Below are 111909 nucleotides of genomic sequence, written 5' to 3' on the forward strand. Positions count from 1 at the left end.
CCGTTGACCTGCACGACGCCGATGCCATCTATGACATCTTCCTGGCGCAGCTGCGCGCCCAGGGTTACGCCACCGTTGACCTGCCCAATGGCAGCGTGAAGATCGTCCCCGACCAGGCGGCGCGCCTGGAGCCGGTGCCGGTGGAGCCTGCCGGGCAGCAGGGCGCGGGCAGCGACAGCGTGGCCACGCGGGTATTCGATCTACGCAACGCGGCCACCGAGCAAGTGGTTGGTATCCTCAAACCCCTGGTCGACCCACGGGTAGGGGTGATCACCCCGTACCCGGCCGCGCACCAGTTGGTGGTTACCGATTGGCGCAGCAACCTCGAACGCATCGCCAGCCTGCTGCGCCAGCTCGACCGCCCCAGCGAAGCAGTGGGCAGCGCCAGCACCCAAGTCATGTACCTGCGCCACGCCAATGCCAGTGAAGTGGTGAAGGTATTGCGCGGGCTCAGCCAGGAAGGCATGGCACCGGCGCAAAGCACAGGCGAAGGGGAGAGCAAAGAGCCGCCGGTGACGGCCGCTGCCAGTAGCTCGGGCATCCGCCTGGAGTACGAAGAGGGCACCAATGCCGTGGTCATGGTCGGCCCCGACAGCGAACTGGCCGCCTACCGCGCCATCGTCGAGCAACTGGATATCCGCCGCGCCCAGGTGGTGGTCGAGGCCATCATCGCCGAGGTGTCCGACAGCAGTGCGCAAGAGCTGGGCGTGCAGTGGTTGTTCGCTGACGAGAAGTTCGGTGCCGGTATCGTCAACTTCGGCAGCAACGGGGTGAACATCGCCAACATTGCGGGGGCTGCGGCCAGCGAAGACAGTGAGGCACTGGGCAAACTGCTGTCGGCCACCACCGGTGCCACGGCGGGCATCGGCCATTTTGGGGGCGGTTTCAACTTCGCCATGCTGGTCAATGCGCTCAAGGGCAAGAGCGGTTTCAACCTGCTCTCCACCCCGACCCTGCTGACCCTGGACAATGCCGAGGCGTCGATCCTGGTCGGTCAGGAAGTGCCCTTCGTCACCGGCTCTGTGACACAGAACAACGCCAACCCTTACCAGACCATCGAGCGCAAGGAAGTCGGGGTCAAGCTGCGGATCAAGCCGCAGATCAACGTCGACAACAGCGTGCGCCTGGACATCGTCCAGGAGGTCTCGTCGATTGCCGATTCCAGCGCCGCCAGCGACGTGATCACCAACAAGCGCGAGATCAAGACCAAGGTCATGGTCGAAGACAACGGCCTGGTGATTCTGGGCGGGCTGATCAGCGACGAGTTGAGCACCAGCAACCAGCGGGTGCCGCTGCTCGGGGACATTCCTTACCTGGGCCGGCTGTTCCGCTCCGACGCCAGCAAGAACACCAAGCAGAACCTGATGGTCTTCATCCGCCCGCGCATCCTGCGCGACGGGCCGAGCCTGGCCGGGCTCAGCGAGAACAAGTACCGCACCTTGCAGCAGACCACCCCGCTTCAGCTGCCAAACCTTGCGGGCGCAGAAGGTGGTACGCCACTGCTGCAGGTGTTCCCCGCCAGCCGAGCGCGCCTGGAAGGGGGTGACTGGTGATGCTGCCCTATCGCCTGGCACGCCAGGCCGGCCTGGCCATGACCCCGACCGACAGCGGCTGGCAATTGTGGCTGCGCCGCGACGCCGACAGTGACCAGTTGCAGGAGCTGCTGCGCGTGCATGGCCAGCCCAGCGCGCTGGCCTACCTGGAGCCTGCGGCGTTCGACGAGCAATTGGGCCAGCTTTATCAGGGCGGCGATGCGGCCACCGAAGCGCTGATCGAAGGGATTGGCGACCAAGTAGACCTGGACAGCCTGATGAGCGAGATGCCGCGCATTGAAGACTTGCTCGAAAGCGATGACGAGGCGCCGGTCATCCGCCTGATCAATGGCCTGTTCGGCCAGGCCTTACGTCTGCGTGCCTCGGACATTCATATCGAGACCTTCGAGCAGAGCCTGGTGGTGCGCCTGCGGGTCGACGGCCACCTGCGCGAGGTGCTGCGCCCGCCGCGGGCGCTGTCGGCGATGCTGGTGTCGCGGATCAAAGTCATGGCGCGGCTGGACATCGCGGAGAAACGCCAGCCCCAGGACGGCCGCATCACCTTGCGTGCGGCGGGGCGTGAGGTCGATGTGCGGGTGTCGACCTTGCCCGGCATCCATGGCGAGCGCGTGGTGATGCGTGTGCTCGACAAGCAGGCCAGCCTGCTGGCGCTGGACAACCTGGGCATGCCGGCAGCGGTGCTCGATGGCCTGCGCAGCTGCCTGGCGCGGCCCAATGGCATCGTGCTGTCCACCGGCCCGACCGGCTCGGGCAAGACCACCACGCTGTACGCCAGCCTCAACAGCCTCAACGATGGCAGCCGCAACATCCTCACCGTCGAAGACCCGGTGGAGTACGCCATCGCTGGCATCGGCCAGACCGCGATCAACCCCCGCGCCGGGCTGACATTCGCCACGGGCCTGCGGGCCATCCTGCGCCAGGACCCGGATGTGATCATGCTGGGTGAGATCCGCGACCAGGAAACCGCGCAGATAGCCGTGCAGGCCAGCCTCACCGGCCACTTGGTGCTGTCGACCCTGCACACCAACAGTGCGGTGGGCGCGGTGACCCGTTTGCGTGACATGGGCATCGAACCGTTCCTGATCGCCTCGTGCCTGCGCGGTGTGTTGGCACAGCGCCTGGTGCGGCGGCTGTGCCAGTGCGCGGTGGCGCAGCCGCTGCAAGCGGCCGAGCGTGACCTGTGGCCTGAACTGTGTGCATTGGGCAGCAGTTACCACGCAGTGGGGTGTGAGCTGTGCCAGGGCAGCGGTTATGTCGGGCGCCTGGGCCTGTACGAATTCATCGAACTGGACGCCGGCCTGATCGCGCTGCTGTACGACGGCGCCAGTGAGCAAGCCATGCAGGACTACTTGGCCGATCGTCGACGCAGCCTGGTGGCCATGGCCAGTGATTGCCTGGCGCGGGGCGAAACCAGCCTGGCCGAAGTGCTGCGCGCGGTGCAGGGCTGAGCCATGCCGACTTATCGCTATCAAGCCGTCGACCTGGCCGGCAAAGCCCACAAGGCCAGCCTGCAGGCCGACAGCGAGCGCCATGCACGGCAACTGTTGCGTGAGCAGGGCCTGTTCGCCCGCCAATTGCAACGCCATGAGGCAGGTACCCGGCAACCCCGCCGCCAGCGCTTGAGCCGTGCACAGCTGTGCGAATTGACCCGCCAGTTAGCGACGTTGACTGGCGCGGGCATACCCTTGGTCGATGCCTTGGCCACACTCGAACGGCAATTACGCCAGCCGGCCTTGCACAGCGTGTTGGTCGCCTTGCGCGGCTCGCTCGCCGAGGGCCTGGGGCTGGCGCGTAGCCTGGCCCGCCAGGGGGCGCCGTTCAGTGGCCTGTACTGTGCGCTGGTCGAGGCCGGTGAGCGCTCCGGGCGGCTGGCCCAGGTGCTCACGCGCCTGGCCGATCACCTGGAGCAGGTGCAACGGCAACAGCACAAAGCGCGTACTGCCTTGATCTACCCCTGTGTGCTGATGGGCGTGTCGCTGGCGGTGGTGGTCGGCCTGATGACGTTCGTAGTGCCCAAGCTCACCGAACAGTTCGCCCACGCCGGGCAGAGCCTGCCGTTGATTACCGCCGTGCTGATCGGCCTGAGCCAAGGGCTGGTGCACGCCGGGCCGTGGCTGCTGGGGCTGGCGCTGGCAGGGGCGCTGCTCGCCAGCTGGCTGCTGCGCAAGCCGCATTGGTGCCTGCGCCGGGACGCGTGGCTGTTGCGCCTGCCACGTATCGGCAGCCTGCTGCAGGTGCTGGAAAGCGCACGCCTGGCGCGCAGCCTGGCGATTCTCAGCGGCAGTGGCGTAGCCCTGCTCGAAGCGTTGCAGGTGGCCACCGAGACGGTCGCCAACCGGCGCATTCGCCAGGCCATGGAACAGGTGCGCCAGCAGGTGCAAGGCGGCACCAGCCTGCACCGTGCGCTGGATGCCTGCCAACAGTTTCCGCCGTTGCTGGTGAACATGGTCGGCAGCGGCGAGGCCAGCGGCACGTTGGCTGACATGCTCGAACGCGTCGCCGACGACCAGGAACGCGGCTTCGCCCGCCAAGTGGACACCGCCATGGCGCTTTTCGAACCCCTGATGATCCTGGTGATGGGCGCCGTGGTGCTGTTCATCGTGCTGGCGGTGCTGCTGCCGATCATGCAACTCAATCAGGGCCTGCAACTGTGAACACAAGGAGTACTTCCATGCAGCATCGTCGTAACCGTCAGCGTGGTTTCACCCTCATGGAGATCATGGTGGTGATCTTCATCATCGGCCTGCTGATCGCCGTGGTCGCTCCCAGCGTGCTGGGCAACCAAGACAAAGCCATGCGGCAGAAGGTGATGGCCGACCTTGCCACCCTCGAACAGGCACTGGACATGTATCGGCTGGATAACCTGCGGTTCCCGAGCAATGAACAAGGCCTGGCCGCGCTGGTGAAAAAACCGGCCCAAGAGCCGCTGCCGCGATCGTGGCGCAGCGATGGTTATGTGCGCCGTTTGCCGGAAGACCCGTGGGGTACTCCTTACCAGTACCGCATGCCCGGTGAGCATGGCCGGGTGGATGTTTATTCGCTGGGCGCCGATGGTGTGCCGGGCGGCGAAGGCCAGGATGCCGACCTGGGTAACTGGGCGCTGTAAAGCATGTTAGATAAGCCTGATGTGGCCCTTCGCGGGCAAGCCCGCTCCTACAGGATACATACAGGCCTGAAGACCTGTGCCGAACCTGTGGGAGCGGGCTTGCCCGCGAAGGGCCGCATAGCGGTCCCATTAGCCCATCAACAAGGCTTCAGCCTCATCGAACTGCTGGTGGTACTGGCCATCGCTGGCCTGATGACGGGGCTCGCCGTGGCGTCGCTCGACAGCGGCAAGGCCAGCGTCGATCAGGCCTTGCAGCGGCTGGCTGCACAGGTGCACGTGCAGGCCGCCGAGGCACGGCATGCCGGCCAGTTACGCGGGCTGCGCTGGACCGGCCAGCGCCCGGAGTTCGTGCGGCGTGAACGCGATGGCTGGGTCGTCGAACCGGTCAGCCTGGGCGAGTGGCCCAAGGGCTTGCAGCCCGACTGGCCAGCCAGCCCGCAGCCGCGCCTGCTGTTCACCCCGCAAGGTTGGGCGCAGCCGGGTTCGGTGCGCTGGCGCTGGGCCGAGGGCAGCCAACAATGGGCCTGGAGCCGAGACGGCCGCCTGCAGACGGCGGCGCTGCCATGAGGCGCCAACAGCGTGGTTTTACCCTGCTGGAAGTGACCGTGGCCCTGGCGATTGCCGCCGTGTTGGCGGTCATCACCAGCCAGGTCCTGCGCCAGCGCCTGACGGTGCAGGACAACTTGCAACAGCACCGCCTTGGCCTGCTCTGCGCCCGCGAACTGCAAGCCCGTTTCACCGTCGAGCAGTACTGGCCGACCCGCAATCAGGTGGATGGGCAGCTGAGCCAAGGCGGCCAGGTGTGCCATTGGCAGCTGAAACTGCGCCGCACTGGCGTGCGCGACCTGCGCAGGGGTGAACTGCTGCTGTTCGGCGACCGCGATCAGCGGCTGCCGCTTGGCCAATACAGTGTGTTTCTGGAGCGCCCATGAAGCGGCAGCAGGCAGGCCTGACCCTGATCGAACTGATGGTGGCCCTGGCCCTCACCGCGCTGCTCGGCGTCATGCTGGCAGCGTTGGTCAATGGCTGGCTGAAGGTGCGTGAGCGGTTGCAGGTGAGCAACCAGGAGGCGTCGGTGCTGGATTTCTGCCTGGCCCTGGAGCGGCGCTTCGACAGCCCGGCCCTGCGCCGGGTGTATGACCAGCGATTGCCCTTGCCCAGCCGTTGGTTCGACTGGCAAGCGGCGAGCGGCCAACTGCTGTGGGTGGCGGCGACAGGCCTGCCCGAAGCCGAAGGCGGGTCGCGTCTGCAGCGCCAGCGTCTGCGCTTCGAGGCGCGTGAGCAACGCCTGCTGCTGGAAACCTCGGCGGACCTGTATGCCGCCTCGGCGCCGCGCTGGGTGCTGCGTGAACAGCTAGGGCGGGTGAGCGCGATGAACATCCTTTACCACCAGGGTGGCCGCTGGCTGCCCTGGCCTTCCGACCAACCCGCGCACCCCGGCCGTGGCGTGCGCCTGGAATTGCAACGTGATGGAGCACCGTATGCCTGCACCTTCGTCCTTCCCTGGGGGCGCTCATGAACCTTGACTGGCGTCGACGCTCACCCGCTCGAGCTTGGCTGTTGGTGCGTCCTGGCAGCCCTTGGGACTGGTTACTGGTCGAGGGCGGTGTCGCGCTACGCCAGGGGCAGGGCGAACCGCCGGCGAACCTGCAGGCACGGGTGGCGTTGATCGTGCCGGCCGAGCACTGCAGCCATTTCCAGTTGCCCGCACCGCCAGGGCTCAAGCGTGAAGAATGGCCATTGCTGCTTGAAGACCGCTTGCTGCAAAGCGCGGATGAGGTGGTGTGCGGGTATATGGGGCGTGAGGCCGGGCAAGTTCGGTTACTGGTGGTGGCGCGCGAGCGCCTGGACGATTGGCGCGGGCAATGCGCCGACTGGGGGCTGACGGCCGAGCGCTGCTGGGCCGAATTCCAGTTGCTGCCGGCACCCGAGGCGGGGGTCGCCTGGTGGTGGCGCAAGCAAGACGGGGTCAGCCTGCTTAAGGGGCTGAGCGAAGACGCTGGCGAGCATTGGCTGGCCTGGCCTGAAGCCATGGGCGAGGTGCTGGTCGAACCCTGGCCGCAATTACGCAGGCTACCTCTGGAAGGCCAGTGGCCTGCAGCATTGGCAGCGCTGGACAGCTTGCCTGGCCTGTTCGAGCAGCGGCGGCGTCGCACGTTGGCGGGGCCGACGCGGCAGCAGTGCCAGCTCATGGCTGCCTGCCTGCTGTTGGCGTGCACCTGGGGCGGCGTGTGGGCGGCCCAGCAATGGCGCCAGGCCCAGCTCTGGCAAGCCCAGGTGATTGCCGTGACGGGTGAGCAGGCGGGCCCCAGGCAGGCTGCTCAGGCGCTCAAGCGCCTGCGTGAGGCCGGCTTGCAGCAGCAAGTGCGCCTGCGTCAGCTCGACGATTTACAAGGGCGCTTGCACGCCTGGCTGAGTGAGCATCCCGGCTGGCGCCTGCAAGCGGTGCGCTTTGATGGCCAGCGCTGGCATGTGCGGCTGGAGGGCGAGGGCGCCACACCTCCTTGGCGCGAGATGGCCAGTGCGGTGGGCGCTCAGGTGCAGGTGAGTGGCGGCGAGTCGTCGCCAACCGTGGTGTTCGACTTGGAGGTGGCGGCATGAGCACGGCGTGGATGCAGCGTCACCGTTTGCCGCTGGCCGTGTGCCTCATCGCGCTGCTGTCGAGCGTGCTGCTGCTACGTGAAGGCGTGGCGCAATGGCGTGCGCTGAGCCAATGGCAGGCGCTGGCGCAAATGGCAGTAGGTTTGCAGGGCGGTGTGACGCTGAACCTGGAGCGTCTGCGCCAGTCGGCTCAGGCGCGGCAGATCGAATTACTGGAGGTGGTCACGCAGGGCGAGGCTTGGCACCTGCGCGGTCAGGTGGGCGATGAGCAGGCCTTGCTGGGTTGGGTACGTGTGCTGCAGGCCGAAGGCGCGCAGCCCTTGCAGTGGGGGCTGGAGCAAGACACCCAGGGCATGCGCTTCGACCTGGTACTTCGGCCATGAGCCGGGGCGCAGTGGCGTGGTTGCTGCTGGTGTTCAGTGTGACCTTACTGGTGCAGTTGCCCGCCAGCTGGCTGGTGCGTGGCTTTGGGGTACCGGCCGGGGGTGTGAGCGGCAGCCTGTGGCAGGGGCAAGCGCAGCAGATCGGCCCGTTCGGGCCGTTGCAATGGACCTTACAGCCTTGGCGTTTGCAAGGGCAGGGCGCGCTGGGGTTTCAGGGACAGGCGTGGCACGTGCAGGTCCACGGTTGGCCCTGGCGCTGGGAGGGGGAAGTGCGCCCGTCAGCGGCACAGGTGACGGTAGCGGCGGCGTATCGTCTGGCCGGGCAGTGGCAGGGTTGGGTGCGTGTACAGGGTGCGTGGCGGCAGTGCCTGGCCAGCGATGGGCGCCTCACGGTTACGGACTTGGCGCTGAGTGAGCCCTGGTCGCTGGGGTTGGGGCAGGGCCGGGTCGAGGTGCAGTGCCGCGGGGGTTGGCACCTGTTGGGGCAGTTGCTGCAGCCAGGGCAGCATCAGCTCGACGTGGACGCCGATGTGCGGGGGCGACAGGCCCAGATCACCATCGCGCTGCAACCCGATGCTGCCCTGACCCCACTGCTGCGCGGCGCGCAGTGGCTGGGGCCGGAGGCAACGACAGGGCAGCGGCGAGTCCGTTGGTAACCACCCGGATCTGCGGTGAAACGCACCCCCCTGTAGGAGCAGCCTCGTGCTGCGAAGAAGCCGGTGACAACACACTAAATCTTCGCTGCTGCCACGGGCCTCTTCGCAGCACAAGGCTGCTCCTACCGGTGGGCGCAGTGGCTGGGGCTGGAGGCAACGACAGGGCAGCGGCGGGTCCGTTGGTAACCACCCGGACCTGCGGTGAAACGCACCCCCCTGTAGGAGCAGCCTCGTGCTGCGAAGAGGCCGGTGACAACACACTAAATCTTCGCTGCTGCCACGGGCCTCTTCGCAGCACAAGGCTGCTCCTACCAGGGTGCGGTGGGCGAGGGGTCAGTCCGCCTTGCCCTGGGTACTCGATACCCATTGCTCGCTGCGGTTATGCCCGCTGGTACGCAATACCCCAAGATCAAGCGCATTCTCGCCGTCAGCCGCGCCCTTGCCCTTGGTGAACTCAGCCACTGCTGTGCCCAGGTCCACCGGCGAGTTGGACACGTCAATCGACACATCGCGGCGGTAGTCGCTGCCACTCAGGGTCTCTTGGCTAATCGCATTGGCGCTCAGCTCGACATCACCCTTGGCCGACTGCAACCGCGCGCCGACCAAGTGAGCGTCGCCCGCAACCTTCAGCGCGATGCCTTCGCTGCCCTTGAGCGTGGTCTGCCTGGCCACGGTGTCGCGCTGTTGATGCGACAGGTCCAGGCGCAAGGTCGGTGAGAAACCAGGTTCGGCCTTGCTCAAGGCTGGGCCGGCTTTTTCGCCGACCTTGCTACCCAGCGGCCCTGCCAGCGCGGTGGCGGCGTTGGTGTAGCCTTGCGGGTTCTTTTCCTGGCTCAGGCGTGCGTCAGCTTTCACGGTCAGGCTATCGACGCTGTCCTTGCGGCTGGCAATGCGCAGATCGCCGCCAACCTCACCGGTAATACGCCCTGCCTCCAGGCTGGCACCTTCGATGCGTGTGTCGCCACGGCTGTGCAACTGGATACCCTCAGCGCGCAGCTGGCTGGCGTTCCAGGTCTGGTTGTCGCGTTTGTCCAGGGCGACCTGGGCGCGGCCATGCAGACCACGGGTATCGGTATCCCCCTTGGCCATGTTGAAACCGGCCCCCGCGGTGATGTCGAGGTTGTCGCGTTGCTCCCGGTTGCTGGATGCTTCCACCCGCATGCCGCCCCCGGCGGCGTTGAGCACGATCTGTTCGGCTGAGGCGTGCAGCCCTTGCAGGTGCAAGGCGATGTCCTCGCGGGCACGGCTGCTCAGCGTCAGCGTGCCGGCGCTGTCGAAGCGGGCATCGACAGCCTGGCTGGCATCCTCGTTCTGCTTGCCGTGGTTGAAGTGCCCGCCGATGCCGCCCCCTTTCGTTGCGCCGGTCTTGACCGCAAGCTCCAGGCCGCCGCCCAGGTTGCTGCCCTTGGCCTGCTGGGTATCGCTGCCTGCGGTGACCTGCAAGCGGCCACCACTTTCCAGCAGGGTATCCCCGACCTTGGCGTCACGGCTGCCGATACGCGTCCCCTCCAGCTTCAGGTCGCCCTCACTGCTCAGGTGAACATCGCCCTTGGCATCGATCTGCGCAACCTGGGCCTTGGTCTGCGCGCTGTCTTGCTGGCGGTGATCAAGGTAGCCGCGGGCGTCGACGCCAGTGCTGCCGGGGCGATTGCCAACCTTGGCCCAGGCGTTGCCGTCAAGCTGGCCTGCGGACTGGGTATTACGGTCATTGGCTTGGGACAACGTCAAAGAGCCCCCGCTGCGCATGGCCACGTTGCCTTCGCCACCGTCGATGCGTGTGCCTTCGTATAGGCCATCGCTGCCCAGCTGTACCTGGATGCCCTGTTGCCCATAGAGGCTTCCGGGCACGGCGGTACTGGCAGTGTCCTGTTTGCCCAGCGAGCCGCCCTTGCCGGCGGCGCGAACATTGAGGTCGTTGCCGCTGCTGGTGTCCACGCGGGCATCGCCGCCATAGGCCATGCGCTGCACGGTATCTACCTGCGTGTTCTCGGCTGCCCGCAGGGTGTGCTGCGAGGCGTCGATCAACAGTTTCCCGGCGTTGGCCTTCCACGCGGTGCCCTGGTCATCAATGACACCGGCCTTGACCTCGACCGTTGCACCGGTCAGCTCACTCACCTGGGCCAAGCTGCGGCGTTGGTTCTCCAGGCGTTTGAGATGGTCCACGGTCATGTCGGCGCCGACGCTCGGGGCCACCATCGCGTCTTCGGGCGAGGCTTGCTGAAAGCGCGCGGCCTCCTCACCGAGTACCAGGCGTTCGATGGGGCGGGTGAGGTCACGGTATTCCACGCTGGCACCGAGGCTGCCGGCCCAATTGTCTGTGACGCTTTCACGCTCATGGGTGTCCTGCACGGCACGGTTCTCGATGTGCTTGGCGGTGACCTTCAGTTGCTGGCCGGCATCGACGCGTGCGGCTTCGGTGAGCAAATGCTCGGCCTCCAGCTTCACCCCGGCGCTGGCCTTCAATTCGCTGCCTTGTACCGTGCTGTCGCGTTCGAGCTGAGTCTGGGTGTTGTGATGGCCTGCGAAGGCGCTGCCCAACCGGTCGATACCCCCCGTCACTTTAACGCTGCCTCCGCTCTGGCTGTTTTTGCTGATGGACTCGCGCTCATTGCGGGTTGCGCCCAGGGCGATGTGCTTGGCGGTCACGTTCAGGTCACCGGCGCTGGCCTGGACTTTGGAGCCATCGACCTGCAAGTGGGCGTCGCTTTGCAGGCCTACCGAGGCGCCCTTGAGTTCGCTGGAGACCTGTGATGTTTCCTGCGTCGTGCCGGTCGTGGTAGCGACCTGATAGCCCAGGCTGGCCTCGTACTGACGCGAGTCCGGCTTGCCATCCTGCGCCTCTTCAGTCTGCTTGGCGCCGACACTGAGGCCACGTTGCTGGTGCCGGGTGTCGGTTTCGTTGCGCGACTGCGCGCTGTCGATCACCAGGTCGCCTTTGGCTTCTACCTGCAAGTGTTTGCCTGCTTCGACCTTTGCCCCGTGGATACGCAGTTCGTCGGCGCTGGCCAGGCGCAGGTTGCTGCTGGACGAGACGTCGCTGACCAGTACCTGGTCCTTGCGTGTGGTGTGCTTGCGGTCGCTGCCGATCAGGCCGAACAGTTTGCTGTCGCTCTGGTGATCGGTCGAGGTGCTGCTGCCGCGGTCGGCTTCGATCGCCAGCAGGCCGTTTTCGCTGTAGAGCACCGAGTCTTCCTTGCCATGCACCTTGCTGCCTTTGATGGTGACCTGGTCGGCCGTCATGTTCAGCTTGCCGTCCGTCGTCACACTGCTGCCAGCCACGACCTGCGCTTGGGTGTCATTGCCTTTGCGGTCGCCAAAGAAGGTGCCAGAGACCAGGTCGCCGCGGTAATTGCGTTGGGTGCCGCTTTCCTGCAAGGCCGTGGTCCCGACCTCGATGTGCCGGGCTTTGAATTGCATGTCGTTGTTTGCATGCAGCGTGCTGCCTTCAACCTTGAGGGCGTCGGCTGCTGTAAGTATCAGGCGCCCGGCATTCAACGTGCTGCCCCGGGCTGTTTCACGGGTTTGCTCGGTATCGCTGTCGCCGCGCCACAGGTCCTTGCGGTGGCGCACCTGTTCGGTGATGTGTTTGCTGTCGATACCCGCCACGATGTCCAAGTTGCCTGCACTGTCGACGTTCAACACACCCCCTGTACTCACGTCGGCGGCCAACAGGCGCATATCGGCACCCGATTGCAGCCGAACGTTGTCATGGCCGCGCAACTGCGTGCCCTGCTGTTGACGGTCGCGGGTGGTGCGCTCGCGGTTGTAGGTTTCGCGGGTGATGAAGAGGAACTTCTTGTTCCAGTTTTCACGATCGTGCTGGGTGTTTTCCAGGCTGTCGGCGTCCAGGGTGAGCTTCTGGCCGGCCGTGACCACCACCTGTTGTGCCTGGCCATCGACGGCGCGCAGGGTCAGGTCGTCGGCGGCGCTGAGGGCCAGGGCGCCCCGTTCGCTGTGCAGTTCGGCGCGGGTGTCGGCCTTGCCGCTGATGTGCAGGCTACCGGCTGACTGGATGTCGATACCGTCGGTGGCATGTGCCTGAACGGGCCCCATGCGCACGCCCGCGCCTTCGGCGGTGCTCACCACGCGGATGCGCCCGGCGCGCATGGCCCCGAACAGGCTGGCATCGATACTGGCCGCTGTGCCGGGCAAGTGCTCGACCACCTGGCCGCTGGCCTGGTCGATGCGGTTGCGGCCCACCGTGACGTTCAGTTCACTGCCGGCCATGAGCAGCCCTTTGCTGTCTACCTGCGGCGCGATCAGGTCAAGCGCGCCGGTGCTGTTGCTCTGGCCACCGGGCAGTACCTGCAGGGCGCCGCTGGCATTGAGGGTGTCGAGGTACTTGAGTTGCTGGTCTTCGAATTCTGGGGTGCCGACCACGAAGCCCGCGCGCGTGGTGTTGATGAAGCTGCCCCCGTTGAGGGTAATGCCATTGGGGTTGGCCAGGATGTAATCGGCGGGGCGGCCGAAGATTTCCTGCGGCCCCTCAATCAGCGAGGCGTTGCGGCTGATCACTTCATTGAGAATGGTCGAAGCCGCCTGGCCTTGGAACTGCGGGTTGGCGGCCAGGGCACCGGCCAGTTGCGATTGGCCGGCCTGGGTGGCGTTGTTCAGCACCACGCCGGGGTTGCCGACGTTGTAGTCGAGGTACTGGTTGTGTGACAGGCCGCCGGCGTTGGGGGCGACAATGTCGATGACTGGCACACCATGGCCATTGTTGATGACCGGGGTGCCACCTGGGCCGGTAGCGGCTTCAAGGCCGCCCTGGGCCAGCACGCTGCTGGAGCCGAGCAGGGCGAGGAAGATGGCCCAACGCAAGGTATCCGGGCGGGTAGACGTGAACTGCGAGCGCGTTTGCATGGTCTCGTTCTCTTTTTTTGTGGGGTGAATCAGATGCTCAGGTTCCACTCCAGCACCCAGAAGCCCGGCTCCAGAAGCGCGCGGGGCAGGTCACTGGTGTACAAGGCGCGCTGGTAGTCGAGGCGCACGCGGCTGTCGGGCAAGCTCAATTCGATGCCGGCTGCCGCGCCTGCCAGGCGTTGAACGGGGCTGTCGCGAGCCAGCCGGGTCCAGCCCTGATCGAGGCCGGCATAGGGCCGCAGCTGCAGCGATCCGGCCCAGGCCGGCGTCAGCGGATAACTGAAGGTGTTACGCCAGACGGCACTGCTGGCGCCGGAGTAAGTGCGCAGGCGAAACCCGCGCACAGCCGAATCATCGCTGGCCAGCAGTTGTTCGACGGCGGGCAGCCGGTCGCGGCTGTACTGCAGGCCCAGTTCGCTCTGCCAGCGCCAGGGCCGCTGCGCCGGGCCTTGGCGCAGGTGCAGCAGCGTGCCGCGGTACTTGTGAAAGTCCGGTCGTGGGCCCAGCGCACTGGGCGCTGAAGCGTCCGCGCCAAACCAGTCCACCCCTTGGGCGAACCCGAGGTAGCCGTGCCACAGGCCGCCTTCGAGCCACAGCAGGTTGATGCCCGCTTCCACTGTGGTCAGGGTGGGGCTCTGCAGGCTCACGGCCTTGCCGCCGGTGCGGTTGGTGAGCTGCTTGCGGTCCAGCCGGGCGCTGGCGCTGAGCATGCCCTGCTGGTTGCGCCATAGCACCCGCTCGGCGCTGAGCCCTAGAAAGCGGCTGTTGCCACTGCTGGTCTGGCGCCCCTGGGGGATGGGCGCGCGGTAGCTCAATTGGCTGGCGCTGGCGGCGAAGGTCCACGGGCCGTACGGAATGCTGTAGTACGCCGTGACACCGTTGCTTCGCCCCGGCGCATCGATGACGGTCCTGGCCAACGACAGGCGCAGGTCGTCGTTCAGGCCAAGCGGGCTGTCCAGGCCAATGCCGAGGTTCAGGCGATGGCGGCCGGTCAGTTCGCTGCCACGGTTGTCCAGGCGGCTGTCCAGGTGCCAGCGCGAGGCGGTCTTGTGGGGCTGAACCACGACTCGGGTGCCGCCCTGCAGGGCGCCGGGCAGCAAGTCGACACTCAGTTCATAGGCACGCAGGCGGTTGAGTTGGTCGAGCCCTTGCTCCAGCGCCGGTAGGTATAGCGGCTGCCCCAGCACGTCAGGAAAAGCACCACGCAAGGAAAGCGGCAGGTCGGCACCAAGTTCGATCGACTCGACGAAGCCTTCGCTGATGAGGATGTCCAGCGGCGCGCCATCCTCGGGTGGCTGGCTCAGGTAAGGGCGGCTGGTGGGGTAGCCCGCCTGCACATAGCGCTGGGTGATGGCCTTGAGCAGCAGGTTGATGTCGACGATGCCCATGCAAGGCTGCATGAAGGGCCGCACGGTCGCTTCCAGTGCCGTGCCCGGCACCTGACGGTGGCCCGCCAGACGAGCACCGGTCACCGCCCAGCAGTGGCTGTCGCCCGCCTGTAGGGCCTGGTTTTCGTCATCGCCTGGCGAGGCGGGGGCACGCTGCCAGCGTTCGAGCCGTTGTTGCTGTTCCAGCTGGCGTAACGTTTGCTGCTGGTCGCGCAACTGCTGGCTGGCCAGGTCGTCGGCCGATGACACAGGGCTGGCCAGCCAGCAGGCAAGCAGGCTGCTGGCAATGATGCGTATTCGGTACGGCATTGAAGCACCCCGCAGATGACGTACGGATTTCGTATTCGTCTGCGTGGATGCTAAGAATTAAGTGATTCGCTTGGATGCAGTACGCCGCCTAAGCGGATGTCAGGCGGGTTCGTGGTTGAAGGTGCGAAAGCTCCTACACGATGAGGGGTTTGTAGGAAGCATGGAAGTGCAGCCATTGAGCCAGTCCCGTGCAGCGAGCGTTAGTTTTTAAGCTGCTCTTGGGGTCGCAGGCCTTGAATGATTGTCGCAGTCGATAGCAGCAGGCGGAGTGGGTTGTGTTTCGAGGGGATGAACATAGCTCCCGATAGTACTTGGCTGCCTGCTCATCTTTTGCGTCGACAACGATGAAGGCCACCCCGGAGTGTTTTGAAACCGTGTAGATACGACGGAAAAAGTCGGCCATTAGCCGCTGTCCAAGCCCCTTTCGCTGCATGCGCTGATCAACAGCCAGGCGACTCAGCATGGCTGCCGGCATGGGGTACCGAGGCATCTTCCTCGCCTGTTCTTCGCTCAGCTCATCGAGCGCTACTGAAGTATTCGCAAGGGTGTAGTAGCCAAGCAGCATCCCGTCCTCCAGGTACATGAAGGTGCGCGAGACATTGCGCTTTTCGTCCTGGCCGGCTTGCTGGGCTATGTAGGTATTCAGAGCGGGGTGGGGTAGAGCAGTCGAACGAAGTTCGATCAATCGTCTTATCAAACGCTACGGTGATGAATTCCATCGCAAGGCCTTAGCGCAAGGCAAGTAAGTTGCGAAGCGCTTCATTGGGCTCTGGAGGGTTATCGAGCAACTGATCAGCGATGTCGGCGTCCAGAACAGTCATGCCTTCCTGATCGAAGTTCAAAACCTCATCTTTGATTACTGAGCGAACAGCCAAGGCAGCAACCACCTTTTTGAGTTCGGCCAGTTCTTTTTCCATGTCGGACAAGTGTGGTGCACGGCTGGTACGCCCGCGCGAAGTGCCTGAGCTCAATACGCGGACGCTCAGGCTTTTTGTCGCATGCTCCTCAACTACTGCACCCGCATTGCGATAAGCCGTGACCATGCCACTCTTGCTGTGCAAGGCGATGACGCCTTTCTTGCCGGCAATTGGGAGGCGTGCTTTTGATTGCAATTGCTTGTTCACAGTGAGTCCCTCTGGGTATGCCGATCGTAGCACATACAGCTTGACACCGAGTTCCAAGCATTGATTACAAGTCGCTACAAGCGCCCTGTCAGGGGCGGATCTCGATCAATGTCCCGTCCTTGACCAGTTCCCAGACTTCCTGCATATCGCGGTTACGCATGGCAATGCAACCGTCCGTCCAGTCCAGGGTATGGAAGTACCACTCCGGGTATTCGTCGTTGATCGGCGTGCCATGGATCATGATCATGCTGCCGGCGCTTACGCCTTCACGGGTGGCGCGGGCGGCGTCGCTGATGTTCGGGTAGTTGATATGCATGGCCAGGTTGAAACGGTCGCTCTGCTTGCGCCAGTCCAACCAGTAGAGGCCCTCGGGGGTCTTCTTGTCGCCTTCGCGTTCCTTGGCGCCCTTGGGCTGCTTGCCCAGGGAAATCCGGTAGGTCTTCAGTGGCTCACCACGGCTGATCAGTTGCAGGCGGCGCTCGGACTTGATCACCAGCACCTTGTCGATGAGCGGCTGCATGGCGGCCTGCGATTGCGACTGCGCAGGCACCGGTGGCTGCGGCTTGCGAATGATGGTCTCGGTGAAGGCAGCCTGGGACACCGAGGTAACGCAAAGGCAGAAAAGGGCAAACAACCAGCGCATGAAGCAGCACCTGCAGGCTTAAGTAGTGGGCGAGACGTTCATCGGCGGCAGGTACTCATGGCCTATGGGGTAGTGCTGCCCGATGCGGTCGCGATAGTAGCATTCTAGTGTGCGTGTGACGGTGCGGAAAGCCAGCTCGTCCCACGGTATCTCATGTTGTTCGAACAATCGCACCTCCAGGCTCTCGATGCCCACATCAAAGCTTAGGTCGGCCAACTCGGCGCGGAAGAACACGTGTACCTGGTTGATGTGCGGCAGGTCGAACAACTGGTACAGGGCCATGGGCCCTACCTGGGCGCAGGCCTCCTCGACGGTTTCGCGACGGGCGGCCTGGTCGAGGGTTTCGCCGTTTTCCATGAACCCGGCGGGCAGGGTCCAGTAGCCGCGGCGTGGCTCGATGGCGCGCCGGCACAGCAGCACCTGGCTACCCCAGGTGGGCAGCACACCCGCGACGATGTTGGGGTTCTGGTAGTGAACGGTCTGGCAATACTCGCAGACGTACCGCAGGCGGCTGTCGCCCTCGGGGATCCGCTGAACGACCGGTTGGCCGCATGCGCTGCAGAATTTCATGCTGTTCTTCCCTTTTGACTGGGCTATCTTGGCGCGCCGACGGGGCCGCCGCAAGCGCACGGGGCTTGGGTGCTTCGCGGCTTTGGTGCATCATGCAAGACAGGCCTTGGATACGAGAGTGCGCAATGCTGGACGAGCTTCTTCGCCGAATGAGCAACCATGAACCTGCATCACTGGAAACTGACCGAAGGTTTCCCGAAGCGGCGGTACTCTTGCCCATTACCCGCAGCGAAGCGCCCGAACTGGTTTTGACCCTGCGCGCCAAGGGGCTGTCGACCCATGGTGGCGAAGTCGCCTTCCCCGGTGGCCGCCGCGACCCCGAAGACCCGGACCTGGTGTTTACCGCCCTGCGCGAGGCCGAAGAAGAAATCGGCCTGCCCCCTGGGCTGGTGGAAGTGATCGGCCCGCTGAGCCCACTGATTTCGCTGCATGGCCTGAAAGTGACGCCATTCGTCGGGCTTATCCCCGATTACGTCGAATATCGCGCCAATGATGCGGAGATCGCGGCAGTATTCACCGTGCCACTGGAATTCTTCCGCCAGGACCCGCGGGACCACACTCACCGTATCGATTACCAGGGCCGCAGTTGGTATGTGCCCAGCTACCGTTACGGCGAATACAAGATCTGGGGGTTGTCGGCGATCATGATCGTCGAGCTGGTCAACCTGCTGTATGACGCGGGTATCAGCTTGCATCAACCCCCGGAACGTTACATCGAGATCTGAGCGGGGCCCACCCTGCCGTTTGCCGCAAACCGCCGCCGTTTATCCTGAGGAGCGAGCATGAAATATCGCCTGGGCGACCTGCGGGTCGACAGCCATCCGACCAGTTGGATCGCGCCCAACGCCACCGTGATCGGCAACGTGCGCCTGCAGGCCGGTGCCAGTGTCTGGTTTGGCGCTGTATTGCGGGGTGACAATGAGCTGATCGACATCGGCGAAGACAGCAATGTCCAGGACGGCACGGTGATGCACACCGACATGGGTTCGCCGCTGACCCTGGGCAAGGGGGTGACGGTCGGCCATAACGCCATGCTGCATGGGTGCACGGTTGGCGATTACAGCCTGATCGGCATCAACGCGGTGATCCTCAATGGTGCGCGGATTGGCAAGCACTGCATCATCGGCGCCAATGCGCTTATCCCCGAGGGCAAGGAAATTCCCGACGGGTCGCTGGTGATGGGGTCGCCGGGCAAGGTGGTGCGCGAGCTCAGCGAGCAGCAGATGCGCTTGATCGAGGCCGGCGCCGCGCACTATGTGCATAACGCCCAGCGCTATGCCCGTGACTTGGTGGTGGATGATGAGTGAAGCGGTCAAGGCAGAGCGCCCGGTGGCGTCGCCGTGTGTGAGCATCTGCGCGCTGGACGAGCAGGACATCTGCACGGGGTGCCAACGTACGGTGGCCGAGATCGGGCGCTGGGGGCGCATGGATAACACTGAGCGCCGCGCCGTGCTGAAGCTTTGCCATGAGCGGGCAGTGGCTGCCGGGTTGATTTTGTAGGCGCGGCTGCCGCTGACCCCAAAATCAAGTAACCTGTGCGGCTTGTCTGACGGTTACTGCTCATGTTCTATCTCATCGCCTATATCAGCAGCGTAGTGCTGATCAACTACGCTTTTTCCAGTGCCCCGCACCTAGACATCATCTGGTCTGCCTGGGGCGGCCTGGTGTTCATCCTGCGCGACATGGTCCAGACCCGTTTCGGGCATGGCGCCTTGGTCGCCATGCTGGTGGCCCTTGTTCTGTCGTATGTCACCTCGGAACCGGCCATCGCGCTGGCCAGCGCCACCGCCTTCTTCATCTCAGAGCTGATCGACTGGCTGGTGTTCAGCATCACCCGTCGGCCGCTGCGCGACCGCCTGTGGCTGAGCTCGGCGCTGAGCATCCCGGTCGATACCTTCATTTTCTTCGGCATGATCGGCGCCCTGACGCCGGCCGTGATCGGCACGGCAATGGCCTCGAAGTTCGCCGGTGTCACTGCCGTGTGGCTGGCCATGGCATTTCGCGCCCGGCGGGCTGCCGCGGTCGGTTGATGGTGTAGAATACGGGTCCTTTTTCAGCGGGCGGCGCTCAGCCTGGCGCAGCCCCGGACGCCTTCGAGGACCTGAAATGACCCGTATCGGAACCCCATTGTCGCCCACCGCGACCCGCGTACTGCTCTGCGGCTGCGGTGAGCTGGGCAAGGAAGTGGTGATCGAGCTGCAGCGCCTGGGCGTCGAAGTGATTGCCGTAGACCGCTACGCCAATGCACCGGCCATGCAGGTGGCGCACCGCAGTCATGTGGTCAACATGCTCGATGGCGTCGCCCTACGCGCAGTGATCGAAGCCGAGAAGCCGCATTACATCGTCCCCGAAATCGAAGCCATTGCCACCGCGACCCTGGTCGAGCTGGAAAACGAAGGCTTCACCGTGGTGCCCACCGCCCGCGCCACCCAGCTGACCATGAATCGCGAAGGCATCCGTCGCCTGGCCGCCGAAGAGCTGGACCTGCCGACCTCGCCGTACCACTTCGCCGACACCTACGAAGACTATGCCAAGGCCGTGGCCGATGTCGGCTACCCGTGCGTGGTCAAGCCGGTGATGAGCTCGTCGGGCAAAGGCCAGAGCCTGCTGCGCAGCGATGCCGACCTGCAGAAGTCCTGGGACTACGCCCAGGAAGGCGGCCGCGCCGGCAAGGGCCGGGTGATCATCGAAGGCTTCATCGATTTCGATTACGAAATCACCCTGCTGACCGTGCGTCACGTCGGCGGCACCACGTTCCTGGAGCCTGTCGGCCACCGTCAGGAGAAAGGCGATTATCAGGAGTCGTGGCAGCCCCAGGCCATGAGCCCGAAAGCCCTGGCAGAATCGCAGCGTGTTGCTCAGGCAGTCACCGATGCCTTGGGCGGCCGTGGCCTGTTCGGCGTAGAGTTGTTCGTCAAAGGCGACCAGGTGTGGTTCAGCGAAGTGTCGCCGCGCCCGCATGACACGGGCCTGGTGACGTTGATCTCCCAGGACCTGTCGCAGTTCGCCCTGCATGCACGCGCCATTCTGGGCCTGCCGATTCCGGTGGTGCGTCAGTTTGGGCCATCGGCGTCGGCGGTGATCTTGCCAGAAGGCCAATCGCAACAGACCAGCTTCGCCAACCTTGGCGCTGCGCTGAGCGAGCCGGACACGGCCATTCGCCTGTTCGGCAAGCCGGAAATCAACGGTACCCGTCGCATGGGTGTATGCCTGGCACGTGATGAATCGATCGAAGCGGCGCGAGCCAAGGCGACTCGCGCTTCGCAGGCAGTCAAGGTCGAGTTCTGATTCAGGACCGTTAGGGCCGCTTTGCGGCCCATCGCCGGCAAGCCAGCTCCCACAGGTTCTGCTCAAAGCCCAAGGGCTGTGTGGGCCTTGTAGGAGCTGGCTTGCCTGCGATGGGCTGCAAAGCAGCCCCCATTAGTTAGAGCTCCGTGTTACGGGTCTCTTTCAGGCACAGCACTGCAATCAAGCTGATCACCGCCGCCACCGACACATACCCGCCCACCCAGCTCAACCCGCCCATGCTCACCAGTTTCTGAGCAAAGAACGGCGCCGCCGAAGCCCCCACGATGCCGCCCAGGTTATACGCCGCCGACGCGCCGGTGTAGCGCACATGGGTAGGGAACAGCTCAGGCAGCAACGCCCCCATCGGCGCAAAGGTCACGCCCATCAGGAACAGCTCGATGGCCAGGAACAGCGCCACGCCCGTGGTCGAGCCCGAAGTCAGCAGCGGCTCCATGGTAAAGCCCGATGCCACCGCCAGCAGGCCGCCGACAATCAGCACCGGTTTGCGCCCGTAGCGGTCGCTGAGCCAAGCCGACAGGGGCGTGGCCAGCGCCATGAACACCACCGCGAAGCACAGCAGGCCGAGGAACGTCTCACGGGTGTAGCCCAGGGTACTCACGCCGTAGCTGAGCGAGAACACCGTCGAGATATAGAACAGCGCATAGCACACCACCATCGCCGCAGCGCCCAGCAGGGTCGGTACCCAGTATTTGGAGAACAGGTCGACCACCGGCATCTTCACGCGCTCATGGCGGGCAATGGCCTTGGCAAACACCGGGCTCTCTTCGAGCTTGAGGCGCACATAAAGGCCGACCAGTACCAGTGCGGCGCTGAGCAGGAACGGAATGCGCCAGCCCCATTCACGGAACTGCTCGTCGCTGAGCATCAGGGCCAGGGTCAGGAACAGGCCGTTGGCAGCCAGGAAGCCGATCGAAGGCCCCAATTGCGGGAACATGCCGAACCAGGCGCGCTTGCCCGGTGGCGCGTTCTCGGTGGCCAGCAGCGCTGCGCCGCCCCATTCGCCACCCAGGCCCAGGCCTTGGCCGAAGCGCAGCAGGCAAAGAATGATCGGCGCCCAGACGCCAATGCTGTCGTAGCCTGGCAGCACGCCGATGGCGGTGGTGGAAACGCCCATCAGCAGCAGCGACGCCACCAGGGTCGATTTACGGCCGATGCGGTCGCCAAAATGGCCGAACAGCGCCGAGCCCAGCGGGCGAGCGAGGAAGGCGATGCCGAAAGTGAGGAAGGCCGCGAGCATCTGCGCGGTGCCCGACCCGGACGGGAAGAACACCGGGCCGATCACTAACGCGGCGGCCGTGGCGTATACATAGAAGTCGTAGAACTCGATGGCCGTGCCGATGAAGCTGGCAGTGGCCACCCGTGCGGGGGAGTTGACCGGCGCGGCAGGCGCTTCGGCATAGGTGCTGCTCGTGGTCATTAAGTAGGTCCCTAACAGTCTAGTCGTGCTCCAAGGGCTTGATCCGCCAGGGCGCGTACCTTCGAAGGGCAGGCACGCCTACGCGGACGCCGGAGCGTATTGTTCTTTTGCTCGCCCGACTGACGATAGCCCAAGGGGGATAGGGGCGGGAGCGGGCACTGTTCGGGGTGTTGAAGCAGGACCGCGGGGCGTGTCAGTGGAGCGGACTGGCCGTGTGGCGCCGGGTGCGGGTAGCAGGCGGGACGGCGGGGCTGGGTAAGCGTGACCCGAGTATAGCTATCGGGTCACGGTCCACACCAGTACCTTGCTGGCGCAATTGTCCTCTGTTTCGAGGATTTCCAGGCGATATCGGCCGATCTTCAGGCAAACGGCGCTTTCCGGGATGCTTTCCAGTGCTTCGGTGACCAGGCCGTTGAGGGTCTTCGGCCCGCCATCGCAGGGCAGGTGCCAGCCCAGGGTGCGGTTGATCTCGCGCAGCGAGGCGGTGCCTTCGATGACGAAGGTGCCATCGGGCTGAGGGTGTACGTGCGGGTTGTCCAGCCCCTGTTCGTCTTCGAACTCGCCGACGATCTCTTCGAGGATGTCTTCCAAGGTGACGATGCCCAGCACCTCGCCGTATTCGTCCACCACCACACCCAGGCGGCGTTGCTGTTTATGGAAGTTCAGCAACTGCAGCTGCAGGGGCGTGCTTTCGGGTACGAAATAGGGCTCGTAACAGGCGCCGTGGAGTTTCTCCAGGGTCAGCTCCGCCTTGGGCAGCAGGTGGCTGATCAGCTTGGTGTTGAGGATCGCCTCAACCTGGTTGATGTCGTTGTGATAGACCGGCAAGCGGGTGTGGCGGCTGACGATCAGCTGCTCGATGATGCGTTCGATCGGGTCGTCCAGGTTGATGCCATCGACTTCGTTGCGCGGCACCAGGATGTCGTTGACGGTGACTTTGTCCAAGGACTGCAAACCGTCGAGCAGGCCATGGCGTGCAGGCTCGTGCTCTTCGTCTTCGTCGAAGTCGTCGTCTTGTTCCGGGTGCAAGGCGACCGCCGTAGGCTGCACACGGAACGGGCGCAGCAGCAGCTTGGCGCAGCCATCGAGCAGGCAGGCCAAGGGTTGCAGAAGCGCCAGGGGCACTTTCAGCAGGCTTGCACCCAGGCTTGCAAACGCCTGCGGGTTACGCCGCGCCAGGCGCCGCGGCAGGAATTCGGCAAACACCAGCAAGGCCAGCGTCGCGCCCAGGCCTGCCAGCCAGAAGCCGTGTTCGCCGCTGTAGCGCTGGCCAATCAGGCACGCCAGGCCCAGCACCAGCAACTTGCCGAGGCTGGCGCACAGCACCAGCGCCTGGGCGGGCAGGGGGGCTTGACCATCGTCGCCATTGCGCAGCGAACCATTGAGCTGCAGGCGGGCGGCATCCACGGCGCTGAAAAGCGCCGACCAGAGCAGCGCCAGTGCCAGAGTGCCGAGGAGCGGTGCGTACGGCAGGGTGTCCATGGGCGGCCGTCAGATATGCAGGATGAATTCGCGAACCAGCTTGCTGCCGAAATAGGCCAGCATCAGCAGGCAGAAACCGGCCAGCGTCCAGCGGATCGCTTTGTGGCCACGCCAGCCCAGGCGGGTGCGGCCCCACAGCAGCACGCTGAACACCACCCAGGCGACGCAGGCCAGCAAGGTCTTGTGCACCAGGTGCTGGGCGAACAGGTTGTCGAGGAACAGCCAGCCAGAAATCAGCGACAGCGACAGCAGGCACCAGCCGGCCCAGAGAAAGCCGAACAGCAGGCTTTCCATGGTTTGCAGCGGCGGGAAGTTGCGGATCAGGCCTGACGGGTGCTTGTTTTTCAGCTGGTGGTCCTGCAGCAACAGCAGCAACGACTGGAACACCGCGATGGTGAACAGGCCGTAGGCGAGGATCGACAGCAGGATGTGCGCAAGGATGCCGGGTTCTTCGTTGATCAGCGGCACGGTACCGGGGGGCGCGAACTGGGCCAGCAGCGCAGTGACCGCGCCCAGCGGGAACAGCAGCACCAGCAGGTTTTCTACCGGGATGCGCAGGCACGCCAGCAAGGTCAGGGTAATGACCGCAACGGCGATCAGGCTGGCGGCGCTGAAAAAATCCAGGCTCAGGCCCAGCGGGGTGATCAGCTGGAAGAACAGGGCGCCGCCCTGGGCAATGACAGCCAGGGCGCCGAGCAGGCCCAGCAGCCGTTTGTCAGCTTTGCGGCCCTGGGCCAGGTGCGTGCCCTGGTAGAGGGTCGCAGCTATATAAAGGCCGGCGGCGATCAGGTTGGGGATGAGGCTGGGTGAGGAGAACATAAGTCCTGGTTGGCGAGCCTTAAAGAGACGGAGTTTGGCATAGAGAGCTGCAAGCTGGAAGCCGCAAGGTACAAGCAAAGGCGGATCCGCGAGGTGGCTGCATTTTCTTGCCGCTTGACGTTCGTAGCTTGCCGCTGGGAAGGCAAGGTGTGCGCCGCCGCCGCACTTCGCTATAATCGCCGCCTTGCTGTGCCCCGGGTGTGTGCATTTCCCCCCTGGGCGCCTGACAAACCTCGGCTTTTACTGGGCCTGAAAGGATCACCATGTTCGAAAACCTGACCGACCGCCTGTCACAGACGCTGCGCCATGTCACCGGCAAGGCCAAGCTGACTGAAGACAATATCAAGGACACGCTGCGCGAAGTGCGCATGGCGTTGCTCGAGGCCGACGTTGCCTTGCCGGTGGTCAAGGATTTCGTCAACAGCGTCAAGGAACGTGCGGTCGGTACCGAGGTGTCGCGCAGCCTGACCCCAGGCCAGGCCTTCGTGAAGATCGTCCAGGCCGAGCTCGAAAGCCTGATGGGCGCGGCCAACGAAGACCTCGCGCTGAACGCTGCGCCACCTGCCGTGGTGCTGATGGCTGGCTTGCAGGGTGCAGGTAAGACCACCACCGCCGGCAAGCTCGCGCGCTTCCTCAAGGAGCGCAAGAAGAAGAGCGTGATGGTGGTCTCGGCCGACGTCTACCGCCCGGCCGCGATCAAGCAGCTGGAAACCCTGGCCAACGACATCGGCGTAACCTTCTTCCCGTCAGATATCAGCCAGAAGCCGGTCGCCATCGCTGAAGCGGCGATTCGCGAAGCCAAGCTCAAATTCATCGACGTGGTCATCGTCGACACCGCCGGCCGTCTGCACATCGACGCCGACATGATGGACGAGATCAAGGCGCTGCATGCCGCGGTCAAGCCGGTCGAGACCCTGTTCGTGGTCGACGCCATGACCGGCCAGGACGCCGCCAACACCGCCAAGGCCTTTGGTGAAGCCCTGCCACTGACCGGCGTGGTGCTGACCAAGGTCGACGGTGACGCCCGTGGCGGTGCCGCGTTGTCGGTACGTGCCATCACCGGCAAGCCGATCAAGTTCATCGGTATGGGTGAGAAGACCGAGGCCCTTGAGCCGTTCCACCCGGACCGCGTCGCCTCGCGCATCCTCGGCATGGGCGACGTGCTCAGCCTGATCGAGCAGGCCGAGCAGACCATCGACAAGGCCAAGGCCGACAAGCTGGCCAAGAAGCTGAAGAAGGGCAAGGGCTTCGACCTTGAAGACTTCCGCGACCAGCTGCAGCAAATGAAGAACATGGGCGGCCTGGGCGGCTTGATGGACAAGCTGCCGAGCATCGGCGGGGTCAACCTGTCGCAGATGGGCAATGCCCAGGGCGCGGCCGAGAAGCAGTTCAAGCAGATGGAGGCGATCATCAACTCCATGACCCCGGCCGAGCGCCGCGATCCTGACCTGCTCAGCGGCTCGCGCAAGCGCCGCATCGCCATTGGCTCCGGCACCCAGGTGCAGGACGTCGGCCGGCTGATCAAGCAGCACAAGCAGATGCAGAAGATGATGAAGAAATTCTCTGCCAAGGGCGGCATGGCCAAGATGATGCGCGGCCTTGGCGGCATGATGCCAGGCGGCGGCATGCCGAAGCTGTAACCCCTATTCCGGGCGCTTGTCTTTTACCGGACGAGCGCTCAGAACCCCCGCCGTGGCGGGGCAATGGCCGCGAAAAGCGTGGCTTAACCGGCGAATCTGGACGGCATGGCGAGGCCTTGCCGAAAAAGTCATTTGCAAATGTCCGTGTATTCCCCGAGAATATGCGGCCTTTTGGGCACGCATGTGCCTATTTGGCTTTCAGATTTGCAGCACCGACTGCAGTACCAACTGCAGCACCGACTATAGGAACGATGTTCACATGGTAACCATTCGTCTGGCCCGTGGCGGCTCGAAAAAGCGCCCTTTCTACCACCTGACCGTGACCAACTCGCGTAACGCCCGTGACGGCCGTTTCGTTGAGCGCGTTGGCTTCTTCAACCCGATCGCATCGGGCGCCGAAGTCAAGCTGTCGGTCAACCAGGAACGCGTCACCTACTGGCTGAGCCAGGGCGCGCAGCCGTCTGAGCGTGTTGCTCAGCTGCTGAAGGAAGCTGCCAAGGCCGCTGCCTAAGATATATGAACGCGACGCCAGAAAAGGCTGACGACCTCATCGTCGTTGGCAAGATTTTTTCGGTTCACGGCGTTCGCGGCGAGGTGAAGGTGTATTCCTTTACCGATCCGATTGAAAACCTGTTGGATTATCCACGCTGGACGCTCAAGCACGAAGGCAAGGTAAAACAGGTAGAGCTGGTCAGCGGTCGTGGCTCCCAAAAGGGCCTGGTCGTGAAACTGAAAGGCCTCGATGATCGCGATGAAGCCCGTCTTCTGAGTGGTTACGAGATCTGCATACCGCGGAGCCTTTTGCCCAACCTGCCCGTCGACGAGTACTACTGGTACCAGTTGCAGGGCTTGAAGGTCATCAACCAGGACGAACACCTGTTCGGCAAGGTCGATCACCTGTTGGAGACCGGTGCGAACGATGTAATGGTGGTCAAGCCGTGCGCAGGCAGCCTGGATGATCGCGAGCGTTTGTTGCCCTATACGGAGCAATGCGTGCTGGCAATCGACCTCGAAGCAGGCGTGATGCGGGTTGAATGGGACGCGGACTTCTAAACGATGGGTAACCTTCGCGTAGACGTCATCACGTTGTTCCCCGAGATGTTCTCGGCCATCACGGAGTACGGTATTACCAGCCGCGCGGTAAAACAGGGGTTGCTTCAGGTAACGTGCTGGAACCCGCGGGACTACACCACAGATCGCCACCATACCGTGGATGATCGGCCGTTTGGCGGTGGTCCGGGCATGGTGATGAAAATCAAGCCTCTGGAAGACGCCCTGGTTAGCGCCAGGCAAGCGACCGGAGCATCGGCAAAGGTGATCTACCTTTCGCCGCAAGGCCGCAAGCTGACTCAGCAAGCGGTCAAAGGCCTGGCCGAACAGGAATCGTTGATCCTGATCGCCGGTCGTTATGAAGGCATCGACGAGCGCTTTATTGAGGCTCATGTCGATGAGGAGTGGTCGATTGGCGACTATGTGCTTTCCGGTGGCGAGCTGCCGGCCATGGTACTGATCGATGCGGTTACGCGGCTGCTGCCCGGAGCTTTAGGGCATGTGGACTCGGCGGAGGAAGACTCTTTCACCGACGGTCTGCTCGATTGCCCGCACTACACCCGACCTGAGGTGTATGCGGATCAGCGTGTTCCCGACGTGTTGCTAAGTGGCAACCATGCACATATCCGGCGTTGGAGGATGAAGCAGTCCCTTGGTAGGACCTTCGAACGACGCGCCGATCTTCTGGAAAGTCGCTCGCTTTCTGGAGAAGAGAAGAAGCTGCTCGAGGAATACCTCCGCGAGCGGGACGATAGTTAAACGTATCGATGGTGGATCACGTATCCATCTTAGGAGCACAGCATGACCAACAAGATCATCCAGCAGCTCGAAGCCGAGCAGATGAGCAAGGAAATCCCAACCTTCGCACCGGGCGACACCATTATCGTCCAGGTTAAAGTGAAGGAAGGTGAGCGTTCCCGTCTGCAGGCGTTCGAAGGCGTCGTTATCGCCAAGCGTAACCGCGGTCTGAACAGCGCCTTCACCGTGCGCAAAATCTCCAGCGGCGTTGGCGTAGAGCGTACCTTCCAGACCTACAGCCCGCAGATCGACAGCCTGGCCGTGAAACGTCGTGGTGACGTGCGTAAAGCCAAGCTGTACTACCTGCGCGACCTGTCCGGCAAAGCCGCTCGCATCAAGGAAAAACTGTCCTGAGTGCAGTTTGACCGGTGGCCCAGGCCGCCTTGCGAGAAAAAAAGCAGCCTTCGGGCTGCTTTTTTGCGTTTTGAACCCCAAGCGATGTGACCCGACATGACAACCCGAGACCAGGAAATCCAGCGCCGCACCGAATTGTCGGTGACCCGCGTGACCAAGGCGGTGTTCCCCAACACCACCAACCACCACAACACCCTGTTCGGCGGCACTGCGCTGGCCTGGATGGATGAAGTGTCGTTCATCGCGGCCACGCGCTTTTGCCGTTTGCCGCTGGTAACGGTGTCGACCGACCGTATCGACTTCAAGCACCCGATCCCGGCGGGCTCGATCGTCGAGCTGGTGGGCACGGTGATCAAAGTGGGCAACACCAGCCTGCAGGTGCAGGTGGATGTGTTCGTCGAGAACATGTACCTGGATGGCCGTGAGCGGGCAATCCATGGCGTGTTCAGCTTTGTCGCCATCGACGAAGACAAGCGCCCGGTGCCGGTGCTGCCAGCAGCCTGAGGTTCACCCTGGTGTGGTGGCCGTGCCCGCGACTGGCGCCGGTTCTACCAGCGCCACCAGGGTCCAGCCAGGTTGCGGGGTGAGCGGGTTGTCAGGGCTCGACACATGCACCCAGCCGTGGCTGTCACGGGCGAACAACAGGTGCGCACGCTCGCCATGCAGTGCCTGATAGTTGTCCCAGTCGAAACCCTCGGTCAGGGTGGTGCTGTACAGCTCGGCGCCGTGGTGCAAGCGATTGGCCAGTTGTTGGTAGGTCATCGGGCTTGAGCCGAGCAAATGGCCGCGGTGTTCCTCACTGGCGCGGTGCTTGTCGCTGCGCTGTTTTTCCAGGCCGCTGGCCAGCACGAACAGGCGGCCATGGCCGAAATCGTGGCGAAAACGTGCGCAGGCCAAGGCGTTGATCTCACCTGCAGGGGACAGCCCCAGCAGATGGCCGAGGCCGACCAGGTCCAGGTGTGCATCGGCATGCTGCGAGGCCGGGTTGCCAAAGTAGGTTGGCAGCCCGTCCATGCGCGCGGCGCGGATGTTTTCCCAGCTCGAGTCAGTCAGCAATACCCGGCAGCCCAGTTGCTGCAGGGCTTTGCCGAGGGTGCGCGCGGGCCCGTTGGCGCCGACGATGAGGAAGCCGCTGGGGGCAGGCTCGGCCACCTTGAGCAGGCGCGCCAAGGGCCTGGCCGTGGCGCTTTGCAGCACTACGGTGCCGATGATCACGGCAAAGGTCAGCGGCACCAGCAGCAGTGCATCCTCATGGCCGGCTTCGTGCAGGCGGATGGCGAAGATCGCCGAGACTGCCGCGGCCACGATACCGCGCGGTGCGATCCAGGCCAGCAAGGCCCGTTCGCGCCAGTTCAGCCCCGAGCCGAGGGTGGACAAAAAGACGTTCAGCGGCCGCGCCAGCAGTTGGATCACCAGCAACAGCGCCAGCACCGCTGGGCCCAGGCCGAGCAAGGCATGCAGGTCGAGGCGTGCGGCCAGCAGAATGAACAGACCGGAGATCAGCAGCACGCTGAGGTTCTCCTTGAAGTGCAGGATCTGCCGCACATCCACCCCGCGCATGTTGGCCAGCCACATGCCCATCAACGTCACGGCCAGCAGCCCAGATTCGTGAACGATCTGGTTGGCGGCGATGAAGATGCCCAGCACTGCCGCCAGTGCAGCCAGGTTGTGCAGGTACTCTGGCAGCCACTGCTCACGCATGACCTGCCCCAGTAACCAGCCGCCGGCCGCGCCCAGTGCGCTGCCACAGAAGATCACCCCGGCAAAGGTGGCCAGGCTCTGGCTCAGGCCATTGCCATCGGCACTGGCGATGATGAAGCTGTACACCACCACGGCGAGCAGGGCGCCAATCGGGTCGATGACGATGCCTTCCCAGCGCAGGATGTTGGCGATCGCCGCCTTCGGCCGCACCACGCGCAGCATGGGCACGATCACCGTCGGCCCGGTGACCAGGGTCAAGGTGCCGAACAGGATCGCCAGCGGCCAGTCGAACCCCAGCAGCCAGTGAGTCGCCAGGGCGATCACCAGCCAGGTCGACAGGGCGCCGATTGTGACCAGGCGGTGGACCACGCTGCCGATGTCGCGCCACTGCGACAAGTGCAACGTCAGGCTGCCCTCGAACAGGATCAGTGCCACGGCCAGCGACACCAAGGGCATCAGCAGTGGGCCGAACAGCGCCTGGGGGGCGAGCCAGCCGAGCAGCGGGCCGGCGGTGATGCCGGCCAGCAGCAGGAAGAGGATTGCCGGCAATTTCAGGCGCCACGCCAGCCACTGGCAGGCCAGGGCGGCGCCGCCGATGCCCGCGACGCTGAGCAGGATCTGCTGTTCGTTCATGCGGGCTCCCTATGCCGGCGTTGTTATGAAAGACTAAGCGTCATTTCGTCGTTTGCCACCGAGTTTTCATGCCCGCCCTCGACCACCCCCTGATTGACCAGTTTCTCGATGCCCTGTGGCTGGAAAAAGGCCTGTCCGACAACACCCGGGTTTCGTACCGCAGCGACCTGGCGCTGTTCAATGGCTGGCTGCAGGAGCGGAGCGTGGCCTTGCCCGACGCGGGGCGTGAGCTGATCCTCGATCACCTGGCCTGGCGCCTCGACCAAGCCTACAAGCCACGATCCACAGCACGCTTTCTGTCTGGCTTGCGTGGCTTCTTTCGTTACTTGCTGCGGGAAAAGCTGATCGCTGTCGACCCCACCTTGCAGGTCGAGATGCCGCAGCTGGGCCGGCCGTTGCCCAAATCCTTGTCAGAAGCCGACGTCGAGGCGTTGCTGCAGGCGCCGGACCTCGGCGAAGCCATCGGCCAGCGCGACCGCGCCATGCTCGAAGTCCTTTATGCCTGTGGCCTGCGCGTGACCGAACTGGTCAGCCTGACGCTCGATCAGGTCAACCTGCGCCAGGGCGTGTTGCGGGTGATGGGCAAGGGCAGCAAGGAGCGCCTGGTGCCGATGGGGGAAGAGGCGGTGGTATGGCTGGAACGCTACCTGCGCAATGGCCGCCCCGAGCTGCTGAACGGGCGCCCGAGCGATGTGCTGTTCCCCAGCCTGCGCGGCGAGCAGATGACCCGCCAGACCTTCTGGCACCGTATCAAGCACCAGGCACAGGTCGCCGGGATCGACAAATCACTGTCGCCGCATACCCTGCGCCATGCCTTCGCGACCCACCTGCTCAACCACGGCGCCGACCTGCGCGTGGTACAAATGCTGCTGGGCCACAGCGACCTGTCGACCACGCAGATCTACACCCACGTGGCCAAAGCCCGTCTGCAGCAACTGCACGCCCAGCATCACCCGCGTGGATGAATGATTTTCATGTTCCGCCGACCGGTACTCGCAGACCCCTTCACGGCTAGCGTGTTGTGGTAGGCTTGGGCGGTTTGCACCAAGGGCCGCACGGTCGCCGCGTTTTTTCCGCAGGCGACGCCCTCCGGCCCCTGTCCGCCTTCAGGAGTTCCCATGCGCGTGACCCAAATTTTCGCCGCCGCCGCGTTGGCGCTGGCCAGTACCTTTGCCGTTGCCGCGGCAACCGACAGCAATGCCGGTGCCGAGCAGGCCATTCGCAAGTCGTTGCAGAACCTCGAACTGGAAGTGCCGGTTGAAAGCGTCGCCAGCAGCCCGCTTAATGGCCTGTATGAAGTCAAGCTGCAGGGCGGCCGCGTGCTGTACGCCAGTGCTGACGGCCAGTTCGTCATGCAGGGCTACCTGTACCAGATCCAGGACGGCAAGCCGGTCAACCTGACCGAGAAGACCGAGCGCCAAGGCGTTGCCAAGCTCATCAACGGCATTCCAGCCGCCGAGATGGTGGTTTATCCTGCCAAGGGCGAGACCAAGTCGCACATCACCGTGTTCACCGACACCACCTGCCCGTACTGCCACAAGCTGCACGCCGAAGTGCCGGAGCTCAACCGCCGCGGTATCGAAGTGCGCTATGTCGCCTTCCCGCGCCAGGGCCTCGGTTCGCCAGGTGATCAGCAGTTGCAGGCAGTCTGGTGCTCCAGCGACCGCCGTGCGGCGCTGGACAAGATGGTCGAGGGTAAGGAAATCAAGGCCGCCAAGTGCGCCAACCCGGTCAGCAAGCAGTTCCAGCTGGGCCAGTCGATCGGCGTCAACGGCACGCCGGCGATCGTCCTTGAAAGCGGCCAGGTAATCCCGGGCTACCAGCCGGCACCGCAAGTGGCCAAGTTGGCCCTGGCCGGCCAGCAGCAAGCAGCCAAGTAATCAATACAGTACGCCGTCGTCATGGGGTGACGGCATGTTTCACGGTCGGCGCAGGTGCCGGCCGTTCAATGGGGAGTTCACAGTGAAACCGGTCAAAGTAGGCATCTGTGGGTTGGGGACCGTCGGTGGCGGAACCTTCAATGTACTTCAGCGCAACGCCGAGGAGATTGCCCGCCGTGCCGGGCGCGGTATTGAAGTGGCACAGATTGCCATGCGCTCGCAGAACCCGAACTGCCAGACTACCGGTACCCCCATTACCGCTGATGTGTTCGACGTTGCGACCAACCCGGAAATCGACATCGTCGTCGAGCTGATCGGTGGTTACACCATCGCCCGCGACCTGGTGCTCAAGGCCATCGAAAACGGCAAACACGTGGTCACCGCGAACAAGGCGCTGATCGCCGTGCATGGCAACGAAATCTTTGCCAAGGCCCGCGAGAAGGGCGTCATCGTCGCCTTCGAAGCGGCGGTTGCCGGTGGCATCCCGGTGATCAAGGCGATCCGTGAAGGCCTGTCGGCCAACCGTATCAACTGGCTGGCCGGCATCATCAACGGCACCGGTAACTTCATCCTCACCGAAATGCGCGAAAAAGGCCGTGCCTTCCCGGACGTGCTGGCCGAAGCCCAGGCCCTGGGTTATGCCGAAGCCGACCCGACCTTCGACGTCGAGGGCATCGATGCGGCCCACAAGCTGACCATCCTGGCGTCCATCGCCTTTGGCATCCCGCTGCAGTTCGACAAGGCCTACACCGAAGGCATCACCCAGCTGACCACCGCTGACGTGAACTACGCCGAGGCCCTGGGCTACCGTATCAAGCACCTGGGCGTGGCCCGTCGCACGGCTGAAGGCATCGAGCTGCGCGTGCACCCGACATTGATCCCGAGCGATCGCCTGATCGCCAACGTCAACGGCGTGATGAACGCGGTCATGGTCAACGGCGACGCCGCCGGTTCGACCCTGTACTACGGCGCAGGTGCCGGTATGGAGCCGACCGCTTCGTCGGTCGTTGCCGACCTGGTCGACGTGGTTCGCGCAATGACCTCCGACCCGGAAAACCGCGTGCCGCACCTGGCCTTCCAGCCAGACTCGCTGTCGGCGCACCCGATTCTGCCGATAGAAGCCTGTGAAAGCGCCTACTACCTGCGCATCCAGGCCAAGGATCACCCCGGCGTGCTGGCCCAGGTGGCCAGCATTCTCTCGGAGCGTGGCATCAACATCGAGTCGATCATGCAGAAGGAAGCCGAGGAACAGGACGGCCTGGTGCCGATGATCCTGCTGACCCATCGCGTGGTCGAGCAGGGCATCAACGACGCCATTGTCGCCCTGGAAGCCCTGCAGGATGTGGTCGGCAAGGTCGTGCGCATCCGCGTCGAACAGCTCAATTAACGAATCATGCCGTTGGGCCGCGCACGCGGCCCCGGCCTCAGTATCGAAGGTTTGCACCATGCGCTATATCAGCACCCGTGGCCAGGCACCGGCCCTGAATTTCGAAGATGTCCTGCTGGCTGGCCTGGCCAGCGACGGCGGCCTGTACGTCCCTGAAAACCTGCCGCGCTTCACCCAGGAAGAGATCGCTTCCTGGGCTGGCCTGCCGTATCACGAACTGGCCTTCCGCGTGATGCGCCCGTTCGTCGCCGGTAGCATCGCCGACGCCGACTTCAAGAAGATCCTCGAGGAAACCTACGGCGCGTTCGCCCATGCCGCCGTGGCGCCGCTGCGCCAGTTGAACAGCAACGAGTGGGTGATGGAGCTGTTCCACGGCCCGACCCTGGCCTTCAAGGACTTTGCCCTGCAACTGCTCGGCCGCCTGCTCGACCACGTGCTGGTCAAGCGTGGCGAGCGTGTGGTGATCGTCGGTGCCACCAGCGGTGACACCGGCTCCGCGGCCATCGAAGGTTGCCGCCGCTGCGACAACGTCGACATCTTCATCCTGCACCCGCACCAGCGCGTGTCGGAAGTACAGCGTCGGCAGATGACCACCATCTTCGGCGACAACATCCACAACATCGCCATCGAAGGCAACTTCGACGACTGCCAGGAGATGGTCAAGGCCAGCTTCGCCGACCAGTCGTTCCTCAAGGGCACCCGCCTGGTGGCCGTCAACTCGATCAACTGGGCGCGGATCATGGCCCAGATCGTCTACTACTTCCACGCAGCCCTGCAGTTGGGCGGCCCAGCCCGCTCGGTGGCGTTCTCGGTGCCCACCGGCAACTTCGGCGACATCTTCGCCGGTTACCTGGCACGCAACATGGGCCTGCCGATCAGCCAGCTGGTGGTCGCCACCAACCGTAACGACATCCTGCACCGCTTCATGAGCGGCAACCAGTACGTCAAGGACACCCTGCACGCGACCCTGTCGCCGTCGATGGACATCATGGTGTCGTCCAACTTCGAGCGCCTGCTGTTCGACCTGCACGGCCGTAACGGTGCAGCCATTGCCGCGTTGATGGACAACTTCAAGCAGGGTGGCGGTTTCAGCGTTGACGAAGACCGCTGGACCGAAGCGCGCAAACTGTTCGACTCGCTGGCCGTCAGTGACGAGCAGACCTGCGAGACCATCGCCGAAGTGTTTGCCAGCACCGGCGAAGTGCTCGACCCGCATACCGCGATCGGCGTCAAGGCCGCCCGCGAGTGCCGTCGCAGCCTGGACACGCCGATGGTGGTGCTGGGTACCGCGCATCCGGTCAAGTTCCCGGAAGCCGTGGAGAAGGCAGGTGTTGGCAAGGCGCTGGAATTGCCTGCACACCTGGCCGACCTGTTCAGCCGCGAAGAGCGTTGCACGGTGCTGGCCAATGACCTGAAGGCCGTTCAGGGCTTTGTCAGCCAGCATGGTAACCGCGGTAAGCCGCTTTAATTGCGGTGATATCAAGGGCTGCTTAGCGGCCCTTGATTGTCTGGTTTTCCATCTGATATTTCGGATATTTCCTATTTAACCCTCTTGGGATGTTGCCTAGATTTGCCAGTCCTTTCTCCAGGAGTGGCTCATGTCCAGGCCTTATGTGCTGATTCACCAGGCACGCCCTTCCCATCAAATCCTCCTGCATCAGGCATTCAATGCCCAAGGCATCTTCAATGTGCGCATCACTGAAGAAGCCGCCGACCTGCACGCGTGCCTGAGCGCTAAGCGTTGCCCTGACTTGCTGATCCTCGATCACGCCATGCCCAAAAGGGCAGGGCTTGCGCTGTTGAAAAAACTTGCAGGTAGCCACGCCTTGCGCGCCTTGTTATTCGTCGGCCAAGCCACACCCGAACAGCAGAACCTGGCCTTGGAGGCGAAGCGACGGGGGCTGTGGGTCGTCGCCGAGCTGCCGTGGCCACTGTCCATGGCCCATCTGCAACGCGCACTTCAGCGCCTGGGCGGGCGTATTCAAACTGTCACCTGCGCCCCGCATGCTCACTGAAACAGCCGCGGCGTTTCGAACTTTGTGCTGCGCTTGTTGGTCAGTTTCTCCATAGCCCACCACGCAGCGAGTGATCCGGATGGAAAGAATCTGCAGACTGCTGAACGAAGCCCTGACCCCCTACCAGACGCACCTGGGCGTTGCCGATGCCAGTGGCAACCGCCAATTGACCGTCTTTGACAGCCTTGAAGGCATCACCCTGCAACGCACGGTGAGCCTGCGCCAGTTGCAGGAACAGCGCCTGCTCATTGACCTGGTGGATGGTTTGCACCGTGACCTGCAGATTGCCGAAGGCCGCTTGCAGCCCTGTGTGATTGCTGCCTTGCAACAGCGACAGCAAATGCCGGGAACCTTTGCCTGAATTGCTTATCAGACACAGTAAGGGCAGCTAGCCAGCGCATTGCTCCGGTGCTGGCAGGCTGTCACGGGAAGTCCCAAGGGACTTTCAATTAGCCCCGGGCGTCCTCCCCAGCGTTCCGGGGTTTCTTTTGTCTGCAGTACTAGGGTTGTTTGAAAAACTGCTTGCTCTGTTCCAGGTAGGTTGCCTGCAACTCAGGGTCCAGCCACCGGGCATAGAGCCCTGGCAAGGTCTCTTGGCGTAGCGTGGGCAATAGCTGGTCGATATGCGCAACGGCCTCGCGACCCAGTGCCGAGTCTGAGCAACCCACATGCAGAAACTGATAGCGGTTCACGCCCCGAACCGGATGAAACTGGTAGTCACCCAGTGACCCGCCTTGCTGCTGGATCAGGTAACGCACTTCTGGCCAATACCCCATCACCATGTGCAGGCGCCCCAGTTGTTGCATCTGCAACTGGTTGGCGGTGGCATCGTTGCCGTAGTGGCGGCTGAGTGCCGAGTCTGGCAATTGGCGCAGGATCTCGTCGATCTGCGTGCCATAGCTGCGTTCGGCGACGATGCCGAGCTTCAACGGGGTGTGGCTCATCAGCCCGGGCAGGTCGACCTCGTTGTCGGTGAGAAACGGCGCCAGCAGTGCCTCACCTGCCTTGCGCACCACCAGCCCCCCGCTCAACACCCCCAGCGACGGTATGGAAAAGTGCACGTACTCGGCACGCTCCGGCGTCCACAGCAAGGTTGGGTCGCAGGTAAAAGTGTTCGGGTCCTGAAGCATCTGGATACCGCGGGCACGGTTTACCCGGACGATACTGTGATCGTATTCAGGCATCTGCTCGATCAGCAGTGGCAGCAGGCGGTCAACCACCCCTTGGCCTTTCTCTGTCCCTTCAAAAATGGTGAAGGGCGGCAGGTCGCGAACCAGCCACAACAAGCGCTCCTTGGCCGCCGCGTGCGGCACGGCCAGTGCAGGCAGCAGCGCGCACAGCAAAAGCAGGGTGCGTAACCAGTGGGCAGCTCGCATCGGCGGCGGCAGGCGTCAGACCGCGCCTGCTTCGCGCAGGCCGGCGATGGCGGCCGCGTCGTAGCCCAGGGCGGTGAGCAGTACTTCGGTGTGTTCGCCCAGCGCAGGGCCGACCCACTCGGTGGAGCCGGGGGTTTCCGAAAGCTTCGGTACGATGCCTGGCATCTTGAAGGGTTTGCCGTCTGGCAGGCGCGCCTGCAGGAACATTTCCCGCGCCAGGTATTGCGGGTCGTTGAACATGTCCTCGGCAGAATAGATGCGGCTTGCAGGTACTTCGGCGGTGGTGAGCACCAACATGAGCTGCTCCAGCGGCTGGCTGTTGGCCCAGCGGTCGATCACCCCATAGAGCTCGTCACGGCGCAGGTCGCGGCCATCGTTGGTGGCCAGTGACGGGTCATCGGCCAGGTCGGCGCGGCCTATGGCCTGCATGAAACGTTTGAAGATCGCATCGCCATTGGCGCCGATCTGCACATGCTTGCCATCGGCACTGGTGTGGATGGAGGAGGGCGTGATGCCGGGCATGATATTGCCGGTGCGTTCGCGGATGAAACCGAAGACGTCGAATTCCGGGACCATGCTTTCCATCATGGCAAAGATCGCCTCGTACAGCGCCACGTCCACCACTTGGCCCTGGCCGCCGTTGACCTCGCGGTGCCGCAACGCCATCAAGGCCCCAATCACCCCCCACAGCGCGGCAATCGAATCACCGATGGAGATACCGGTGCGCACGGGCGGGCGGTCGTCGAAGCCGGTGATGTAGCGCAGGCCGCCCATGGACTCGCCCACTGCGCCAAAACCTGGCTGGTCTTTCATCGGCCCGGTCTGGCCGAAACCCGACAGGCGTACCATGACCAAGCGCGGGTTGAGCGCGTGCAGCACATCCCAGCCCAGGCCGAGCTTTTCCAGCACGCCGGGGCGGAAGTTCTCGATCAGGATATCGGCCTCGGCCAGCAAGCGCTTGAGGATCTCGCGGCCGTCCGGGTGCTTGAGGTTGAGGGTCAGTGACTGTTTGTTGCGTGCCTGCACGAACCACCACAGCGACGTGCCTTCGTACATCTTGCGCCATTTGCGCAGCGGGTCGCCGCCATCGGGGGATTCGACCTTGATCACCTCGGCACCGAACTCGGCACAGATGCGCGACGCGAACGGGCCAGCGATCAGGGTCCCGAGTTCGATGACTTTCAGGCCGGCGAGGGGTTTGCTGGGCGTAGACATGGGGCATCCGTGGCAACTGGGCAGAGCCGTGGTTTTATCATAGCTCTGAAGCGGCAGATACTGCCGCGGCGCAACGAGGGGCAGGATCGGTTAGACTGTGTGACTTTTCTTTGCGCAAGAAGCCCGTCGACCATGGCCCAGCCGTCCACTACCTACAAATTCGAACTGAATCTGACTGACCTCGATCGCAACGTCTACCAAAGCGTCAAGCAGACCATTGCCCGTCACCCTTCGGAAACCGAAGAGCGTATGGCCGTTCGTCTGTTGGCCTACGCACTCTGGTACAACGAGCAATTGTCGTTTGGTCGTGGTCTGTCGGATGTCGACGAACCGGCGTTGTGGGAAAAGAGCCTGGACGATCGCGTCCTGCACTGGATCGAAGTCGGCCAACCGGATGCCGACCGCCTGACCTGGTGCTCCCGTCGCACCGAGCGCACCAGCCTGCTGGCCTACGGTAGCCTGCGCGTGTGGGAGACCAAGGTGGTGCCTGCGGTCAAGGGCCTGAAGAACCTGAACATCGCTGCAGTGCCGCAGGAGGTGCTGGAAACCCTGGCCACCGACATGCCGCGCAGCATCAAGTGGGACGTGATGATCAGCGAAGGCACGGTGTTCGTCACCGATGACCGTGGCCAGCACGAAGTGCAGCTGGAGTGGCTGCTCGGTGAGCGTGGCTGACCTGACCCTTTCCTGATTGCCGAAGACCCCATGCGTATCGAACCTCGCCCCCTGCCGTCGACCTTGCCCTTGCTGGGTAACCTGCCACCCTTGCTGACCCGTCTGTATGCCGCCCGCGGCGTGCAGACCGAGGCCGAACTGGACAAAAGCCTGGCGCGGCTGTTGCCGTACCAGCAACTCAAGGGCATCGAGGCGGGGGTAGACCTGCTGGTCGAAGCCCTCGACCAGCGCCAGCGCATTCTCATCGTTGGCGACTTCGACGCCGACGGTGCCACTGCCAGCACCGTTGGCGTGCTGGGCCTGCGTTTGCTGGGCGCGGCGCACGTCGATTACCTGGTGCCCAACCGCTTCGAATTCGGCTATGGCCTGACGCCGGAGATCGTCGACGTCGCACTGCAGCGCCAGCCGCAGTTGCTGATCACCGTCGACAACGGCATCTCCAGTGTCGATGGCGTGGCGGCAGCCAAGGCGGCGGGGCTCAAGGTGCTGGTCACCGACCACCACTTGCCGGGTGAACAATTGCCCGACGCCGATGCGATCATCAACCCGAACCAGCCGGGCTGTGGCTTCCCAAGCAAGTCGTTGGCAGGTGTCGGGGTGATCTTCTATGTGCTCATGGCCTTGCGCGCACGCCTGCGCAGCCTTGGGCGCTACGACACGCAAGCACAGCCGAACATCGGCGAGCTGCTCGACCTGGTGGCGCTGGGCAGTGTCGCCGACGTGGTGCCGCTGGACGCCAACAACCGCATCCTGGTGCACCAGGGCCTTGAACGCATTCGTGCTGGCCGCGCTCGGCCGGGGCTCAAGGCGATTCTTGAGGTGGCCCGCCGTGATCACCGGCGCATCACCTCCACCGACCTGGGCTTCATTCTGGGCCCGCGCTTGAACGCGGCTGGGCGCTTGGACGACATGAGCCTGGGCATCGAATGCCTGCTGTGCGAAGACGCCGCCCTGGCCCAGGAAATGGCCCAGCAGCTGGACGACCTCAACCAGGACCGCAAGTCTATCGAGCAGGGCATGCAGCGCGAGGCGCTGGCCCAGCTCAAGGACCTGCCCGTCGAATCGATGCCGTACGGTTTGTGCCTGTTCGACGCTGACTGGCACCAGGGCGTGATCGGGATTCTTGCCTCACGCTTGAAGGAACGTTATCACCGGCCAACTATTGCCTTTGCCGATGCCGGCGACGGCATGCTCAAGGGCTCGGCACGTTCGGTGCCGGGTTTTCACATCCGCGATGCGCTGGATGCGGTGGCGGCGCGCCATCCGCAGCTGATCAGCAAATTCGGCGGGCACGCCATGGCCGCCGGGTTGTCGTTGCCTGAAGGCAACTTCCCGGCATTCGCCGAGGCGTTTGACCAGGAAGTGCGGCGCCAGCTGCGCGAAGAAGACCTCACCGGCCGGCTTCTGTCGGATGGCAGCCTGGCCGTGGAAGAGTTTCACCTCGACCTGGCCAAGGCCCTGCGCCACGCCGGGCCATGGGGGCAGCACTTCCCAGAGCCGTTGTTCCATGGTGTGTTCCAGCTGGTCGAGCAGCGAGTGGTCGGCGAGCGGCACTTGAAAGTGGTGCTCAAGAGCGAATGTGGGTCGGTGAGGCTTGATGGCATTGCCTTCGGCGTCGACCGCGAGGTGTGGCCGAACCCTACCGTGCGTTGGGTGGAGCTGGCGTACAAGCTGGATGTGAACGAGTTTCGCGGTAATGAGAGCGTGCAGTTGATGATTGCCCATATGGAGCCGCGCTGACGGTTTCAAGGTGATTGGCTTGGGTGTTGTGGTGCGGCGGATATCGAGCGCCGCCCGCGCGGCGCTTCGCAGCACAAGGCTGCTCCTACACCTGTTTCGGGCCAATGATTCCTGAGGCATGGGCGCGCGGCCACTCACCGCCCACCTCAATATTGAGTAGGACCAACAAGGCGGTCGCGCGCAACTATCACAGGCCTCACTGGCCGGAAACAAATGTAGGAGCAGCCTTGTGCTGCGAAGCGCCGCGCGGGCGGCGCTCGATTTCACAGGTACCATCACCCTCAAGCCAACCCCCAGGGAACCTCCCCCCCACCCATTCTGGTCTAGTCTGAAGTTATGACCGGACCTGGGCCAGGGACGTGCAATTGAGTGTCCGGGCCGGATCACCATTGGAGTCCTTGGGAGGTGCCCTCATGAGCCTGCTGCTCGAGCCTTACACCCTGCGTCAGCTGACATTGCCCAACCGCATCGCGGTCTCGCCGATGTGCCAGTATTCCGCTGTCGATGGCTTGGCCAACGACTGGCATCTTGTCCATTTAGGTAGCCGCGCCGTCGGTGGCGCTGGGCTGGTGATCACTGAAGCCGTGGCGGTTACCGCCGATGGCCGCATTACCGCCGAAGACCTTGGCCTGTGGGACGACGTCCAGATCGCGCCGCTGCAACGCATTACCCGCTTCATTACCGCCCAGGGTGCTGTGCCGGGCATCCAGCTGGCCCACGCCGGGCGCAAGGCAAGTACTTACCGCCCATGGTTGGGCAAGCAAGGCAGCGTCAAACTGGAAGAGGGCGGCTGGCAACCGGTGGGCCCGTCGAAGATCGCTTTCGACCCGCAACACACACCACCACACGAGCTGACCCCGGACGAGATCCAGGGCGTGATCGCGGCCTTCGTCGCCTCGACCGAACGCGCCTTGAATGCCGGATTCAAGGTGGTCGAAATCCATGCCGCCCATGGCTACCTGTTGCACCAGTTCCTCTCGCCCCTGAGCAACCAGCGCCTCGATGACTATGGCAGTAGTTTCGAAAACCGTATCCGCCTGACCCTGCAGGTGGTCGAGGCGGTACGCAATGTCTGGCCTGCCGAGTTGCCGCTGTTGGTGCGGGTATCGGCAACCGATTGGGTCGAGGACGGTTGGAACCCGGATGAAACCGTCGAACTGGCCCGTCGCCTGAGAGTGTTGGGCGTCGACCTAATCGATGTTTCATCCGGCGGCACGTCGGTCAACGCCGAGATCCCGACCGGCCCCGGTTACCAGACCCGCTTCGCCGAGCGCGTGCGCAAAGAGTCGGAAATCGCCACCGGCACCGTGGGCATGATCACCGAACCGGCCCAGGCCGAGCACATCCTGCGCACCGGCCAGGCCGACGTCATCTTCCTGGCCCGCGAACTGCTGCGCGACCCTTACTGGCCGCTGCATGCCGACGATGACCTGGGCGGCAACAAGGCCACCTGGCCGGCGCAGTATCAACGGGCTACCAGCCGGGCTAACCCGATTCATGAGTCGGATTTGCGGGATTAGACTGAGTGGTTTGCGGGTGTCTGGCTTAGGGTGTGAGGGGGTGCTTACATCGAGCGCCGCCCGCGCGGCGCTTCGCAGCACAAGGCTGCTCCTACATTTGTTTCGGGCCAGTCACGCCTGTGCCTGCGCGCGCGACCACCTTGTTTGTACGTCTCGATATCAAGGCGGGCGCCAAGGAGCCGCGCGCCCATGGCTCAGGGATAATTGGCCCGAAACAAATGTAGGAGCAGCCTTGTGCTGCGAAGCGCCGCGCGGGCGGCGCTCGATCTCGAAGGCGCTACAAATCTACTGACAAGCCCCAACTCAATGCTTGATCATCACATGCCGCACACAGGTGTAATCCTCCAGCCCATACACCGACATATCCTTCCCATACCCCGAATGCTTCTGCCCGCCATGGGGCATTTCGCTGACCAGCATGAAGTGGGTGTTCACCCAGGTGCAGCCGTACTGCAAGCGCGCCGCCAGGCGATGGGCGCGGCCGGTGTCGCGGGTCCACACCGATGACGCCAGGCCGTAGTTGGAATCGTTGGCCCATGCCAGTGCCTGCGCCTCGTCGGTGAAGCGGGTTACCGAGACCACCGGGCCAAATACTTCGTTGCGCACGATCTCGTCATCCTGCAGAGCATCGGCCAGTACGGTTGGCTCGAAGAAGAAGCCGTCGCCCTCAATCGCCTTGCCACCTGTCACCATGCGAATGTGCGGTTGGGCGATAGCCCGCTCCACGAGGCCTGCGACCTTGTCGCGGTGCTGGGCACTGATCAGCGGCCCCAGTTCGGTGTCCTCGGCGTCCTGCAGGCCGGGCTTGAGGCTGGCTACCGCTTCGCCCAGGCGTTGCACGAATGGCTCGTAGATGCCGTCCTGCACATACAGGCGGCAAGCCGCGGTGCAGTCTTGGCCGGCGTTGTAGAAGCCGAACGTGCGGATACCCTCGATGGCGGCGTCGATGTCGGCATCGTCGAACACCAGCACCGGCGCCTTGCCGCCCAGCTCCATGTGCATGCGCTTCACACTGTCGGCGGTGGCGCTGATGATGTGCGCGCCGGTGGGGATCGAACCGGTCAGCGACACCATGCGCACGTTCGGGTGGGTGACCAGCGGCGTGCCGACGGTTTGGCCACGGCCGAAGAGGATGTTGAGCACGCCAGGCGGCAGCAGGCCCTGCGCCAGTTCGCCCAGGCGCAGTGCGGTGAGCGGCGTCAGTTCGGACGGTTTGATCACTACGGTGTTGCCGGCTGCCAGGGCCGGCGCGACTTTCCAGGCCAGCATCATCAGCGGGTAGTTCCACGGCGCGATCGAGGCGACCACGCCCAGTGGGTCGCGGCGGATCATTGAGGTGTGCCCTGGCAAGTATTCGCCGGCAGCCGAGCCGCCCAGGCAGCGCGCCGCCCCGGCGAAAAAGCGGAACACGTCGGCAATCGCCGGGATTTCGTCATTCAGCGCAGCACTGAAGGGCTTGCCGCAGTTCTGTGATTCGAGCCGGGCCAGTTCCTCGCCATGCTGCTCGATGGTATCGGCCAGCGCCAGCAATGCCAGGGAGCGGTCCTTGGGGCTGGCTTGTGACCAGCCCTCGAAGGCCTGGTCGGCGGCACGCACGGCGCTGTCGACCTGCGCTTCGCTGGCTTCGTTGATTTGCGCCAGGGCGCTGCCCGAGGCGGGGTTGAGCACGGTCCAGGCCGGCCCCTCGCCGGCGACCAGGTGACCGTTGATCAGCATCTGCGTTTGCATGGAAGACTCCTCCAGGGTCATTTGCCACTGCCCGCGACGCTTTCGCCGCCGCGGGTCAGGTAATAGGCGCCGAGGATCGGCAGCATGGTCACCAGCATCACCAGCATGGCGACCACATTGGTCACGGGCACGTCGCGCGGGCGGCTGAGCTGGTTGAGCAACCAGATCGGCAGCGTGCGTTCGTGCCCTGCGGTAAAGGTGGTCACGATGATTTCGTCGAACGACAAAGCGAAGGCCAGCATGCCACCTGCCAGCAGTGCCGAGCCGAGGTTGGGCAGGATGATGTAGCGGAAGGTCTGCCAGCCATCCGCGCCCAGGTCCATCGAGGCTTCGATCAGGCTTTGCGAGGTCCGCCGCAGGCGGGCGATGACGTTGTTGTAGACGATCACCACGCAGAAGGTCGCGTGGCCGACCACGATGGTGAACAGGCCAGGTTCGATGCCCAGGCTCTTGAACGCGGAGAGCAGGGCGATACCGGTGATGATGCCGGGCAGGGCAATCGGCAAAATCAGCATCAGCGAGATGCCCTCCTTGCCAAAAAAGCTGCGCCGGTACAGCGCCGCCGAGGCCAGGGTGCCGAGCACCAGGGCAATCAGTGTGGCCAGGCAGGCAACCTGCAGCGACAGCTTGATGGCTTCGAGCACATCCGGGCGAGCGAAGGCCACGCTGAACCACTTCAGGGTAAAGCCCTGGGGCGGGAAGCTGAAGGCCGCGTCTTCGGTGTTGAAGGCGTAGAGGACGATGATCAGGATCGGGAAGTGCAGGAACAGCAACCCGCCCCAGGCCGCCAGGCGCAAGCCGGTTGATGCGTTTTCAGAGTGCATCGAATGCCCCCAGGCGCTTGACGATGGACAAGTAGACCGCGATCAGCACGATAGGCACCAAGGTAAACGCAGCGGCCATTGGCATGTTGCCGATCGCCCCTTGTTGGGCATAGACCATGCTGCCGATGAAGTAACCGGGCGGGCCGATCAGCTGCGGCACGATGAAGTCGCCCAGGGTCAGGGAGAAGGTGAAGATCGACCCCGCGGCAATGCCCGGGATCGACAGCGGCAAAATCACCTGCCAGAAGGTTTGCCTGGGCCTGGCCCCCAGGTCCGCCGAAGCTTGCAGCAAGGACGGCGGCAGGCGCTCCAGCGAGGCCTGAATCGGCAGGATCATGAACGGCAACCAGATGTACACGAACACCATGAAGCGCCCCAGGTGCGAGGTCGACAGGGTGCTGCCGCCAACGCCAGGCACTGTCAGCACCGCCTGCAGCAGGCCATCCAGGTGCAGCACCTGGACGAACCACTGGGCCACGCCGCCTTTGGCCAGCAGCAAGGTCCAGGCGTAAGTCTTGACGATGTAGCTGGCCCACATCGGCATCATCACCGCGATGTAGAAAAATGCCTTGGTCTTGCCGCTGGTGTAGCGCGCCATGTAGTAGGCGATCGGGAAGGCCAGCAACGCGCTGGCCAGCGAGACTGCCACTGCCATGCCCAAGGTGCGCAGGATGATGTCGAAGTTCGACGGGTTGAACAGCGCCGCGAAATTGCCCAGGGTCAGGTCCGGGGTCACCGCCATGGTGAAGTCGTCGAAGGTATAGAACCCCTGCCACAGCAGGTTCAGCAACGAGCCCAGGTAGATGGCCCCGAACCAGGTCAGTGGTGGGATCAACAGCAGCATCAGGTAGAGGTTGGGGCGCCGGTACAACAGGTTTGAGAACCTGCGCAGCGGGCTTGGGTTGACGCGCGGGGCGTTCATCTCAGCGGCCCTCGTCGAGCACGGTTTCCTGCAGCGCCGTCATCGCTTCACGGGGCCAGCGCGCCAGTACCCGCTGGCCGGCCTGCCAGGTTGGCGGCTGTGCTTGCCAGCGGTCGTTGGCCTGGCTTACTGTCAGCAGCTGGCCGCTGTCCAACTGCAACTCGAAGCGGGTCGCGCTGCCTTGATACTGCACGTCGTGCAACAGGCCACTGACTTGCACTTCATGGCTGGCAGCGGCCTGTTCGCCCAGGCGGATATGCTCGGGGCGGATGGAAAACGGCGCGGGGCTGCCATTGAGCTGCTCGGCCAACGCGCCGCGCACCACGTTCGAGGTGCCGACGAACTCGGCGACGAAGGTAGTGGCCGGCTTCATGTACAGGTTGCGCGGGGTGTCGACCTGTTCGATGCGCCCGCGGTTGAACACCGCGACCCGGTCGGACATTGACAGCGCTTCGGTCTGGTCGTGGGTGACGAAGATGAAGGTGATCCCCAGCTGGCGCTGGAGTTTTTTCAGTTCGCCCTGCATCTGCTCGCGCAGCTTCAGGTCCAGTGCCCCCAGCGGTTCGTCGAGCAACAGCACCCGTGGGCGGTTGACCAGGGCACGGGCGAGGGCGACGCGCTGGCGCTGGCCGCCGGACAGCTGCGCGGGTTTGCGCGCACCGTAACCGGCCAGCGCCACCATCGCCAAGGCCTCTTCAGCGCGGGCGTGGCGCTCGGCCTTGGCCACGCCTTTAACCTTTAGGCCGTAGGCGATGTTGTCGCGCACGTTCATGTGCGGGAACAGTGCGTAGTCCTGGAACACGGTGTTGACGTCGCGTTGGTAGGGCGGCACACCTGCAGCTTCGACGCCATGGATGCGGATCGAGCCAGTGTTGGGTTGTTCGAAGCCTGCGATCAGGCGCAGGCAGGTGGTCTTGCCCGAGCCGGAAGGGCCGAGCATGGAAAAGAACTCGCCATCTTCGATGTCGATGCTGACCTGGTCGACGGCCTTGACCTCGCCGAAGGTGCGTGAAACGTGGGTGAACTGGACGGCTAGGGGCATGGGCGGTACTCAGCTGTGCTTGTAGTGCCTGCACCGGCCCTTTCGCGGGGCAAGCCCGCTCCCACAGGGGCCATAGCGACGCTGCCCTTGTGGGAGCGGGCTCGTCCCGCGAAGGGGCCGGTGCAGGCTCATTCGACCTTAGCGTCCACCCATGATCGCAATATAATCCTGCGTCCACCGGCTGTACGGCACGAACTTGCCACCCTGGGCCTGCGGGGTCTTCCAGAAGGCGATCTTGTCGAAGTTATCGAAGCCATTGGTCTTGCACCCTTCGGCGCCCAGCAGTTCGCTGCCGGTGCAGGCCGCAGGCACCGCGGGCAACGAGCCGAACCAGGCCGCCACATCACCTTGCACCTTCGGTTGCAGCGACCAGTCCATCCATTTGTAGGCACAGTTGGGGTGCTTGGCCTCGCTGTGCAGCATGGTGGTGTCAGCCCAGCCCGTGGCGCCTTCTTTCGGAATGGTCGAGGCCACCGGCTGGTTCTCGGCTTTCAGGCCGTTGACCATGTAGCCCCAGGAGCTGGACGCGGCCACGCCTTCGTTCTTCACATCGCTCATCTGCACCGTGGCGTCATGCCAGTAGCGGTGAATCAGCGGCTGCTGCTGGCGCAACAGTTCGAGCACGGCCTTGTACTGGGTCTCGTTCAGTTCGTAGGGGTCCTGGATGCCCAGTTCTGGCTTGGCCGACTTCAGGTACAGCGCCGCATCGGCGATGTAGATCGGCCCGTCGTAGGCTTGCACGCGGCCTTTGTTCGGCTTGCCGTCGGGCAGGTTTTGCGGCTCGAAGACCACGCCCCAGCTGGTCGGCGGCTGCTTGAATACCGTGGTGCTGTACAGCAGCACGTTCGGCCCCCATTGGTACGGGGTGCCGTAGGCTTGCTTGTCGACCACGTACCAGCCGCCGTTTTGCAGGCGCGGGTCGATGTTCTTCCAGTTGGGGATCAGCGCGGTGTTGATCGGCTGTACCCGCTTGCCGGCGATCAGCCGCAGCGACGCGTCGCCCGAGGCGGTGACCAGGTCGTAGCCACCCTTGGTCATCAGGCTGACCATTTCGTCCGAGGTGGCCGCGGTCTTGACGCTGACCTTGCAGCCGGTTTCCTTTTCAAAGCCGGTGACCCAATCGTAGGCCTTGTCGCTTTCACCGCGCTCGATGTAGCCGGGCCAGGCGACGATATCCAGGCGCCCTTCGCCGGCTCCCAGGGCTTTGAGCGGTTCGGCGGCCTGCAGGCTGGCGCTGGCGAGCAACGCGCCCGTCATGGCGCCGAGCAATGCGGTCTTGTGCGCTGACATGGTGTTCCCTCTTCTTGGAGATCTGGGTCGGGGCAGTCATCAAGCAAGCAGTGGAGCGATTGTTATAAGCGTAGTGCGATTGCGCGAGGTATTGGCGATATCGAGTCTAGTTGGCTTTTTGCTGGCCAATGCAACATCCGGAAGCAAATCCCCCCGTGGCGATCGCGTGGGCAAGGCTTAATCTGGCCATTCTTTTGCGACGTCTGGAGGTACCTGAATGAACACCCGCGGACTGCTCGACCAACTGCTCAAGTCCGGCCAGCAACTGCTCGAAAAACAGGCCGGTAAAGGCGGCTCAGGCAAGCCTGGCACCAGCGCCGGTGGCCTTGGCGGCCTGCTCTCCGGCGTGGGTGGCGGCGCGTTGGGGGCAGGGGCGCTGGGCCTGTTGCTGGGGAGCAAGAAGGCCCGCAAATATGGCGGCAAAGCCCTGACCTACGGTGGCCTGGCTGCGCTCGGGGTGCTGGCCTACAAGGCCTACGGCAACTGGCAGGCGCGCCAGCCGGGGGCAGGGCAGGCGCCCGAGCCGCAAACCCTCGACCGCCTGCCACCGGCCCAGGCCGAGCAGCACAGCCAGGCGGTGCTACGCGCACTGGTGGCAGCGGCCAAGTCCGATGGCCATATCGATGAGCGCGAGCGCGCCTTGATTGAAGGCGAGTTCACCCGCCTGGATACGGACCGCGAACTGCAACACTGGCTGCACGATGAGCTGAATAAACCGCTGGACCCGACCGAAGTGGCGCGTGCTGCACAAACACCGGAAATGGCCGCCGAGATGTACCTGGCCAGTGTGATGATGGTCGATCAGGAAAACTTCATGGAGCGCGCCTACCTGGACGAGCTGGCCCGTCAGCTGCGCCTGGACCCGGCATTGCGCCAGGAACTGGAGAGCCAGGTGCGCCTCGCCGCAGGCCAATAGCAGGCGACTTGGCTTGTCCATCAGGCAAGGATGCCTGAATACCCCGCATTTCAGCCGCAAAAGCGTAGGACGCCTGGGCTATACTTCGGCGATTTTTCCCGCTCGTTGTGAATTCCTGAGGGCTGAATGTGAAAAACTGGACCTTGCGCCAACGGATCCTGGCAAGTTTCGCCGTGATCATCGCCATCATGCTGCTGATGATCGTAGCCGCCTACTCGCGGCTGGTGGCGATCGAAAGTGCCGAGGAGGCAGTGGGGACCGACAGCATCCCCGGGGTCTACTACAGCTCGATGATCCGCAGTGCCTGGGTCGACAGCTACGTCACCAGCCAGCAACTGGTAGGCCTGTCCAACCACCGCGAAATCACCTCGGCGGACCTGGAACTGTTCAAGAGCTTCGAGGACCGCCTCAAGCAACACATGGCCAGCTACCAGACCACCATCAAGGACAGCGACGACCAGGCCCGCTTCGACAGCTTCGTGCAGCTGGAACAGAACTACCTCAAGATCGTCGGCCAGGTGCTGGACACCTATCGCCAGCACAACTATGCCGAAGCCGAACGGCTTATCATCGAGGTGCTCACCCCCACATGGGTTGATGGTCGCAAGCACCTGAACGAAGTCATCGAGAACAACCGAGCCTCGGCCGACGCTGCCACTCAAGATATCGTCAGCGCCGTGAGCACGGCCAAGGGCAGCATGATGGTTTCGCTGCTGCTGGCAATCGTTGCCGCTGGGATCTGCGGCTTGCTGCTGATGCGCGCCATCAGCGCCCCCATGCAGCGCATCGTCCACGCCCTCGACAGGCTGCGTTCGGGTGACCTGAGCATGCGCTTGAGCCTGGACCGCAAGGACGAGTTCGGCGCCATTGAAAGCGGCTTCAACGAAATGGCCGAAGCGCTGGCCAACCTGGTATCCCAGGCCCAGCGGTCATCGGTGCAGGTGACCACCTCGGTGACCGAGATCGCCGCCACGTCCAAGCAGCAGCAGGCCACTGCCACCGAGACCGCCGCGACCACCACCGAAATCGGCGCCACCTCGCGGGAAATCGCCGCCACCTCGCGTGACTTGGTACGCACCATGACCGAGGTCACCTCTGCCGCCGATCAGGCCTCCAGCCTGGCCGGCTCCGGCCAACAAGGCTTGGCCCGCATGGAAGAAACCATGCACCAGGTGATGGGCGCCGCCGACCTGGTCAATGCCAAGCTCGGCATCCTCAACGAAAAGGCCAGCAACATCACCCAGATGGTGGTGACCATCGTCAAGGTGGCCGACCAGACCAACCTGTTGTCGCTCAATGCCGCCATCGAAGCGGAAAAAGCCGGCGAGTATGGCCGTGGCTTTGCTGTGGTGGCGACCGAGGTACGCCGCCTGGCTGACCAGACGGCGGTGGCCACCTACGACATCGAGCAGATGGTGCGCGAAATCCAGTCGGCGGTGTCGGCCGGGGTCATGGGCATGGACAAGTTCTCTGAAGAAGTGCGCCGCGGCATGTTCGAGGTGCAGCAAGTGGGCGAGCAGCTCAGCCAGATCATCCATCAGGTGCAGGCCCTGGCGCCGCGTGTGCTGATGGTCAACGAGGGCATGCAGGCCCAGGCCACCGGCGCCGAGCAGATCAACCAGGCGTTGGCCCAGCTGAGCGATGCCAGTACCCAGACGGTCGAGTCGCTGCGCCAGGCCAGTTTTGCCATTGACGAGCTCAGCCAGGTGGCAGCAGGCCTGCGTGGCGGCGTGTCGCGCTTCAAAGTCTGACGACCATGAACGACTTGCAACCCCGCGCAGCGCAGGCAAGCGACGCCAAGGGCGCGTTGTACCTGCAGTTTCGCATCGCTGACCAGCGTTTTGCCCTGGATGTGCACGAGGTGATCGAGGTGCTGCCGCGTCGGCCGCTCAAGCCGATTGCCCAAGCGCCGTCGTGGGTCGCGGGCATCCTTGCGCACCGCGGCGCACTGGTGCCGGTGGTCGACCTGTCGGCACTGAGCTTTGGCCAGGCGGCGGCGCAACGCACCAGCACTCGCTTGGTGCTGGTGCGTTACCGGGGCGACTTGCAGCTTGGGCTGATCCTTGAACAGGCCACCGAGACCTTGCGTTGCCGCCCCGAAGAATTCCAGCCGTATGGCCTGGACAATGGCGACGCACCGTACCTCGGGCCTGTGCGCCAGGATGCCCAGGGCCTGGTGCAGCGCATCGCCGTCGATGACCTGCTGACTGATGCCGTGCGCGAGCTGTTGTTCGCCGATGAACGCGGGGCCCCTGCGCCAGGAATGCCGACATGATTGAACAGCGTTTCTTCCGCTATTTGCACGAGCGCATCGGCCTGGACGTGGAGTCGGTGGGCGCGCCGATGGTCGAGCGTGCCTTGCGCCAGCGCTGCAGTGCCGTGAACGCCGTGGACCTGGACGACTACTGGCTGCGCCTGCAGCAGTCGGCGGACGAGCAACAGGCCCTGATCGAGGCGGTGATCGTCCCCGAGACCTGGTTTTTCCGTTACCCGGAATCTTTCACGGCCCTGGTGGGGCTGGCCCACAAGCGCCTGGCAGAACTGGCAGGCGCCCGCCCGGTGCGGCTGCTCAGCCTGCCGTGCTCGACCGGCGAAGAGCCTTATTCACTGGCCATGGCGCTGCTCGAGGGTGGCATGAGCCCTGGCACGTTCGTGATCGATGGCATCGACATCAGCCCCCTTTCGGTGGCCAAGGGTGAGCAGGCGGTTTACGGACGCAATGCGTTTCGCGGCAGCGACCTGGGGTTTCGCGAGCGCTTTTTCGATGCGCTCGGTGACGGCCATCGCCTGCATGATCGCGTGCGCCAGCAAGTCAGCCTGCAAGTGGGTAATGTGCTGGACCCGGCCCTGGCCAGCCGCGATGGCCTGTACGACTTCGTGTTCTGTCGCAATCTGTTGATTTATTTCGACGTAGCCACCCAGCAGCGCGTGTTCGAGGTGCTCAAGCGCCTGACTCATCCGCAGGGTGTGCTGTTTATCGGGCCTGCCGAAGGCAGCTTGCTGGCGCGGCTGGGCATGCGCCCGCTGGGTATCGCTCAATCGTTCGCCTACGTGCGTCAGGAGGGTGCCGTGGCACCGGCCCGCGCACTACCCGCGCCGCCAGCCAAGCGCGCGCTGCCGCCTTTGCCCCTGCCCGTGTACCCGCCGCCGACGCCGTCATTGGCGCGGCCGTTGCGAGCGCTTCCGTTCACTGCCAAGGCGCCACTGCCGGCAGAACGCAAAGGCGAGAACGAAGCCGAACTGCTGGCCAGCATTGCCCGGCATGCCAACGCGGGCGCCAGTGCGCAGGCGCGTGCCGCCTGCCAGCGCTACTTGAGCCAGTTCGCGCCGACTGCGCAGGTTTACTACTGGCTGGGCTTGCTCAGTGATACCGAAGGCGACGCTGGCCAGGCGCTTACCCACTATCGCAAGGCCCTGTACCTGGAGCCGCAGCACCCCGAAGCCTTGGTGCACCTGGCGGCCTTGCTCGCGGCCCAGGGCGACCTGGCAGGCGCCCAGCGTTTGCAGGCGCGTGCTGCACGGGCGGGACGGGAGCCTGAACGATGAGGGGTGAATCCGCGATGCAACTGCTTGCGCAGGACGACGAGCGCATCGACGACTGCTGGAACCGCATCGGCGTGCACGGTGACAAACAGTGCCCGCTGCTGGAGCGGCATATTCATTGCCGCAACTGTGACGTGTATGCCGCTGCCGCCACGCGCCTGCTCGACCGTTATGCCCTGCTGCAGGATGACCACGCCGCAGTTGCGCCAGCGGCCGAGGAATCGGTTGGCCGCTCCATGCTGCTGTTCAGGCTCGGCGAAGAATGGCTGGCCTTGGCGACCGCCTGCCTGGCTGAAATCGCCCCCTTGCAGGCGGTGCATTCGCTGCCGCACCAGCGTTCCCGAATGCTGCAGGGCGTCGCCAACGTGCGCGGTGCCTTGGTGCCGTGCCTGTCGCTGGCGGACTTGCTGGGTGTGCAGCCGGCTGCTGGGCAGCAACGCAGCGGCCGCGAGATGCCGCGCATGCTGATCCTGGCTGCCGAAGGCGGGCCGGTGGTGATGGCGGTCGAGGAAATCGACGGCATTCACCGGCTTGACCCAACGCTGCTGGGCAGTGGCCAGGACGCTACCCACTTCACCGCGGCGGTGCTGCAGTGGCGCGGCCGCAGTGTGCGGGTGCTGGACGATCAACACTTACTGTCTGCGGTGCAGCGGAGCCTGTCATGACCCCAGAGCAAATGCGCGACGCATCGTTGCTCGAGCTGTTCAGCCTGGAAGCCGAGGCGCAGACCCAGGTACTCAGCGCCGGCCTGATGGCGCTGGAACGCAACCCCACCCAGGCCGACCAGCTGGAGGCCTGCATGCGCGCGGCCCACTCCCTGAAGGGGGCCGCACGTATTGTCGGGGTCGATGCTGGCGTGAGCGTGGCCCACGTGATGGAAGACTGCCTGGTGGCGGCGCAGGAAGGCCGCTTGCGGCTGAGCGCCGAGCATATCGATGCGCTGCTGCAGGGGACCGACCTGTTGATGCGCATCGCCACGCCGGGCGACGCGGGCGCACAAGCGACGCTGCCAGTGTTCCTCGCGCAGATGGCCAGCTTGCTGGACCCGGGCGCGGCACCGGCGTCGGTGCCAATGGCGATGGCCATGCCGTCGCCGACAGCGCCCGTGCCAACCCTGCCTGTCGAGCCCTTGGCGATGGCCCCCGAGCCCATGGACGTGGACGTCGAGCTTGAACCCGCGCCGCGGCGCAAGGCCGGTAAACGCGCCGGCGAAGGCGCTGAGCGGGTGCTGCGGGTCACGGCCGACCGCCTCAACAGCTTGCTCGACCTGTCCAGCAAGTCGCTGGTCGAGACCCAGCGGCTCAAGCCTTACCTGGCCACCCTGCAGCGCCTCAAGCGCATGCATGGCCAAGGGATGCAGGCACTCGATGGTTTGCGCATGCAACTGGAGGACAGTGGCCAGAGCAGCGAGGTGCTCGAAGCCCTGGCCCAGACCCAGCGCTTGTTGGTCGAGACCCAGCAGATTCTGCAGCAGCAGGCCGCCGACCTCGACGAGTTCGGCTGGCAGGCCAGCCAGCGTGCGCAATTGCTCTATGACACGGCGCTGGCCTGCCGGATGCGGCCCTTTGCCGACGTTCTGGCCGGGCAGAGCCGCATGGTCCGTGACCTTGGCCGGTCTCTGGGCAAGCCGGTGCGCTTGGTCATCGAAGGCGAAAAGACCCAGGTCGACCGTGATGTGCTGGAAAAGCTAGAAGCGCCGCTGACCCACCTGCTGCGTAATGCGGTCGACCATGGCATCGAACTGCCAGAGCGGCGCCTGCTGGCAGGCAAGGCGCAGGAGGGCGTGATTCGCCTGCGTGCCTCGCACCAGGCCGGCATGCTCAGCCTCGAGCTGATCGACGATGGCGCCGGCATCGACCTGGAGCGCCTGCGCAGCGCTATCGTCGAGCGCGCCATGTCGCCGGCCGACACCGTGGCACGGATGAGCGAGGCCGAGCTGATCACGTTCCTGTTCCTGCCCGGCTTCAGCCTGCGCGACAAGGTGACCGAGGTGTCAGGGCGCGGGGTTGGCCTGGACGCCGTGCAACACATGATCCGCGAGCTGCGCGGGTCGATCGAATTGACCCAGCTGGCCGGACAGGGCTGCCGCTTCCACCTGCAGGTGCCGCTGACGTTGTCGGTGGTGCGCAGCCTGGTGGTGGAAGTGGGCGGCGAAGCGTATGCCTTCCCGCTCGCACACATCGAACGCACGCTGGAGGTGACTGCCGAGCAGATCGTGCAGATCGAAGGGCGTCAGCATTTTTGGCATGAAGGGCGGCACATCGGCCTGGTGGCGGCCAGCCAGTTGCTCAATCGCCCAGCAGGGCAGGCCGATGAAAGCAGCCTGCGGGTGGTGGTGATTCGAGAGCGCGAGCAACTCTACGGGGTAGCCGTGGAGCGCTTGATCGGGGAGCGGGTGCTGGTGGTGATGCCCCTTGATCCGCGCCTGGGCAAGGTCCAGGACATCTCCTCCGGGGCGTTGCTCGACGATGGCTCGGTGGTGCTGATCGTCGACGTCGAAGACCTGCTGCGCTCGGTGGAAAAACTGCTCAGTACCGGCAGCCTCGAGCGCATCGAGCGGGGCAACAGTGGCACCCGCGGCCTGGCGCGCAAGCGCATCCTGGTGGTCGACGACTCGCTCACCGTGCGCGAACTGCAGCGCAAGCTCTTGGGTAACCGCGGTTACGAAGTGGCCGTGGCGGTGGATGGCATGGACGGCTGGAATGCCCTGCGCGGCGAAGACTTCGACTTGCTGATCACCGACATCGACATGCCGCGCATGGATGGCATCGAGCTGGTCACCCTGGTGCGCCGGGACCAGCGCCTGCAATCGCTGCCGGTGATGGTGGTGTCGTACAAGGACCGTGAGGAAGACCGGCGGCGTGGTCTGGACGCTGGCGCCGACTACTATTTGGCAAAGGCCAGTTTCCACGACGATGCGTTGCTGGATGCTGTGGTGGAGCTGATTGGAGGTGCTCAGGGATGAAGATCGCCATCGTCAACGATATGCCCATGGCGGTGGAGGCGCTGCGCCGGGCGCTGGCCTTCGAGCCCGCGCACCAGGTGATCTGGGTGGCGGGCAACGGCGCCGAGGCGGTGCAGCGGTGCGCCGAGCAGCAGCCAGACCTGATCCTCATGGACTTGATCATGCCGGTGATGGATGGGGTAGAGGCGACGCGGCGGATCATGGCCGAAACCCCCTGCGCCATCGTCATCGTCACGGTCGACCGCAAGCAGAACGTGCACCGGGTGTTCGAGGCCATGGGCCATGGCGCGCTGGATGTGGTCGATACACCGGCCCTGGGCGCGGGCGATGCCCGTGAGGCGGCGGCGCCACTGCTGCGCAAGATCCTCAACATCGGCTGGCTGATAGGCCAGCAGCGCACGCCGGCCGCGCGCCCGGTTGCCACGCCATTGCGCGAGGCATCCCAGCGTCGTGGCTTGGTGGCAATCGGTTCGTCGGCCGGCGGCCCGGCCGCACTCGAGGTGCTGCTCAAGGGCTTGCCGCCGGCATTTCCGGCGGCCATCGTGCTGGTCCAGCACGTCGACCAGGTATTCGCCGCAGGCATGGCCGAATGGCTCAGCAGCGCTGCCGGCCTGCCGGTGCGCCTGGCCCGTGAGGGCGAACCGCCGCAGCCGGGGCAAGTCCTGCTGGCGGGCACCAACCACCATATCCGCCTGCTGCAAAATGGTCAGCTGGCCTACACTGCCGAACCCGTCAACGAAATCTACCGGCCTTCGATCGATGTGTTCTTCGAGAGCGTGGCACGCTACTGGAGCGGCGATGCGGTGGGTGTGCTGCTCACCGGCATGGGCCGCGACGGTGCCCAGGGCCTCAAACAGATGCGCCAGCAGGGCTTCCTGACCATCGCCCAGGATCAGGCCAGCAGTGCCGTATACGGCATGCCCAAGGCCGCCGCGGCGATTGACGCGGCGGTGGAAATCCGCCCGCTGGAGCGAATCGCCGGGCGATTGATGGAATTCTTTGCAAAATGACGATATGTATTGAATCACGCCGCCTGGTCGGCGGTGATCAGGTGAATAGGCATGAATGATCTACCGATCGAAGGTTTCGCGACCACCAACGAGAACTCGGCGATGGTGCTGTTGGTCGACGATCAGGCAATGATCGGCGAGGCGGTGCGTCGTGGCCTGGCCCATGAAGACAACATCGACTTCCATTTCTGCGCCGACCCGCACCAGGCCGTGGCCCAGGCCATGCGCATCAAGCCGACGGTGATCCTGCAGGACCTGATCATGCCGGGCCTGGATGGGCTGACGCTGGTGCGTGAGTACCGCAACAACCCGGCTACCCAGGATATCCCGATCATCGTCCTGTCGACCAAGGAAGACCCGCTGGTGAAGAGCGCGGCGTTTGCTGCGGGGGCCAACGACTACCTGGTCAAGTTGCCGGACAACATCGAACTGGTGGCGCGCATTCGCTACCACTCGCGTTCCTACCTGACGTTGCTCCAGCGTGACGAGGCGTACCGCGCCCTGCGGGTCAGCCAGCAGCAGTTGCTCGATTCCAACCTGATGCTGCAGCGGTTGATGAACTCCGATGGCCTGACTGGGCTGTCCAACCGACGGCACTTCGACGAATACCTGGAGCTGGAATGGCGCCGGGCCATGCGTGAGCAGCAGCAGTTGTCGTTGTTGATGATCGATGTCGACTACTTCAAGGCCTACAACGACAGTTTCGGGCATTTGGCGGGTGATGAGGCGTTGCGCCAGGTGGCTGAAGCGATCCGCGGCTCGTGCTCGCGGCCGACCGATCTGCCGGCGCGTTATGGGGGCGAGGAGTTTGCCCTGGTGTTGCCCAATACGTCGCCAGGCGGGGCGCGGCTGATTGCCGAAAAACTGCGCCAGACGGTGTTGGCATTGGGCATCCCGCACACGGCGCCAGCGGCGGATTCGCGGTTGACGGTGAGCATTGGCCTGGCGACCCAGACACCGGCGGTGGGCGGGCATTGCCGGCAGTTGATTTCGGCGGCGGACAAGGGGCTGTACCTGGCCAAGAATGGGGGGCGTAACCAGGTGGGTATCGCTTGAGGTTGCGGCTGCGGCGTAGTGCTTCGTAGTGCCGGGTGCAGGGTACCGCCCGGCGGGTCTGCCGCCATGCGTTGGACTCGGTTATACTCGCAGGCTTTTCACCGAATTCGCACGAGAGCCGTCGCCCATGGAAATCCAACCGATCCTGAACACCATCAAGGACCTCACCGAGCGTTCCCAGTCAATTCGGGGGTATCTTTGACTACGATCAAAAGCATGACCGCCTGATCGAAGTCAACCGCGAGCTGGAAGACCCGGCCGTCTGGAACAAGCCTGAGTATGCCCAGGCCCTGGGCCGCGAACGTGCCATGCTGGTACAGGTCGTCGAGACGTTGGACAAGATGGCCAACGGCCTGGCCGACTGCAAGGACCTGCTCGACATGGCCGTCGAGGAAGAGGACGAAAGCGCCGTCGGCGACGTCGTGACCGAGCTGGAAGGCCTGGAAGAAAAACTGGCCCAGCTTGAGTTCCGTCGCATGTTCAGCGGCGAGATGGACATGAACAACGCCTACCTGGACATCCAGGCCGGCTCCGGCGGTACCGAAGCGCAGGACTGGGCCAACATCCTGCTGCGCATGTACCTGCGCTGGGCCGACAAGCGTGGTTTCGACGCCACCATCATCGAGCTCTCCGAAGGTGAAGTCGCCGGCATCAAGGGCGCCACCGTGCACATCAAGGGCGAATATGCCTTCGGCTGGTTGCGCACCGAAATCGGCGTGCATCGCCTGGTTCGTAAAAGCCCGTTCGACTCCGGCGCCCGTCGCCACACCTCGTTCTCGGCGGTGTTCGTGTCGCCCGAGATCGACGACAAGGTCGAAATCGACATCAACCCGTCCGACCTGCGCGTCGACACCTACCGCTCTTCGGGCGCTGGTGGTCAGCACGTAAACACCACCGACTCCGCGGTGCGTATTACCCACGTGCCGACCAACACCGTGGTGGCCTGCCAGAACGAACGTTCCCAGCACGCCAACAAAGACACCGCCATGAAAATGCTGCGGGCCAAGTTGTACGAGCTGGAGATGCAGAAGCGCAACGCCGCTTCCCAGGCGCTGGAAGACAGCAAGTCGGACATCGGTTGGGGCCACCAGATCCGCTCCTACGTACTGGATGACTCGCGCATCAAGGACTTGCGGACCGGCGTTGAGCGCAGCGACTGCCAGAAGGTGCTGGACGGCGACCTCGACCAGTACCTGGAAGCGAGCCTCAAGCAAGGGCTGTAAGCCGCACACCACTGCCGCGATGCCTGGCTACTCGCCGGCATCGCGTGCCCTGCCCGAAAAGGGCAACGAATACCTGATGGAAAGAATGACGACATGAGCGACCTCAATAGCGCACCGCAAGACCTGCAACAGGAAGAAAACGCCCTGATCGCCCTGCGCAAGGAAAAACTTGCCGCAGAGCGCGCCAAGGGTAATGCCTTCCCCAATGACTTCCGTCGCGACAGCTACTGCAACGACCTGCAGAAACAGTACGCCGACAAGACCAAGGAAGAACTGGAAGCTGCAGCGATTCCGGTCAAGGTTGCCGGGCGCATCATGCTCAACCGTGGCTCGTTCATGGTCATCCAGGACATGACTGGCCGCATCCAGGTCTACGTCAATCGCAAGACCCTGCCGGAAGAAACCCTGGCCGCCGTCAAGACTTGGGACCTGGGCGACATCATCAGCGCCGAGGGCACCCTGGCCCGCTCCGGCAAAGGTGACCTGTACGTCGAAATGACCAACGTGCGCCTGCTGACCAAGTCGCTGCGCCCGCTGCCCGACAAGCACCATGGCCTGACCGACACCGAGCAGCGCTACCGTCAGCGTTACGTCGACCTGATGGTCAACGAAGAAACCCGCCACACCTTCCGTGTTCGCTCGCAGGTGATTTCGCACATCCGCAAATTCCTGATCGAGCGCGACTTCCTCGAAGTCGAGACGCCGATGCTGCAGACCATCCCGGGCGGCGCCGCGGCCAAGCCGTTCGAAACCCACCACAACGCCTTGGACATGGCCATGTTCCTGCGCATTGCGCCGGAGCTGTACCTCAAGCGTCTGGTAGTCGGTGGTTTCGAGAAAGTTTTCGAGATCAACCGCAACTTCCGTAACGAAGGCGTTTCGACCCGGCACAACCCCGAGTTCACCATGCTCGAGTTCTACCAGGCCTACGCTGACTACACCGATAACATGGACCTCACCGAAGAGCTGTTCCGCGAGTTGGCGCAGCTGGTGCTGGGCAGCACCGACGTGCCGTACGGCGACAAGGTGTTCCACTTCGGCGAGCCGTTCGTGCGCCTTTCGGTGTTCGACTCGATCCTCAAGTACAACCCTGAGCTGACCGCTGCCGACCTGCAAGACGTCGACCGTGCCCGTGACATCGCCAAAAAGGCCGGTGCCAAGGTGCTGGGCCACGAAGGCCTGGGCAAGCTGCAAGTGATGATTTTCGAAGAGCTGGTCGAGCACAAGCTGGAGCAGCCGCACTTCATCACCGAGTACCCGTTCGAAGTGTCGCCGCTGGCCCGTCGCAACGACGACAACCCGGCCGTGACCGACCGCTTCGAGCTGTTCATCGGTGGCCGCGAAATCGCCAACGCCTACTCCGAGCTGAACGATGCCGAAGACCAGGCTGAGCGCTTCCTGGCCCAGGTGGCCGAGAAGGATGCCGGTGACGACGAAGCCATGCACTACGATGCCGACTTCGTCCGCGCCCTGGAATACGGCATGCCGCCAACCGCCGGTGAAGGCATCGGCATCGACCGTCTGGTGATGCTGCTGACCAACTCGCCGTCGATTCGCGATGTGATCCTGTTCCCACATATGCGTCCGCAGGCCTGAGTGATCTGAGAAAGCCGCCTCTAGGGGCGGCTTTTTCTTGCCTGAAGCCTTATGTTGTCTGCACCGGCCCCTTCGCGGGCAAGCCCGCTCCCACAGGTATTGCGCGCGGTACGATCCCTGTGGGAGCGGGCTTGCCCGCGAAAGGGCCGGTACTGACAACCCCTGTTCATGAGGTACCCCCGTGACCCCCGCAATCGCTGAGCAAGGCGCCGCTGGCATCGCCACCGCCGTCGCCGAAAGTGTGCAGTACCAGGGCCGCAAGACCGCCCGCCAAGGCAGCGAGCAGCGCCGCCAGCTGATCCTCGACGCCGCCATGCGCATCGTCGTGCGCGATGGTGTGCGCGGTGTGCGCCACCGTGCCGTGGCCGCCGAGGCGGGTGTGCCGTTGTCGGCCACCACCTATTACTTCAAGGACATCGAGGACCTGCTCACCGATACCTTCGCCCAGTACGTCGAGCGCAGCGCCGCCTACATGGCCAAGCTCTGGGCCAACACCGAGGTGGTGCTGCGCCAGATGCTCGCCCAGGGCGATGGCAGCCCGCAGGCGCGGGCGCGGCTGGCCGACGAAGTGGCAAGCATGACCGCTGACTATGTGTCGCGTCAGTTGCTCAACCGGCGCGACTTTCTGATGGCCGAGCAGGCCTTCCGTCAGGAGGCACTGCTGTGCCCGCGTTTGGCCGAGCTGGTGTGCGCCCACGACCAGATTCTGCTGCACGGCACCCGGCAATTGCTGCAGGTGGTCGGCTCGCGGCAACCGGAACAAGACGCCCAAATGTTGACGGCGATTATCGAGCAGATGGAATATCAGGGCCTGCTCAAGGATGCGAACGCGCAAGCCGATGGGCAGATGCTCGCTATGCTTACCCGTTACCTGCACCTGGTGTTGGCATCGGCTTGAGCTGAGACCTTATTTTCAAGGAGAACCTGATGAAAGCCTGGCGTGTGGTGCTGTTGACGCTGTCATTCCTGCTGCTGGGCGGTTGTCTGGTGACCTTCCATGAGCCCTTGCCGAGCAACCAGGCCGCGCCCAAGGCCCTGCTCGGCAAGTGGAGCAGCAAGGACGCCTGGGGCGAACCGCTGAAGCTGTCGATCAGCCGCAGTGGCGGCGATGCCTACAAGGCGGTGGCCACGGCCAAGGGCAAAGCCCCCGAAGAGTACGTCTTCACCGTCTCGCGCCACGGCAACCGCTGGTACCTCTCGGCCGGCGTGCCCAAGCGCCTGGGTGGCAATTTCCTGATTGGCGGTTTTGAAGTCGTCGATGGCAAGGAACTGGTGGTGTACAACCTGGATGTCGAGCAGGTGCAGCAGGCCGTGAAAAATAAAGAGCTGACCGGGCGCAACACCGAAGTGCCGGAAGACAACGGCGAGGGCGTGCTCATCGACAGCCCCTCGGCGCGGGTGCTGGCCTACCTGGACGACCCGGCCAACTCCGACCTGTTCGTCGAGGTGGCACGCTTCCAGCGCTCCGGCAAGTAATGACCTCTGCCGTGCTTTTCAGGGTTTGAAACTGCAATGCGATCCCGGTAGGAGCAGCCTTTGTGCTGCGAAAGGGCCGGTAAGACAACAGATATTTGTTGCCGATAAAGGCCTCTTCGCAGCACAAGGCTGCTCCTACAGGGACCGAGGCCGAGGCAGATAAGGAGTCCCCGGTGGACGAGTACCAGCAGACCATACGCGCGCTGTCAGACCGCATCGTTGCGGCGCAGACCCCCATCCGCGTACTCGATGCGGTGAAATGGGACGACAACATCCGCCACGGCTTCCTCAAGGCCAAGGGCAAAGAGCCACCCGCGGTAGACCGCGCCTATTACCAGTCGCGGCCGCTGTCGTTCGACTCCAGCGCGGTCAAGGCCGAATTCCAGAACATCGAACGTGACATCACTCGCCGGCTCGGGCAGTTCAACCCGGTCGGGCAGATCATGCGGCGCATGTGCAAGGAATACCGCATGGTGGTGCGCATGCTCGAGGCACGCGGCACCGAGGACTTCGGGCTGATCTCGCAGGAGCTGTACGGCGCGGCGTCCGACGCCTTTCACGCCGGTGACCCAACCCTGGCCGACCTGGGCCTGATGCTGTCGGACTACCTGAACAACATCGATGGCCGCGGCGACCTCAAGGACGAGCCAAAGAACCTCACCGCCAAAGAGGCCGTGGACATCCTCCAGCGCCGCCTGAACAAGGTGTTCGGCGAGGCCGAGGAAACCATCCGCGTGTTCGAATCCGACGGTATCGTCGCCGATGCGGCGGCCGGTGCCGACTACATCAAGGTACGTGCCGATGCCATGTTCAACAGCCGCGACGTACGTGCGCTGGAGGTGCATGAAGGCCTGGTGCATGTGGGGACCACGCTGAACGGTCTCAACCAGCCGATCTGTACCTTCCTGGCCAAGGGCCCACCCTCATCGACGGTGACCCAGGAGGGGCTGGCGATCCTCATGGAGGTGATTGCCTTCGCCTCTTACCCCAGCCGGCTGCGCAAGCTCACCAACCGTACACGCGCCATCCACATGGTCGAGGAGGGCGCCGACTTCCTCCAGGTGTTCGAGTTTTTCCGTGCCCAGGGCTTTGAAATGGCGCAGAGCTACAGCAACGCCAGCCGAGTGTTCCGCGGCTCGGTGCCCAATGGCTTGCCATTCACCAAGGACTTGTCCTACCTCAAGGGCTTCATCATGGTTTACAACTACATTCAGTTGGCCGTGAAGAAGGGCAAGCTCGAGCAGATCCCGCTGCTGTTCTGCGGCAAGACCACGCTGGAAGACATGCGCACCTTGCGCCAACTGGTCGAGGAGGGGCTGGTCGAACCGCCCAAGTACTTGCCCGAACAGTTCCGTGACCTCAACGCACTGTCGGCCTGGATGTGCTTCTCCAACTTCCTCAACCACCTGAGCCTGGATCGCATTGAAGCCGACTACGCGAACATTCTCTGAACGCTGCCGCCTGCTGGCCCTTGGCGTGCTCCTGCTGGGCCTGAGCGGTTGCAGCAGCCTGCTGTTCTACCCCGAGCACGGCCAACCGTTCACCCCGGAGCGGGCCAAGCTCGACTACCGTGACGTCAGCCTGACCACTTCGGATGGCGTACGCCTGCATGGCTGGTGGCTACCGGCCAAGGCCGGGGTCGAGGTCAAGGGCACCGTGCTGCACCTGCACGGCAACGGCGGCAACCTGGCCGGCCATCTGGGGGGGAGCTACTGGCTGCCGGAGCAGGGCTACCAGGTACTGATGGTCGATTACCGGGGCTATGGGCTGTCCCAGGGCAAACCGAGTTTGCCCGAGGTCTATGAAGACCTCGCGACGGCCATGGCCTGGCTGGACAAGGCGCCCGAGGTCAAGGGCAAGCCGGTGGTGCTGCTGGGGCAGAGCCTGGGCGGCGCCATGGCCATTCATTACCTGGCGGCCCACCCTGAGCAGCGCCAGCGCTTCAGCGCGCTGGTGTTCGATGGCGTGCCAGCCAGCTACCGTGCGGTCGGGCGGTTTGCCTTGAGCACTTCATGGATGACCTGGCCGCTGCAGGTGCCGCTGTCGTGGCTGGTGCCGGACGGCGACAGCGCGATCCGTTCGATCGAGCGCCTGGACAGCCCGCCGAAGCTGTTCTTCCACAGCATCGACGACCACCTGGTGCCGCTGGACAACGGCATCCGCCTGTACCAGCACGCGCCGCCGCCGCGGGTATTGCAGCTGACCCGAGGGGGCCATGTACAAACGTTCGCCGACCCAGTGTGGCGCCAGGTGATGCTGCGCTTCCTCGACGACCCGAGTCATTTCAACGGCCTGCGGCGGCTTGCCGAAGTGCCCAATTACCCTGACGAGAAGAACAAGCAATGAGTGAAGAACGCAACGCCATCCCGCTGATCCTGACCGGCGTCGGCAGCATCATCGTGACGGTGGGGGCTTTGTGGTACTACGGTTACCTGCATTTCGCCAAGCCTGAAGATGCCCTGTTGCTGCAGGATTTCACCATGCTCAAGACCCTGCCGGGCGAAGACTACAAAGCCTCCCTCGACCCTGCACCCCAGGTGGCCCAGTGCGTGGACGGTGTGCTGGTGTTGTTCGATACCCAACAGAAAGGCCTGACCGGCGTGTTGGTCGATAACCGCAAACGTGCGGTGCGCTGCATGGGGGAGGAGACGCCGCAGCAGGTGCAGTGACCTGAAATCTGCATTGCCCTTCCGGCCCTTTCGCCGTCAAGCCCGCCCACAGCCTGTGGGAGCGGGCTTGCCCGCGAAAGGGCCGACACAGTTAACACATCACATCAAGCGAGACTTCGCAGCATCGTACACATCGCTTCTTTCTCGCTTGCCTACAGCGATAACGATGACCACCACTCGCTCATCGATAACTTGATAAACCAGGCGATAGCCCGATGACCTCAGCTTGATCTTGTAGCAGTCGGGCATGCTAGACAGTTTGTCCTTGTCCACCCTCGGCTGCGCCAAGCGCTCCCTGAGTTTTCTCGCAAACTGGATCTGCAATTGGCTATCCAGTTTCCTAAATTCCCTCTGTGCCCGAATATTGAATTCAAGGCTGTGGCTTTTTGCTGCCTTCGGCTTCGGCGATGAGCTCATCGATATCCACTTTCACTGTGGGCTCGCCACGTCGCTGGCGTACCAGCTCAGCCAACTGCATGTCGTCGATCAACTCCATCATCGCTTCGTAACGTTCCGGCGGTACCGCATAGAACGCTGGCTCGTTGCGATTGAGGATGACCACCGTTTCACCAGCCGCTTCACGGATCGTGCCCATGGGGTCCTTTTTCAGGTCAGTGATGGATGCTGCCAGATCGGCTAGAACCGGGTAGGTCATAGTTGTATCAACCCGTGAATGCAGTTATTGGTGACACGACTATAGATCTTTAAGGAGTGCTTTTAAAGGTGCTTTTAATTTTGCTGACAGATGAAAAACCCCGCCATCAGGGCGGGGTTCTTCGTTGCAGCGAGTCAGCTTACTGCGCCTGGCTTACCGAGCGCGGTGCCACCGGCTGGTTGTCATTGGAGATGGTCACCTCCACGCGACGGTTCTGCGCACGGCCCGAGTTGCTGCCGTTGTCAGCCACCGGGTACTCCTTGCCGTAACCCTGGGCGACGATTCGCGCTGGGTCTACGCCAGCACGGATCAGCGCCATGCGCACGGCGCCGGCGCGACGCTCGGAGAGGCTCTGGTTGTAGTTGGCCGAGCCGACGCTGTCGGTGTAGCCCTCTACGATGACCTTGCGTTCCGGGTTCTCTTGGAGGAACTGGGCCAGCTTGGTCACGTTGGGGTAGGCATTGCTCTTGAGTACGGCCTTGTTGAAGTCGAACAGCACGTCGCCGAAGGTGACCAGCGTACCGCGGTCGGTCTGCTTGGCATTCAGGCTGTCCTGCAGCTTGGCGATTTGCGCGTCGCGGGCATCCAGCTTGGCCTGGGCGCGCTGGGCGGAGGCGTTTTTCAGTTCGCCCTCAGCCGTACGCAGGGCAATGGTCTGCTTGGCGACTTCGACACGCTGGTTGGTCAGGTAGGCGAGCTGGTCGACCTTTTTCTGATCCTCGCGGTCCATGTAGGCCTTGTCAGCTTTGTTCAGCCAATCCTGAGCATCTTTGGTTTCCAGCGCCGCGACTTTGCTCGACTGCGGGTCGCTCTGCAGCGCAGAGAAGTTGGTGCGGGCCGACTCAAGGTTGGCGTTCGGGTCGTGCGAGCAGGCTCCAAGACCGACGCTCAGGGCCAGCAGGGCGGGAATCATGACGTGTTTGCGCATAGTGTTCATCCTTTGATCGAGTGCGAAGGCTAAGGGTGGCGGGGCAGGGCTCACTGAGCGCTGCGCAGGCCTTCCTCACGTACGTCCTGAACGCCCTGGCGGGCATCCTGCACGGCCTTCTGGGCCTTGGCCGCCTGAGCCTTGCGTTCGGCGAGGCGGGCGTCCCATTCGGCTTGTTCGGCCAGACGCTTGGCGTCGTCGTACTTTTTGTCGTGCATGGCGATTTCGGCTTGCTTGAACTTGTCCTGCGCCGCTTTCATTTCCACCGCGGCGAACTCGGTGCCGCCGGCACTGACCGCAGAGTTCACGGCAGACTGGGTAACGGCATACTGCTCGGTGGGCGGGTTGCCCGCACAGCCGGCCAGGACCAGGCTACTGCCCAGGGCCAGCGCGGCCAGCTTGAACCCGCGCACATGAGTGGATGACGGTTTGAAAGTGCGGGTCTTCATGGTGGTCAGCTCCATTGGATCACTCCTGATAACGACGATGTCCGTAGCAGTCCATCGCTGAATCCCTGACAGTTACCGTGCGCTTCAGCTGAACGGTGCACGAGGGCAGTGTGCAGGGTTTTAGCGTGATGGCTAATTGCTCGGACTCAGGCGTTTTTCGAATGGTTCAGAAAAAAAATCCCTTAAACGGGTAAGTTTTTCTGACTGATCAGTCAGTGAGTTTTGTGCGGAACTTTCACGTTCAGGCGGGGTATTCCGGGCCTTGCAGGCCCGGAACAGTGTGCATCGTGGCTATTTTTCGCTGTCGTCAGCGGTGCTGCTCAGCTCTTGCAAGTGGTGCCGGGACAGCGACAGAAAACGCGGGGTGGGGCCGACATCTTCGAACAAAGGGTCGCCTTCTTCATCGGTGGCGATCACCTGGCTCCCCTTTACATAGGGGAAGCTGGCCTCGATTTCCTCGAGGGCCGCCGCCACCAATTCGCCGAGCAGTTCTTCGGCTGTGCGCTTGGGGTACATGTCGATCAGCGCGGCCAGGCGCGCCTCGGACTCCAGGTCCAGATGCAGCACATGGCCGGTACGGCTGAGGGTGCCTGCGGCATTCTGTTCCCAGTGCTGGGCGAGTTCACGGATTTTCATGATGACCTCTGTCAACGCCTCGAAAGGCTGCATTGCATCGGAGTGCTCTGCTTGCACTTTAGTTTGCTTTGCCGATCACGGCTTGCCCTTAGGCTTGCTATCGGCGCGCGGCTGGGGGCACTCTTGGCCCAGTGCTGTTTCCTGAACGAGTGCGCCAAGGCTGCGCTACAGAGAGGGCCAATGACCGATATCGATGTGCGTTTGCGTGAAGATGTCCATGTGTTGGGGGAGTTGCTCGGCGACACCATTCGTCAGCAGCACGGCGAGGCGTTTTTGCAGAAGATCGAGGGCATCCGCCACAGCGCCAAGGCCGACCGCCGGGTGGCTGGCGAGCAACTGAGCTCGACCCTTGGGGACCTGGCTGACGACGATTTGCTGCCGGTAGCAAGGGCGTTCAACCAGTTTCTCAACCTGGCCAACATGGCCGAGCAGTACCAGTTGATCCGCCGCCGCGACGCCGACCAGCCAGAGCCTTTCGAGGCACGCGTGCTGCCTGAGCTGCTGGCCCGCCTGAAGCAGGCCGGGCATGGCAACGACGCCCTGGCCCGGCAACTGGCCAAGCTAGACATTCAGCTGGTGCTGACCGCGCACCCCACCGAAGTGGCGCGGCGCACCTTGATCCAGAAGTACGACGCCATCGCTGGGCAGTTGGCCGCCCAGGACCATCGCGACCTGACCCCTGCCGAACGCCAGCAGGTGCGTGAGCGCCTGCGCCGGCTGATCGCCGAAGCCTGGCACACCGAAGAAATCCGCCGCACCCGGCCGACCCCCGTGGACGAGGCCAAATGGGGCTTCGCGGTGATCGAGCATTCGCTGTGGCAGGCCATTCCCAACCACCTGCGCAAAGTCGACAAGGCGCTGCACGACGCCACTGGGCTGCGCCTGCCGCTGGAGGCCGCCCCCATCCGCTTCGCCTCGTGGATGGGCGGCGACCGCGACGGCAACCCCAATGTCACGGCGGCGGTAACCCGTGAAGTGCTGTTGCTGGCACGCTGGATGGCCGCTGATCTGTTCCTGCGTGATATCGATGCCTTGGCCGCCGAGCTGTCCATGCAACACGCCAGCAGCGCGCTGCGGGAGCACGTCGGCGACAGTGCCGAGCCCTACCGCGCAATCCTCAAGCAATTGCGCGACCGCCTGCGTGCGACCCGCGCCTGGGCGCATGCCGCCTTGGGCAGCAGCACGCCCGCCGGTGCCGACGTACTGGTCGACAACCGCGACCTGATCGCGCCGCTGGAGCTGTGCTACCAGTCGCTGCACGAATGCGGCATGGGCGTGATCGCCGAAGGGCCACTGCTCGACTGCCTGCGCCGTGCCGTGACCTTTGGCCTGTACCTGGGGCGCCTGGATGTGCGCCAGGATGCCGCCCGCCACCGTGACGCGCTGACCGAGATCACCGATTACCTGGGCTTGGGGCGCTATGCCGACTGGGATGAAGAGCAGCGCATCGCCTTCCTCCAGGCCGAACTGAAAAACCGCCGGCCATTATTGCCTGCGCATTTCCAGCCCCAGGCGGATACCGCCGAGGTGCTGGCCACCTGCCGGGAAGTTGCCGCAGCCCCGGCCGCCTCGTTGGGCTCCTATGTCATTTCCATGGCCGGCGCCGCATCGGACGTGCTGGCCGTGCAGTTGCTGCTCAAGGAAGCCGGGCTGACCCGCCCGATGCGCGTGGTGCCACTGTTCGAAACCCTGGCCGACCTGGACAACGCCGGCCCGGTGATGCAGCGCCTGCTGGGCCTGCCTGGCTATCGCGCCGGCCTGCGCGGGCCGCAGGAAGTGATGATCGGCTATTCCGATTCAGCCAAGGACGCCGGCACCACAGCGGCCGCCTGGGCGCAGTACCGGGCGCAGGAAAACCTGGTGCGCATCTGCCGTGAGCATCAAGTGGAACTGCTGTTGTTCCACGGCCGTGGCGGCACCGTTGGCCGTGGCGGCGGCCCGGCGCATGCGGCGATTCTGTCGCAGCCGCCGGGTTCGGTAGCTGGGCGATTCCGCACCACCGAGCAGGGCGAGATGATCCGCTTCAAGTTCGGTTTGCCCGGTATCGCCGAACAGAACCTCAACCTGTACCTGGCGGCGGTGCTCGAGGCCACCTTGTTGCCGCCACCCCCACCGCAGCCGGCCTGGCGTGAGGTCATGGACCAATTGGCCGCCGATGGCGTGCAGGCCTACCGCAGCGTGGTGCGCGACAACCCGGATTTCGTCGAGTACTTCCGCCAGTCGACGCCCGAGCAGGAGTTGGGCCGCCTGCCGTTGGGCAGCCGGCCGGCCAAGCGACGCGCGGGCGGCATCGAGAGCCTGCGGGCTATCCCGTGGATCTTCGGCTGGACCCAGACGCGCCTGATGTTGCCTGCCTGGCTGGGCTGGGAAACGGCCTTGAGCAATGCTTTGAAACGCGGCCAGGGCGAGTTGCTGGCGCAAATGCGTGAGCAATGGCCGTTCTTCCGTACCCGTATCGACATGCTGGAAATGGTGCTGGCCAAGGCCGATGCGCAAATCGCCGAGGCCTACGACGAACGTCTAGTGCAACCGGAGTTGCTTCCTTTAGGTGTGCACCTGCGCGACCTATTGTCGCAGTCCTGCCAGGTGGTGCTGGGCCTGACCGGGCAGCCGGTGCTACTGGCGCACAGTCCAGAGACCCTGGAATTCATCAGCTTGCGCAACACCTACCTGGACCCGCTGCACCGCCTTCAGGCCGAACTACTGGCGCGCTCGCGCGGCCGCGAAGCCGCTCTGGACAGCCCGTTGGAGCAGGCCTTGCTGGTCACGGTGGCGGGCATTGCAGCAGGCCTGCGCAATACCGGCTGAGGTTACGCGCGGGCCGCCAGGCAAGGGTGCACCTTTAGCCGTAATAAAGGGCGAGGAGGGCGGTTGCGCCGAGCGCAACCGCCTACCGGGCAGTGCGCAAGTGGCGCATTCCTGCAACTTTGGGACGCTTGTCTGGCTGCCGGGCGCTGTGTATCTTGAGCAGCCTTCTGACCGATTTATGGTCATACCCGATTTTCCGGACTTGGCCCTGGTTGCCGAATCCATTGAATTTCATAAAAAAATTTGAGGAGCACGAGATGCGCGTAATTCTGCTGGGAGCTCCCGGGGCCGGTAAAGGTACTCAGGCAAAATTCATCACCGAGAAGTTCGGTATCCCCCAGATCTCCACCGGTGACATGCTGCGTGCCGCCGTCAAGGCCGGCACCCCGCTGGGCCTGGAACTGAAAAAAGTCATGGATGCCGGCCAACTGGTTTCCGACGAGCTGATCATCGGCCTGGTCAAGGAGCGCATCGCCCAGCCGGATTGCGCCAACGGCTGCCTGTTCGACGGTTTCCCACGCACTATTCCACAGGCTGAAGCCATGGTCGCTGCCGGTGTCGACATCGATGCCGTGGTCGAAATCGCCGTTGACGATGAAGAAATCGTTGGCCGCATGGCGGGCCGTCGCGTGCACCTGGCTTCGGGCCGCACCTACCACATTCAGTACAACCCGCCGAAAGTGGAAGGCAAGGACGACGTGACGGGCGAAGACCTGATCCAGCGCGACGACGACAAGGAAGAAACCGTGCGTCATCGCCTGTCGGTCTACCACACCCAGACCAAGCCGCTGGTCGAGTTCTACCAGAAGCTGTCGGCCGCCAATGCCGGCAAGCCGAAGTACAGCCACATCGAAGGTGTCGGTTCGGTCGACGCCATCACTGCCAAGGTACTGGCAGCCCTGAGCTGATCCAACGCCTTGCATGACAACGGCCCGCTTGCGGGCCGTTGTCGTTTATACTGACGCTCTTTTCCCTGCCCCTGGAAACCCGTTCGATGACCACCCTGCTGGCCCTGGATACCGCCACCGAAGCCTGTTCCGTTGCCCTGTTGCATGACGGCAAGGTAACCAGCCATTACGAGGTGATCCCACGTCAGCACGCGCAGAAGCTGCTGCCGATGATCAAACAACTGCTGGGTGACTCCGGTGTAGCGCTGAACGCGCTGGATGCCATCGCCTTCGGCCGTGGCCCGGGCGCCTTCACCGGCGTACGGATTGCCATCGGTGTGGTTCAGGGCCTGGCGTTTGCGCTCGAACGCCCGGTGCTGCCGGTGTCCAACCTGGCCGCGTTGGCGCAAGGCGCGATGCGTGAGCAGGGTGTGCAGCAGGTGGCTGCCGCCATCGATGCACGCATGGACGAGGTGTACTGGGGCTGCTACCAGGCAAACGAAGGCGAAATGCGCCTGATCGGCCAGGAAGCGGTGCTGGCGCCCGAGCGCGTGGCGCTGCCCGACGCCAGCACGGGCGAGTGGTTCGGTGCCGGCACCGGCTGGGGGTATGCCGAGCGCCTGGCAGTGCAGGTCGCTGCCAGCAATGCCGCAGCGTTGCCCAATGCCCTCGACATCCTCAGCCTGGCCCGCTTCGCCTGGGCGCGCGGCGAGGCCATCGCTGCCGAGCAGGCGCAACCGGTGTACTTGCGCGATAATGTAGCCACACCCAAGAAACGCTGACGGCTACTCGTCGGTTATCGCCGATGACGATAAAACCTTTCGCGCGAACTGTGGTCTAGTTATCACTCGAGCATTAGCGACGGAACACTGATGCTGCTAAATTGCCATCATTGGTCCTGAGTGCTCACACCATGCGTATCGACGGTTTCTCCTCGCAGTCCTACCCGATCAAGCGCGCTCCGCGCAAAGCGTCGGTGCGCGACGAGGCAATCGACGATGCCGAAGTGATCGAGAATGACGCGCAAAGCGACGTCTCCCAAGAGGCCACCACTCGCCGTCGCAGCGGTGGCCTGCCAGCCCGCCAGCAAGACATGGTCTTCCCCCGCGCCCGTGATCGGCGCACAGCAACGGCGCTGGCCAGTTACCTGAGCACAGCCGGTTTTACCGATTGGGACATGGAAGTACTGGGGCTCGACCTGTACATTTGAGGGATGACTCCCTCTCTTCTGCCTTATTTTCTGGGTTGTCCGTCATGGAGCGAAAGCGCCTGGCGCGATTACCTGTACCCCGCCGACGCCCGAGCCACTGAGTACCTGGGCCTGTACAGCCAGGTGTTCAATGCGGTCGAGGGCAACACCACCTTCTATGCCAGCCCCGCGCCCGCGACCGTGGCCCGCTGGGCGCAGGTCATGCCGGCGCACTTTCGTTTCACGGCCAAGTTCCCCCGCGAGGTCAGCCATGCCGCGGACCTTCGCGAGCAAGTGGACGCGGCGGTCACCTTCACCCGGTTGATGGCGCCGCTGGGTGAGCGAGTATCGCCTTATTGGTTGCAACTGCCTGCCACGTTCGGGCCTGCGCGCTTGGCAGAGTTGAGCCATTTTCTGGATGAGGTGGCGGTGCCGGTGGCCGTCGAGGTGCGTAACGACGCCTTTTTTGCGCGGGGTGAGGAGGAGCGGCAGCTAAACCGGCTGCTGCTCGAACGTGGCGTCGAGCGCATCTGCCTCGACCCACGGGCCTTGTTCAGCTGCACATCGCGCGAACCCGCCGTATTGCATGCCCAAGCCAAGAAACCCAAAGTGCCACCGCGCCCCGCAGCCTTCAGCCAGCACCCGCAGGTGCGTTTCATTGGCCACCCGCAACTGGACGCCAACGAAACCTTCCTGACGCCTTGGGTGGACAAGATAGCCAGCTGGATCGAGGAAGGCCGCAGCCCCTACATCTTCTTGCACACCTCGGATAACCGCCTGGCTGCGGCATTGGCCCAGCGCTTTCACCAGCGCCTGATGCAGCGCCTGCCCGGCCTTGCATCATTGCCGGAATTGCCACGCGCCCCTGAGGTCGAACAACTGGGACTACTCTGACCACTCCTTAATGCCTGAGGTTGAGACCATGGATGTGCAAACCCTGCGAGCCGAAGCCTTCAAGGCCCTGCATGAGCGCGACAGCGCGTTCGTCATCCCCAACCCGTGGGATGCCGGCTCTGCCAAGCTGCTGGCCAGCCTTGGCTTCGAGGCACTGGCCACGACCAGCGCGGGCCTGGCCTTCAGCCTGGGCCGGCCAGACGCCGAAGGCGCGTTGAGCCTTGACGAAACCTTGGATAATGCCGGCGTGATCGTCGATGCCACGGCGTTGCCGGTTGCCGCCGACCTTGAAAACGGCTTTGGCGACCTGCCTGAGGATTGTGCACAGACCATTCTGCGTGCCGCCGAGGCGGGCCTTGTGGGGGGCTCTATCGAGGACGCCAGCGGGCGCAAGGACGCCCCCATCTATGACCACGGTCTGGCCGTGGAGCGCGTGCGCGCGGCGGTTCAGGCGGCGCGCAGCCTGCCCTTCCCATTCACCCTCTGCGCCCGCGCAGAAAACCTGCTGCACGGGCGAATGGACCTGGACGACACCATTCTGCGCCTGCAAGCCTTTGCCGAAGCGGGTGCTGATGTGCTCTATGCGCCTGGTCTGCGCACTGTTGAAGAAATTCGCGCAGTGGTACAGGCGGTGGCGCCCAAGCCGGTCAATGTGCTGATGGGGTTGGCAGGCGTGACGCTGAGCGTCAATCAACTTCAAGACCTGGGCGTGCGCCGAATCAGCGTGGGGTCATCGCTGGCGCGCGCAGCGTTAGGGGCTTTCCACCGGGCGGCCCTGGAAATTCGCGATGAAGGCACGTTCGGCTACGGCGAACAGGCGTTGCCTTTTGCGCAGCTCAACGATCTGTTCCGTCGCTGATTGGCCATGCGTGCGTTGCTGGCGCCGCTGGTGGGCCTGTCCTTGATGGCAGGCCTGGCCTGGCACCTTGGCTGGCGCCTGCCCGATGCATGGAACCCCTGGGCGGCGCTGGACGTGCGCCAGCCACCCAACCTGCTTACTGCCTACAAACTGTCGCGCCTGCGCAATGACCCGGCGCTGTGCCGCGAAGCGCTGGCAACCAGTGGCCTGCGTTACCGGGCGCAGGCTGACAGCCCTGCATCGGCCAACTGCCCGCTGAACAACGTGTGGCGCATCGAAGGCGGTCAGGCACGGCTCAGCAGCAGTTTTCTCGCCAGTTGCCCGCTGGCAGTGGCCTACGCGCTGTTCGAGCAGCATGGCCTGCAGCCCGCGGCGCAGCGGGTATTGGGGCAGCCGGTGACCCAGGTCGATCACCTGGGCAGTTTCGCCTGCCGCAATGTCTACCACCGCAAACAAGGCCGACTCAGCCAGCATGCCACCGCCAACGCTCTGGATATCAGTGGTTTTCGCTTGCAGGACGGCCAGCGCATCGTGCTGGCGCAGGATTGGCAGGCGGGCGGGCAGAAGGCTGAGTTTTTACGCGAGGTGCAGCAGGTGGCCTGCGAGCGCTTCAGTACCGTGCTGGGGCCCGACTACAATGCCGCGCACCACAACCACTTCCACGTTGACATGGGCCTTTGGCAGATCTGTCGCTGAGCCGCTGTAAATTTAGGCGTACGCGCGAACGTTGTTCAGCACCACCGGGCGCGCCCAATGGATGTCGAATTCCAGGTCGTTCTGCTGTTTGGCCAGGGTGGTTTCGTCGTAGGGCTCGGGCGCCGGGTCCAGCAGGTTGGTCTCGAACTCGGCGATAGGCAGGAACAGTGGGCGCGGGGAGGGGCCTGGGCCCGGCTCGGCAAGCGGCTGGCCCTGGCTCATGACCACCGGGCGCAACCAGCTGTTGCTCAGGTCCAGCTCGCGCTGTTGTTCGATCAGCTCGATGGCACTGAACGGTTCAGGCGCAGGTTCAAGCAGGTTTGCCTCAAGCTCTGCCTTGGGCAGGAACAGCGGCTCGGGGGGCGCGACTTCGGTGTCGTGTACGGCGCAGGCGCGCTGGGCATCGATCAGCGCCAGTGCCCTGGCCCCGCCAATCGGCTCGCCGCTGTGCTGATCGTATTGCACGAACGACTCGCTGATACTGTCCGCGGGTACTTCCTGTTGCTCGGCCATGGCACGGGCAAAGAAATCCTGCCACAGGTGGCTGACGCCCCCGAGTGTCTGGGTATTCTGCTGACCGTAGTGGCCGACAGGCGACAGGTAGGTCAAACCGATGGGAAGAGTATCTGTCATGGCAGTCGCGCGCGTTGTGCTCTGGCAGAATAGCGGGATATTGCCTGTATCGGCCGTGGTTGCCGATTCATTAAGGGCTGGGTTTGATTTTTAGGTGTGGACGATGGAAGAGCAAGGCACGGGTATCAGGGTCGAAGCGATGTCGGCTGAGTATGCGCAACAGGCCACGGCGTGGGCCGAGCGCCTGGGCCTGCCGCTGCAGGACGATGCCGCCGGCTTCGCTGTGCAGGTGGGCGCTGAAGGCTTGCAGATCCAGCAATTGGGCCCACAGGCGCCTGGGCCCGTGCGGGTGGACTTCGTCGAAGGCCAGGCTGCGCACCGGCGCCAGTTTGGCGGTGGCAACGGGCAGATGATCGCCAAGGCGGTCGGCATTGCTCAAGGTGTTCGCCCGCAAGTGCTCGACGCGACCGCAGGGCTGGGCAAGGATGCCTTCGTGCTGGCCAGCCTGGGTTGCCAGATGACCCTGATCGAGCGCCAGCCGCTGATTGCCGCGTTGTTGGAAGACGGCCTGGCACGGGCCCGTGCCGATGAAGAGGTGGGCCCGATCGTCGGGCGTATGCGCCTGCTGACCGGCAATGCCATCGAGCGCATGCGCGCGTGGGAGGGCGAGCCGCCGCAGGTGATCTACCTCGACCCGATGTTCCCGCACCGGGACAAAAGCGCACTGGTGAAGAAGGAAATGCGTGTGTTCCGGCCGTTGGTGGGGGATGACATGGATGCCCCGGCCTTGCTCGAAGCCGCCCTGGCGTTGGCCAGCCATCGGGTGGTGGTGAAGCGCCCGCGCAAGGCACCGATCATCGACGGGCCGAAGCCTAGCCATTGCCTGGAGGGCAAGTCGAGCCGGTATGACATCTACCCGAAGAAAGCGCTGAAGGCCTGATTACGAAGACGCTTGTAGGAGCAGCCTTGTGCTGCGAAGAGGCCGGTGAATTCACCTTGAATCTTCACGGCTTTCACCGGCCTCTTCGCAGCACAAGGCTGCTCCTACCGTACCGGGTTCGTGCCGGTAGGTTGAATGGATCCCGCTAAGGGCGGAACGCCCGCATGAACACCCCCACCACCTCACGCACATGCGCCTCGGCCTCGTCGCCTTCCAACGGCCCGGCGCACCCCAGCAGCAACCGGTAGTCCGGTGCGCCCTTGACCATGCAGAAGAAGTGCTCTGCCGCGCGCAACGGGTTATCGATGCGCAGCAACCCGCGCTCATGCGCTCCGCGCAGCAGTGCTTCCATACCCGCCAGCACGCGTTTGGGCCCGGCTTCGTAGAAGTACTCGCCAAAACTTGGGTCCGAGCTGCCCTGGGCCATGATCAGGCGGCTGAGCTTGACCGCTTCGTCGCTGCTGATCAGGGCCTGGAAGTTACGCGCAATGGTCAACAGCACCTCTTCCATCGGTGCCCCCTCGGGGTACTCGAACAGCAGGTCCGGCAGCTGGATCTGGCAGGTTGCCATGACCGCCGAGCAGAACAGCGTCTGTTTGTCGGTGAAGTGGCTGTACACGGTGAGTTTTGAAACACCTGCCGCCGCAGCGACCGCATCCATGCTGGTGTTGGCATAGCCAAGGCTGAGGAACAGTGTCTTGGCCGCTTCGAGGATCGCCTCGCGCTTGGCCAGGTCCTTGGGGCGACCGGGCCCGATGGGTGCGTCGTTGGGCATTGGAGTCTGCATCTGGTTGAAGAGTCGCCCATCTTAACGGGTCGCACGCCATCCGGCCTCAAGGAATGGCCAAACGTTGATGTTGATTTTCTTTCCGGCGCTGGCTTCCCGGCTTCGGTTTGCTGATTTAATATACCCGTCAGTATAAATATTCGATGTGCTCTTCGCGAAAGGATTCATCATGTTGCGCCATGCCTTGTCCATCGCTTTGCCCGCTACCGTCGCCCTGTTGCTGACGGCGTGTGGCCAGGAAACCGCACCGCCCGCTGCGCCGCGCCCGGCACTGGTGATCCAGCCGCAGCCTGCCGAAGCGGCAGCCGACAGCTACCCCGGCGAAGTGCGTGCGCGCTTCGAGCCGGAACTGGCCTTCCGCATCGCTGGCAAGGTCAGCAAGCGCCTGGTCGAGGAAGGGCAGCGGGTCAAGGCCGAGCAGCCGCTGGCCGAGCTGGACCCCCAGGATGTGCGCCTGCAACTGGAGGCCAATCGCGCCCAACTGGCGGCCGCCGAAGCCAACCTGGCGCTGGTGCGCGCCGAGCGTGATCGCTACCAGAAGCTGCTGGACCGGCAGATGGTCAGCCATTCGCAATACGACAATGCCGAAAACCTCTACCGCGCCGGCATGGCCCGCCTTAAACAAGCCAAGGCCGAGTTCGACGTTGCCGGCAACCAGGCCGATTACGCGGTGCTGCGTGCGCCGCAGGCTGGGGTGATCGCTAAGCGCCAGGTCGAAGTCGGCCAGGTGGTCGCCGCCGGGCAGACCGTGTTCACCCTGGCTGCGGATGGCGAGCGTGAGGTAGCCATCGGCCTGCCGGAGCAGCAATTCGCCCGCTTCGCGGTGGGGCAGGCGGTCAGTGTGGAACTGTGGTCGCACCCTGGTGAGCGTTTCGAAGGGCGCATCCGTGAACTTTCGCCGGCAGCCGACCCACGCTCGCGCACCTTTGCCGCGCGCATCGCCTTCACTTCAGCCAAGGCACCGGCCGAGCTGGGCCAGAGCGCGCGCGTGTTCATTGCCCATGAGGGCCTCATCCCACTGGCGGTGCCGTTGTCTGCGGTGACCGCAGAAAACGGCCAGGCCTATGTCTGGCGGGTCAACCCGGACCACCGCCTGGCGCGCACGGTGGTGCGCCTCGGGCCATACGGCACCGACAGCGTCCCGGTACTCGAAGGCTTGAAGCCGGGCGACTGGGTGGTCGCCGCGGGTGGCCATGTGCTGCGCGAGGGGCAGGAGGTGCGCCCCGTGGACCGCACCAACCGTGTAGTGAACCTGACGGCCAAGGAGTAAGTCCCGATGGGTTTCAACCTTTCCGCCTGGGCGCTGCGCAATCGCCAGATCGTACTGTTCCTGATGATCCTGCTGGCTGCCATTGGCGCCATGTCCTACACCAAGCTGGGCCAGAGCGAGGACCCGCCGTTCACCTTCAAGGCCATGGTCGTGCGCACCCTGTGGCCCGGCGCCACCGCCGAAGAAGTGTCGCGCCAGGTTACCGAGCGCATCGAAAAGAAACTGATGGAGACCGGCGAGTACGAGAAGATCGTCTCGTTCTCCCGCCCGGGCGAGTCGCAGGTGACCTTCATGGCCCGCGATTCGCTGCACTCCAAAGACATTCCCGAGCTGTGGTACCAGATCCGCAAGAAGGTCGCGGACATCCGGCACACCTTGCCACCGGAGGTGCAGGGCCCGTTTTTCAATGACGAGTTCGGCACCACGTTCGGCAACATTTATGCGCTGACCGGCGCGGGCTTTGACTACGCGGTGCTCAAGGATTACGCCGACCGTATCCAGGTCCAGCTGCAGCGGGTCAAGGACGTCGGCAAGGTCGAGCTGGTCGGGCTACAGGACGAGAAAATCTGGATCGAGCTGTCCAACCTCAAGCTGGCAACCCTTGGGGTACCGCTGGAGGCTGTCCAACAGGCCCTGCAGGCGCAGAACGCGGTGAGCACCGCCGGCTTCTTCGAAACCCCCAGCGAGCGCCTGCAATTGCGGGTGAGCGGGCGCTTCGACAGCGTCGAGCAGATCCGCCAGTTCCCGATTCGCGTGGGCGATCGCACCTTCCGCATCGGCGACGTTGCCGAGGTGCACCGCGGCTTTAACGACCCGCCCGCACCGCGCATGCGCTTCATGGGTGAGGACGCCATCGGCCTGGCCGTTTCGATGAAGGACGGCGGCGACATCCTGGCACTGGGCAAGGCCCTGGAGGGCGAGTTCGAACGCCTGGCGCGCAACCTGCCGGCGGGCATGGAACTGCGCAAGGTCTCGGACCAGCCGGCGGCGGTCAAGGCAGGCGTCGGTGAGTTCGTCCAAGTACTGGCCGAGGCGTTGATCATCGTGCTTTTGGTGAGCTTCTTCTCCCTCGGCCTGCGCACCGGGCTGGTGGTGGCGTTGGCCATCCCGTTGGTGCTGGCCATGACCTTTGCCGCCATGCATTACTTTGGCATCGGCTTGCACAAGATCTCGCTCGGCGCCCTGGTGCTGGCGCTGGGCCTGCTGGTGGATGATGCGATCATTGCCGTGGAAATGATGGCGATCAAAATGGAGCAGGGCTACGACCGGCTCAAGGCGGCGAGCTATGCCTGGAGCAGCACGGCCTTCCCGATGCTCACCGGCACCCTGATCACCGCGGCGGGCTTCCTGCCTATCGCCACGGCGGCCTCCAGTACCGGCGAATACACCCGCTCGATCTTCCAGGTGGTGACCATTGCGCTGCTGACCTCCTGGGTCGCTGCGGTGGTGTTCGTGCCGTACCTGGGCGAGCGGCTGCTGCCAGACCTGGCCAAACTGCATGCGGCGCGGCATGGCAGTGATGGGCACGCGCCCGACCCGTATGCCACGCCGTTCTACCAGCGCGTGCGGCGTGTGGTGGAGTGGTGCGTGCGGCGGCGCAAGACGGTCATCCTGCTGACCCTCGCGGCGTTTGTCGGCAGCATCCTGTTGTTCCGTTTCGTGCCGCAGCAGTTCTTCCCGGCCTCCGGGCGCCCGGAGCTGATGGTCGACCTGAAGCTGGCCGAAGGTGCATCGCTGGCCAACACCGCCGAGCGGGTCAAGCAACTGGAAGCACTGCTCAAGCAGCAGGACGGCATCGACAATTACGTGGCCTATGTGGGCACCGGTTCGCCGCGTTTCTACCTGCCGCTGGACCAGCAACTGCCGGCCGCCAGCTTTGCCCAGTTCGTCGTGCTGGCCAAGTCGATGGATGACCGTGAGCGCCTGCGCAGCTGGCTGATCACCACCATGGACCAGCAGTTCCCCGAGCTGCGCGGCCGCGTCACCCGCCTGGAGAACGGCCCACCCGTGGGCTACCCGGTGCAGTTCCGGGTGACCGGCGAGCACATCGAGAAGGCCCGGGCGCTGGCCCGCGAGGTGGCCGACAAGGTGCGTGAGAACCCGCATGTGGTGAACGTGCACCTGGACTGGGAAGAGCCGAGCAAAGCGGTGTTCCTGGAGATCGACCAGGACCGCGCGCGCGCCCTCGGCGTCAGCACCGCGCAGTTGTCCAGCTTCTTGCAGAGCTCGCTGACCGGGACCACGGTCAGCCAGTACCGCGAAGACAACGAATTGATCGAAATCCTGCTGCGCGGCACGCACAAGGAACGCAGCGAACTGGCAAACCTCGGCAGCCTGGCGTTGCCCACCGACAATGGCCAGAGCGTGGCGCTGTCGCAGGTGGCGACCCTGGAGTACGGCTTCGAGGAGGGCATCATCTGGCACCGTAACCGATTGCCGACGGTGACCGTGCGCGCCGACATCTATGACAAGGAACAGCCGGCGACGCTGGTGCGGCAGATCGAGCCGACACTGCAGGCGATCAAAGCCAAGCTGCCGGATGGCTACCTGCTCGAGGTAGGCGGTACGGTAGAGGATTCGGAGCGCGGGCAGAAATCGGTGAATGCCGGCATGCCGCTGTTCATCGTGGTGGTGTTGAGTTTGCTGATGATCCAGCTGCGCAGCTTCTCGCGCACGGTGATGGTGTTCCTGACCGCGCCCTTGGGGCTGATTGGGGTGACCTTGTTCTTGCTGGTGTTCCGCCAGCCGTTCGGCTTCGTCGCCATGCTCGGCACCATTGCCCTGGCCGGGATGATCATGCGCAACTCGGTGATTTTGGTGGACCAGATCGAACAGGACATCGCGGCGGGCATGGAGCGTTGGCAGGCGATCATCGAGGCCACGGTACGGCGCTTCCGCCCGATCGTGCTGACCGCGCTGGCGGCTGTATTGGCGATGATCCCGTTGTCGCGCAGTGTGTTCTATGGGCCGATGGCGGTGGCGATCATGGGCGGGTTGATTGTTGCGACCGCGTTGACCCTGCTGTTCTTGCCGGCGCTGTATGCGGCATGGTTCAGGGTGAAGAAGGATTCCACTGACTGAGCAGCCACTGCCCTGTGTAGGAGCAGCCTTGTGCTGCGAAGAGGCCGGTGCAGGCACCCTTGATGTCAGGTGCTTGCACCGGCCTCTTCGCAGCACAAGGCTGCTCCTACAAAGGGGCTGAGCTGCGCCCCTCATGTTGGACACCCGTCCATTATCTGGGGCGCAGTGCAGGCCAGGTGCGCTTAAAGCACGCCGAAGACCTTCTTGGCCAGGCTGGTTGCAGCCTCGGCCGGGTTCTGGCGAATGCTTTGTTCTTGCTTGCCGATCATCTCGAACAGGCCATCCAGCGCCTTTTCGGTCACGTAGTTCTCGATGCTGGCGCTCTTGGCGTCGACCACGCCCAATGCCACCGCTTGCCCGGCAAAGTTGTTGTACTGCTGGGCCAGGCCCACCTTGTCGGTGGCTTGCTTGACGATCGGCAGGAACTTGGCGCGGATCTGTTCGCGGCTGCTCTTGTTCAGGTACTGGGTGGCCGAATCGTCGCCACCGCTGAGGATGCCCTTGGCATCGGTCACGCTCATGTTCTTGACAGCATCGACCAGGATCGCCTGGGCCTGTGGCACGGCAGCCTCGGCGGCCTTGTTCATGCTGGTTTCCAAGGCGTCGACCTGGTCACCCTTGCCGAACATCTTCATGGCTTTGGCGGCCTTGCCGAGGTTGCCCGGCAGTTCGATGCGCACGTCCGGGTTGTTGTTGAAACCGCCTGGGGTGCTCAGTTGCTTGACGGCAATCTGCGCGCCTTGGGTCAGCGCGTCTTTCAGGCCACCGGTGGCGTCCTTCTGGGACAGGTCGCCCAGCGACAGGGCCAGGGCACTGGCAGACAGCAGCAAGCCGGCGCACAGGGTGGTGAAGCGCAGGGAGGAGCGAATCATGAAGCTTTCCTTCTGAACAGAAATGTACGGGTGTCAGCGAACCTGATCGACCTTGATGCGCACGGGCTGGGTGTCGCTGCCGTCGAGTTTGACGCCGTGGTGTTCGGTGTTGATGAACAGCAGCTTGCCGTCGAGCTCGATACGCGCGCTGATCGCATAGCGGTGGCCGGGCTTGACCTGGGCCGGGTCATAGGTGAGGTGGAACGGCAGCGGTACGTTGCCTTTTACCGGGCCGGCCTGGCTGGCCAGGGTCACTGCGGGTGCGTCCATCAGCGACACGTCCTGCAAGCTCACGCTGAGGGTGGCGGTTGGGGGCAGGGCGATGCGCTGCAGGTAGAAGACTTCGCCGTCCAGGCTGGCCTGGGTCGATGGGGTGTGGCTGGAGCAGGCTGCAAGCAGGGATGCGCAACACAGCATAAAGAGCTTTTTCATGGAATCTCCGTAGTCCTTGGCGCTGGCTTTTGGCCAACCCCAGGGACTTTAGCGGATTTGCGCGTCAGATGAAGCCTCAGAGGGCCGAAGTTTCCAGGGAGTCGTCACGGTGCAAGGCCACCTGGCGGATCGACAAGCGTAACTCCGCCGACAACACGCGCTTGGCGACCGCTTCGGCCACCTCGGCGAGCTTGTCGTGGTAGCCCAGCTTGCCTTGCGCGTCTGCCTGCAGCACGCCTTGCTCGATCAACGTCTGGATGAAGTGGCGGAACAGGGTCTTGTCGAAGAATTCCGGGGCGTTGAGGCCATGCAGAATCGACAGGCGCTGGGCCATCATCACGCAGAGGTCTTCCAGCGCTTCTGCACTCAGGGTGTGCTGGCCGCTGTTGAGCAACAGCGAAGTGGCCATGTAGAAGCGCTGCAAGGTCTGGGTGATGTTGCGGGCCAGCAACGTCAGCAATACGAACGGCCGAGAGCTCGGCGCCGGGCGCAGGTAGACATCGTTTTCCTGACGCAACAGCCCTTGTTCGACCAGTGCTGCCAGCCACTGGTCGATCACCTCGTCCAGTTGTTCCGGCGCCCAGCGCAGGAACAGTTCGGTTTGCAGGTACGGGTACAGCGCGCGGACATACTGGCCAAGCAGTTCGCGGCTCATGCGTGAGCTGCTGAGGAAGAAGCTGGCCAGCAGGGCCGGCAGGGCGAAGATGTGCAGGACGTTGTTGCGGTAATAGGTCATCAACACCGCATCGGCTTCATCCAGGTACAAGATGCGGCCCAAGGCGTCCTTCTGCTCAGACAGCAGCTTCATGCCCTTCACATGCTCGATCAAGGCCAGGCCATCCCCCTCCGGCAAGGTGGTGTGGGGCGAATACGGCACCGTGCGCAACAGCGACAGATACAGGTCCAGTACGCGGCTCAGAGCACGTTCGTCGAGGGCGTGGCGGCTGGTGGACAGCAGCGCCAAGGCCACCAGGTTGACCGGGTTGATCGCCGCGGCCTCGTTGAGGTGGCGCGCCACGGTATCGCCCAGGCGTGAAGTGGCCTGGTTGAGCCAGGCCGGGCGGAACTGTGGGCCGTGGTCCTGTTCACGCCAGCCGGGTTGCTGCTCGTCGAGGAAGCCCGCCAGGCGGATCGGCTCGCCGAAGTTGACGTAGACCTGGCCAAAGCGCTGCTTCAGGGCACTGAAGACCTTGAAGATGTCGAAGATCGACTCCTTCTTCTTGCTCGCGCCGCGCAGTTCGCCAAGGTAGGTGCGGCCTTCGAGCACGCGCTCATAGCCGATGTACACCGGCACGAAGACGATGGGCGTGCGCGACGAGCGCAGGAAGCTGCGCAGGGTGATTGCCAGCATGCCGGTACGCGGTTGCAGCATCCGTCCGGTGCGCGAACGGCCGCCTTCGACGAAGTACTCCACCGGGAACCCTTTGCTGAACAACGTGTGCAGGTACTCGTTAAACACGGCGGTATAGAGCGGGTTGCCCTTGAAGGTGCGGCGCATGAAGAACGCCCCGCCACGGCGCAGCAGGCTACCGACGACCGGCATGTTGAGGTTGATGCCGGCCGCCACGTGCGGCGGGGTGAGGCCGTTGCGGAACAACAGGTACGACAGCAGCAGGTAGTCGATGTGGCTGCGGTGGCAGGGCACGTAGATCACTTCGTGGCCCGGGGCGATGCCTTGTACCTGCTCGATGTGGTTGACCTTGATGCCGTCGTAGATCTTGTTCCAGAACCAGCTGAGCACCACTTCGAGGAAGCGGATTGCGGTGTAGGTGTAGTCCGAGGCGATCTCGTTGCCATAGCGCAGCGCCTGGGCTTCGGCCTTGGCCAGGGGGATGCCCTCGCGCTCGGCTTCGTCGCTGATGGCCTGGCGTACCTGTGGCGCATGCACCAGGCCCTTTACCAGGTTGCGTCGGTGCGAGATGTCCGGGCCGATCACGGCTGTCTTGAGGTTACGGAAGTGCACGCGCATCAGGCGCTGGGCCATGCGCACGGTGCGCTCGTGGCCCTTGTTGTGCTGCACCAGTTCACGCAGGTGGATCGGTGCAGAGAACTGCACACGCGTCTTGCGCCCCAGGATCAGTACGGTCAGCAGCCGGCGCAGGCGCCCGGTGACCGCCCAGCTGTCGGCGAACAGCAACTTCCAGGGGCTGGACTCACTGGCGGGGCTTTGGCCCCAGAACACACTCACCGGAATGATCTGCGCGTCTTCCTCGGCATGCTGGGTCACGGCCGCGACCAGGCGTTCGAGGGTGGGCGGGGCGCCGCTTTTGTCCTGGCGGCCCAGCCAGTCGGGGTCGGGCGTCAGGTAAAAGAACGCGGCCGGCTCGTGCAGGCTGCCCACGGCTACCGGCAGCACCGGGCGTGGCAGCCCTGCCTTGGTGCACTCGCGGTCCAGTACTGCCAGGTCAGTCAGCGAGGGCGACGGCAGGGCATAGAACACCGGGCGGCTGCGGTCGAGCTTGAGCGTCAGCGACGACTGGTTGATGGTCTCGGAGCGCACCCACAGGTACAACAGGCGACGCAGGGCGCCGAAGATCAGGCGGCGCAGGGGGGAACGGGTCATGAGGAGTGGGCCCTGGGAGTGATTTTCAGGTGAGTATCCAGCCAATTAGTCTGCCGTATGTGCGTAAGTTCAGCAAAAACCGGCAAAAATCCGGACCGTCATCAATTTTTTTTAATCTGTGTCATATACTCGGCCTGCCACTTGCAGGATATTTCGGCAAGCGGCGTCGGCACGCGGTGATGACTGCGGGCCTACAAGGCGATCTTCACAATAAAAATCCGGAGTAGTTCAGATGTCGTCTCGTGAGACTGGGAATGTAAAGTGGTTCAACGATGCCAAGGGCTATGGCTTCATTCAGCGCGAAGGTGGTGCGGATGTGTTCGTCCATTATCGGGCGATCCGCGGTGAGGGGCATCGTACCCTGGTCGAAGGGCAACAGGTCGAGTACGCCTGCGTGCAGGGCCAGAAAGGCCTGCAAGCCGAGGACGTAGTAGGGCTCTGAGCCTCATGTGGTAAGCCTCAAGCTGCAAGTCCGTGTCACTTGCAGCCTGATGCGATCAGTTTCCAGCGTATTCAGCTGGTGCGCCAGGTGATTTCCTCTTCACCGTCGGCGCTGATGCGGATCCAGCGATCGGCATCTTCTTCACCGTCTTCCTCGACCCAGCCACCCGGTGCGCAGCGTACTTCGACGCCGAGTGCGGCATGCGCGGCGCGGGCACAGGCGACGTCATCAGCCCACGGCGTCTGGTCGCTTTCCAGGTAAAGGCTGTTCCATTTCCCTACAGCCTTGGGTAACCAAGTGACTGGAATGTTACCGGCCTTGCATTTGAAGGTCTGGCCTTTTTGCTGCCATTCGCTGCACGGGCCGACGGCCTCGGCGAGCCAGGCGGCAATCTGCTTGTGGTCGACGTCGGCGTCCTTCAGGTAAATCTCGATATCAGGTTGGCGCATAAGGGCTCCGGGTGTGCTCAGTCTTGGCGCACGAAATAGTCATAACGCATGGAAACCGTGACCTCGAACGGCTCGGCCTGGTCGATCACCAATGCCCGTTTTTCGGCGCTGGCGCGCCAGCCGTGCGGGGTCATGGCCAGCAGGTCGGCACGTGCCTTGGGCGCAGCCAGGCTCAGGCGGAACTCAAGGGTTTCGCTGTGCGCATGGGCCATGCCGTCCGGCACCAAGGCCAGGTGCTTGTCGTCGGCGTACGGGCGCACTTCATCGTAGAGCACTTCACGCAGCTCCATCAGGTGGCCGCTGGTCGGGCCGACCCGCATCAGGCCACCGCCAGGGCTGAGCAGGCGCTTGGCTTCGGCCCAGTCCAGCGGGCTGAACACGCTGGCAATGAACTGGCAGCTGGCGTCGGCCAGGGGCACGCGGGCCATGCTGGCGACCATCCAGGTGACCGACGGATCACGCCGGCAGGCGCGCTTGACCGCTTCGCGAGAAATGTCCAGAGCGTAGCCGTCGGCATCGGGCAGGGCTTGGGCCAGCTGCGCGGTGTAATAGCCTTCACCGCAGCCGATGTCCAGCCAGGCAGCAGGCTGGCGCTCGGCAGCGAGCTCGGCCAGGCGACCGGCCACGGGGGCGTAGTGCCCGGCGTCGAGGAAGTCGCGACGGGCTTCGACCATGGCTTGGTTGTCACCCGGGTCGCGGCTGTTCTTGTGCTGCACCGGCAGCAGGTTCAGGTAACCCTGGCGGGCGCGGTCGAAGCGGTGGCCGGCAGGGCACACTACGCCATTGTCGAGCCGCGACAGGGCTGCCTGGCAGAGGGGGCAGGCCAACATCAGGCGAGCAACCGGACCAGGGTCTGGTAGTAGATCTCGGTCAGCAGGTCGAGGTCGCTGGCCAGGATGCGCTCATCGACCTGGTGAATGGTGGCGTTGACCGGGCCGAGCTCGACCACCTGGGTGCCCATGGTGGCGATGAACCGGCCATCGGAGGTACCGCCGCTGGTGGACGGGCGGGTATCCCGGTCGGTGACGGCTTTGATGCTGGCCGACACCGCATCGAGCAATTCGCCCGGCTCGGTAAGGAAAGGCAGGCCGGACAGTGCCCAGTCGACGCTCCAGTCAAGCTGATGCTTGTCGAGGATCGCCGCCACCCGCTGCTGCAGGCCTTCGACGGTCGACTCGGTAGAGAAGCGGAAGTTGAACAGCGCAGTCAGCTCACCGGGTACCACGTTGGTGGCGCCAGTGCCGGAATTGAGGTTGGAGATCTGGAAGCTGGTTGGCGGGAAGAACGCGTTGCCTTCGTCCCAATGCTCGGCCGCCAGTTCTGCCAGGGCGGGGGCGGCGAGGTGGATCGGGTTGCGCGCCAGGTGCGGGTAGGCCACATGGCCTTGCTTGCCACGCACAGTCAGTTTGGCGCCCAGCGAGCCGCGGCGGCCGTTCTTGACCACGTCGCCGAGCAGGGTGGTGCTCGAAGGCTCACCGACGATGCACCAGTCCAGGCGCTCGTTGCGTGCTTTCAGGCGCTCGACCACGGCCTTGGTGCCGTGGTGGGCCGGGCCTTCTTCGTCGCTGGTGATCAGGAAAGCGACCTTGCCACGGTGGTCGGGGTAGTCGCGCACGAAGCGCTCGCTGGCCACCACCATCGACGCCAGGCTGCCTTTCATGTCGGCGGCGCCACGGCCGCAGAGCATGCCATCGGCATCGATCAGCGCTTCGAACGGCTCGTGCTGCCACTGCTGCACCGGGCCGGTCGGCACCACGTCGGTATGGCCGGCGAAGCACAGCACCGGGCCGTCCTGGTTGCCATGGCTGGCCCAGAAGTTGTCGACGTCTTCGATGCGCATGGGTTCGAGCTGGAAGCCCACGGCGCCCAGGCGGTTCATCATCTGCGCCTGGCAGTCGGCATCGACGGGGGTGACCGAGGGGCGACGGATCAGGTCGCAGGCCAGTTGAAGGGTAGGCGAGAGCTCGGCAGGGGCCGTCATGGGGAACTCCGGGGCAAGGCAAGGCGGAAAAACGAGGGGCGTTATCTTATATCAAACGAGGGTTGTCGGCACGGGGCAATGGGGCCGCTGGGCGGCCCCGGCCTGTTTCAGGTGGCTTGTGCTTCGACGTTCTTCTCGGCAGGTTTTGGCAACGACGACAGCAACGCCATCACCAATGCCGCCAGGTACGGCAACGACTGCACCAGCAGCATCGCCACCCAGAAGCGCATGTCCGAACTTGGCAGCCCTTGCACCAGATAGATGCCCAGCGCCGCGCCCCACAACAGCAGCATGATGAACAGTTCTTCGCGCGCTTCGGAGAGGGCCACCAGCACACCATGGCTGTCGGCATTTTTGGGCGTGCGGAAGAATGGCATGCTGCTGGTGAAGAACCCATACAGCACCGCCTTGGCGATGGTGTGCGACAACGCCAGCCCCGCCAGCGCGGCGGCGAAGGCATCCTTGAGGTTGACCCCGACCGCCCGGCGGTACAGGAAGATGATCTTGCCCACCTTGAAGAAGAACAGCGCCAGCGGGGGGATGGCGAAGATCATCAGCGGCGGGTCGACCCGGTGAGGCACGATGATCATCGCCGCCGACCACAGCAGTGCGCCGACGGTGAAGAAGATGTTCATGCCGTCGGCGATCCACGGCAGCCAGCCGGCCAGGAAGTGATAGCGCTGGCCGCGGGTCAGCTCGCTGCCCTTTCCGCGCAGCAGGGCGCCGGCATGGTGCTTGATGATCTGGATGGCGCCGTAGGCCCAGCGGAAGCGCTGCTTCTTGAAGTCGATGAAGGTGTCGGGCATCAGGCCCTTGCCGTAGCTGTTGTGGGCATAGGCGGCCGACAGGCCTTTTTCGAACACCCGCAGGCCCAGCTCGGCGTCCTCGCAGATGCACCATTCGGCCCAGCCCAGCTCTTCCAGGACTGAACGGCGGGTCATGGTCATGGTGCCGTGCTGGATGATCGCGTCACGGTCGTTGCGGGTGACCATGCCGATGTGGAAGAAGCCCTTGTACTCGCTGTAGCACAGCTTCTTGAAGGCGCTTTCGTGCTGGTCGCGGTAATCCTGGGGCGACTGCACCACGGCGATTTTCGGGTCGGCGAAATGCGGCACCATGTGCTTGAGCCAGTTGCGGTCGACGCAGTAGTCAGAGTCGATCACTGCGATCACTTCGGCATCTTTAGCGGTGTGCGGGAGCAGGTAATTGAGCGCGCCGCCCTTGAAACCGGCCAGGGGCGCGACATGGAAGAACTTGAAGCGCTCGCCAAGCTTCTCGCAGTGGGCCTTCAGGGGCTCCCACACGGCCGGGTCCTTGGTGTTGTTGTCGATCACCAGCACTTCGTAGTCGGGGTAGTCCAGCGCGGCCAGGGCATCGAGGGTCTGCTTGACCATCTCGGGAGGCTCGTTGTAGCAGGGGACGTGCACCGAGACCTTGGGCCGGTAGGCGCTGTCGGCCTGCACCGGCAGGAATTCGCGACGGCGCTTGTGTATCCATACCGCCTCGGCCAGTTCGTGGGCTTCTGTCAGCAACACGATGAACACGCCCAGCGCACCCAGCGCCAACAGCACGCCCACGGTGAGGCTGAACCAGGTGCTGTATTGCTGGCTGTAGTCGTAGGCAATCCATACCAGCACCGACCCGCACAGGAAGGTGATGAAGGTCAGGAAGGTGCGGCCACGCTGGCGCAGGGCAGAGCCATCGATGAACAGCACCATCAGGGCAATCATCGCCAGCACCACCGAGGCGACCGCCAGGGCACGCCACTGCGGGATGGCGACTACCGGGCCATCGAAGTTGAACTTCTGCTGGCGCTCGGCGTTGAACACGCCCCAGTAAGCCCCCACCGAACCTTCGTCACTGGCTTTCCAGGGCTGGTCGTAGGCCTCGATCACAAAGTAGTTGTAACCGCGGCGGTTGAGCGTGTTCACCAGGGTGCGCAGGTAGATGGCCTGGTCAGCCTGGGTAGCATCGGCACCGCCGCGCATGCGGCCATTGCTCGGCCAGCCGACTTCCGACAGCAGCAGCGGCTTGCGCGGGAACTGCTGCTTGAGGTCGCGGGCGCGGTCGAGCACGAACTCCACCGAGTCCTGCATCGGCACGAATTCCCAGTAAGGCAGGATGTGCGCGGCGATCAGGTCGACGTGCTTGGCCAGTTCCGGGTGTTCTTTCCAGATGTGCCACTGCTCACTGGTGGTGACCGGCACCTTGACGGCGGCGCGTACCCGGTCCAGGTACTGGATCAGTGCCTCGGGCGTGACTTCTTCGCGGAACAGCGCCTCGTTGCCGACCACCACCCGCACCACGCTGCGCGAGGTGTTGGCCAGTTCGATGGCGGTGGCGATTTCGCGCTCGTTGCGCTCAAGGTCCGGGCTGATCCAGATACCCAAGGTCACCCGCAGGCCGAATTCCTCGGCCAGGCGCGGGATATCTGCCTGGGTGCCCTCTACGGTATAGATGCGGATGCTGTCGGTCAGCTTGCTCATCTGCTCCAGGTCTTGGCGCATCTCGTCGTCGCTGGGGTATTGGCCCTTTTGCGGGCTTTCCCCGAGGCGGAAGGGCGAGTACGAGAAACCAGAGATCTGCTCCGGCCAGGCAGGCGCGGAGACGGGGCGGTTGATCAGCGCCCAGAACCCGGTGAACAGCGCCGCGATGGCCAGGACCACGACCAGGTTGAGGCCGAATTTGCGTGATGACATTGTCGTCCAAGTCTGTCGGATTGAGTGAATATTAAAGCAGGATTGGCCGGCACTTTCCTAACCATGGAGGCCAACGGCGCCATTGGCATATAATGCGCGCCGTTTTTAGCGGTATGCGCTTCGGGGTAGCAAGATGAGCACAGAAGATCCACGCTTTGCCGGCGTCGCCCGGTTGTATGGCGATGATGGCCTGCAGCGGTTGAAACAGGCCCATGTGGCGATCGTCGGTATCGGCGGGGTCGGCTCGTGGGCGGCCGAGGCGTTGGCGCGCAGTGGCGTGGGCGAGATTACCCTGTTCGACCTCGACGATGTCTGTGTCAGCAATACCAACCGTCAGGCCCATGCCCTCGAAGGGCAGGTGGGGCGGCCCAAGGTCGAGGTCATGGCCGAGCGCCTGCGGGCGATCAACCCAGCGTGCACGGTGCACGCGGTAGCTGACTTCGTCACCCGCGAGACCATGGCCGAGTACATCACCGAAGGCCTCGACTTCGTTATCGACTGCATCGACAGCGTCATGGCCAAGGCCGCGCTGATTGCCTGGTGCAAGCGGCGCAAGATCGGCGTCGTGACCACCGGTGGCGCGGGGGGGCAGATCGACCCAACGCAAATCCAGGTCGGTGACCTCAACAAGACTTTCAACGACCCGCTGGCTTCGCGGGTGCGGTCCACCTTGCGTCGCGACTACAACTTCTCGCGCAATGTCAGCCGTAACTACGCCGTGCCGTGCGTGTTTTCCAGCGAGCAGCTGCGCTACCCCAAGGGGGATGGCAGCGTTTGCCTGCAGAAGAGTTTCGTCGGTGAAGGCGTGCGCCTGGACTGCTCGGGTGGCTTTGGCGCGGTGATGATGGTGACCGCGACCTTTGGCATGGTCGCGGCCAGCAAGGCCGTGGAAAAACTGGTGGCGGGTGCCAGGCGGCCGTCAGAGCGGGTCAAAGCCGAGTAAGGCGCTGATTCAACTGACCGCACCCAGCTCTGCCATCCGCAGCAACACTGCATGCAGGCCATTGCTGCGCGAGGGGGACAGTTGCCGCTCCAGGCCTAACTGGCTGAACCAGCCCGGTAAATCCACGTTGGCCAGCTCGCTGCTGGCCAGGCCCTGCACCCGCACCAGCAGCAAGGCCAGCAACCCGCGCAACAACCGTGCATCGCTGCTGGCCTTGAATCGCCACTGGCCATCCCGCTGTTCAGCCACCAGCCACACCAGGCTTTCACAGCCATGCACGCGGTTGTGCTCGCATTTGTCGGCCTCACTCAGCGGCTCAAGACGATCACCCCACTGCATCAGCAGCCGCGCACGTTGCTCCCAGCCGCGGGCCTGCTCGAACTGTACCAGCGCCTCGCGGGCAGCTGTCGGCAAACTCATCGCAACATCTCCAGCCCTTGATCCAGCGCGTCGAAAAAGCGCTGCAGGTCATCGCTGTCGTTATACAGCCCCAGCGACACCCGAATCGCCCCCTCAAGCCCCAGCCCTTTGAGCAGCGGCATGGCGCAATGATGGCCGGCACGCACGGCGATGCCTTGCTCGGTCAGCAGATGGGCGATGTCGGCGTTGTGCACCCCTTCGATCACGAAGCTGGCCAAGGCCGTCTGTGGCGAGCCGAGCACGCGGATGCCATCGCGGTCGGCCAGGCCGCGCAGCAAGTGCTGGTGCAAGCTGGCCTCATGCCGTTCGACCGCCTGAGCATCGAGGCTGGCCAGGTAATCGAGCGTGGCGCCCAGGCCGATGACGCCCGCGATCGGTGGGGTACCGGCTTCGAAGCCCAGCGGGGCGGGGCGGAAGCTGGCGCTCTGGTACTCGGCCAGTTGCACCATTTCACCGCCAAATTGCCAGTGGCGCAGCAGCGCCAGCGCCTGGCTGCGACCGTACAGCACGCCAACCCCTTCCGGCCCATACAGCTTGTGGCTGGAAAAGACATAGAAGTCGCACGCCAACTGCTGCACATCATGGCGGCCATGCACCACGCCCTGGGCCCCGTCGACCACAGTCAATGCGCCTTGGGCCCGGGCATGGGCCAGCAAGGCCGACAGCGGCTGCCAGGTGCCCAGCACGTTGGACAGCTGGCTGACCGCCAGTACCCGGGTGCGTGGCCCGATCAGTTGCAGGGCCTGATCGAGGTCGATGCAGCCGTGAATGTCGAGCGGCAAGATGACCAGGCGAAGGTTGCGCCGCCGGGCCAGCTGTTGCCAGGGCAGCAGGTTGGCATGGTGTTCCAGGGCACTGACGGCGATTTCGTCACCGGCTTCGAAGCGGTGCTCCAGGCCATAGGCCAGCAGGTTGAGGGCCGAGGTGGCGCCATGGGTGAAAACGATCTGCCGCGAATCGGCGGCATTGAGCCAGGCGGCAATCTTGTCGCGGCTGGTTTCGAACGCCTGGGTCGCCAGCGCGCCGGGCAGGTGTTGGGCACGGTGCACGTTCGCCGCGCCATGGCCGTAGTAATGGCTCAGGGCATCGATCAGGGCTTGCGGTTTCTGGCTGGTGGCGGCGCTGTCCAGGTAAGTCTGGTGCTGCCGTTGCAGGGCGGCGATGGCGGGGAAATCGGCACGCCAGGGGGAGGGCTGGAACATGGTCGCGGGGCCTGGAATGAAAAACGGGTCTGGCATTACGCCAGACCCGATCTTATCACTTCAAACCGAGGAAGGTTCTCAGTTGTGGGCGTGCAGCGCCTCGTTCAGCTCGATGGCCGACTTGTGGGTCTTGCATTCCACCGCGCCGTTCAGCGAGTTGCGACGGAACAGCAGGTCGGTCTGGCCGGCCAGGTCGCGGGCCTTGACCACTTTGACCAGCTCGTTGTTCTCGTCGAGCAGGTTCACCTTGGTGCCAGCGGTGATGTACAGGCCGGCTTCAACGGTGTTGCGGTCGCCCAGCGGGATACCGATACCGGCGTTGGCGCCGATCAGGCAGCCTTCGCCGACCTTGATGACGATGTTGCCGCCACCGGACAGGGTGCCCATGGTCGAGCAGCCGCCGCCCAGGTCCGAACCCTTGCCGACGAAGACGCCCGCCGAAACGCGGCCTTCGATCATGCCTGGGCCTTCGGTGCCCGCGTTAAAGTTGACGAAGCCTTCGTGCATGATGGTGGTGCCTTCGCCGATGTAGGCGCCCAGGCGCACACGGGCGGTGTCGGCGATACGCACGCCGGCCGGGACCACGTAATCGGTCATTTTCGGGAACTTGTCCACCGAGAACACTTCCAGCAGCTCGCCCTTCAGGCGTGCTTCCAGTTGCAGTTCGGCCAGCTCGCCCAGGTCGACGGCGCCTTGGTTGGTCCAGGCGACGTTTGGCAGCAGCGGGAAGATGCCGGCCAGGCTCACGCCGTGCGGCTTGACCAGGCGGTGCGACAGCAGGTGCAGCTTGAGGTAGGCCTCTGGGGTCGAGGTCAGCGCAGCGTCTTCTGCCAGCAGGGTGGCGACCAGCGGCTTGTGGCTTTCGGCCAGGCGGGTCAGCAGGGCAGCTTGGGCGGCATCGACGCCTTTCACGGCTTCAGCCAACTGCGCCGCTTGCGCGTTGCTGAACGCAATGGCCTGGTTGCCGCCTTCGTAGCCGAGGATCGGGGTAACGGCAGCGATCAGCTCGGCGCTTGGGTTGACCAGCGGTTGTGCGTAGAAGACTTCAAGCCAGGTGCCCTGGCGGTTCTGGGAGCCGACACCGAAGGCCAGGCTGAACAGGGTATTGGACATGGGATTACCTCGTGCGAAATAGGGTGGAAGCGCAGGCGGGCTCAGGCCAGCGCTGCGGCATACGAATCAGGTTTGAAACCAACCAGGGTGCGCTCGCCCAGATCGAGCACCGGGCGCTTGATCATCGAAGGTTGGGCAAGCATCAGCTCGACGGCCTTGGCCTGGTCGATATCAGCCTTGCTGGCGTCGTCGAGCTTGCGGAAGGTGGTGCCGGCACGGTTGAGGATGACTTCCCAGCCGTGCTCGTCGCACCAGCGGTTCAGGCTGTCACGGTCGATGCCTTGGGTTTTGTAGTCATGGAATTCGTAGGCGATGGCTTTGTCTTCGAGCCAGGTACGCGCCTTTTTCATGGTGTCACAGGCTTTGATGCCGTAGAGCGTGTAAGTCATTGTGTACATTGGGGCAAAGGTTCCCCAATTTCTCCATTTTTCGAAAGTCAGCCGCGGGATTATGCTGGATCGATCCGCGCGGCGCCACGCCTGTGGCGCCCGACTTTATTGATCGAGATATGTCTCAAGCGACCAAGCGCTGCACGGATCCGATGATCTCATCACCATGTTGCTGTTCGGCTGTGCGCAAATCGAAGGCGATTTGCAGGTTGAGCCAGAACTCCGGTGTGGTGTCCAGGCAGATGGCCAGGCGCAGTGCCATGTCGGCGGAAATGCCGCCACGCTCGCGCAGGATGTTGTTGACCGTTGGCGTCGCAACACCCAATGCCCGCGCCAGAGCAGCGGCACTGAACCCCATTTCTTTCTGGAAGTCCTCGCGCAGAACTTCACCAGGATGTATTGGACGCATGCCATTCTTGAACATGATGCACCTCAGTGGTAATCGACAATTTCAACATTTGCCGGACCGTTTTCCGTCCAGATAAAGCACACGCGCCACTGATCATTGACTCGTATGCTGTGTTGGCCGGCGCGATTACCGCTCAACTGTTCCAGGCGATTGCCCGGAGGAGAGCGAAGGTCGCGCAGTTCTGTGGCAGCATCAAGCATGGCCAATTTGCGCTCTGCGACAGATTTGATATCTGACCAACGCCGTGTCTTTCCAGTCGTGAAGAGTGCTTCCGTGTCAGCACAGCTGAAGGCTTGAATCATGGGCCTGAACGCTTAACGTTATTCGTTAAGATTGATTATACGTCGACATAGCGTCATTTCAAGCCTGGAGAGTGAACACGCAGCGTTAATGGCGCGTGGTGGGTAGCATCGTGTTACATATTCCCGCCGCACCTGCGACTATCGTGCAGCGGCCCCGCATTGCCATACGCCGCTAACATATTGTTTCAATGGCGATGTTTCGCCTCGCTACAGTTATTGATCCATAAAGGAAGCTTTCACGGATGCAGTCAGCCTATACCGTCCTCATTCTGCTCACGCTGGTCAGCGTGTCGAAGCTGGTCGGCCGGATGATTCCGCTGCCCCTGCCATTGGTGCAGATTGCCGCTGGCGCGCTGCTGGCCTGGCCCACCCTGGGGCTGCACGTGGCCCTGGACCCCGAGCTGTTCCTCTTCCTGTTCCTGCCGCCGCTGTTGTTCGCTGATGGCTGGCGCATTCCCAAGCGCGAGTTGTGGCGCATTCGCGGGCCGGTGGTGGCGCTGGCCGTGGGGTTGGTGCTGTTTACGGTGGTCGGCGCCGGTTACTTCATTCACTGGCTGTTGCCGAGCATCCCGCTACCGGTCGCCTTTGCCCTGGCCGCGGTGCTGTCGCCTACCGATGCCGTGGCCGTTTCGGCCATTGCACAGGATCGTCTGCCAACCCCGCTGATGCATATGCTGCAGGGTGAGGCGCTGATGAACGATGCCTCGGGCCTGGTGACGTTCAAGTTCGCCTTGGCCGCAGCGATCACGGGGGTGTTCTCGTTGGCCGATGCAAGCTTCAGCTTCGTCCTGGTCGCCCTTGGCGGCCTGGCGGTCGGCGTTGCCCTGAGCTGGCTGATCGGCCGTCTGCGCGCCTGGATGATCGCCCGCGGCTGGGACGACCCCGCCACGCACGTGGTGTTCATGCTGTTGCTGCCCTTTGCGGCGTATGTATTGGCTGAGCGCCTGGGGGTATCCGGCATTCTGTCGGCGGTGGCGGCCGGCATGATGCAGAGCTGGCTCGACCTGCTGCCCCGCCAGACCAGTACCCGCTTGCTCAATCGCAGTGTGTGGTCGTTGCTGGAGTTTGCCTTCAATGGCCTGATCTTCCTGCTGCTTGGCCTGCAATTGCCGGACATCATCAAGGCCGTCGTGAGCCACGAGGCCACCGTGTGGCCGACCTTGGCCTGGCGCTGCCTGGATGTGCTGGCGATCTTCGCAGCGTTGATCCTGCTGCGGTTTATCTGGGTGCAGAGCATCTGGCGGGCCATTGGTGTGGTACGCCGCTGGCGGGGCAAGCCGGCGCTGGTGCTGATGCCCACGGCGCGTTCCTGTTGGCTGCTGACCCTAGGGGGCGTACGTGGCGCCGTGACCCTGGCGGGTGTGATGTCGGTGCCGCTGTTGATCAGTGCGGGCCAGGCGTTCCCCGAGCGTGATTTGCTCATCTTCATCGCCGCAGGGGTCATTCTGCTGTCGTTGATCAGTGCCTGCATTGCCTTGCCGATCCTGCTGCGTGGCGTCACCCAAAGCCCGGACGAGCGGCTGCATCAAGAAGTGCTGGAGGCTTGGCGACGCACGGCCGAGGCCGCGATTCATGCCCTGGAGGCGGAAGAGGTGATCGATGCCAGCGCGCCGCAGGATGCCGCGCAGGCGACACTGGCGACCGAGCTCAAGGCGCGGTTGATGGCCGAGTACCGGGACGAGCTGGACAGTTACAACGACACGGCGGAGGCACGGGCCATGGCTGAGCAGATGGACCTGCTTGAGCGGCGTTTGCGCTTGCGTGCGCTGCGGGCGCAGCGGCTGGAGTTGTACAACCTGCATCGCCAGCACCTGGTGGGCGATGAGGTGGTGCGGCAGGTGCTGGGTGAGCTGGATATGAGCGAGGCGAACCTGGGCGCTGTCCGGTAGGTCGCAGGGGCTGCTCTGCAGCCCATTCGCGGGGCAAGCCCGCACAGGGTCCTCACAAGGTCTGAGCCTGCGCAGTTACCTGTAGGAGCTGGCTTGTCGGGGCGCCGAACCGCTGCGATGGGGCGCAAAGCGCCCCCTGCCTAATCAGCGGTTCTGCAGGAACGCGCGAATCCGCTCGGCGGCCTCGATGCACTCGGCCAGCGGCGCAACCAACGCCATGCGCACTCGGCCAGCGCCAGGGTTCACACCATCCACGTCACGCGACAGGTACGACCCTGGTACCACGGTCACATGCTGGGCTTCGAACAGGTCACGGGTGAACGCGGCGTCGCAGCCCGGCACCTTGGCCCACAGGTAGAAGCTGCCATCCGGGCGTTGCACATCCATCACCGGCTGCAGGATATCCAGCACGGCATCGTACTTGGCGCGGTACTGGTCACGGTTTTGGCGCACGTGCGCCTCGTCCTGCCAGGCAGCGATGCTGGCCAGCTGGGTCTGCACGGGCATGGCGCAGCCGTGGTAGGTGCGGTACAGCAAAAATGGCTTGATGATCTCGGCATCGCCCGCGACAAAGCCCGAACGCAGGCCAGGCAGGTTGGAGCGCTTGGACAGGCTGTGGAACACCACGCAGCGTTTGAAATCGCTGCGGCCCAGTTCGGCGCAGGCGCTGAGCAGGCCCGGTGGCGGGGCGTCTTCGTCGAAGTACAGCTCGCTGTAGCATTCGTCGGCGGCGATCACGAAATCATGCTCGTCGGCCAGGGCAATCAGCTTCTTCAGGGTATCCATCGGCACCAGTGCGCCGGTAGGGTTGCCTGGCGAGCACAGGAAGAGGATTTGGCAACGCTGCCAGACATCTGCCGGCACGGCGTCGAAGTCAGGGTTGAAGCCGTTGTTTTCAAGGCACGGCAGGTAGTGCGGGGTGGCGCCTGCCAGCAGCGCCGCACCTTCGTAGATCTGGTAGAACGGATTAGGGCTGACCACCAGGCCATCATCGGCCCGGTTGACCACGGCCTGGGTGAAGGCGAACAGTGCTTCACGGGTGCCGTTGACCGGCAGGATGTGACGGTCGGCATCCAGCCAGCCGGTTGGCACGCCGAAACGGCGCTCGCACCACTGGCCGATGGCCTGGCGCAGCCCTGGCAGGCCGAGGGTGCTGGGGTACACCGCCAGCTTGTCGAGGTTGTCGGCCATGGCCTGGGCGACGAACGCCGGCGATGTGTGCTTCGGCTCACCGATCGACAGCGCGATGGCGCGCTTGTCTGCCGCTGGTTTCACACTGCCCAGCAGGGCGCGCAGTTTCTCGAACGGGTAGGGCTGAAGCTGGGTCAGGGCATGGTTCATCGGCGCAAGGTCTCGTCAATCGTCTAATCGTTAAAAGGTCACGCGGGTCGGGCTGGCGTCACTCGCCTGGCCAGCCTGCAGCTGCTGGACGATAGCCTCCTGCAGGCGGCTGCACAGCTGCGGGTCGGACAGCGGCTGGTTGTCGGCATCGGTGATGAAGAACACGTCTTCCACGCGCTCGCCGAGTGTGGCGATCTTGGCATTCTGCAACGACAGGTCGAACTCCAGGAAGATGCGGCCGATCCGGGCCAGCAGGCCCGGCCGGTCGGGCGCGGTGATCTCAAGGATGGTCACCGGCCGCTGGGCATCGTTGAGGATGGTCACCTGCGGTGGGAAATTGAAGTGCTTGAGCTGGCGTGGCACCCGGCGCTGAATGATCGTCGGGTAGTCCTCGGGGTTGCGCAGCGCTTCGGTGAGGCCGTCGCGAATCTGCTTGACCCGCTGCGGGTTGTCGCCGATCGAGCCGCCGTCATTGTCGAGCACGATATAGGTGTCGAGGGTGAACTGGCTGCTCGAGGTGATGATGCGCGCGTCATGGATGTTCAGGTTCAACTGCGACATGGCCGCCACGGTCACGGCGAAGAAGTCGTGCTGGTCGGGGGCATAGATGAAGATCTGCGTACCGCCCTCGAACTCGCGCTGGGTGGTTTCCTTGATCAGCACCAGCGGCCCGCCGTCGGCCGGCTGCTGGAGGATGGCGTCGGTGTGCCAGGCCACATCGGCCGCGTTGTGCTTGAGGAAGTAGTCGTCGCCCAGCTGCGACCAGAGTTGCTCGACGTCGTCCGGGTCGACGCCTTCGCGCACGAGGATGTCCAGCGCGGCGCTTTGGGTCTGGCGGATCTGCTCTTCGCGGTCCAGTGGGTTTTCCAGGCCACGGCGCAGGGCGCGCTTGGTCTCGGTGTACAGCTGGCGCAGCAGGCTGGCGCGCCAGGAGTTCCATAGGCTGGGGTTGGTGGCGTTGATGTCGGCCACGGTCAGCACATAGAGGTAATCCAGGCGGGTCTCGTCCCCCACATGCAAGGCAAAGTCGTTGATCACCTGTGGGTCGGACAGGTCTTTGCGCTGTGCGGTGGTGGACATCACCAGGTGGTTCAGCACCAGCCAGACGATCAGGCGGCTGTCCCAGGCGGGCAGTTGGTGGCGCTCGCAGAACGTCTGTGCGTCCACCGCGCCCAGCTCCGAGTGGTCACCCTGGCGGCCCTTGCCGATGTCGTGGTAAAGCCCGGCCAGGTAGATCAGCTCGGGTTTGGGCAGGCGGCCCATGAGCTTGCTGGCCAGCGGGAATTTCTCGGAAACCGGCGTGTACTGCAGTTTGCGCAGGTGCTTGATCAGGTTGAGCGTGTGCGCATCGACCGTATAGATGTGGAACAGGTCATGCTGCATCTGCCCGACGATCAGGCCGAATTCCGGCAGGTAGCGGCCGAGGATGCCGTAGCGGTTCATCCGGCGCAGGTTGCGGTGGATGCCGATCTCGCATTTGAACAGCTCGATGAACAGGCTGGTGTTGCGGATATCGTGACGGAAGGTTTCGTCGATCAGGTGCCGGTGCTCGCGCAGCAGGCGCACGGTATCGGCGCGTACCCCTTTGATCTCCGGGTGCTGGGCCATCAGCACGAAGATTTCCAGCATGGCGAACGGCGTGCGTTTGAATACGTTCGGCTTGGCGGCTTCTATATAGCCGTCATGCAGGCGGAAGCGCGCATTCAAAGGTTGGGTGGTGCCGCTGTCATCGTCGGCGAGGATGACTTCCTCGAAGTGCTGGATGATCAGGTCGCACAACTGGCTGATGCTCATCACCACCCTGTAGTACTGCTGCATGAACTGCTCGATCGCGCGCTTGGGGTTCTCGTCGCTGTAGCCCAGCAGGGCGGCGATGCTGCGCTGGTGGTCGAACAGCAAGCGGTCTTCCGAGCGCCCGGCCAGCATGTGCAGGGCATAGCGCACCTTCCACAGGAAGTCCTGGGAGGAGGCCAGCAGTTCGTTCTCGCTTTCCAGCAAAAAACCTTCACCGGCCAGGGCGTGCAGGTTCAGCGTGCCGTATTGGCGGCGCGCCACCCACAACACGGTCTGGATGTCGCGCAGGCCACCGGGTGAGCCCTTGACGTTGGGCTCAAGGTTGTACTCGGTGTCGTTGTACTTGTGGTGGCGGGCCTTGAGCTCGGCGCGCTTGGCCAGGAAGAACTCCTTGCTCGGCCACATGTGCTCGGTGCTGGTGACGTCCAGCATGCGCTGGCGCAAGGCTTCGGGGCCGGCGACGGTGCGGCTTTCCATCATGTTGGTGATGACCGTCAGGTCGGCACGTGCCTGCTCGGCACATTCGTCGACGGTGCGCACACTCTGGCCCACTTCCAGGCCGATGTCCCAGAGCAGGGTGAGGAAGCGCTCGATGGCCTCGCGGTACTGTTCGTGTTCGGCAGCACCTAGCAAAATCAGCAGGTCGATGTCGGAATGCGGGTGCAGTTCACCGCGCCCGTAACCGCCTACCGCGACCAGGGCGATGCCGCGCTGGTCGCCCCAGTCGAACTGGTTCCAGGCCTGCTGCAGGATGTTGTCGACGAGCCAGGCGCGGTCCTCGATCAAACGGCGGATTTCGCGGCCTTCGCGAAAACGCCGGTCGAGCACCTCGCCCGCCTGGCGGATGGCTTTCTTGAAGGCGGCGATAGGGCTCGCCTTGAGGGCCAGTTCCGCCTGGAACTGGCCGCGGTCGAACAGCTCGGGATCCACCTGGGGCATTGCGTCGCGTTCCTGTCGTGGGGTGCCTGGCGCGGACTCAGGCCGAGGTGCGCGCGATAGTGTCGTCCTTGCGCAGGGTGAAGATCTCGTAACCGGTCGCCGTCACCACCAGGGTGTGCTCCCACTGGGCCGAGAGCTTGCGGTCCTTGGTAATGGCGGTCCAGCCATCGCCCAGGACCTTGGTGTCTGCCTTGCCCTGGTTGATCATCGGCTCGATGGTGAAGGTCATGCCTTCTTTGAGTTCCATGCCAGTGCCGGCGCGGCCGTAGTGGAGGATCTGCGGTTCTTCGTGGAACACTTTGCCGATGCCGTGGCCGCAGAATTCGCGCACCACCGAGAAGCCGTTCTTTTCAGCGTGCTTCTGGATCACTTCGCCGATGTCGCCCAGGCGGCAGCCCGGCTTGACCAGCTCGATGGCCTTGTACATGCATTCCTGGGTGACCTTGGACAGGCGCTCGGCCCAGACCGGCACGTTGCCGACGTGGAACATGCGGCTGGTGTCGCCGTGGTAGCCGTCCTTGATCACGGTGACATCGATGTTGAGCGTGTCACCGTCCTTGAGCGGTTTGTCGTTGGGGATGCCGTGGCAGACCACATGGTTGATCGAGGTGCAGATCGACTTGGGGTAACCCTTGTAGTTGAGCGGCGCCGGGATGGCCTGCTGCACGTTGACGATGTAGTCGTGGCACAGGCGGTCCAGTTCTTCGGTGGTGACACCGGGCTTGACGTGCTCTTCGATCATTTCCAGCACCTCGGCGGCCAGGCGGCCGGCGATGCGCATCTTCTCGATGTCTTCTGCGGTCTTGATGGTGACGGTCATTACAGGCTCTCTACGGCGCCGTGCACGGCGCGAACAAACGGGAAAGGCCGGATTCTAGCAGAGCAGGGCGGCAATCGGTCGGGATAAAGCCGGCCATCCTGCTGTCTATAGAGGGCATTTTGGCCTGAAAGCCTGGGTGCTGCAAAAACCGCTGACGGACGCGACAGTATTCGGGTTCCGTTCGCTCGCGGTCTGTGGTATAAAATGCGCCGCTTTCGGGGTCGACCCCGTAAGCCCTAAACCCACACACGTGTCGACACGATGACCTGGGTGCCCCGGATTCTAGAATCTGTGGGTTGGTCATTGGGATGCGTGGAGGCCCAACCCGACTTATCAAGGAACTATCATGTCCCAAGTCAACATGCGCGATATGCTGAAGGCCGGTGTGCACTTCGGCCACCAGACCCGTTACTGGAACCCGAAAATGGGCAAGTACATTTTCGGCGCGCGTAACAAGATCCACATCATCAACCTGGAAAAAACCCTGCCAATGTTCAACGAAGCTCTGGCTTTCGTAGAGCGTCTGGCCCAGGGCAAGAACAAGATCATGTTCGTCGGCACCAAGCGTTCCGCCGGCAAGATCGTCGCCGAGCAAGCTGCTCGTGCCGGTTCGCCATACGTTGACCACCGCTGGTTGGGCGGCATGCTGACCAACTACAAAACCATCCGTGCTTCGATCAAGCGTCTGCGCGACCTGGAAACTCAGGCCGAAGATGGCACCTTTGCCAAGCTGACCAAGAAAGAAGCCCTGATGCGTTCGCGCGATCTGGAAAAGCTGGACCGCAGCCTGGGTGGTATCAAGGACATGGGCGGCCTGCCTGATGCCCTGTTCGTGATCGACGTTGACCACGAGCGCATTGCTATCACCGAAGCCAACAAGCTGGGCATCCCGGTTATCGGCGTTGTCGATACCAACAGCAGCCCGGAAGGTGTTGACTACATCATCCCAGGTAACGATGACGCCATCCGCGCTATCGAGCTGTACATGACTTCGATGGCCGACGCCATCATCCGCGGCCGCAACAACGTTGCTGGCGGCACCGAAGTCTACGCTGAAGAAGCGGCTGCACCTGCTGCTGAGTAATTGACGCCTGGCGTCTACTTGGCACGCAAAAAGGGGGCTTTGCCCCCTTTTTGCCACCTTGAAATCCTGCTGTCAGCAACCGCCCCGCACTATGGGCCTGCTGAGATAAAAACAGCGGATTTGCAGAATTGAACGCCCGTGATGAGCGGGTGGAATGGTTGAAAAACTTTCCAAGAGGATTTTGAAATGGCAGCAATTACTGCAGCGCTGGTCAAAGAACTGCGCGAGCGTACCGGCGAAGGCATGATGGATTGCAAAAAGGCCCTGGAAAAGGCCGGCGGCGACATCGAAAAAGCCATTGACGACATGCGTGCCTCGGGCGCCATCAAGGCCGCCAAAAAGGCTGGCAACGTCGCTGCTGAAGGCGCTATCGCCGTCAAGACCGACGGCAAAGCCGCCGTTCTGCTGGAAGTCAACTCGCAGACCGACTTCCTGGCCCTGCAAGACGACTTCAAAAACTTCGTAGCCGAAAGCCTCGAAGAAGCCTTCGCCCAGAAGCTGACCGACGCTGCACCGCTGATCGCCTCGCGCGAAGCAGCCCGTGAAGCCCTGGTCGCCAAGTGCGGCGAAAACGTCAACATCCGCCGCCTGGCGCGCGTTGAGGGTGACGTTGTTGGTGCTTACCTGCACGGCAACAAGATCGGTGCCGTTGTTGTCCTGAAAGGCGGCGACGTCGAGCTGGCCAAGAACATCGCCATGCACGTTGCTGCTTCGAACCCGGAGTTCCTGGATGCATCGGAAATCTCCGCCGAGGCCATCGAGCGCGAGAAGAATGTCTTCCTGCAGCTGAACGCCGACAAGATCGCCGGCAAGCCGGAAAACATCGTTGAGAACATGATCAACGGCCGTATCACCAAGTTCAAGGCCGAAGCTTCGCTGAAAGAGCAAGCCTTCGTCATGAACCCGGAAGTCAAGGTTGGCGAGCTGGCCAAGAAAGCCGGTGCTGAAATCGTTTCCTTCACCTACTTCAAAGTCGGCGAAGGCATCGAGAAGCCAGTCGACAACTTCGCTGAAGAAGTTGCCGCTCAGGTAGCTGCTGCCAAGCAGTAAGACAGACACGTCTGTCGCCCCAAAGAGGCTGCCCGCTCACGCGCGCAGCCTCTTTGTCAAAGCGGGAGCGGTTTTCCAAACCGCTGTTCGCTGACGCAGTCGCTGCGTCACGTTAGAGTTACACGCAGGCTCAAGCAGCCCGCCAGAATTTTTTTACAAACGCCGCAGGAGAGATTCGCAATGGCTCAGCAGGGCAGTGGTCATCAGGCTCGCTATAAACGCATTCTACTCAAACTTAGCGGCGAGGCCCTGATGGGCTCGGAAGAGTTCGGGATCGACCCCAAGGTCCTGGATCGCATGGCGCTGGAAGTCGGTCAACTGGTCGGCATCGGTGTGCAAGTCGGTCTGGTGATCGGCGGTGGCAACCTGTTCCGTGGTGCGGCGCTCAGTGCAGCCGGCATGGACCGCGTCACCGGTGACCACATGGGCATGCTGGCGACCGTCATGAATGCCCTGGCCATGCGCGACGCGCTGGAGCGGGCAAACATTACCGCCATCGTCATGTCGGCGATTTCCATGGTGGGCGTGACCGATCACTATGATCGCCGCAAAGCCATGCGCCACCTGAACGCCAAAGAAGTCGTAATCTTCGCTGCCGGTACCGGCAACCCGTTCTTCACCACCGACTCCGCCGCTTGCCTGCGCGCCATCGAAATCGATGCCGACGTGGTATTGAAGGCAACCAAGGTCGATGGTGTATACACTGCAGATCCATTCAAGGACCCACATGCCGAGAAGTTCGATCATCTGACCTACGATGAAGTGCTGGATCGCAAGCTGGGTGTGATGGATCTGACGGCAATCTGCCTTTGCCGCGACCACAAGATGCCGCTGCGCGTCTTCAATATGAACAAGCCGGGCGCCCTGCTGAACATCGTGCATGGCGGCGCGGAAGGAACCCTGATCGAGGAAGTTCAAAAATGATCAACGCTATCAAGAAAGACGCCCAGGACCGCATGGGCAAGTCCATCGAGGCGCTGGGTCGCCACCTGGCTGCCATCCGCACCGGCCGTGCCCACCCAAGCATCCTGGACAGCGTCAGGGTCACTGCCTGGGGTAGCGAAATGCCGCTGAACCAGGTGGCCGCGATTACCGTCGAGGACGCGCGCACCCTGAAGATCGTTGCGCACGACAAGAACCTCAGCGCTGCCATCGAAAAAGCCATCCTGACCTCCGACCTGGGCCTGAACCCGTCCAGCGCCGGTACCACCATCCGCGTCCCGATGCCGGCCCTGACTGAGGAAACCCGCAAGGGTTACACCAAGCAGGCCAGTGGCGTTGCCGAAGATGCCAAGGTAGCCGTGCGTAACGTGCGCCGTGACGCACTCGCCGACCTGAAGAAGCTGACCAAGGACAAGGAAATCAGCGAAGACGAAGAACGTCGCGCCGCTGACGAGATCCAGAAGCTGACCGACAAGTTCGTCGCCGAAATCGACGCTGCGTTCAAGGCCAAGGAAAAGGACCTGTTGGCCGTCTAAGGCCGAGGTTTTTTAATGGAAAAGACCAAGCCAGCGGCGCCGTCCTCGGTGCCGCGACACGTCGCGATCATCATGGATGGCAACAACCGCTGGGCGAAGAAGCGCTTGCTGCCCGGCGTTGCCGGGCACAAGGCTGGCGTCGATGCCGTGCGTGCGGTCATCGAAGTCTGCGCCGAATCGGGGGTCGAGGTACTGACCCTGTTCGCCTTCTCCAGCGAAAACTGGCAGCGCCCCGCCGAAGAGGTCGGTGCGCTGATGGAGTTGTTCTTCTCGGCCCTGCGCCGTGAGGCGCGTCGCCTCAACGAGAACAACATCAGCTTGCGCATCATTGGTGATCGCTCGCGCTTTCATCCTGAGCTGCAGGCTGCCATGCGTGAGGCCGAGGCACTGACCGCCGGCAACAACCGCTTCATCCTGCAGATCGCGGCCAACTACGGTGGCCAGTGGGATATCGCCCAGGCTGCCCAGCGCCTGGCGCGGGAAGTACAGGCGGGCCATCTGCGTCCGGACGATATCACGCCGGGTCTGCTGCAGACGTGCCTGTCCACCGGTGAGTTGCCGTTGCCGGACCTGTGCATCCGCACCGGGGGCGAACGCCGCATCAGCAATTTCCTGCTGTGGCAGCTGGCCTATGCCGAGCTGTATTTCTCCGACCTGTACTGGCCGGACTTCAAACACGAGGCCATGCGCAATGCCCTGGCCGATTTCGCTTCGCGCCAGCGCCGCTTCGGTAAGACCAGCGAGCAGGTCGAGGCTGGAGCTCGTGCTTAATGCTTAAACAACGCATCATTACCGCGCTGATCCTGCTGCCGGTCGCGCTGGGTGGCTTCTTCCTGCTCAACGGTGGGGATTTCGCCCTGTTCATCGGCTTCGTGGTCACCCTCGGCGCCTGGGAGTGGGCGCGCCTGGCGGGGTTGATGACCCAGCCACTGCGCATTGCCTACGCCGCAGTCGTCGCCGGAGCGCTGATGCTGCTGCACCTGATGCCCGACCTGGCACCTTGGGTGCTGGGTGCGTCAGTGATCTGGTGGGGGCTGGCCACCTGGCTGGTGCTGACCTATCCGCGCAGCAGCGAGCTATGGGCCAGTGCGGCCTGCCGCTTGCTGATCGGCCTGCTGGTGTTGCTGCCGGCGTGGCAAGGCTTGGTGCTGCTCAAGCACTGGCCGCTCGGCAACTGGCTGATTCTGTCGGTCATGGTGCTGGTGTGGGCCGCCGACATCGGTGCCTACTTCTCTGGTCGAGCCTTCGGCAAGCGCAAGCTGGCGCCGCAGGTCAGCCCGGGCAAGAGCTGGGAAGGCGTCTATGGTGGCCTGGCTGTCAGCCTGGTTATTACGCTGGTGGTCGGTATCAGCCGCGACTGGGGCGTTGGCCAGATTCTGCTGGGCCTGATGGGCGCGGCACTGGTGGTCATGGCCTCGGTGATTGGTGACCTGACTGAAAGCATGTTCAAGCGCCGCTCGGGCATCAAGGACAGCAGCAACCTGCTGCCCGGCCATGGTGGCGTGCTCGACCGCATCGACAGCCTGACGGCGGCCATCCCGCTCTTTGCCGTGCTGCTGTGGGCTGCCGAATGGGGTGTGATGTGAGTACGTTGCAGCGCATTACCGTGCTGGGTGCCACGGGCTCCATTGGCCTGAGCACGCTGGATGTGATTGCACGTCATCCTGAGCGTTATTCGGTATTCGCCCTGAGCGGTTACTCGCGCATCGATGAGCTGCTGGCGCTGTGCGTCCGGCATCGCCCGGAGTACGCAGTAGTACCGAATGCCGAAGGCGCTGCGCGCTTGCGCGACGGCCTGGCTGCCGTCGGCTGCGCTACCCAGGTGCTGGAAGGCGAGGCGGGGCTTTGCCAGGTTGCCGCAGCGCCCGAGGTGGATGCGGTGATGGCCGCCATCGTGGGTGCAGCAGGGCTGCGACCGACCTTGGCTGCCGTCGAGGCGGGCAAGAAAGTGTTGCTGGCCAATAAAGAGGCGCTGGTGATGTCTGGCGCGCTGTTCATGGAGGCGGTGCGGCGCAGTGGTGCCGTGCTGCTGCCGATCGACAGCGAGCACAATGCAATCTTCCAGTGCCTGCCCGGCGACTATGCCCGCGGCCTGAGCCAGGTGGGGGTGCGCCGCATCCTGCTGACGGCATCAGGTGGCCCGTTCCGCGAAACACCGTCCGCCGCATTGGCCGATGTCACCCCGGAGCAGGCGTGCGCGCACCCTAACTGGTCCATGGGGCGCAAGATTTCCGTGGATTCGGCCAGCATGATGAACAAAGGGCTCGAGTTGATCGAGGCCTGCTGGCTGTTCGATGCCTCGCCCGCCAAGGTCGAGGTGGTGGTGCACCCGCAGAGCGTGATCCACTCGCTGGTGGATTACGTGGACGGTTCGGTGCTCGCCCAGTTGGGCAACCCAGACATGCGCACGCCGATCGCCAATGCGCTGGCCTGGCCAGAGCGCATTGATTCTGGCGTCGCACCGCTGGACCTGTTTGCCATCGCACGCCTGGATTTCCAGGCGCCGGACGAACAGCGCTTCCCGTGCCTGCGCCTGGCGCGGCAGGCTGCCGAGGCCGGCAACAGTGCACCTGCCGTGCTCAATGCGGCCAACGAAGTGGCTGTCGAGGCATTTCTCCAGCGGCGTATCCGCTTCCCGGAGATCGCGGGTATGATCGAACAAGTGCTCGATCAGGAGCCTGTAGTGCCACTGGCCTCGTTGGACGCGGTATTTGCCGCCGACCAGCGTGCCCGGGAGCTGTCCCGTGAGTGGTTGCGGCGTCACGGTCGATGATGCAGGCCTGCCAGGGCTTGTGCGAAAAGTCGTTCTGCTGAACGTCATCTGGAGAAAGATATGACTGCGCTCTACATGATTGTCGGCACCCTGGTGGCCTTGGGTGTTCTGGTCACGTTCCACGAGTTCGGCCACTTTTGGGTGGCCCGACGCTGCGGCGTCAAGGTGCTGCGTTTTTCGGTGGGCTTTGGTACGCCGTTGTTGCGCTGGCATGACCGCCAGGGCACCGAATTCGTGGTGGCGGCGATTCCGCTGGGCGGCTACGTCAAGATGCTCGATGAGCGCGAAGGCGATGTGCCGCCTGCGTTGGCCGACCAGTCGTTCAACCGTAAAAGCGTGCGTCAGCGTATCGCCATCGTCGCCGCCGGCCCGATTGCCAACTTCTTGCTGGCTATCGTGTTCTTTTGGCTCTTGGCCATGCTCGGCACCCAGCAGATTCGCCCGGTCATCGGTGCAGTCGAAGCGGGCAGCCTGGCAGCGTCGGCAGGCCTGACCGCAGGTCAGGAAATTGTATCCATCGATGGCAAGGCGACCAGCGGTTGGTCTGCGGTCAACCTGCAACTGGTTCGCCGTCTGGGCGAGAGCGGCACCCTGCAGGTAAGCGTGCGCGACGAAGGCGCCAGTGCCGAGCAGCACTTGCAGATCAAGCTGGACCACTGGCTGAAAGGCGCCGACGAGCCAGACCCTATCCAGTCCCTCGGTTTGCGCCCATGGCGCCCGGTGATCGTGCCGGTGCTGGCCGAGATCGATTCGAAAGGGCCGGCCGCTGCCGCCGGCTTGAAGACAGGTGACAAGCTGCTGGCCCTCGATGGCGTGGCAGTGAACGACTGGCAACAGGTGGTCGACACCGTCCGCGCCCACCCGCAAGCCAAGGTCGTGGTGCGTGTCGAGCGCGATGGCGCTGCGCTGGATGTGCCGGTAACCCTGGCCCGCAAGGGTGAAGGCAAGGCCGCGGGCGGTTACCTGGGCGCGGGGGTAAAAGGTGGCGAATGGCCTGCCAACATGCTCCGCGAAGTCAGCTATGGCCCGTTGGACGCGGTAGGCGAGGGCTTGTCGCGCACCTGGAACATGAGCGTCCTGACGCTCGAGTCGCTGAAGAAAATGCTGTTCGGAGAGCTCTCGGTAAAAAACTTGAGCGGACCGATAACCATTGCTAAAGTGGCGGGCGCTTCAGCCCAGTCCGGCGTGGGGGATTTCCTGAATTTCCTGGCCTACCTGAGCATAAGCCTGGGGGTTCTTAACCTGCTGCCCATTCCAGTACTGGATGGGGGGCATTTGCTGTTTTACCTGGTCGAGTGGGCGCGCGGTCGTCCGCTGTCAGATCGGGTGCAAGGTTGGGGGGTCCAGATCGGTATCAGTTTGGTCGTAGGGGTGATGTTGCTCGCCCTGATCAACGATCTGGGTCGACTATAAAGCTTCGCATTGCGAACCTGCCGCCACTTCGCGGCGGGTTGTTTATTGCCAGTTGGAATAAAAGGACTTCATGAAACGTCTGCTGCTAACTGCGGTCCTCTCCGCACTGATGATCGCTGAAGTTCACGCCGAGTCCTTCACCATCTCCGATATTCGTGTCAACGGCCTGCAGCGGGTTTCCGCCGGCAGCGTCTTCGGTGCCTTGCCGCTCAACGTCGGCGATCAGGCCGATGATCGGCGCCTGGTGGATTCGACCCGTTCCCTGTTCAAGACTGGCTTCTTCCAAGACATCCAGCTGAGCCGCGATGGCAATGTCCTGATCATCAACGTGGTCGAGCGCCCGTCGGTTTCCAGCATCGAGATCGAAGGCAACAAGGCGATAAGCACCGAAGACCTGATGAAGGGTCTGAAGCAGTCTGGCCTGGCCGAAGGTGAAATCTTCCAGCGCGCCACCCTTGAAGGTGTGCGTAACGAGCTGCAGCGCCAGTACGTGGCCCAGGGCCGCTACTCGGCCGAGGTCGACGCCGAAGTCGTGCCGCAGCCGCGCAACCGCGTCGCGCTGAAAATCAAGATCAACGAAGGCACCGTCGCGGCCATTCAGCACATCAACGTGGTGGGCAACAACGTCTTCGACGACGAAGAGCTGTCGCAGCTGTTCGAGCTGAAAACCACCAACTGGCTGTCGTTCTTCAAGAACGACGACAAGTACGCCCGTGAAAAACTCTCCGGTGACCTGGAGCGTCTGCGTTCCTACTACCTGGACCGCGGCTACATCAACATGGATATCGCCTCTACCCAGGTATCCATCACGCCAGACAAGAAACACGTCTACATCACCGTCAACATCAACGAAGGCGAGAAGTACACCGTCCGTGACGTGAAGCTCTCCGGTGACCTCAAGGTGCCGGAAGACCAGGTCAAGTCGCTGCTGCTGGTGCAGCCGGGCCAGGTATTCTCGCGCAAGGTGATGACCACCACGTCCGAGCTGATCACCCGTCGTCTGGGTAACGAAGGCTACACCTTCGCCAACGTCAACGGCGTGCCACAGCCGAACGACCAGGACCACACCGTCGATATCATGTTCGTGGTCGACCCGGGCAAGCGTGCCTACGTCAACCGCATCAACTACCGCGGCAACACCAAGACCGAAGACGAAGTGCTGCGTCGCGAAATGCGCCAGATGGAAGGCGGCTGGGCGTCGACTTACCTGATCGACCAATCCAAGACCCGTCTGGAACGCCTGGGCTTCTTCAAGGAAGTCAACGTCGAGACCCCGCCGGTGCCTGGCACCGATGACCAGGTCGACGTCAACTACAGCGTCGAGGAACAAGCGTCCGGCTCCATTACGGCGTCGGTCGGTTTCGCCCAGAGCGCCGGTCTGATCCTGGGTGGTTCGATCAGCCAGAGCAACTTCCTGGGTACCGGTAACAAGGTCTCCATCGGCCTGACCCGTTCCGAATACCAGACCCGCTACAACTTCGGCTTCGTGGACCCCTACTTCACGGCTGACGGTGTCAGCCTGGGTTACAACGCCTTCTACCGCAGCACCGACTACGACGACCTCGATGTCGACGTTGCCAGCTATGCGGTCGACAGCCTGGGCGCCGGTGTCAGCCTGGGTTACCCGATCAGCGAAACCTCGCGCCTGACCTATGGCCTGAGCGTTCAGCAGGACAAGATCAAGACCGGTAAATACACCGTTGACGAGATCTTCGACTTCCTCGATCAAGAGGGTGACAACTTCCTGAACTTCAAGGCGTCGATCGGCTGGTCCGAATCGACCTTGAACAAAGGCGTGCTGGCGACTCGTGGTCACTCGCAAAGCCTGACCCTGGAATCGACCATTCCGGGCAGCGACCTGTCGTTCTACAAGCTCGACTACCGCGGCCAGCTGTTCAAGCCAATCAACAACGACTACACCCTGCGCCTGCACACTGAACTGGGCTATGGTGATGGCTACGGCAGCACCTCGGGCCTGCCGTTCTACGAGAACTAC

At 63.6% G+C, this 111909-nt stretch carries 107 protein-coding genes (2 of these 107 cut by a window edge); 67 read left to right on the forward strand and 40 right to left on the reverse strand.

The genetic code is table 11. The features are described 5' to 3' along the window. The 10 genes from gspD to gspN form a co-directional block, all read left to right on the forward strand. On the forward strand, window positions 1-1553 hold the 3' portion of the coding sequence (gene gspD, locus D886_RS0120590; RefSeq protein ID WP_172960341.1) for a type II secretion system secretin GspD. Its footprint begins 223 nt before the window's first position; only the last 1553 of its 1776 coding nucleotides appear in the window; its start codon lies off the left edge, out of view; its stop codon occupies window positions 1551-1553. Continuing rightward, window positions 1553-3001, forward strand: coding sequence for a GspE/PulE family protein (locus D886_RS0120595; protein WP_027595698.1), 1449 nt, complete (start codon window positions 1553-1555; stop codon window positions 2999-3001). The genes gspD and D886_RS0120595 overlap by 1 nt, the downstream gene beginning before the upstream one ends. 3 nt (window positions 3002-3004) lie before the next feature. Beyond that, a complete protein-coding gene (gspF, locus tag D886_RS0120600) occupies window positions 3005-4207 on the forward strand; it encodes a type II secretion system inner membrane protein GspF (RefSeq protein WP_027595699.1) in 1203 nt (400 codons plus the stop codon). A gap of 17 nt (window positions 4208-4224) precedes the next feature. Continuing rightward, entirely contained in the window at window positions 4225-4659 is a 435-nt protein-coding gene (gene gspG / locus D886_RS0120605; protein WP_027595700.1) for a type II secretion system major pseudopilin GspG, read from the forward strand. A 99-nt stretch (window positions 4660-4758) separates the two neighbouring features. After that, entirely contained in the window at window positions 4759-5226 is a 468-nt protein-coding gene (gene gspH, locus D886_RS0120610) for a type II secretion system minor pseudopilin GspH (protein WP_256215234.1), read from the forward strand. Next, the gene (locus D886_RS0120615) at window positions 5223-5591 is read left to right on the forward strand and encodes a type II secretion system protein GspI (RefSeq protein WP_027595702.1); all 369 of its coding nucleotides are present in this window, start codon (window positions 5223-5225) and stop codon (window positions 5589-5591) included. The genes gspH and D886_RS0120615 overlap by 4 nt, the downstream gene beginning before the upstream one ends. Continuing rightward, on the forward strand, window positions 5588-6178 hold the full coding sequence (locus D886_RS0120620; RefSeq protein WP_027595703.1) for a type II secretion system protein J: 591 nt from the start codon (window positions 5588-5590) through the stop codon (window positions 6176-6178). Before D886_RS0120615 ends, D886_RS0120620 begins: the two co-directional genes overlap by 4 nt. Continuing rightward, window positions 6175-7260: a type II secretion system protein GspL gene (gene gspL, locus D886_RS0120625; protein ID WP_027595704.1), complete on the forward strand. Its 1086-nt coding sequence runs from the start codon at window positions 6175-6177 to the stop codon at window positions 7258-7260. The genes D886_RS0120620 and gspL overlap by 4 nt, the downstream gene beginning before the upstream one ends. Then, window positions 7257-7643 (forward strand): type II secretion system protein GspM, encoded by a 387-nt coding sequence (gene gspM / locus D886_RS0120630; protein ID WP_027595705.1) that lies wholly within the window; start codon window positions 7257-7259, stop codon window positions 7641-7643. Before gspL ends, gspM begins: the two co-directional genes overlap by 4 nt. After that, window positions 7640-8299: a type II secretion system protein N gene (gene gspN, locus D886_RS0120635; protein ID WP_027595706.1), complete on the forward strand. Its 660-nt coding sequence runs from the start codon at window positions 7640-7642 to the stop codon at window positions 8297-8299. Before gspM ends, gspN begins: the two co-directional genes overlap by 4 nt. A 333-nt stretch (window positions 8300-8632) precedes the next feature. Here the strand turns inward: gspN and D886_RS0120640 are convergent, their stop codons facing one another. The 6 genes from D886_RS0120640 to D886_RS0120665 all read right to left on the reverse strand — a co-directional run bounded on the left by D886_RS0120640 (window position 8633) and on the right by D886_RS0120665 (window position 17193). Further along, complete coding sequence (locus tag D886_RS0120640) at window positions 8633-13159, reverse strand: hemagglutinin repeat-containing protein (RefSeq protein WP_027595707.1); 4527 nt, start codon at window positions 13157-13159, stop codon at window positions 8633-8635. A 29-nt stretch (window positions 13160-13188) separates the two neighbouring features. Then, on the reverse strand, window positions 13189-14856 hold the full coding sequence (locus D886_RS0120645) for a ShlB/FhaC/HecB family hemolysin secretion/activation protein (RefSeq protein ID WP_027595708.1): 1668 nt from the start codon (window positions 14854-14856) through the stop codon (window positions 13189-13191). A 133-nt stretch (window positions 14857-14989) separates the two neighbouring features. After that, complete coding sequence (locus tag D886_RS27175; protein WP_256215236.1) at window positions 14990-15541, reverse strand: GNAT family N-acetyltransferase; 552 nt, start codon at window positions 15539-15541, stop codon at window positions 14990-14992. A gap of 43 nt (window positions 15542-15584) precedes the next feature. Then, window positions 15585-15980: a hypothetical protein gene (locus D886_RS0120655; protein ID WP_027595709.1), complete on the reverse strand. Its 396-nt coding sequence runs from the start codon at window positions 15978-15980 to the stop codon at window positions 15585-15587. An 88-nt stretch (window positions 15981-16068) separates the two neighbouring features. Further along, the gene (locus tag D886_RS0120660; protein ID WP_027595710.1) at window positions 16069-16623 is read right to left on the reverse strand and encodes a murein L,D-transpeptidase family protein; all 555 of its coding nucleotides are present in this window, start codon (window positions 16621-16623) and stop codon (window positions 16069-16071) included. Between the two features lie 18 nt (window positions 16624-16641). Further along, complete coding sequence (locus D886_RS0120665) at window positions 16642-17193, reverse strand: NUDIX hydrolase (protein ID WP_027595711.1); 552 nt, start codon at window positions 17191-17193, stop codon at window positions 16642-16644. A 125-nt stretch (window positions 17194-17318) separates the two neighbouring features. On the opposite strand from D886_RS0120665, the gene D886_RS0120670 reads away from it, so the two are divergent. The 5 genes from D886_RS0120670 (at window position 17319) to purT (ending at window position 20481) form a co-directional block, all read left to right on the forward strand. Then, the gene (locus tag D886_RS0120670; protein WP_027595712.1) at window positions 17319-17918 is read left to right on the forward strand and encodes a CoA pyrophosphatase; all 600 of its coding nucleotides are present in this window, start codon (window positions 17319-17321) and stop codon (window positions 17916-17918) included. A gap of 57 nt (window positions 17919-17975) precedes the next feature. Then, the gene (locus D886_RS0120675) at window positions 17976-18500 is read left to right on the forward strand and encodes a gamma carbonic anhydrase family protein (protein WP_027595713.1); all 525 of its coding nucleotides are present in this window, start codon (window positions 17976-17978) and stop codon (window positions 18498-18500) included. Next, on the forward strand, window positions 18490-18693 hold the full coding sequence (locus tag D886_RS0120680; RefSeq protein WP_027595714.1) for a DUF1289 domain-containing protein: 204 nt from the start codon (window positions 18490-18492) through the stop codon (window positions 18691-18693). Before D886_RS0120675 ends, D886_RS0120680 begins: the two co-directional genes overlap by 11 nt. Before the next feature lie 62 nt (window positions 18694-18755). Further along, window positions 18756-19223, forward strand: coding sequence for a VUT family protein (locus tag D886_RS0120685; RefSeq protein WP_027595715.1), 468 nt, complete (start codon window positions 18756-18758; stop codon window positions 19221-19223). A 76-nt stretch (window positions 19224-19299) separates the two neighbouring features. After that, a complete protein-coding gene (gene purT / locus D886_RS0120690; RefSeq protein ID WP_027595716.1) occupies window positions 19300-20481 on the forward strand; it encodes a formate-dependent phosphoribosylglycinamide formyltransferase in 1182 nt (393 codons plus the stop codon). Window positions 20482-20617: 136 nt separating this feature from the next. Here the strand turns inward: purT and D886_RS0120695 are convergent, their stop codons facing one another. From D886_RS0120695 to D886_RS0120705, 3 genes are all read right to left on the reverse strand, one after another. Next, window positions 20618-21919: an MFS transporter gene (locus tag D886_RS0120695; RefSeq protein WP_027595717.1), complete on the reverse strand. Its 1302-nt coding sequence runs from the start codon at window positions 21917-21919 to the stop codon at window positions 20618-20620. Between the two features lie 276 nt (window positions 21920-22195). Continuing rightward, a complete protein-coding gene (locus tag D886_RS0120700; RefSeq protein WP_027595718.1) occupies window positions 22196-23401 on the reverse strand; it encodes a transporter associated domain-containing protein in 1206 nt (401 codons plus the stop codon). Window positions 23402-23410: 9 nt separating this feature from the next. Further along, window positions 23411-24220 carry an inner membrane protein YpjD gene (locus tag D886_RS0120705; RefSeq protein WP_027595719.1) on the reverse strand — a complete coding sequence of 270 codons (810 nt, stop codon included), beginning with the start codon at window positions 24218-24220 and terminating at the stop codon, window positions 23411-23413. Window positions 24221-24483: 263 nt separating this feature from the next. On the opposite strand from D886_RS0120705, the gene ffh reads away from it, so the two are divergent. The 6 genes from ffh (at window position 24484) to D886_RS0120735 (ending at window position 28566) form a co-directional block, all read left to right on the forward strand. After that, window positions 24484-25860 (forward strand): signal recognition particle protein, encoded by a 1377-nt coding sequence (ffh, locus tag D886_RS0120710; RefSeq protein ID WP_027595720.1) that lies wholly within the window; start codon window positions 24484-24486, stop codon window positions 25858-25860. Window positions 25861-26119: 259 nt separating this feature from the next. After that, window positions 26120-26371, forward strand: a complete 252-nt coding sequence (gene rpsP, locus D886_RS0120715; RefSeq protein WP_011535318.1) for a 30S ribosomal protein S16 — start codon at window positions 26120-26122, stop codon at window positions 26369-26371. Between the two features lie 5 nt (window positions 26372-26376). Then, window positions 26377-26913 carry a ribosome maturation factor RimM gene (rimM, locus tag D886_RS0120720; protein ID WP_027595721.1) on the forward strand — a complete coding sequence of 179 codons (537 nt, stop codon included), beginning with the start codon at window positions 26377-26379 and terminating at the stop codon, window positions 26911-26913. Between the two features lie 3 nt (window positions 26914-26916). Continuing rightward, on the forward strand, window positions 26917-27669 hold the full coding sequence (gene trmD, locus D886_RS0120725; RefSeq protein WP_008094486.1) for a tRNA (guanosine(37)-N1)-methyltransferase TrmD: 753 nt from the start codon (window positions 26917-26919) through the stop codon (window positions 27667-27669). A gap of 42 nt (window positions 27670-27711) precedes the next feature. Further along, window positions 27712-28062: a 50S ribosomal protein L19 gene (gene rplS / locus D886_RS0120730; protein WP_027595722.1), complete on the forward strand. Its 351-nt coding sequence runs from the start codon at window positions 27712-27714 to the stop codon at window positions 28060-28062. A 96-nt stretch (window positions 28063-28158) separates the two neighbouring features. Beyond that, window positions 28159-28566: an acyl-CoA thioesterase gene (locus D886_RS0120735; protein ID WP_027595723.1), complete on the forward strand. Its 408-nt coding sequence runs from the start codon at window positions 28159-28161 to the stop codon at window positions 28564-28566. Between the two features lie 3 nt (window positions 28567-28569). Here the strand turns inward: D886_RS0120735 and D886_RS0120740 are convergent, their stop codons facing one another. Continuing rightward, window positions 28570-30396, reverse strand: coding sequence for a sodium:proton antiporter (locus D886_RS0120740; protein ID WP_027595724.1), 1827 nt, complete (start codon window positions 30394-30396; stop codon window positions 28570-28572). Between the two features lie 68 nt (window positions 30397-30464). Here D886_RS0120740 and xerD point away from each other — a divergent pair, with 68 nt between their 5' ends. The 6 genes from xerD (at window position 30465) to D886_RS0120770 (ending at window position 36039) form a co-directional block, all read left to right on the forward strand. Then, the gene (gene xerD / locus D886_RS0120745; RefSeq protein WP_027595725.1) at window positions 30465-31361 is read left to right on the forward strand and encodes a site-specific tyrosine recombinase XerD; all 897 of its coding nucleotides are present in this window, start codon (window positions 30465-30467) and stop codon (window positions 31359-31361) included. A gap of 153 nt (window positions 31362-31514) precedes the next feature. Further along, window positions 31515-32276: a thioredoxin fold domain-containing protein gene (locus D886_RS0120750; RefSeq protein WP_027595726.1), complete on the forward strand. Its 762-nt coding sequence runs from the start codon at window positions 31515-31517 to the stop codon at window positions 32274-32276. A gap of 82 nt (window positions 32277-32358) precedes the next feature. Then, complete coding sequence (locus D886_RS0120755; RefSeq protein WP_027595727.1) at window positions 32359-33663, forward strand: homoserine dehydrogenase; 1305 nt, start codon at window positions 32359-32361, stop codon at window positions 33661-33663. Between the two features lie 58 nt (window positions 33664-33721). Then, the gene (gene thrC, locus D886_RS0120760; RefSeq protein WP_027595728.1) at window positions 33722-35131 is read left to right on the forward strand and encodes a threonine synthase; all 1410 of its coding nucleotides are present in this window, start codon (window positions 33722-33724) and stop codon (window positions 35129-35131) included. Window positions 35132-35261: 130 nt separating this feature from the next. Next, window positions 35262-35678, forward strand: coding sequence for a response regulator (locus D886_RS0120765; protein ID WP_027595729.1), 417 nt, complete (start codon window positions 35262-35264; stop codon window positions 35676-35678). A gap of 79 nt (window positions 35679-35757) precedes the next feature. After that, complete coding sequence (locus tag D886_RS0120770) at window positions 35758-36039, forward strand: DUF3509 domain-containing protein (protein ID WP_027595730.1); 282 nt, start codon at window positions 35758-35760, stop codon at window positions 36037-36039. 139 nt (window positions 36040-36178) lie between these two features. On the opposite strand, the gene D886_RS0120775 is transcribed toward D886_RS0120770, so the two are convergent. Together D886_RS0120775 and D886_RS0120780 are read right to left on the reverse strand one after the other, a co-directional pair. Beyond that, the gene (locus D886_RS0120775; protein WP_027595731.1) at window positions 36179-37054 is read right to left on the reverse strand and encodes a TIGR02285 family protein; all 876 of its coding nucleotides are present in this window, start codon (window positions 37052-37054) and stop codon (window positions 36179-36181) included. 15 nt (window positions 37055-37069) lie between these two features. Beyond that, window positions 37070-38269: a CaiB/BaiF CoA-transferase family protein gene (locus tag D886_RS0120780; protein ID WP_027595732.1), complete on the reverse strand. Its 1200-nt coding sequence runs from the start codon at window positions 38267-38269 to the stop codon at window positions 37070-37072. A 132-nt stretch (window positions 38270-38401) separates the two neighbouring features. Here D886_RS0120780 and D886_RS0120785 point away from each other — a divergent pair, with 132 nt between their 5' ends. The 3 genes from D886_RS0120785 to D886_RS0120795 all read left to right on the forward strand — a co-directional run bounded on the left by D886_RS0120785 (window position 38402) and on the right by D886_RS0120795 (window position 42204). Continuing rightward, window positions 38402-38944, forward strand: a complete 543-nt coding sequence (locus D886_RS0120785) for a YaeQ family protein (protein WP_027595733.1) — start codon at window positions 38402-38404, stop codon at window positions 38942-38944. Window positions 38945-38974: 30 nt separating this feature from the next. Then, window positions 38975-40684, forward strand: coding sequence for a single-stranded-DNA-specific exonuclease RecJ (recJ, locus tag D886_RS0120790; protein WP_027595734.1), 1710 nt, complete (start codon window positions 38975-38977; stop codon window positions 40682-40684). Window positions 40685-41097: 413 nt separating this feature from the next. Then, window positions 41098-42204: an NADH:flavin oxidoreductase/NADH oxidase gene (locus D886_RS0120795; protein ID WP_027595735.1), complete on the forward strand. Its 1107-nt coding sequence runs from the start codon at window positions 41098-41100 to the stop codon at window positions 42202-42204. 303 nt (window positions 42205-42507) lie between these two features. On the opposite strand, the gene D886_RS0120800 is transcribed toward D886_RS0120795, so the two are convergent. The 5 genes from D886_RS0120800 to ydcS form a co-directional block, all read right to left on the reverse strand. Continuing rightward, window positions 42508-43932 (reverse strand): gamma-aminobutyraldehyde dehydrogenase, encoded by a 1425-nt coding sequence (locus D886_RS0120800; protein WP_027595736.1) that lies wholly within the window; start codon window positions 43930-43932, stop codon window positions 42508-42510. 17 nt (window positions 43933-43949) lie between these two features. Further along, window positions 43950-44756 (reverse strand): ABC transporter permease, encoded by an 807-nt coding sequence (locus tag D886_RS0120805; protein ID WP_027595737.1) that lies wholly within the window; start codon window positions 44754-44756, stop codon window positions 43950-43952. Next, on the reverse strand, window positions 44746-45678 hold the full coding sequence (locus tag D886_RS0120810; RefSeq protein WP_027595738.1) for an ABC transporter permease: 933 nt from the start codon (window positions 45676-45678) through the stop codon (window positions 44746-44748). The genes D886_RS0120805 and D886_RS0120810 overlap by 11 nt, the downstream gene beginning before the upstream one ends. Window position 45679: 1 nt before the next feature. Beyond that, window positions 45680-46720, reverse strand: a complete 1041-nt coding sequence (locus D886_RS0120815; RefSeq protein ID WP_027595739.1) for an ABC transporter ATP-binding protein — start codon at window positions 46718-46720, stop codon at window positions 45680-45682. A 138-nt stretch (window positions 46721-46858) separates the two neighbouring features. Further along, a complete protein-coding gene (gene ydcS, locus D886_RS0120820; RefSeq protein ID WP_027595740.1) occupies window positions 46859-48010 on the reverse strand; it encodes a putative ABC transporter substrate-binding protein YdcS in 1152 nt (383 codons plus the stop codon). 217 nt (window positions 48011-48227) lie between these two features. Between ydcS and D886_RS0120825 the strand changes: the two genes are divergently transcribed. The 15 genes from D886_RS0120825 (at window position 48228) to D886_RS0120895 (ending at window position 64464) form a co-directional block, all read left to right on the forward strand. After that, window positions 48228-48926, forward strand: coding sequence for a tellurite resistance TerB family protein (locus D886_RS0120825; RefSeq protein WP_027595741.1), 699 nt, complete (start codon window positions 48228-48230; stop codon window positions 48924-48926). Between the two features lie 128 nt (window positions 48927-49054). Beyond that, on the forward strand, window positions 49055-50677 hold the full coding sequence (locus tag D886_RS0120830) for a methyl-accepting chemotaxis protein (RefSeq protein ID WP_027595742.1): 1623 nt from the start codon (window positions 49055-49057) through the stop codon (window positions 50675-50677). A 5-nt stretch (window positions 50678-50682) separates the two neighbouring features. Continuing rightward, window positions 50683-51201, forward strand: a complete 519-nt coding sequence (locus D886_RS0120835) for a chemotaxis protein CheW (protein ID WP_027595743.1) — start codon at window positions 50683-50685, stop codon at window positions 51199-51201. Further along, window positions 51198-52472, forward strand: a complete 1275-nt coding sequence (locus tag D886_RS0120840) for a CheR family methyltransferase (RefSeq protein WP_027595744.1) — start codon at window positions 51198-51200, stop codon at window positions 52470-52472. Before D886_RS0120835 ends, D886_RS0120840 begins: the two co-directional genes overlap by 4 nt. After that, the gene (locus tag D886_RS0120845; protein ID WP_027595745.1) at window positions 52469-53134 is read left to right on the forward strand and encodes a chemotaxis protein CheW; all 666 of its coding nucleotides are present in this window, start codon (window positions 52469-52471) and stop codon (window positions 53132-53134) included. The genes D886_RS0120840 and D886_RS0120845 overlap by 4 nt, the downstream gene beginning before the upstream one ends. Continuing rightward, window positions 53131-55434, forward strand: a complete 2304-nt coding sequence (locus tag D886_RS0120850) for a hybrid sensor histidine kinase/response regulator (RefSeq protein WP_027595746.1) — start codon at window positions 53131-53133, stop codon at window positions 55432-55434. Before D886_RS0120845 ends, D886_RS0120850 begins: the two co-directional genes overlap by 4 nt. After that, on the forward strand, window positions 55431-56444 hold the full coding sequence (gene wspF / locus D886_RS0120855) for a Wsp signal transduction system protein-glutamate methylesterase WspF (RefSeq protein ID WP_027595747.1): 1014 nt from the start codon (window positions 55431-55433) through the stop codon (window positions 56442-56444). The genes D886_RS0120850 and wspF overlap by 4 nt, the downstream gene beginning before the upstream one ends. A 51-nt stretch (window positions 56445-56495) precedes the next feature. Beyond that, the gene (gene wspR, locus D886_RS0120860; RefSeq protein WP_027595748.1) at window positions 56496-57500 is read left to right on the forward strand and encodes a Wsp signal transduction system regulator diguanylate cyclase WspR; all 1005 of its coding nucleotides are present in this window, start codon (window positions 56496-56498) and stop codon (window positions 57498-57500) included. A gap of 127 nt (window positions 57501-57627) precedes the next feature. After that, a protein-coding gene (prfB, locus tag D886_RS28250; RefSeq protein ID WP_097151322.1) for a peptide chain release factor 2 occupies window positions 57628-58723 on the forward strand; the annotation gives its coding sequence in 2 pieces (ribosomal slippage) (window positions 57628-57699 and window positions 57701-58723; 1095 coding nt in all). A 93-nt stretch (window positions 58724-58816) separates the two neighbouring features. Next, window positions 58817-60319, forward strand: a complete 1503-nt coding sequence (gene lysS / locus D886_RS0120870) for a lysine--tRNA ligase (protein ID WP_027595750.1) — start codon at window positions 58817-58819, stop codon at window positions 60317-60319. Window positions 60320-60512: 193 nt separating this feature from the next. Then, complete coding sequence (locus D886_RS0120875; protein ID WP_027595751.1) at window positions 60513-61217, forward strand: TetR/AcrR family transcriptional regulator; 705 nt, start codon at window positions 60513-60515, stop codon at window positions 61215-61217. A gap of 29 nt (window positions 61218-61246) precedes the next feature. Further along, window positions 61247-61795 (forward strand): hypothetical protein, encoded by a 549-nt coding sequence (locus D886_RS0120880; RefSeq protein WP_027595752.1) that lies wholly within the window; start codon window positions 61247-61249, stop codon window positions 61793-61795. A gap of 173 nt (window positions 61796-61968) precedes the next feature. Then, on the forward strand, window positions 61969-63246 hold the full coding sequence (locus tag D886_RS0120885) for a flavohemoglobin expression-modulating QEGLA motif protein (RefSeq protein ID WP_027595753.1): 1278 nt from the start codon (window positions 61969-61971) through the stop codon (window positions 63244-63246). Further along, window positions 63218-64141, forward strand: coding sequence for an alpha/beta hydrolase (locus D886_RS0120890; RefSeq protein ID WP_027595754.1), 924 nt, complete (start codon window positions 63218-63220; stop codon window positions 64139-64141). Before D886_RS0120885 ends, D886_RS0120890 begins: the two co-directional genes overlap by 29 nt. Beyond that, the gene (locus D886_RS0120895; protein WP_027595755.1) at window positions 64138-64464 is read left to right on the forward strand and encodes a hypothetical protein; all 327 of its coding nucleotides are present in this window, start codon (window positions 64138-64140) and stop codon (window positions 64462-64464) included. Before D886_RS0120890 ends, D886_RS0120895 begins: the two co-directional genes overlap by 4 nt. A gap of 99 nt (window positions 64465-64563) precedes the next feature. Here the strand turns inward: D886_RS0120895 and D886_RS0120900 are convergent, their stop codons facing one another. The 5 genes from D886_RS0120900 to D886_RS0120920 form a co-directional block, all read right to left on the reverse strand. Beyond that, window positions 64564-64881, reverse strand: coding sequence for a type II toxin-antitoxin system RelE/ParE family toxin (locus tag D886_RS0120900; RefSeq protein ID WP_027595756.1), 318 nt, complete (start codon window positions 64879-64881; stop codon window positions 64564-64566). Further along, the gene (locus D886_RS27180) at window positions 64835-65119 is read right to left on the reverse strand and encodes a type II toxin-antitoxin system Phd/YefM family antitoxin (protein WP_027595757.1); all 285 of its coding nucleotides are present in this window, start codon (window positions 65117-65119) and stop codon (window positions 64835-64837) included. The genes D886_RS0120900 and D886_RS27180 overlap by 47 nt, the downstream gene beginning before the upstream one ends. A 139-nt stretch (window positions 65120-65258) precedes the next feature. Then, window positions 65259-66047, reverse strand: a complete 789-nt coding sequence (locus D886_RS0120910; RefSeq protein ID WP_027595758.1) for an OmpA family protein — start codon at window positions 66045-66047, stop codon at window positions 65259-65261. A gap of 50 nt (window positions 66048-66097) precedes the next feature. Continuing rightward, window positions 66098-66511, reverse strand: a complete 414-nt coding sequence (locus D886_RS0120915) for a DUF4398 domain-containing protein (protein WP_027595759.1) — start codon at window positions 66509-66511, stop codon at window positions 66098-66100. Between the two features lie 276 nt (window positions 66512-66787). Continuing rightward, window positions 66788-67132 carry a pilin assembly protein gene (locus tag D886_RS0120920; RefSeq protein ID WP_027595760.1) on the reverse strand — a complete coding sequence of 115 codons (345 nt, stop codon included), beginning with the start codon at window positions 67130-67132 and terminating at the stop codon, window positions 66788-66790. A 180-nt stretch (window positions 67133-67312) separates the two neighbouring features. On the opposite strand from D886_RS0120920, the gene ppc reads away from it, so the two are divergent. The 7 genes from ppc to D886_RS0120955 all read left to right on the forward strand — a co-directional run bounded on the left by ppc (window position 67313) and on the right by D886_RS0120955 (window position 74465). Further along, window positions 67313-69940 carry a phosphoenolpyruvate carboxylase gene (gene ppc, locus D886_RS0120925; RefSeq protein WP_027595761.1) on the forward strand — a complete coding sequence of 876 codons (2628 nt, stop codon included), beginning with the start codon at window positions 67313-67315 and terminating at the stop codon, window positions 69938-69940. A gap of 257 nt (window positions 69941-70197) precedes the next feature. Then, a complete protein-coding gene (adk, locus tag D886_RS0120930; RefSeq protein ID WP_027595762.1) occupies window positions 70198-70848 on the forward strand; it encodes an adenylate kinase in 651 nt (216 codons plus the stop codon). Between the two features lie 86 nt (window positions 70849-70934). Then, a complete protein-coding gene (gene tsaB / locus D886_RS0120935; protein WP_027595763.1) occupies window positions 70935-71609 on the forward strand; it encodes a tRNA (adenosine(37)-N6)-threonylcarbamoyltransferase complex dimerization subunit type 1 TsaB in 675 nt (224 codons plus the stop codon). Window positions 71610-71740: 131 nt separating this feature from the next. After that, on the forward strand, window positions 71741-72037 hold the full coding sequence (locus tag D886_RS0120940) for a hypothetical protein (protein ID WP_027595764.1): 297 nt from the start codon (window positions 71741-71743) through the stop codon (window positions 72035-72037). Between the two features lie 3 nt (window positions 72038-72040). Further along, window positions 72041-72910 (forward strand): DUF72 domain-containing protein, encoded by an 870-nt coding sequence (locus D886_RS0120945; RefSeq protein WP_027595765.1) that lies wholly within the window; start codon window positions 72041-72043, stop codon window positions 72908-72910. A 28-nt stretch (window positions 72911-72938) separates the two neighbouring features. After that, window positions 72939-73769 carry an oxaloacetate decarboxylase gene (locus D886_RS0120950; RefSeq protein ID WP_027595766.1) on the forward strand — a complete coding sequence of 277 codons (831 nt, stop codon included), beginning with the start codon at window positions 72939-72941 and terminating at the stop codon, window positions 73767-73769. A 6-nt stretch (window positions 73770-73775) separates the two neighbouring features. Continuing rightward, window positions 73776-74465, forward strand: a complete 690-nt coding sequence (locus D886_RS0120955) for an extensin family protein (RefSeq protein ID WP_027595767.1) — start codon at window positions 73776-73778, stop codon at window positions 74463-74465. 12 nt (window positions 74466-74477) lie between these two features. On the opposite strand, the gene D886_RS0120960 is transcribed toward D886_RS0120955, so the two are convergent. Then, a complete protein-coding gene (locus D886_RS0120960) occupies window positions 74478-75098 on the reverse strand; it encodes a hypothetical protein (RefSeq protein WP_027595768.1) in 621 nt (206 codons plus the stop codon). A gap of 103 nt (window positions 75099-75201) precedes the next feature. On the opposite strand from D886_RS0120960, the gene D886_RS0120965 reads away from it, so the two are divergent. Beyond that, on the forward strand, window positions 75202-75978 hold the full coding sequence (locus D886_RS0120965) for a class I SAM-dependent methyltransferase (RefSeq protein WP_027595769.1): 777 nt from the start codon (window positions 75202-75204) through the stop codon (window positions 75976-75978). Between the two features lie 145 nt (window positions 75979-76123). On the opposite strand, the gene D886_RS0120970 is transcribed toward D886_RS0120965, so the two are convergent. Further along, window positions 76124-76765 (reverse strand): TetR/AcrR family transcriptional regulator, encoded by a 642-nt coding sequence (locus D886_RS0120970; RefSeq protein WP_027595770.1) that lies wholly within the window; start codon window positions 76763-76765, stop codon window positions 76124-76126. 169 nt (window positions 76766-76934) lie between these two features. Between D886_RS0120970 and D886_RS0120975 the strand changes: the two genes are divergently transcribed. Beyond that, complete coding sequence (locus tag D886_RS0120975; protein WP_027595771.1) at window positions 76935-78035, forward strand: efflux RND transporter periplasmic adaptor subunit; 1101 nt, start codon at window positions 76935-76937, stop codon at window positions 78033-78035. A gap of 6 nt (window positions 78036-78041) precedes the next feature. Further along, window positions 78042-81116, forward strand: coding sequence for an efflux RND transporter permease subunit (locus D886_RS0120980; RefSeq protein ID WP_027595772.1), 3075 nt, complete (start codon window positions 78042-78044; stop codon window positions 81114-81116). Window positions 81117-81298: 182 nt separating this feature from the next. Here the strand turns inward: D886_RS0120980 and D886_RS0120985 are convergent, their stop codons facing one another. The 3 genes from D886_RS0120985 to plsB all read right to left on the reverse strand — a co-directional run bounded on the left by D886_RS0120985 (window position 81299) and on the right by plsB (window position 84983). Next, window positions 81299-81988, reverse strand: coding sequence for a DUF4197 domain-containing protein (locus D886_RS0120985; RefSeq protein WP_027595773.1), 690 nt, complete (start codon window positions 81986-81988; stop codon window positions 81299-81301). A 33-nt stretch (window positions 81989-82021) separates the two neighbouring features. Then, on the reverse strand, window positions 82022-82420 hold the full coding sequence (locus tag D886_RS0120990; protein ID WP_027595774.1) for a YbaY family lipoprotein: 399 nt from the start codon (window positions 82418-82420) through the stop codon (window positions 82022-82024). A 76-nt stretch (window positions 82421-82496) separates the two neighbouring features. After that, entirely contained in the window at window positions 82497-84983 is a 2487-nt protein-coding gene (plsB, locus tag D886_RS0120995; RefSeq protein WP_027595775.1) for a glycerol-3-phosphate 1-O-acyltransferase PlsB, read from the reverse strand. Between the two features lie 232 nt (window positions 84984-85215). Between plsB and D886_RS0121000 the strand changes: the two genes are divergently transcribed. After that, the gene (locus tag D886_RS0121000) at window positions 85216-85425 is read left to right on the forward strand and encodes a cold-shock protein (protein ID WP_027595776.1); all 210 of its coding nucleotides are present in this window, start codon (window positions 85216-85218) and stop codon (window positions 85423-85425) included. A gap of 71 nt (window positions 85426-85496) precedes the next feature. Here D886_RS0121000 and D886_RS0121005 read toward each other — a convergent pair whose 3' ends face one another. From D886_RS0121005 to D886_RS0121020, 4 genes are all read right to left on the reverse strand, one after another. Continuing rightward, complete coding sequence (locus D886_RS0121005) at window positions 85497-85874, reverse strand: hypothetical protein (protein WP_027595777.1); 378 nt, start codon at window positions 85872-85874, stop codon at window positions 85497-85499. Window positions 85875-85891: 17 nt separating this feature from the next. Further along, window positions 85892-86704, reverse strand: coding sequence for a putative RNA methyltransferase (locus tag D886_RS0121010; RefSeq protein WP_027595778.1), 813 nt, complete (start codon window positions 86702-86704; stop codon window positions 85892-85894). Further along, complete coding sequence (gene dapE / locus D886_RS0121015; protein ID WP_027595779.1) at window positions 86704-87855, reverse strand: succinyl-diaminopimelate desuccinylase; 1152 nt, start codon at window positions 87853-87855, stop codon at window positions 86704-86706. Before dapE ends, D886_RS0121010 begins: the two co-directional genes overlap by 1 nt. 107 nt (window positions 87856-87962) lie before the next feature. Continuing rightward, the gene (locus D886_RS0121020; protein WP_027595780.1) at window positions 87963-90554 is read right to left on the reverse strand and encodes a glycosyltransferase; all 2592 of its coding nucleotides are present in this window, start codon (window positions 90552-90554) and stop codon (window positions 87963-87965) included. Window positions 90555-90687: 133 nt separating this feature from the next. On the opposite strand from D886_RS0121020, the gene tcdA reads away from it, so the two are divergent. Continuing rightward, window positions 90688-91497 carry a tRNA cyclic N6-threonylcarbamoyladenosine(37) synthase TcdA gene (gene tcdA / locus D886_RS0121025; protein WP_027595781.1) on the forward strand — a complete coding sequence of 270 codons (810 nt, stop codon included), beginning with the start codon at window positions 90688-90690 and terminating at the stop codon, window positions 91495-91497. A gap of 9 nt (window positions 91498-91506) precedes the next feature. Here the strand turns inward: tcdA and D886_RS0121030 are convergent, their stop codons facing one another. From D886_RS0121030 to D886_RS27995, 6 genes are all read right to left on the reverse strand, one after another. Next, window positions 91507-91917 (reverse strand): SufE family protein, encoded by a 411-nt coding sequence (locus tag D886_RS0121030; protein WP_027595782.1) that lies wholly within the window; start codon window positions 91915-91917, stop codon window positions 91507-91509. Continuing rightward, complete coding sequence (locus D886_RS0121035; RefSeq protein ID WP_027595783.1) at window positions 91914-93119, reverse strand: cysteine desulfurase; 1206 nt, start codon at window positions 93117-93119, stop codon at window positions 91914-91916. The genes D886_RS0121030 and D886_RS0121035 overlap by 4 nt, the downstream gene beginning before the upstream one ends. A 78-nt stretch (window positions 93120-93197) precedes the next feature. Further along, a complete protein-coding gene (gene dapD, locus D886_RS0121040) occupies window positions 93198-94232 on the reverse strand; it encodes a 2,3,4,5-tetrahydropyridine-2,6-dicarboxylate N-succinyltransferase (protein WP_027595784.1) in 1035 nt (344 codons plus the stop codon). Between the two features lie 41 nt (window positions 94233-94273). After that, entirely contained in the window at window positions 94274-94621 is a 348-nt protein-coding gene (locus D886_RS0121045) for an ArsC family reductase (RefSeq protein WP_027595785.1), read from the reverse strand. Window positions 94622-94745: 124 nt separating this feature from the next. After that, window positions 94746-95045 carry a HigA family addiction module antitoxin gene (locus D886_RS0121050; RefSeq protein WP_027595786.1) on the reverse strand — a complete coding sequence of 100 codons (300 nt, stop codon included), beginning with the start codon at window positions 95043-95045 and terminating at the stop codon, window positions 94746-94748. 8 nt (window positions 95046-95053) lie between these two features. Continuing rightward, window positions 95054-95332: a type II toxin-antitoxin system RelE/ParE family toxin gene (locus D886_RS27995; RefSeq protein ID WP_081717529.1), complete on the reverse strand. Its 279-nt coding sequence runs from the start codon at window positions 95330-95332 to the stop codon at window positions 95054-95056. A gap of 242 nt (window positions 95333-95574) precedes the next feature. On the opposite strand from D886_RS27995, the gene D886_RS0121060 reads away from it, so the two are divergent. After that, window positions 95575-97221, forward strand: coding sequence for a Na+/H+ antiporter (locus D886_RS0121060; protein ID WP_027595788.1), 1647 nt, complete (start codon window positions 95575-95577; stop codon window positions 97219-97221). A gap of 144 nt (window positions 97222-97365) precedes the next feature. On the opposite strand, the gene dapC is transcribed toward D886_RS0121060, so the two are convergent. Genes dapC through map form a run of 3 tightly spaced genes read right to left on the reverse strand, consistent with a single transcriptional unit; the run spans window position 97366 to window position 102115 of the window. After that, window positions 97366-98562, reverse strand: a complete 1197-nt coding sequence (dapC, locus tag D886_RS0121065) for a succinyldiaminopimelate transaminase (protein WP_027595789.1) — start codon at window positions 98560-98562, stop codon at window positions 97366-97368. Window positions 98563-98592: 30 nt separating this feature from the next. Then, window positions 98593-101295 (reverse strand): [protein-PII] uridylyltransferase, encoded by a 2703-nt coding sequence (locus D886_RS0121070; RefSeq protein ID WP_027595790.1) that lies wholly within the window; start codon window positions 101293-101295, stop codon window positions 98593-98595. Window positions 101296-101332: 37 nt separating this feature from the next. Continuing rightward, window positions 101333-102115 carry a type I methionyl aminopeptidase gene (map, locus tag D886_RS0121075; protein ID WP_027595791.1) on the reverse strand — a complete coding sequence of 261 codons (783 nt, stop codon included), beginning with the start codon at window positions 102113-102115 and terminating at the stop codon, window positions 101333-101335. Between the two features lie 346 nt (window positions 102116-102461). On the opposite strand from map, the gene rpsB reads away from it, so the two are divergent. The 9 genes from rpsB to bamA form a co-directional block, all read left to right on the forward strand. Continuing rightward, entirely contained in the window at window positions 102462-103199 is a 738-nt protein-coding gene (rpsB, locus tag D886_RS0121080; protein WP_027595792.1) for a 30S ribosomal protein S2, read from the forward strand. A gap of 186 nt (window positions 103200-103385) precedes the next feature. Then, entirely contained in the window at window positions 103386-104249 is an 864-nt protein-coding gene (gene tsf, locus D886_RS0121085) for a translation elongation factor Ts (protein WP_027595793.1), read from the forward strand. Between the two features lie 180 nt (window positions 104250-104429). Beyond that, the gene (gene pyrH / locus D886_RS0121090; protein ID WP_009686950.1) at window positions 104430-105173 is read left to right on the forward strand and encodes a UMP kinase; all 744 of its coding nucleotides are present in this window, start codon (window positions 104430-104432) and stop codon (window positions 105171-105173) included. Then, entirely contained in the window at window positions 105170-105727 is a 558-nt protein-coding gene (gene frr / locus D886_RS0121095) for a ribosome recycling factor (protein ID WP_027595794.1), read from the forward strand. Before pyrH ends, frr begins: the two co-directional genes overlap by 4 nt. A 15-nt stretch (window positions 105728-105742) precedes the next feature. Beyond that, on the forward strand, window positions 105743-106498 hold the full coding sequence (gene uppS / locus D886_RS0121100; RefSeq protein WP_027595795.1) for a polyprenyl diphosphate synthase: 756 nt from the start codon (window positions 105743-105745) through the stop codon (window positions 106496-106498). Then, the gene (locus D886_RS0121105; protein ID WP_027595796.1) at window positions 106498-107313 is read left to right on the forward strand and encodes a phosphatidate cytidylyltransferase; all 816 of its coding nucleotides are present in this window, start codon (window positions 106498-106500) and stop codon (window positions 107311-107313) included. The genes uppS and D886_RS0121105 overlap by 1 nt, the downstream gene beginning before the upstream one ends. Continuing rightward, window positions 107310-108500, forward strand: a complete 1191-nt coding sequence (ispC, locus tag D886_RS0121110) for a 1-deoxy-D-xylulose-5-phosphate reductoisomerase (protein ID WP_027595797.1) — start codon at window positions 107310-107312, stop codon at window positions 108498-108500. Before D886_RS0121105 ends, ispC begins: the two co-directional genes overlap by 4 nt. A 60-nt stretch (window positions 108501-108560) precedes the next feature. Then, the gene (gene rseP, locus D886_RS0121115) at window positions 108561-109913 is read left to right on the forward strand and encodes an RIP metalloprotease RseP (protein ID WP_027595798.1); all 1353 of its coding nucleotides are present in this window, start codon (window positions 108561-108563) and stop codon (window positions 109911-109913) included. Between the two features lie 70 nt (window positions 109914-109983). After that, window positions 109984-111909 carry the 5' portion of an outer membrane protein assembly factor BamA gene (bamA, locus tag D886_RS0121120; protein ID WP_027595799.1) on the forward strand. Its footprint extends 438 nt past the window's final position, so only the first 1926 of its 2364 coding nucleotides appear in the window; its start codon is at window positions 109984-109986; its stop codon lies beyond the right edge, outside the window.

Origin of the sequence: Pseudomonas sp. LAIL14HWK12:I7 (genome assembly GCF_000483465.1) — a bacterium.
In the GTDB taxonomy this organism is placed as follows: domain Bacteria; phylum Pseudomonadota; class Gammaproteobacteria; order Pseudomonadales; family Pseudomonadaceae; genus Aquipseudomonas; species Aquipseudomonas kermanshahensis.

What these genes read in the sequence shown, in the direction of transcription:
- D886_RS0120645 (WP_027595708.1), bottom strand. Translation starts at nt 14,856, where the DNA reads ATGCCGTACCGAATACGCATCATTGCCAGCAGCCTGCTTGCCTGCTGG.
- D886_RS0120665 (WP_027595711.1), bottom strand. Translation starts at nt 17,193, where the DNA reads ATGAAATTCTGCAGCGCATGCGGCCAACCGGTCGTTCAGCGGATCCCC.
- trmD (WP_008094486.1), top strand. Translation starts at nt 26,917, where the DNA reads ATGGGTAACCTTCGCGTAGACGTCATCACGTTGTTCCCCGAGATGTTC.
- D886_RS0121035 (WP_027595783.1), bottom strand. Translation starts at nt 93,119, where the DNA reads ATGTTCCAGCCCTCCCCCTGGCGTGCCGATTTCCCCGCCATCGCCGCC.
- D886_RS0120825 (WP_027595741.1), top strand. Translation starts at nt 48,228, where the DNA reads ATGAACACCCGCGGACTGCTCGACCAACTGCTCAAGTCCGGCCAGCAA.
- D886_RS0120620 (WP_027595703.1), top strand. Translation starts at nt 5,588, where the DNA reads ATGAAGCGGCAGCAGGCAGGCCTGACCCTGATCGAACTGATGGTGGCC.
- D886_RS0120705 (WP_027595719.1), bottom strand. Translation starts at nt 24,220, where the DNA reads ATGTTCTCCTCACCCAGCCTCATCCCCAACCTGATCGCCGCCGGCCTT.
- gspF (WP_027595699.1), top strand. Translation starts at nt 3,005, where the DNA reads ATGCCGACTTATCGCTATCAAGCCGTCGACCTGGCCGGCAAAGCCCAC.
- D886_RS0120970 (WP_027595770.1), bottom strand. Translation starts at nt 76,765, where the DNA reads ATGCAGACTCCAATGCCCAACGACGCACCCATCGGGCCCGGTCGCCCC.
- rseP (WP_027595798.1), top strand. Translation starts at nt 108,561, where the DNA reads ATGACTGCGCTCTACATGATTGTCGGCACCCTGGTGGCCTTGGGTGTT.
- gspL (WP_027595704.1), top strand. Translation starts at nt 6,175, where the DNA reads ATGAACCTTGACTGGCGTCGACGCTCACCCGCTCGAGCTTGGCTGTTG.
- D886_RS0120780 (WP_027595732.1), bottom strand. Translation starts at nt 38,269, where the DNA reads ATGTCTACGCCCAGCAAACCCCTCGCCGGCCTGAAAGTCATCGAACTC.
- D886_RS0120840 (WP_027595744.1), top strand. Translation starts at nt 51,198, where the DNA reads ATGATTGAACAGCGTTTCTTCCGCTATTTGCACGAGCGCATCGGCCTG.
- D886_RS0121105 (WP_027595796.1), top strand. Translation starts at nt 106,498, where the DNA reads ATGCTTAAACAACGCATCATTACCGCGCTGATCCTGCTGCCGGTCGCG.
- D886_RS0121050 (WP_027595786.1), bottom strand. Translation starts at nt 95,045, where the DNA reads ATGTTCAAGAATGGCATGCGTCCAATACATCCTGGTGAAGTTCTGCGC.
- D886_RS0120910 (WP_027595758.1), bottom strand. Translation starts at nt 66,047, where the DNA reads ATGCGCAAACACGTCATGATTCCCGCCCTGCTGGCCCTGAGCGTCGGT.
- D886_RS0120615 (WP_027595702.1), top strand. Translation starts at nt 5,223, where the DNA reads ATGAGGCGCCAACAGCGTGGTTTTACCCTGCTGGAAGTGACCGTGGCC.
- uppS (WP_027595795.1), top strand. Translation starts at nt 105,743, where the DNA reads ATGGAAAAGACCAAGCCAGCGGCGCCGTCCTCGGTGCCGCGACACGTC.
- D886_RS0120685 (WP_027595715.1), top strand. Translation starts at nt 18,756, where the DNA reads ATGTTCTATCTCATCGCCTATATCAGCAGCGTAGTGCTGATCAACTAC.
- D886_RS0120950 (WP_027595766.1), top strand. Translation starts at nt 72,939, where the DNA reads ATGGATGTGCAAACCCTGCGAGCCGAAGCCTTCAAGGCCCTGCATGAG.
- D886_RS0120955 (WP_027595767.1), top strand. Translation starts at nt 73,776, where the DNA reads ATGCGTGCGTTGCTGGCGCCGCTGGTGGGCCTGTCCTTGATGGCAGGC.
- D886_RS0120810 (WP_027595738.1), bottom strand. Translation starts at nt 45,678, where the DNA reads ATGAACGCCCCGCGCGTCAACCCAAGCCCGCTGCGCAGGTTCTCAAAC.
- D886_RS0121030 (WP_027595782.1), bottom strand. Translation starts at nt 91,917, where the DNA reads ATGAGTTTGCCGACAGCTGCCCGCGAGGCGCTGGTACAGTTCGAGCAG.
- D886_RS27995 (WP_081717529.1), bottom strand. Translation starts at nt 95,332, where the DNA reads ATGATTCAAGCCTTCAGCTGTGCTGACACGGAAGCACTCTTCACGACT.
- D886_RS0120815 (WP_027595739.1), bottom strand. Translation starts at nt 46,720, where the DNA reads ATGCCCCTAGCCGTCCAGTTCACCCACGTTTCACGCACCTTCGGCGAG.
- dapC (WP_027595789.1), bottom strand. Translation starts at nt 98,562, where the DNA reads ATGAACCATGCCCTGACCCAGCTTCAGCCCTACCCGTTCGAGAAACTG.
- D886_RS0120735 (WP_027595723.1), top strand. Translation starts at nt 28,159, where the DNA reads ATGACAACCCGAGACCAGGAAATCCAGCGCCGCACCGAATTGTCGGTG.
- D886_RS0120920 (WP_027595760.1), bottom strand. Translation starts at nt 67,132, where the DNA reads ATGAAAATCCGTGAACTCGCCCAGCACTGGGAACAGAATGCCGCAGGC.
- D886_RS0120835 (WP_027595743.1), top strand. Translation starts at nt 50,683, where the DNA reads ATGAACGACTTGCAACCCCGCGCAGCGCAGGCAAGCGACGCCAAGGGC.
- D886_RS0120895 (WP_027595755.1), top strand. Translation starts at nt 64,138, where the DNA reads ATGAGTGAAGAACGCAACGCCATCCCGCTGATCCTGACCGGCGTCGGC.
- D886_RS0120980 (WP_027595772.1), top strand. Translation starts at nt 78,042, where the DNA reads ATGGGTTTCAACCTTTCCGCCTGGGCGCTGCGCAATCGCCAGATCGTA.
- plsB (WP_027595775.1), bottom strand. Translation starts at nt 84,983, where the DNA reads ATGACCCGTTCCCCCCTGCGCCGCCTGATCTTCGGCGCCCTGCGTCGC.
- ppc (WP_027595761.1), top strand. Translation starts at nt 67,313, where the DNA reads ATGACCGATATCGATGTGCGTTTGCGTGAAGATGTCCATGTGTTGGGG.
- ydcS (WP_027595740.1), bottom strand. Translation starts at nt 48,010, where the DNA reads ATGTCAGCGCACAAGACCGCATTGCTCGGCGCCATGACGGGCGCGTTG.
- D886_RS0120750 (WP_027595726.1), top strand. Translation starts at nt 31,515, where the DNA reads ATGCGCGTGACCCAAATTTTCGCCGCCGCCGCGTTGGCGCTGGCCAGT.
- D886_RS0120675 (WP_027595713.1), top strand. Translation starts at nt 17,976, where the DNA reads ATGAAATATCGCCTGGGCGACCTGCGGGTCGACAGCCATCCGACCAGT.
- D886_RS0121005 (WP_027595777.1), bottom strand. Translation starts at nt 85,874, where the DNA reads ATGCGCCAACCTGATATCGAGATTTACCTGAAGGACGCCGACGTCGAC.
- D886_RS0121070 (WP_027595790.1), bottom strand. Translation starts at nt 101,295, where the DNA reads ATGCCCCAGGTGGATCCCGAGCTGTTCGACCGCGGCCAGTTCCAGGCG.
- D886_RS0120640 (WP_027595707.1), bottom strand. Translation starts at nt 13,159, where the DNA reads ATGCAAACGCGCTCGCAGTTCACGTCTACCCGCCCGGATACCTTGCGT.
- D886_RS0121010 (WP_027595778.1), bottom strand. Translation starts at nt 86,704, where the DNA reads ATGTTGGCCTGCCCCCTCTGCCAGGCAGCCCTGTCGCGGCTCGACAAT.
- wspF (WP_027595747.1), top strand. Translation starts at nt 55,431, where the DNA reads ATGAAGATCGCCATCGTCAACGATATGCCCATGGCGGTGGAGGCGCTG.
- dapE (WP_027595779.1), bottom strand. Translation starts at nt 87,855, where the DNA reads ATGACGGCCCCTGCCGAGCTCTCGCCTACCCTTCAACTGGCCTGCGAC.
- D886_RS0120945 (WP_027595765.1), top strand. Translation starts at nt 72,041, where the DNA reads ATGACTCCCTCTCTTCTGCCTTATTTTCTGGGTTGTCCGTCATGGAGC.
- D886_RS0120805 (WP_027595737.1), bottom strand. Translation starts at nt 44,756, where the DNA reads ATGCACTCTGAAAACGCATCAACCGGCTTGCGCCTGGCGGCCTGGGGC.
- gspG (WP_027595700.1), top strand. Translation starts at nt 4,225, where the DNA reads ATGCAGCATCGTCGTAACCGTCAGCGTGGTTTCACCCTCATGGAGATC.
- ffh (WP_027595720.1), top strand. Translation starts at nt 24,484, where the DNA reads ATGTTCGAAAACCTGACCGACCGCCTGTCACAGACGCTGCGCCATGTC.
- D886_RS0120960 (WP_027595768.1), bottom strand. Translation starts at nt 75,098, where the DNA reads ATGACAGATACTCTTCCCATCGGTTTGACCTACCTGTCGCCTGTCGGC.
- D886_RS0120680 (WP_027595714.1), top strand. Translation starts at nt 18,490, where the DNA reads ATGATGAGTGAAGCGGTCAAGGCAGAGCGCCCGGTGGCGTCGCCGTGT.
- D886_RS0120700 (WP_027595718.1), bottom strand. Translation starts at nt 23,401, where the DNA reads ATGGACACCCTGCCGTACGCACCGCTCCTCGGCACTCTGGCACTGGCG.
- D886_RS0120880 (WP_027595752.1), top strand. Translation starts at nt 61,247, where the DNA reads ATGAAAGCCTGGCGTGTGGTGCTGTTGACGCTGTCATTCCTGCTGCTG.
- D886_RS0120965 (WP_027595769.1), top strand. Translation starts at nt 75,202, where the DNA reads ATGGAAGAGCAAGGCACGGGTATCAGGGTCGAAGCGATGTCGGCTGAG.
- tsaB (WP_027595763.1), top strand. Translation starts at nt 70,935, where the DNA reads ATGACCACCCTGCTGGCCCTGGATACCGCCACCGAAGCCTGTTCCGTT.
- D886_RS0121045 (WP_027595785.1), bottom strand. Translation starts at nt 94,621, where the DNA reads ATGACTTACACGCTCTACGGCATCAAAGCCTGTGACACCATGAAAAAG.
- xerD (WP_027595725.1), top strand. Translation starts at nt 30,465, where the DNA reads ATGCCCGCCCTCGACCACCCCCTGATTGACCAGTTTCTCGATGCCCTG.
- wspR (WP_027595748.1), top strand. Translation starts at nt 56,496, where the DNA reads ATGAATGATCTACCGATCGAAGGTTTCGCGACCACCAACGAGAACTCG.
- D886_RS0120940 (WP_027595764.1), top strand. Translation starts at nt 71,741, where the DNA reads ATGCGTATCGACGGTTTCTCCTCGCAGTCCTACCCGATCAAGCGCGCT.
- rpsB (WP_027595792.1), top strand. Translation starts at nt 102,462, where the DNA reads ATGTCCCAAGTCAACATGCGCGATATGCTGAAGGCCGGTGTGCACTTC.
- D886_RS0120770 (WP_027595730.1), top strand. Translation starts at nt 35,758, where the DNA reads ATGGAAAGAATCTGCAGACTGCTGAACGAAGCCCTGACCCCCTACCAG.
- D886_RS0120850 (WP_027595746.1), top strand. Translation starts at nt 53,131, where the DNA reads ATGACCCCAGAGCAAATGCGCGACGCATCGTTGCTCGAGCTGTTCAGC.
- map (WP_027595791.1), bottom strand. Translation starts at nt 102,115, where the DNA reads ATGACCGTCACCATCAAGACCGCAGAAGACATCGAGAAGATGCGCATC.
- dapD (WP_027595784.1), bottom strand. Translation starts at nt 94,232, where the DNA reads ATGTCCAATACCCTGTTCAGCCTGGCCTTCGGTGTCGGCTCCCAGAAC.
- D886_RS0120900 (WP_027595756.1), bottom strand. Translation starts at nt 64,881, where the DNA reads ATGAGCTCATCGCCGAAGCCGAAGGCAGCAAAAAGCCACAGCCTTGAA.
- D886_RS0120695 (WP_027595717.1), bottom strand. Translation starts at nt 21,919, where the DNA reads ATGACCACGAGCAGCACCTATGCCGAAGCGCCTGCCGCGCCGGTCAAC.
- D886_RS0120775 (WP_027595731.1), bottom strand. Translation starts at nt 37,054, where the DNA reads ATGCGAGCTGCCCACTGGTTACGCACCCTGCTTTTGCTGTGCGCGCTG.
- frr (WP_027595794.1), top strand. Translation starts at nt 105,170, where the DNA reads ATGATCAACGCTATCAAGAAAGACGCCCAGGACCGCATGGGCAAGTCC.
- gspM (WP_027595705.1), top strand. Translation starts at nt 7,257, where the DNA reads ATGAGCACGGCGTGGATGCAGCGTCACCGTTTGCCGCTGGCCGTGTGC.
- D886_RS0120800 (WP_027595736.1), bottom strand. Translation starts at nt 43,932, where the DNA reads ATGCAAACGCAGATGCTGATCAACGGTCACCTGGTCGCCGGCGAGGGG.
- tsf (WP_027595793.1), top strand. Translation starts at nt 103,386, where the DNA reads ATGGCAGCAATTACTGCAGCGCTGGTCAAAGAACTGCGCGAGCGTACC.
- lysS (WP_027595750.1), top strand. Translation starts at nt 58,817, where the DNA reads ATGAGCGACCTCAATAGCGCACCGCAAGACCTGCAACAGGAAGAAAAC.
- D886_RS0120660 (WP_027595710.1), bottom strand. Translation starts at nt 16,623, where the DNA reads ATGCGCTGGTTGTTTGCCCTTTTCTGCCTTTGCGTTACCTCGGTGTCC.
- rimM (WP_027595721.1), top strand. Translation starts at nt 26,377, where the DNA reads ATGAACGCGACGCCAGAAAAGGCTGACGACCTCATCGTCGTTGGCAAG.
- adk (WP_027595762.1), top strand. Translation starts at nt 70,198, where the DNA reads ATGCGCGTAATTCTGCTGGGAGCTCCCGGGGCCGGTAAAGGTACTCAG.
- rplS (WP_027595722.1), top strand. Translation starts at nt 27,712, where the DNA reads ATGACCAACAAGATCATCCAGCAGCTCGAAGCCGAGCAGATGAGCAAG.
- D886_RS0120740 (WP_027595724.1), bottom strand. Translation starts at nt 30,396, where the DNA reads ATGAACGAACAGCAGATCCTGCTCAGCGTCGCGGGCATCGGCGGCGCC.
- D886_RS0121020 (WP_027595780.1), bottom strand. Translation starts at nt 90,554, where the DNA reads ATGTCATCACGCAAATTCGGCCTCAACCTGGTCGTGGTCCTGGCCATC.
- D886_RS0120990 (WP_027595774.1), bottom strand. Translation starts at nt 82,420, where the DNA reads ATGAAAAAGCTCTTTATGCTGTGTTGCGCATCCCTGCTTGCAGCCTGC.
- gspN (WP_027595706.1), top strand. Translation starts at nt 7,640, where the DNA reads ATGAGCCGGGGCGCAGTGGCGTGGTTGCTGCTGGTGTTCAGTGTGACC.
- D886_RS0120795 (WP_027595735.1), top strand. Translation starts at nt 41,098, where the DNA reads ATGAGCCTGCTGCTCGAGCCTTACACCCTGCGTCAGCTGACATTGCCC.
- pyrH (WP_009686950.1), top strand. Translation starts at nt 104,430, where the DNA reads ATGGCTCAGCAGGGCAGTGGTCATCAGGCTCGCTATAAACGCATTCTA.
- D886_RS0120845 (WP_027595745.1), top strand. Translation starts at nt 52,469, where the DNA reads ATGAGGGGTGAATCCGCGATGCAACTGCTTGCGCAGGACGACGAGCGC.
- tcdA (WP_027595781.1), top strand. Translation starts at nt 90,688, where the DNA reads ATGAGCACAGAAGATCCACGCTTTGCCGGCGTCGCCCGGTTGTATGGC.
- D886_RS0120785 (WP_027595733.1), top strand. Translation starts at nt 38,402, where the DNA reads ATGGCCCAGCCGTCCACTACCTACAAATTCGAACTGAATCTGACTGAC.
- D886_RS0120915 (WP_027595759.1), bottom strand. Translation starts at nt 66,511, where the DNA reads ATGGAGCTGACCACCATGAAGACCCGCACTTTCAAACCGTCATCCACT.
- purT (WP_027595716.1), top strand. Translation starts at nt 19,300, where the DNA reads ATGACCCGTATCGGAACCCCATTGTCGCCCACCGCGACCCGCGTACTG.
- D886_RS0121060 (WP_027595788.1), top strand. Translation starts at nt 95,575, where the DNA reads ATGCAGTCAGCCTATACCGTCCTCATTCTGCTCACGCTGGTCAGCGTG.
- recJ (WP_027595734.1), top strand. Translation starts at nt 38,975, where the DNA reads ATGCGTATCGAACCTCGCCCCCTGCCGTCGACCTTGCCCTTGCTGGGT.
- D886_RS27180 (WP_027595757.1), bottom strand. Translation starts at nt 65,119, where the DNA reads ATGACCTACCCGGTTCTAGCCGATCTGGCAGCATCCATCACTGACCTG.
- D886_RS0120985 (WP_027595773.1), bottom strand. Translation starts at nt 81,988, where the DNA reads ATGATTCGCTCCTCCCTGCGCTTCACCACCCTGTGCGCCGGCTTGCTG.
- D886_RS0120975 (WP_027595771.1), top strand. Translation starts at nt 76,935, where the DNA reads ATGTTGCGCCATGCCTTGTCCATCGCTTTGCCCGCTACCGTCGCCCTG.
- thrC (WP_027595728.1), top strand. Translation starts at nt 33,722, where the DNA reads ATGCGCTATATCAGCACCCGTGGCCAGGCACCGGCCCTGAATTTCGAA.
- D886_RS0120595 (WP_027595698.1), top strand. Translation starts at nt 1,553, where the DNA reads ATGCTGCCCTATCGCCTGGCACGCCAGGCCGGCCTGGCCATGACCCCG.
- D886_RS0120765 (WP_027595729.1), top strand. Translation starts at nt 35,262, where the DNA reads ATGTCCAGGCCTTATGTGCTGATTCACCAGGCACGCCCTTCCCATCAA.
- rpsP (WP_011535318.1), top strand. Translation starts at nt 26,120, where the DNA reads ATGGTAACCATTCGTCTGGCCCGTGGCGGCTCGAAAAAGCGCCCTTTC.
- D886_RS0121000 (WP_027595776.1), top strand. Translation starts at nt 85,216, where the DNA reads ATGTCGTCTCGTGAGACTGGGAATGTAAAGTGGTTCAACGATGCCAAG.
- D886_RS0120670 (WP_027595712.1), top strand. Translation starts at nt 17,319, where the DNA reads ATGCTGGACGAGCTTCTTCGCCGAATGAGCAACCATGAACCTGCATCA.